The organism is Mesomycoplasma neurolyticum, from assembly GCF_900660485.1.
GTDB classification, from domain to species: Bacteria; Bacillota_I; Bacilli_A; order Mycoplasmatales; family Metamycoplasmataceae; genus Mesomycoplasma_A; species Mesomycoplasma_A neurolyticum.
Genome location: NZ_LR214951.1, coordinates 346029 through 461371, shown reverse-complemented (window position 1 = coordinate 461371; position 115343 = coordinate 346029). Strand labels below are relative to the sequence as shown.

Annotated in this window: 91 protein-coding genes, 1 tRNA gene, 2 other RNA genes, 1 pseudogene and 1 other annotated feature (2 of these 96 cut by a window edge); of the genes and pseudogenes, 69 read left to right on the top strand and 26 right to left on the bottom strand. The window is 22.5% G+C overall.

From position 1 onward, the window contains the following. From galE to rpmF, 4 genes are all read right to left on the bottom strand, one after another. A protein-coding gene (gene galE / locus EXC65_RS01965) for a UDP-glucose 4-epimerase GalE (RefSeq protein ID WP_165001328.1) crosses the window boundary here: on the bottom strand, positions 1 to 125 show its start. The gene continues 871 nt to the left of window position 1, outside the view; 125 of the gene's 996 nt are visible here — the first part of the coding sequence; it begins with the start codon at positions 123 to 125; its stop codon lies off the left edge, out of view. Between the two features lie 5 nt (positions 126 to 130). Then, positions 131 to 1333 (bottom strand): phosphopentomutase, encoded by a 1203-nt coding sequence (locus EXC65_RS01960; RefSeq protein WP_129719818.1) that lies wholly within the window; start codon positions 1331 to 1333, stop codon positions 131 to 133. Positions 1334 to 1346: 13 nt separating this feature from the next. Then, complete coding sequence (gene glyA / locus EXC65_RS01955; protein ID WP_129719817.1) at positions 1347 to 2603, bottom strand: serine hydroxymethyltransferase; 1257 nt, start codon at positions 2601 to 2603, stop codon at positions 1347 to 1349. A gap of 71 nt (positions 2604 to 2674) precedes the next feature. Next, entirely contained in the window at positions 2675 to 2869 is a 195-nt protein-coding gene (gene rpmF / locus EXC65_RS01950) for a 50S ribosomal protein L32 (protein ID WP_129719816.1), read from the bottom strand. 149 nt (positions 2870 to 3018) lie between these two features. Between rpmF and ssrA the strand changes: the two genes are divergently transcribed. From ssrA to EXC65_RS01920, 6 genes are all read left to right on the top strand, one after another. Continuing rightward, positions 3019 to 3378, top strand: a transfer-messenger RNA (tmRNA) gene (gene ssrA, locus EXC65_RS01945). Positions 3379 to 3433: 55 nt separating this feature from the next. Further along, on the top strand, positions 3434 to 3862 hold the full coding sequence (locus EXC65_RS01940) for a ferritin-like domain-containing protein (RefSeq protein WP_129719815.1): 429 nt from the start codon (positions 3434 to 3436) through the stop codon (positions 3860 to 3862). A gap of 269 nt (positions 3863 to 4131) precedes the next feature. Beyond that, a complete protein-coding gene (locus EXC65_RS01935) occupies positions 4132 to 5502 on the top strand; it encodes an ABC transporter ATP-binding protein (protein WP_129719814.1) in 1371 nt (456 codons plus the stop codon). A 2-nt stretch (positions 5503 to 5504) separates the two neighbouring features. Next, complete coding sequence (locus EXC65_RS01930) at positions 5505 to 6353, top strand: ABC transporter permease (RefSeq protein ID WP_129719813.1); 849 nt, start codon at positions 5505 to 5507, stop codon at positions 6351 to 6353. Beyond that, positions 6346 to 7170 carry an ABC transporter permease gene (locus EXC65_RS01925; RefSeq protein ID WP_129719812.1) on the top strand — a complete coding sequence of 275 codons (825 nt, stop codon included), beginning with the start codon at positions 6346 to 6348 and terminating at the stop codon, positions 7168 to 7170. Before EXC65_RS01930 ends, EXC65_RS01925 begins: the two co-directional genes overlap by 8 nt. Beyond that, positions 7157 to 8911 (top strand): type 2 periplasmic-binding domain-containing protein, encoded by a 1755-nt coding sequence (locus tag EXC65_RS01920; RefSeq protein WP_129719811.1) that lies wholly within the window; start codon positions 7157 to 7159, stop codon positions 8909 to 8911. Before EXC65_RS01925 ends, EXC65_RS01920 begins: the two co-directional genes overlap by 14 nt. Before the next feature lie 54 nt (positions 8912 to 8965). Here EXC65_RS01920 and EXC65_RS01915 read toward each other — a convergent pair whose 3' ends face one another. After that, the gene (locus EXC65_RS01915) at positions 8966 to 10651 is read right to left on the bottom strand and encodes a hypothetical protein (RefSeq protein WP_129719810.1); all 1686 of its coding nucleotides are present in this window, start codon (positions 10649 to 10651) and stop codon (positions 8966 to 8968) included. Between the two features lie 32 nt (positions 10652 to 10683). On the opposite strand from EXC65_RS01915, the gene EXC65_RS01910 reads away from it, so the two are divergent. After that, entirely contained in the window at positions 10684 to 11307 is a 624-nt protein-coding gene (locus EXC65_RS01910) for a hypothetical protein (protein WP_129719809.1), read from the top strand. Between the two features lie 70 nt (positions 11308 to 11377). Here EXC65_RS01910 and EXC65_RS01905 read toward each other — a convergent pair whose 3' ends face one another. Together EXC65_RS01905 and EXC65_RS01900 are read right to left on the bottom strand one after the other, a co-directional pair. Then, on the bottom strand, positions 11378 to 11674 hold the full coding sequence (locus tag EXC65_RS01905; protein WP_129719808.1) for a hypothetical protein: 297 nt from the start codon (positions 11672 to 11674) through the stop codon (positions 11378 to 11380). Then, positions 11658 to 12215 carry a Panacea domain-containing protein gene (locus EXC65_RS01900; RefSeq protein ID WP_129719807.1) on the bottom strand — a complete coding sequence of 186 codons (558 nt, stop codon included), beginning with the start codon at positions 12213 to 12215 and terminating at the stop codon, positions 11658 to 11660. The genes EXC65_RS01905 and EXC65_RS01900 overlap by 17 nt, the downstream gene beginning before the upstream one ends. A 187-nt stretch (positions 12216 to 12402) precedes the next feature. On the opposite strand from EXC65_RS01900, the gene EXC65_RS04595 reads away from it, so the two are divergent. From EXC65_RS04595 to EXC65_RS01840, 13 genes are all read left to right on the top strand, one after another. Further along, positions 12403 to 12777, top strand: a complete 375-nt coding sequence (locus EXC65_RS04595; RefSeq protein ID WP_232018830.1) for a type III restriction endonuclease subunit M — start codon at positions 12403 to 12405, stop codon at positions 12775 to 12777. Next, positions 12705 to 14129: a site-specific DNA-methyltransferase gene (locus tag EXC65_RS01895; protein WP_318025972.1), complete on the top strand. Its 1425-nt coding sequence runs from the start codon at positions 12705 to 12707 to the stop codon at positions 14127 to 14129. The genes EXC65_RS04595 and EXC65_RS01895 overlap by 73 nt, the downstream gene beginning before the upstream one ends. Before the next feature lie 3 nt (positions 14130 to 14132). Next, complete coding sequence (locus EXC65_RS01890; protein ID WP_129719806.1) at positions 14133 to 16460, top strand: DEAD/DEAH box helicase family protein; 2328 nt, start codon at positions 14133 to 14135, stop codon at positions 16458 to 16460. Positions 16461 to 16504: 44 nt separating this feature from the next. Continuing rightward, complete coding sequence (locus EXC65_RS01885; protein WP_129719805.1) at positions 16505 to 17152, top strand: GntR family transcriptional regulator; 648 nt, start codon at positions 16505 to 16507, stop codon at positions 17150 to 17152. A gap of 132 nt (positions 17153 to 17284) precedes the next feature. Beyond that, positions 17285 to 18916, top strand: a complete 1632-nt coding sequence (locus EXC65_RS01880) for an alpha-amylase family glycosyl hydrolase (RefSeq protein ID WP_129719804.1) — start codon at positions 17285 to 17287, stop codon at positions 18914 to 18916. Between the two features lies 1 nt (position 18917). Continuing rightward, a complete protein-coding gene (locus EXC65_RS01875; protein WP_129719803.1) occupies positions 18918 to 21251 on the top strand; it encodes a glycosyl hydrolase family 65 protein in 2334 nt (777 codons plus the stop codon). Then, positions 21244 to 21906 carry a beta-phosphoglucomutase gene (gene pgmB, locus EXC65_RS01870; protein ID WP_129719802.1) on the top strand — a complete coding sequence of 221 codons (663 nt, stop codon included), beginning with the start codon at positions 21244 to 21246 and terminating at the stop codon, positions 21904 to 21906. The genes EXC65_RS01875 and pgmB overlap by 8 nt, the downstream gene beginning before the upstream one ends. Positions 21907 to 22474: 568 nt before the next feature. Next, entirely contained in the window at positions 22475 to 24832 is a 2358-nt protein-coding gene (locus tag EXC65_RS01865) for a type 2 periplasmic-binding domain-containing protein (RefSeq protein WP_129719801.1), read from the top strand. Between the two features lie 9 nt (positions 24833 to 24841). Then, the gene (locus tag EXC65_RS01860) at positions 24842 to 25312 is read left to right on the top strand and encodes a hypothetical protein (RefSeq protein WP_129719800.1); all 471 of its coding nucleotides are present in this window, start codon (positions 24842 to 24844) and stop codon (positions 25310 to 25312) included. A gap of 8 nt (positions 25313 to 25320) precedes the next feature. Beyond that, entirely contained in the window at positions 25321 to 28407 is a 3087-nt protein-coding gene (locus tag EXC65_RS01855) for a carbohydrate ABC transporter permease (protein WP_129719799.1), read from the top strand. After that, positions 28407 to 29351, top strand: a complete 945-nt coding sequence (locus tag EXC65_RS01850; protein ID WP_129719798.1) for a sugar ABC transporter permease — start codon at positions 28407 to 28409, stop codon at positions 29349 to 29351. The genes EXC65_RS01855 and EXC65_RS01850 overlap by 1 nt, the downstream gene beginning before the upstream one ends. Before the next feature lie 5 nt (positions 29352 to 29356). Then, complete coding sequence (locus EXC65_RS01845) at positions 29357 to 30526, top strand: ABC transporter ATP-binding protein (RefSeq protein ID WP_129719797.1); 1170 nt, start codon at positions 29357 to 29359, stop codon at positions 30524 to 30526. Positions 30527 to 31394: 868 nt separating this feature from the next. Continuing rightward, positions 31395 to 35147, top strand: a complete 3753-nt coding sequence (locus EXC65_RS01840) for a hypothetical protein (protein WP_129719796.1) — start codon at positions 31395 to 31397, stop codon at positions 35145 to 35147. A gap of 40 nt (positions 35148 to 35187) precedes the next feature. On the opposite strand, the gene EXC65_RS01835 is transcribed toward EXC65_RS01840, so the two are convergent. After that, complete coding sequence (locus EXC65_RS01835) at positions 35188 to 37194, bottom strand: alpha-amylase family glycosyl hydrolase (protein ID WP_129719795.1); 2007 nt, start codon at positions 37192 to 37194, stop codon at positions 35188 to 35190. A 243-nt stretch (positions 37195 to 37437) separates the two neighbouring features. On the opposite strand from EXC65_RS01835, the gene EXC65_RS01830 reads away from it, so the two are divergent. Genes EXC65_RS01830 through EXC65_RS04590 form a run of 4 tightly spaced genes read left to right on the top strand, consistent with a single transcriptional unit; the run spans position 37438 to position 46322 of the window. Further along, positions 37438 to 41373: an AAA domain-containing protein gene (locus EXC65_RS01830; protein ID WP_129719794.1), complete on the top strand. Its 3936-nt coding sequence runs from the start codon at positions 37438 to 37440 to the stop codon at positions 41371 to 41373. After that, positions 41366 to 43429 (top strand): RNA polymerase beta'' subunit family protein, encoded by a 2064-nt coding sequence (locus EXC65_RS01825; RefSeq protein ID WP_129719793.1) that lies wholly within the window; start codon positions 41366 to 41368, stop codon positions 43427 to 43429. Before EXC65_RS01830 ends, EXC65_RS01825 begins: the two co-directional genes overlap by 8 nt. Before the next feature lies 1 nt (position 43430). Next, positions 43431 to 44402 carry a hypothetical protein gene (locus EXC65_RS01820; protein WP_129719792.1) on the top strand — a complete coding sequence of 324 codons (972 nt, stop codon included), beginning with the start codon at positions 43431 to 43433 and terminating at the stop codon, positions 44400 to 44402. A 3-nt stretch (positions 44403 to 44405) separates the two neighbouring features. Next, positions 44406 to 46322, top strand: a complete 1917-nt coding sequence (locus EXC65_RS04590; protein ID WP_232018829.1) for an AAA family ATPase — start codon at positions 44406 to 44408, stop codon at positions 46320 to 46322. Between the two features lie 194 nt (positions 46323 to 46516). On the opposite strand, the gene EXC65_RS01810 is transcribed toward EXC65_RS04590, so the two are convergent. Beyond that, positions 46517 to 48424, bottom strand: a complete 1908-nt coding sequence (locus EXC65_RS01810) for a M13 family metallopeptidase (protein WP_129719791.1) — start codon at positions 48422 to 48424, stop codon at positions 46517 to 46519. A 128-nt stretch (positions 48425 to 48552) separates the two neighbouring features. Continuing rightward, an RNA gene (gene rnpB / locus EXC65_RS01805) (RNase P RNA component class B) lies at positions 48553 to 48852 on the bottom strand. A gap of 93 nt (positions 48853 to 48945) precedes the next feature. Here rnpB and EXC65_RS01800 point away from each other — a divergent pair. The 9 genes from EXC65_RS01800 to EXC65_RS01760 all read left to right on the top strand — a co-directional run bounded on the left by EXC65_RS01800 (position 48946) and on the right by EXC65_RS01760 (position 64605). After that, the gene (locus EXC65_RS01800) at positions 48946 to 49725 is read left to right on the top strand and encodes a hypothetical protein (RefSeq protein ID WP_129719790.1); all 780 of its coding nucleotides are present in this window, start codon (positions 48946 to 48948) and stop codon (positions 49723 to 49725) included. Next, positions 49647 to 50990: an MAG0480 family ComEC-like protein gene (locus tag EXC65_RS01795; protein WP_408631345.1), complete on the top strand. Its 1344-nt coding sequence runs from the start codon at positions 49647 to 49649 to the stop codon at positions 50988 to 50990. Before EXC65_RS01800 ends, EXC65_RS01795 begins: the two co-directional genes overlap by 79 nt. Continuing rightward, the gene (gene holA, locus EXC65_RS01790) at positions 50968 to 51951 is read left to right on the top strand and encodes a DNA polymerase III subunit delta (RefSeq protein ID WP_129719788.1); all 984 of its coding nucleotides are present in this window, start codon (positions 50968 to 50970) and stop codon (positions 51949 to 51951) included. Before EXC65_RS01795 ends, holA begins: the two co-directional genes overlap by 23 nt. 44 nt (positions 51952 to 51995) lie before the next feature. Beyond that, positions 51996 to 53528, top strand: coding sequence for an alpha-amylase family glycosyl hydrolase (locus EXC65_RS01785; protein ID WP_129719787.1), 1533 nt, complete (start codon positions 51996 to 51998; stop codon positions 53526 to 53528). A 47-nt stretch (positions 53529 to 53575) separates the two neighbouring features. Continuing rightward, positions 53576 to 53648: a sequence feature (ribosomal protein L21 leader region), on the top strand. 10 nt (positions 53649 to 53658) lie between these two features. Further along, positions 53659 to 53958, top strand: a complete 300-nt coding sequence (rplU, locus tag EXC65_RS01780; RefSeq protein ID WP_129719786.1) for a 50S ribosomal protein L21 — start codon at positions 53659 to 53661, stop codon at positions 53956 to 53958. Positions 53959 to 53976: 18 nt separating this feature from the next. Next, entirely contained in the window at positions 53977 to 54234 is a 258-nt protein-coding gene (gene rpmA, locus EXC65_RS01775) for a 50S ribosomal protein L27 (protein ID WP_129719785.1), read from the top strand. A gap of 98 nt (positions 54235 to 54332) precedes the next feature. Further along, entirely contained in the window at positions 54333 to 57962 is a 3630-nt protein-coding gene (rpoB, locus tag EXC65_RS01770) for a DNA-directed RNA polymerase subunit beta (RefSeq protein ID WP_129719784.1), read from the top strand. An 18-nt stretch (positions 57963 to 57980) separates the two neighbouring features. Then, positions 57981 to 62246: a DNA-directed RNA polymerase subunit beta' gene (locus EXC65_RS01765; protein WP_129719783.1), complete on the top strand. Its 4266-nt coding sequence runs from the start codon at positions 57981 to 57983 to the stop codon at positions 62244 to 62246. Positions 62247 to 62394: 148 nt separating this feature from the next. Continuing rightward, the gene (locus tag EXC65_RS01760) at positions 62395 to 64605 is read left to right on the top strand and encodes a beta-N-acetylglucosaminidase domain-containing protein (RefSeq protein ID WP_129719782.1); all 2211 of its coding nucleotides are present in this window, start codon (positions 62395 to 62397) and stop codon (positions 64603 to 64605) included. Positions 64606 to 64775: 170 nt separating this feature from the next. On the opposite strand, the gene EXC65_RS01755 is transcribed toward EXC65_RS01760, so the two are convergent. From EXC65_RS01755 to EXC65_RS01740, 4 genes are all read right to left on the bottom strand, one after another. Continuing rightward, complete coding sequence (locus EXC65_RS01755) at positions 64776 to 65153, bottom strand: hypothetical protein (RefSeq protein ID WP_129719781.1); 378 nt, start codon at positions 65151 to 65153, stop codon at positions 64776 to 64778. A gap of 197 nt (positions 65154 to 65350) precedes the next feature. Then, a complete protein-coding gene (locus EXC65_RS01750) occupies positions 65351 to 66832 on the bottom strand; it encodes a hypothetical protein (protein WP_129719780.1) in 1482 nt (493 codons plus the stop codon). Positions 66833 to 67009: 177 nt separating this feature from the next. Next, positions 67010 to 68377 carry a dihydrolipoyl dehydrogenase gene (locus EXC65_RS01745; protein ID WP_129719779.1) on the bottom strand — a complete coding sequence of 456 codons (1368 nt, stop codon included), beginning with the start codon at positions 68375 to 68377 and terminating at the stop codon, positions 67010 to 67012. Between the two features lie 62 nt (positions 68378 to 68439). Continuing rightward, entirely contained in the window at positions 68440 to 68766 is a 327-nt protein-coding gene (locus EXC65_RS01740; protein WP_129719778.1) for a hypothetical protein, read from the bottom strand. A gap of 340 nt (positions 68767 to 69106) precedes the next feature. Between EXC65_RS01740 and EXC65_RS01735 the strand changes: the two genes are divergently transcribed. The 29 genes and pseudogenes from EXC65_RS01735 (at position 69107) to EXC65_RS01605 (ending at position 96723) form a co-directional block, all read left to right on the top strand. Beyond that, a complete protein-coding gene (locus EXC65_RS01735; RefSeq protein ID WP_129719777.1) occupies positions 69107 to 69436 on the top strand; it encodes an ArsR/SmtB family transcription factor in 330 nt (109 codons plus the stop codon). A gap of 38 nt (positions 69437 to 69474) precedes the next feature. After that, positions 69475 to 69550: transfer RNA gene (locus tag EXC65_RS01730), tRNA-His, on the top strand. 113 nt (positions 69551 to 69663) lie between these two features. Next, complete coding sequence (gene gap / locus EXC65_RS01725) at positions 69664 to 70662, top strand: type I glyceraldehyde-3-phosphate dehydrogenase (protein WP_129719776.1); 999 nt, start codon at positions 69664 to 69666, stop codon at positions 70660 to 70662. Between the two features lie 109 nt (positions 70663 to 70771). Further along, entirely contained in the window at positions 70772 to 73168 is a 2397-nt protein-coding gene (gene dnaX, locus EXC65_RS01720; protein WP_129719775.1) for a DNA polymerase III subunit gamma/tau, read from the top strand. Between the two features lie 15 nt (positions 73169 to 73183). After that, complete coding sequence (locus tag EXC65_RS01715) at positions 73184 to 73459, top strand: YbaB/EbfC family nucleoid-associated protein (RefSeq protein WP_129719774.1); 276 nt, start codon at positions 73184 to 73186, stop codon at positions 73457 to 73459. A 5-nt stretch (positions 73460 to 73464) separates the two neighbouring features. Beyond that, positions 73465 to 74049 carry a toprim domain-containing protein gene (locus tag EXC65_RS01710; protein ID WP_129719773.1) on the top strand — a complete coding sequence of 195 codons (585 nt, stop codon included), beginning with the start codon at positions 73465 to 73467 and terminating at the stop codon, positions 74047 to 74049. A gap of 16 nt (positions 74050 to 74065) precedes the next feature. Next, positions 74066 to 74698, top strand: a complete 633-nt coding sequence (gene tmk, locus EXC65_RS01705; protein WP_129719772.1) for a dTMP kinase — start codon at positions 74066 to 74068, stop codon at positions 74696 to 74698. Then, positions 74699 to 75604, top strand: a complete 906-nt coding sequence (locus EXC65_RS01700) for a hypothetical protein (protein ID WP_129719771.1) — start codon at positions 74699 to 74701, stop codon at positions 75602 to 75604. Then, positions 75591 to 76316: a 16S rRNA (cytidine(1402)-2'-O)-methyltransferase gene (gene rsmI / locus EXC65_RS01695; protein ID WP_129719770.1), complete on the top strand. Its 726-nt coding sequence runs from the start codon at positions 75591 to 75593 to the stop codon at positions 76314 to 76316. The genes EXC65_RS01700 and rsmI overlap by 14 nt, the downstream gene beginning before the upstream one ends. A gap of 83 nt (positions 76317 to 76399) precedes the next feature. Continuing rightward, the gene (gene hpt, locus EXC65_RS01690; RefSeq protein WP_129719769.1) at positions 76400 to 76948 is read left to right on the top strand and encodes a hypoxanthine phosphoribosyltransferase; all 549 of its coding nucleotides are present in this window, start codon (positions 76400 to 76402) and stop codon (positions 76946 to 76948) included. Positions 76949 to 77155: 207 nt separating this feature from the next. After that, complete coding sequence (locus EXC65_RS01685; protein WP_165001326.1) at positions 77156 to 77782, top strand: hypothetical protein; 627 nt, start codon at positions 77156 to 77158, stop codon at positions 77780 to 77782. 55 nt (positions 77783 to 77837) lie between these two features. Further along, entirely contained in the window at positions 77838 to 78551 is a 714-nt protein-coding gene (locus EXC65_RS01680; protein WP_129719767.1) for a hypothetical protein, read from the top strand. 149 nt (positions 78552 to 78700) lie between these two features. Then, positions 78701 to 79273, top strand: a complete 573-nt coding sequence (locus EXC65_RS01675) for a diadenylate cyclase (protein WP_129719766.1) — start codon at positions 78701 to 78703, stop codon at positions 79271 to 79273. Positions 79274 to 79275: 2 nt separating this feature from the next. Next, positions 79276 to 80685: a magnesium transporter gene (gene mgtE / locus EXC65_RS01670; RefSeq protein ID WP_129719765.1), complete on the top strand. Its 1410-nt coding sequence runs from the start codon at positions 79276 to 79278 to the stop codon at positions 80683 to 80685. A gap of 64 nt (positions 80686 to 80749) precedes the next feature. Beyond that, positions 80750 to 81283, top strand: a complete 534-nt coding sequence (locus tag EXC65_RS01665; RefSeq protein ID WP_129719764.1) for an MHJ_0274 family protein — start codon at positions 80750 to 80752, stop codon at positions 81281 to 81283. Next, positions 81270 to 81890, top strand: coding sequence for a CDP-diacylglycerol--glycerol-3-phosphate 3-phosphatidyltransferase (pgsA, locus tag EXC65_RS01660; RefSeq protein WP_129719763.1), 621 nt, complete (start codon positions 81270 to 81272; stop codon positions 81888 to 81890). The genes EXC65_RS01665 and pgsA overlap by 14 nt, the downstream gene beginning before the upstream one ends. Positions 81891 to 81951: 61 nt before the next feature. Then, positions 81952 to 82650, top strand: a complete 699-nt coding sequence (gene deoD, locus EXC65_RS01655) for a purine-nucleoside phosphorylase (RefSeq protein ID WP_129719762.1) — start codon at positions 81952 to 81954, stop codon at positions 82648 to 82650. Positions 82651 to 82710: 60 nt separating this feature from the next. After that, on the top strand, positions 82711 to 84006 hold the full coding sequence (locus EXC65_RS01650; protein ID WP_129719761.1) for a thymidine phosphorylase: 1296 nt from the start codon (positions 82711 to 82713) through the stop codon (positions 84004 to 84006). After that, on the top strand, positions 84006 to 84671 hold the full coding sequence (gene deoC / locus EXC65_RS01645) for a deoxyribose-phosphate aldolase (protein ID WP_129719760.1): 666 nt from the start codon (positions 84006 to 84008) through the stop codon (positions 84669 to 84671). The genes EXC65_RS01650 and deoC overlap by 1 nt, the downstream gene beginning before the upstream one ends. Positions 84672 to 84696: 25 nt before the next feature. Next, positions 84697 to 85320, top strand: a complete 624-nt coding sequence (gene upp, locus EXC65_RS01640) for a uracil phosphoribosyltransferase (protein ID WP_129719759.1) — start codon at positions 84697 to 84699, stop codon at positions 85318 to 85320. Positions 85321 to 85328: 8 nt separating this feature from the next. Next, the gene (locus EXC65_RS04755; protein ID WP_408631344.1) at positions 85329 to 85994 is read left to right on the top strand and encodes an MPN527 family putative ECF transporter permease subunit; all 666 of its coding nucleotides are present in this window, start codon (positions 85329 to 85331) and stop codon (positions 85992 to 85994) included. A gap of 99 nt (positions 85995 to 86093) precedes the next feature. Next, the gene (gene lon, locus EXC65_RS01630) at positions 86094 to 88661 is read left to right on the top strand and encodes an endopeptidase La (RefSeq protein WP_129719757.1); all 2568 of its coding nucleotides are present in this window, start codon (positions 86094 to 86096) and stop codon (positions 88659 to 88661) included. A 146-nt stretch (positions 88662 to 88807) separates the two neighbouring features. Continuing rightward, positions 88808 to 89101 (top strand): annotated as a pseudogene (locus EXC65_RS04750) (putative cysteine peptidase); the annotation flags it as partial. Between the two features lie 289 nt (positions 89102 to 89390). Beyond that, complete coding sequence (locus tag EXC65_RS04450) at positions 89391 to 89705, top strand: hypothetical protein (protein ID WP_165001324.1); 315 nt, start codon at positions 89391 to 89393, stop codon at positions 89703 to 89705. Positions 89706 to 90839: 1134 nt separating this feature from the next. Continuing rightward, positions 90840 to 92228 carry a putative cysteine peptidase gene (locus tag EXC65_RS01625; protein WP_129719756.1) on the top strand — a complete coding sequence of 463 codons (1389 nt, stop codon included), beginning with the start codon at positions 90840 to 90842 and terminating at the stop codon, positions 92226 to 92228. Between the two features lie 70 nt (positions 92229 to 92298). Next, on the top strand, positions 92299 to 92856 hold the full coding sequence (locus EXC65_RS01620; RefSeq protein ID WP_129719755.1) for a hypothetical protein: 558 nt from the start codon (positions 92299 to 92301) through the stop codon (positions 92854 to 92856). A gap of 224 nt (positions 92857 to 93080) precedes the next feature. Next, positions 93081 to 93830: an ATP-binding cassette domain-containing protein gene (locus EXC65_RS01615; RefSeq protein ID WP_129719754.1), complete on the top strand. Its 750-nt coding sequence runs from the start codon at positions 93081 to 93083 to the stop codon at positions 93828 to 93830. Then, a complete protein-coding gene (gene cypl, locus EXC65_RS01610) occupies positions 93823 to 94983 on the top strand; it encodes an ABC transporter thiamine pyrophosphate-binding lipoprotein p37/Cypl (RefSeq protein WP_129719753.1) in 1161 nt (386 codons plus the stop codon). The genes EXC65_RS01615 and cypl overlap by 8 nt, the downstream gene beginning before the upstream one ends. Before the next feature lie 15 nt (positions 94984 to 94998). Beyond that, on the top strand, positions 94999 to 96723 hold the full coding sequence (locus tag EXC65_RS01605; RefSeq protein ID WP_129719752.1) for a hypothetical protein: 1725 nt from the start codon (positions 94999 to 95001) through the stop codon (positions 96721 to 96723). Here the strand turns inward: EXC65_RS01605 and EXC65_RS01600 are convergent. The 8 genes from EXC65_RS01600 to EXC65_RS01565 all read right to left on the bottom strand — a co-directional run bounded on the left by EXC65_RS01600 (position 96706) and on the right by EXC65_RS01565 (position 105775). Next, a complete protein-coding gene (locus tag EXC65_RS01600; protein ID WP_129719751.1) occupies positions 96706 to 99480 on the bottom strand; it encodes a DUF262 domain-containing protein in 2775 nt (924 codons plus the stop codon). The two genes, EXC65_RS01605 and EXC65_RS01600, sit on opposite strands and share 18 nt — an antisense overlap. A 566-nt stretch (positions 99481 to 100046) precedes the next feature. After that, positions 100047 to 101972 carry a transketolase-like TK C-terminal-containing protein gene (locus tag EXC65_RS01595; protein WP_232018828.1) on the bottom strand — a complete coding sequence of 642 codons (1926 nt, stop codon included), beginning with the start codon at positions 101970 to 101972 and terminating at the stop codon, positions 100047 to 100049. Continuing rightward, on the bottom strand, positions 101959 to 103488 hold the full coding sequence (locus tag EXC65_RS01590) for a PTS ascorbate transporter subunit IIC (RefSeq protein WP_129719750.1): 1530 nt from the start codon (positions 103486 to 103488) through the stop codon (positions 101959 to 101961). The genes EXC65_RS01595 and EXC65_RS01590 overlap by 14 nt, the downstream gene beginning before the upstream one ends. 7 nt (positions 103489 to 103495) lie before the next feature. After that, complete coding sequence (locus EXC65_RS01585) at positions 103496 to 103768, bottom strand: PTS sugar transporter subunit IIB (protein ID WP_129719749.1); 273 nt, start codon at positions 103766 to 103768, stop codon at positions 103496 to 103498. Continuing rightward, a complete protein-coding gene (locus EXC65_RS01580) occupies positions 103758 to 104207 on the bottom strand; it encodes a PTS sugar transporter subunit IIA (protein WP_129719748.1) in 450 nt (149 codons plus the stop codon). The genes EXC65_RS01585 and EXC65_RS01580 overlap by 11 nt, the downstream gene beginning before the upstream one ends. Before the next feature lie 9 nt (positions 104208 to 104216). Then, positions 104217 to 104504 (bottom strand): hypothetical protein, encoded by a 288-nt coding sequence (locus EXC65_RS01575; protein ID WP_129719747.1) that lies wholly within the window; start codon positions 104502 to 104504, stop codon positions 104217 to 104219. Further along, a complete protein-coding gene (locus EXC65_RS01570; protein WP_129719746.1) occupies positions 104482 to 105144 on the bottom strand; it encodes a hypothetical protein in 663 nt (220 codons plus the stop codon). Before EXC65_RS01570 ends, EXC65_RS01575 begins: the two co-directional genes overlap by 23 nt. Continuing rightward, positions 105125 to 105775 carry a beta/alpha barrel domain-containing protein gene (locus EXC65_RS01565; protein ID WP_129719745.1) on the bottom strand — a complete coding sequence of 217 codons (651 nt, stop codon included), beginning with the start codon at positions 105773 to 105775 and terminating at the stop codon, positions 105125 to 105127. Before EXC65_RS01565 ends, EXC65_RS01570 begins: the two co-directional genes overlap by 20 nt. A gap of 107 nt (positions 105776 to 105882) precedes the next feature. On the opposite strand from EXC65_RS01565, the gene EXC65_RS01560 reads away from it, so the two are divergent. After that, complete coding sequence (locus tag EXC65_RS01560) at positions 105883 to 106704, top strand: MurR/RpiR family transcriptional regulator (protein ID WP_129719744.1); 822 nt, start codon at positions 105883 to 105885, stop codon at positions 106702 to 106704. A 17-nt stretch (positions 106705 to 106721) separates the two neighbouring features. Here the strand turns inward: EXC65_RS01560 and EXC65_RS01555 are convergent, their stop codons facing one another. The 4 genes from EXC65_RS01555 to ssb form a co-directional block, all read right to left on the bottom strand. Then, positions 106722 to 107549, bottom strand: a complete 828-nt coding sequence (locus tag EXC65_RS01555; protein ID WP_129719743.1) for a deoxyribonuclease IV — start codon at positions 107547 to 107549, stop codon at positions 106722 to 106724. 165 nt (positions 107550 to 107714) lie between these two features. Further along, the gene (locus EXC65_RS01550; protein ID WP_165001323.1) at positions 107715 to 108821 is read right to left on the bottom strand and encodes a hypothetical protein; all 1107 of its coding nucleotides are present in this window, start codon (positions 108819 to 108821) and stop codon (positions 107715 to 107717) included. After that, positions 108781 to 109560, bottom strand: a complete 780-nt coding sequence (locus tag EXC65_RS01545; RefSeq protein WP_129719741.1) for an Mbov_0400 family ICE element protein — start codon at positions 109558 to 109560, stop codon at positions 108781 to 108783. Before EXC65_RS01545 ends, EXC65_RS01550 begins: the two co-directional genes overlap by 41 nt. A gap of 114 nt (positions 109561 to 109674) precedes the next feature. Continuing rightward, the gene (gene ssb, locus EXC65_RS01540; protein ID WP_129719740.1) at positions 109675 to 110235 is read right to left on the bottom strand and encodes a single-stranded DNA-binding protein; all 561 of its coding nucleotides are present in this window, start codon (positions 110233 to 110235) and stop codon (positions 109675 to 109677) included. Positions 110236 to 110784: 549 nt separating this feature from the next. Between ssb and EXC65_RS01535 the strand changes: the two genes are divergently transcribed. From EXC65_RS01535 to EXC65_RS01515, 6 genes are all read left to right on the top strand, one after another. Then, complete coding sequence (locus EXC65_RS01535) at positions 110785 to 111660, top strand: hypothetical protein (protein WP_129719739.1); 876 nt, start codon at positions 110785 to 110787, stop codon at positions 111658 to 111660. Positions 111661 to 111818: 158 nt separating this feature from the next. Beyond that, positions 111819 to 111977, top strand: a complete 159-nt coding sequence (locus EXC65_RS04445; RefSeq protein ID WP_165001322.1) for a hypothetical protein — start codon at positions 111819 to 111821, stop codon at positions 111975 to 111977. After that, positions 111964 to 112215, top strand: a complete 252-nt coding sequence (locus EXC65_RS01530; protein WP_165001321.1) for a hypothetical protein — start codon at positions 111964 to 111966, stop codon at positions 112213 to 112215. Before EXC65_RS04445 ends, EXC65_RS01530 begins: the two co-directional genes overlap by 14 nt. Further along, positions 112208 to 112549, top strand: coding sequence for an Mbov_0395 family pilin-like conjugal transfer protein (locus EXC65_RS01525; protein ID WP_129719737.1), 342 nt, complete (start codon positions 112208 to 112210; stop codon positions 112547 to 112549). Before EXC65_RS01530 ends, EXC65_RS01525 begins: the two co-directional genes overlap by 8 nt. A 27-nt stretch (positions 112550 to 112576) precedes the next feature. Beyond that, positions 112577 to 113863 (top strand): Mbov_0396 family ICE element transmembrane protein, encoded by a 1287-nt coding sequence (locus tag EXC65_RS01520; protein ID WP_129719736.1) that lies wholly within the window; start codon positions 112577 to 112579, stop codon positions 113861 to 113863. Continuing rightward, positions 113864 to 115343, top strand: the 5' portion of a protein-coding gene (locus tag EXC65_RS01515; protein ID WP_129719735.1) for an Mbov_0397 family ICE element conjugal transfer ATPase. 1127 nt of this gene lie beyond the right edge of the window; the window shows 1480 of its 2607 coding nt (coding positions 1-1480); its start codon is at positions 113864 to 113866; the stop codon falls past the right edge of the window.

The window sequence follows — 115343 nt, the reverse complement described above, 5'->3', positions numbered from 1 at the left end:
TCTTTATTTCCAGATGATAAATCATCAGCAATAATAATGTTTTGTTTTAAATCAAATAATTTTCAAGCAAAAACACTTCCAATATAACCAGCACCACCAATTAAAAAAAATGTTTGTTTTTTCACAAAATTTAAATTAATTTATCAAAAATATCTTCGCCTGTGTCAATAAGTTCTAAACCAAAATTTCTTGCAATTATATTACCTGTTGTTCCTAAACCAGAAAGTGTTCCAAGGTTTTTATTTTTACCTTTAAATGATTTAGAAAACACAGTTAATGGCAATGCTTCTCTTGTGTGATCACTTCCTGGAAATGAAGGGTCATTTCCATGATCTGAAGTCATAATTAACAAATCATCTTCATCCATTGCATTAATTAATTTTGTTAATTTAACATCAAAACGGTTAATATTTTCAGCATAACCTAATAAATTTCTACGATGCCCATAATGAGAATCAAATTCTACAAGATTTACAAAAATAAATTCATTTTCTGTTTTTTGATTTGCAATATTAATTGCAACATCCATGTTTTCATCATCGCTAGCTGGTGGAAAAACCACATCAATTCCTTGATTTACAAAGATATCATTTATTTTTCCAATAGCAATTGTTTTAATACCTTTTTCCTGTAATTTATTCAAAATAGTAGCTTTAGGTGGCTTATTTGCATAGTCATGTCTATTGAATGTTCTAGTAAAATTCCCATTTTCCCCAACATAAGGTCTTGCAATAATTCTTGCAACATTTCAAGCAGGATTTTCAGAACATATTCTTCTTGCTTCTTTAGCATAACGATATAAATTATCTAAAGTCATATATTTTTCATGACCACAAATTTGGAGTGTAGAATCAGGTGAAGTATAAACAATAATTTCATTGTTATCAATTTCTCTTTGTCCTAATTCAGCTAAAATAACAGTTCCACTTTCAGCTCTATTTCCTATAATTTTTCTATTATCAAAAGCTTTTTCAAGTTTTTCTATTAATTCAGCTGGAAAACCATTTTCAACAAAATTTGGACTTGGTATTTTAGTTTCAATCCCCATCATTTCTCAGTGACCAGCTAAAGTATCTTTAGCATTTGATTTTTCAATTATTCTTGCCATATAAGCTAAATGGTTTTTATTTCTATTATTATGTTTAAATACTTTTGTTATTTCACCAATACCTAATTTTTTTCAAGTTGGTATATTTAAGATATCGCTTTTTTCACTTACATGTCAAAGGGTATCTGCACCTTGATCATTAAATTCATGTTGTCTTCCATCATCACCAATACCTAATGAATCAGTAACAATCATAAAAATTCTTTTAAATCTAAATTTTTTCATTTTAATTCCTTTTTTAATTTTCTCAATATGATTTTTTAATTGGGAAATTTTTAATTATTTTTGCAACTTCTAATTTTAATTTAGAATGTAATTTTTTATTATTGGATTCTTTGAGTGCATTATCTATAATTTTTGCGATTTCAACAAATTCTTTAGCTTTAAAGCCTCTTGATGTCATTGCTGCTGTACCAAGTCTAATTCCTGAAGTTATGCTTGGTGGCAATGAGTCATTTGGAATAGTATTTTTATTAACAGTTATATTTAAACTTTGCAATACTATAGAAGCTTCATGTCCTGATAAATTATAACTTTTTTTTGTATTTATTATAAATAAGTGATTATCTGTTCCGCCAGAGACTATAGTAGCGCCCATTTTAATAAATTGATTTGCAAACTTTCTAGAATTTGTTACAACTGCTTTAGCATAATTTTTGAAAAAAGGTTGTAAAGCCTCATTAAAAGCAACTGCTTTACCAGCAATAGAATGAAAAGAAGGGCCGCCTTGTTGCCCAGGGAAAACTGCACGATCAATTTTGTTTGCTATATTTTGATCGTTAGTCATAATTACAGCTCCTCTTGCTCCTCTTAAAGTTTTGTGAGTAGTTGAAGTTATAACATCTGCATATTTTGCTGGTGAAGGATGAACATTCCCAATTATTAAACCTGCAATATGTGCTATATCAGCTAATAAATAAGCTCCCACTGCTTTTGCAATTTCACTAAATTTAGCGAAATCAACAGTTCTAGAATAAGCTGAATAACCACAAATAATTAATTTAGGTTTTACTTTTTTTGCTATTTTTAAAATTTCATCATAGTCTAAAAATCCTTCATCATTAACTTCATAAGTATAAGACTTGTAAATTTTTCCAGAGAAATTTACAAAAAAACCATGTGTTAAATGACCACCAGATTTAAGTGCTAATCCTAGAATTTTATCTCCAGGTTCTAAAAGAGCAGCATAAACAGCTGCATTAGCTGTTGAACCTGAATATGATTGCACATTAGCATATTTTACTTTAAAAAGTTTTTTTAATCTTTCAATAGCAAGTGTTTCCACTTTATCTACATTTTCACAACCATCATAATATCTTTTTCCAGGATAACCTTCACCATATTTATTGGTTAAAATACTTCCTGTTGCTTTAAGTACATCTTCTGAAACATAATTTTCAGAAGCTATTAATTCAATATGATCACTTTGTCTTTTTAACTCTGCATTAATCGCTTCTTGTATTTCTATGTCTTTAAGTTTTATATTTTTATACATTATTCACTCCTTAAAATTTATTTTTATAATTATATTGTAATAAAAATATCTCCAAATGGAGATATTAAAAATTATTTATCATTTAATCCAGTGAAACCTTGTACTTTTTTACCTTTGTAAAATCCACAAAACATACATACTTTGTGTTGTTGAATTTTATTTGAACATTCCTTACATTCTACAAGATTAGGGATAGTTAAAGCGTCATGTGTTCTTCTTTTATTTCTACGTTGTTTTGAAGTTTTACGCTTAGGAACTATTGCCATGTTTAGCCTCCTTTGTATTTGAATAACATTAAATTATGTTAATAAATAGATAAAAATATTATTAGTTGCAAATGCAATAACATTATTTTACACTATTTTTTAAAAATACAATATATTTTGTGTTAAAATTTTAAGTACATTTCTAATTTGGGGGTGTAATGGCTTCGACATTCATAAGCAATTCTAAAGTTCAGTGGTCTAATAAACCATAAATATTTCTAGGCTTCAATTAAACGGAAAAGCTAAAAAAGAAGATGTTACATTAAATATGTTAGCAACTTCAAATAACAACTATAATTTTTCTTTCGCTTAAAATAGCGGATTGTTTTATTAAAAAACATTAAATCATAGATTAAATTGATCACCATAAATTTAATCTTTCGAATGGTGGCTAGTGAATAAATTTTGATAGTTTTATAATTCAAACTAGTTTTCAAAAAACTACTAAACTGTAAACCTTTATTATTGTTTTTGTGTGGACCCGGGTTCAACTCCCGGCATCTCCACCATTTTTTTTATATTAAAATTTATGAACTAAATTTTTGAAAAAACAAAGGAGTTATTATGAAAAACAATAAAAATGAACTATTTTTTTTAGAAACCCTACAATCTACTTTGCAAATTGCATATCAAAATATTTCAAATATTCATTGACATATTAGTGGTCTGCATTTTTTTACAATTCACAAACAAACTGACAAACTTAGAGCTGACATTTTAGAGTTTATTGATATGACTGCTGAAAAATTAGTGATGCTTCATCATAATGCTATTGTCGATAGCAAAAAAATAGAACAATTATCTAGAATCAAAGAAGATACATCATTATCTTTTAAAGAAGATAGTACACAACTTGTTGTTAATTATTTAGAAGAAATTTTAAAATTAATAACATCTGTAACTTTTTCATTTAGTGCAACTGTACAGCCTATGATTGATGAAATAATTTTATCTTTAGATAAATGAAGATGACAATTTGAAAAAAACTATTAATTAATTTTTAGCAAAAAATAATATTTTTGTTAAAATTATTTGATATGGAACTCTTAAAGCAACAAATTATTATGTTTATAAAAAAGTATATTATTATACTTTTATTTTATTTTGGCATAAATTTTGAAGTTAAAGAGTCAATAATGATTTTTTATGATAAATTCCCCATCTCTCTTCATTAGAGAAGGGATTTTTTTATTGCACCCTTTATATAATGAAGTTTTTCAAATTCTTATTAATATTTTAATATAGAAAGGTTTTTTTATAAAATGAATGTTATTAAAAATTCAGAAAAATATTCTAAGAATTCAACAAAACCATTAATTAATTTAGTTAATGTGGATAAAGAATTCGGGGATAAAAAAGTTTTAAAAAATATTAATCTTAAAATTAATAAAGGTGAATTTATAACCCTTCTTGGACCATCAGGTTCAGGAAAAACTACTATTTTAAGATTAATTGGTGGTTTTGAATGAACAACTCGTGGCGAAATTAAATTTAATGATATTGATATTAAAGATTTATCACCAAATAAAAGAGATGTTTCAACAATTTTTCAAGATTATGCACTTTTTAATCATTTAGGTATAAAAGGCAATATTAATTATGGACTTAAATTAAAAAGATATCCAAAAGATAATGTAAAAAAAGAAATATATGAATTGCTTGAAAAGAAAAAAGTTTTATGAGTTAAAAAAGCACAAGAAAAAATGGCTATTTTAGACAAAATTCAAATTGAGTATGAAAATGAACTAAAACAACCAAAAATTTCTAAATTAAAAAAGAAAAAAATTCAAGATTGATTAGATGATTCTGATTTTAAATATTCCTATTGAGAAAATTATGTTAATTTTAAGGTTGAAGCTTTTTCTAAGAGACATTTAACAAGAAAAATTACAAAAAATGAAATGGAAAATGAAGTTAATGAAATTATTAAACTTGTAGGTCTTGAAGGTAGTGAAAATAAAAAAATTAGTGAACTTTCAGGTGGGATGAAACAAAGAGTTGCATTAGCAAGAAGTTTAGTTGTAGAGCCGCAAATTTTATTGCTAGATGAGCCACTTTCAGCTTTAGATGCTAAAATTAGACAAAAAATGCAACAATTGTTAAGAACTATTCAAAAAAAATTAAATATAACTTTTGTTTTTGTTACTCACGATCAAGATGAAGCGTTAGAGTTGTCAGATCGTATTGCTGTTATTAGAGATGGAGAAATAGAGCAATACGATACACCAAACAAGATATATGATTATCCAATAAACAAATGAGTTGCTAATTTTATTGGAGCATCTAATTTTTTTAAAGTTAAATATTTAGAAAAACACAAAGTTGAACTTTTAAATAAAATAGTTTACTGAGATGAAGATAAAAAAACATTACAAAAATTTTATCCTAATCAAATTTTAGATGGACTTGTTAGACCTGAAGATGTTGTTATTTCATTAACTAAAGGATTTTTAGATGGAGTAGTTACAAAAGTTGTTTACAAAGGTTCATACTATTTTATTGATGTTTTGGTTGGAGATAAAATTATTTATGTTGAAACAACAGAAAAATATGCTGAAAAAACAAAAGTAAAATTAAGCTGAGATGATGATGCATTACATTTAATGCCGCTAGATAAAAAAGGGTTTGAATAATAATGTTATTAAAAGCATATAACAAATTTAAATCATTAGCAAATATTCGTTTAGGAATGATTTTGCCATATGTTTTTTTTGCATTTATTTTTATTGTTTTACCTTTAATTTTATTGTTTTTCAAAGCGGTTTTACCTGTTTTGGATGAAGATGGTAAAGCGTCAGATAATTTTGTTTTAATTAAAAATTCAACAACATGAAAAATTATGTGAAGGTCAGTTTGATTAGGTATTTTAACAGCTTTTATTTGCTTAGTTATTGCACTGCCTTATTCATTTTTTATATCAACAATTAAATCTAAATTTTTTAAAATTTATGCTATTTCATTAATTGTTTCACCATTAATAATTTTTACAATTTCAAAAATTTTTTCTTTAAGAGTTTTGTTTGTAATGATTTTTGATGAACCTACTATTAATAATGAAATTTTTATGTTGATTGGATTAATTTATTTAAATTTACCTTTTATGATTATTCCTTTATACACAGTCTTTAGTGATATGCCTAAAAATATTTTAGAAGCATCAGCTGATTTAGGATATAACAAATTTTGAACTTTAATTAAAGTAGTTTTACCTTATGGTTTAAAAGCAATTTTTTCTGGAATAGCATTAGTGTTTTTAATGGCAGCTACAAGTATTATAATTTCAGATAAATTACTTCCTTCAGGAAGTCAAAAACAACTAATTGGTAATTTAATAAATAATAGTTCCAATCCTTCAAATCCATTTGATTTAGCAAAAGTTTCATCATTAGTTTTAATTACTATTGTAGTTTTATATTCTGTTTATGGTCTTATTTATATTTTTCCATTAATTCTATCAAAATTAAAAGGAGTAAAATATGAGTAAAATTTGAGATTTTTTTCAAAAACATGAGATTTTTAAAAAAACTTATGTTTGAATAATTATTATTGCTTTTTATATACCTTTATTATTAGGTGCTATTTTTTCTTTCAATAAACCTTCGGATAAAGGTTTTGTTTCGACTTCTTGAAATAAACACACTTTTGAAGGTTATGTTTATTTAGTTTCTGATAATTTTATAAACGCACTAATTAATTCTTTAATTATTGGTATTGTTACAGTGTTTTTTGTTTTGGTTATTAGCCTTTTTACTGTGTTTTCGATTTGAAAACAAAAGTTAAAATTACCAAAAAGATATGTAAATATAACTTCTAATATACCATTGATTAATCCTGATATTATTACAGCAATTTCACTTGCAATAATTCTTAGTTTTTTATTTGGAATTTTAAATTCTAATAACGAAGGAATGATAAGAGCTATTATTTCTCATATTACTATGACATTACCTTATGGGATTTTATTAATGTATCCTCGTAGTGAAAACTTTTCTATGTCAGTGTATGAAGCTTCACAAGATTTAGGTTATAGCAAACTTCAAACATGATTTAGAGTTTATCTTTTTCATATGATACCATCCATTTTCTTTAGCAGCGTTGTTGTGTTTTTCTTTTCTTTTGATGATTTTATCATAACAAGAATAACATCTAATGCATCAACAATAGGTGTTAATCTATATCAAGGACAATTTAAAACTTGATCATTAGCTCTTGGAACAATTATGCTTTGTGCAACCTTAATTGGTAATGTTGTATGAATTATTATTAAATTAAAAAAAGGAAAAAAACATGCAAAAGTATAAAAAAATAATCGGACTAATAATAGGTATTTTTAGTTTAATTTTAGGTATTAGTTTTCTAACTGTGTATAAAATTAAACGCCCTTTTAAACCTTTGGTATTAAATTATCAAGCTTATATGAAGCCTGAACTCCGAAATAATTTTGAAAAAGATTTTACTTATCATGAATTTGGTGATTTAAGTGAATTTCAAAAATTGCTTCAAGACAATAGAGTAATAGGCGGTGTTTCTTCTGACTTTGCTATTGCTAAAGATGCTAAAAAAGGTTTGATTAAAAAAGTTAATTATGCTTATTTATTCAAAAATAATCAAGAATTATCAAATAAATTCAAAAGTAAAGATTTAAAAATTAGAAGAGAAGCTTTCAAAACAATTGCTCGTGAACAAACACTTGAGCATTTAGATAAATATAATCAATTTTTATATAAAGAAATTGATGGTAAAAAAGTTTATGATCTTGATGGTGATGGTGTTGAAGATCAACTTTGAGAATACACAATCCCATATTATATTCAAGACAAAGTAATAGTTTATACAGTTGGTGACTATGATGAAAATGGTGAAAAAAAACCTTTAAAAAGTAATATTGCATCATGGGATAATAAGACAAAAGAAGATATAAGAGAAAATGGTATTAATTTTGATGATCAAAGTTTTTTAGGTATTTTTAAAACTTTAAGATCTTATGGTTATCAAAATTTTGGTTGAACTGAAGCAATGCGTGATAATTTACTCCTTGGTAGTGAAAAAATTTCTTTGGATAAGAAAAATTTTGATTTTTATAGTGGAAAAGTAGAAAGTGATAACCAAAGTGATTTTTCATATAAAAAACAAATTAATTCATTTACAACTATTGTTAAAGAAGCAACTGGCGAAGCATTAAACAATACAAAACATAATGTTTTCATTCCAAATGGTCTAGAACTATTAGCAACAGTAATTGATAATAAAAAACCTACATCAGTAGTTTATTTATACAATGGAGATGCAATTGATGCTTTTTATTCCAAAGATAACTTTAGCACAGTAGAAGATGGGCAAGCAATTAAAATTGTTAGACCAAAAAATAATTTAACCCTTCTTGATGGATGAGTTTTTTCTAAAAATATTACAAATGAACATGAAGAAAAACTTTTAGATAAGCTATATGAAAATATTTATTATCTTGAAGATCGTTCAATCGATGAAATGCTTTTAGAATCATTAGAAAAAGTTGAATACAGTGAAATTCAAGATGAAGAAGGGAACTGGATTAAAATTTCTGGCGAAGGTTATACTATTAATTTTGAATTATTAAACTCTCTTGCTAATTTTGATTATGTAAATTACACACCTTCATTAAAAAATAGTTATTTTTTAATAGAAAAATTATATTTTAACGATGCTGTAAAAACAGCAAGAATCTCAGAAAATGATGAAGAAGTTTACCTTTTAATTGATAAAAGATTAGATGTTGATGAAAAAAATGATAATTCAAAAGTAAATATTGATTTTAATGTTTTAAAAAATATTGAAAATATAACACTTGATGATATTAAAACTGAAGCTGAAGAAAATTCAACAAAATTAGCTTTAAATATTTATAAGAGTCAACAAAAATATCAAACAAAAAATGGCTTTTCAGTTGATGAAGATACAGATGAAAACAATATTTATGAAGTAAATTATGCTTTTCTTCAACCAGTTAATGATTCATTAGAAAGTGAAATACAAACTTATTATAATTTAAAAGTTAAAGGATAACATTTATTAAAAAAACAGCTATAAAGCTGTTTTTTTAATAAATATGGTGATAAATTAATTAATAACATATTCAAATTCAATTGGTTTTATTGTTATTTCTTTGTCTGTATTTAATATTAATGATATTAAAAATTTATAACTATTTTTATCATTAGAAATTAATTCAATTTTTTCAATTTTAGAAAAAATTTTATTTTCAGCTAACTGAAAATCAAAATCATTTTGATTATAGTTGTTATTTTTATTTTTTAAACTAACATTCAACACTTTAGGTAATATTTTTTTAGCTAAATCAAATACAAAATTTGTATATTCTTTTTCTTGTGTTTGAGTTTCATAATTATAAATTTTCATTTTATCAATTTTTCAAATTTCAATTATGTCTGTGATTGAGTTAAGGTTGTTATTTATTCCTAAAGCTGCATTAGTTGTATCATCTGCTAAAACTCATTTGTCAAAATACAAACCATTTTCTTTTGTTGCATTTTCTGTTGTTAGTAGTTCAGAAGGAATTTGTGTTTCTAATGAATTAACAATAATATCATCAGTTAATGTTAAATTTTCATTTTCCATTGTATCTAAATTGTTTATTACAATTTCTTTCTTTTGATTTTGGTTAAAAAATAATTCTAATCATTCAGCATTATGATTGCTACCAGGATGCCCTTTGTAGTAAATGTTATATTCGCTACCATATTTTTTAACTACATGTTTAATAATGTCTTTGTCAAAGTCATTTTTAGTACCTAAAATAATTAAATTCTTTTTGTTATTAATACTTTGATTTTTTAAAACCTTATCTCTTTCATTTTCTCAACTAAAATTCATAATTTCATTAAATTTTAAGAATAATCTTTTTTTATCTTTTGCTCTTTTGTCAAACATTAAATCTTTTATTTCGGTCTTCATATCATTGAAAAAATGAAAATGATTATTCATATTTATTTTTTTAAACTCTTTTAAAGATTCACTATCACTTCAAAAAAATTTAATTTTATTATAATAGTTTGATATTAAAAAGATTGTTCTTGGATCATAAAATGTAGGTTTTTCTCATTTTTTTGTTTTTTCATTAAAATATTTATATTTAACTTCATATTCTTTAAATTTTGATAATAAAAATTTTGAATATATTTGAGAGTCTTCAATAATTCTAAATTGAACATTAGGAAAATCTAAAAGTTGCAAAAAATAAGAAAAGTTTTGCATTCCTGCTGCATTTAATCATATATTAATTTTTTTCTCTTTATTTTCATTAATTATTTTGGTTGCTTTTTCATAAAAAATTGAGTGGTCTAATACATCTACATTTTCAACATATGATTTATTTGTATTTTCATTTATTTCTCTTTCATTATTTAAAAAATATTCTAATTTTTCAGATATAAGCCTTTTTTGGAGTTCATTAGATTTGGGATAATAAAATAAATAATTTTGCTTTTCGTTTATCATTGATAATCTTAGCATATTCAAAAATGGTTGTACACCTCATGGTGTACTAAAGATATTTATATCTGCTTCATTAACATCGTCTGTTATATTAGTTTGTTTATTTGTTAATTCGCTTTTAAAATTAACATAATCTTTTCTTTTTATATTTTCTGTTTTATTTAACTCTACTTTATTTTTGTAAAGAATTGGCGAATACCCACTGTAAAATAAATATGACATTAAAGCTAATGGTATTGGCAATGCAAAAAAAGTTAATAGAACAAATTTTTTTCAATTTTTTTTAATCATAATTTTAAATATAACATATAATTAATTAAATTATGATTAAAAAATTAATAAATTTAAAAAAATATTTTGTAATTCAATTAATATATAGTTGAATATTTTTAATAGTTTTAAACTTAATTCTTTATTGTGGATATTTTTACTATATTACAAAAAAATTTACATTACATGATGCAAAAATTGACAATATTAATTTATCAAATATTTCATTAGCATTACTCATTACTCTTGCAGTGATTATATTTTTTATAGTAATTTTAAAATTATTTTTTGAAAGTAGAATATTTGCTAAAAAGAAAAATATTTTTATAAAGATAATTCCTTTTATTTTTGATTTTTCCAACGTTAAATCAATTCTACATGAACATAATCACTTTGCATTGAACAAAAAATTTAAAAATGAAGTTATTTTTTCAGATTTTTTTAAAAAATGATTAATTTACTTAATAATAATTTATATTTCTTTAACTATTAATCTTTTGTTTTTATCTTTTGGAATGAAATATTTTCTAGAAAAAAAAGTTGATTTTTCTGTTCATATTGGTGCTTATTATTTATTCTTCCCACCAGCACTTTGAATCAATATTTCGTTTTTTATTATAGGTATTTATCATATTGTTTCTTATATATATTTTTTAAAAAAATTAAGATTAGTTTAGTTTTAAAATTAAAAAAAAGAACTTGCAAATATTTTAATATTCAAAAGTTCTTTTTTTTAATTAGCTTTAATTATTTTTTTCTTTTTTTAGAAATTGATATTAATCATCATGCAATAGCAAAAATAATTATAACAGGTACAATAATTAATATACTAGCCCCTGCTATTGCTCAGGGTGAGTAAGAGTTATTGCTGTCTCTATTCAACTGTATTAAAGATATTACAGAAATAGATATAGGTATTAATATCCCTGAAATTGAAAAATATATTCTTTTTTTATTGTTAAATCTTTCTTCGAATTTTTGAAGCTCTTTTTCAATATTTGAATGCATATTATTATTTGTATTATTTTTATATTTCTTTGTCACAAATCATCAATTTATTGTTAATTTTGTTATTTTCATTCGCTTGATAATAGCTATGTTCTTCTGGTTTGAATGTTTTTTTTCATGAATCTAATTCATGAGATATATTAACTAGTTCAAATGCAAAATATTTTGAAAATTTTTTAAATGTTTTTTCAAATGATGTTCATTTATTTAAATTTAAACTACCAAAGATTTTTATAAATTCATCTTTTAATTCATCTGCATTTTTTATTAAATGAAAATCAATATCTTTTATTTTATCTTGGTAAAATCAGCCATAATATGTTTTTTGTTTTCTGTAAATTTCACGCAATGTAGGACCATATGGTCATGCTTCAAACTCATCTTGAAAAAAAATTTTTTTATTCTTTTTCAAGTATTCTCAATGAATAAAAAATAACATTTTTTGAGTTCATAAATTATCTTGCTGAAATTGAGCATTTTTTATTTTTACATATTTTAAAAAAAACGGCATAAATTCTTTAGCTTTAATTCCATTTAAATTGTTGATAAAAATTTCTTCAATATTACAAGTCATCATCATACCTTTCAATAAAATTATAATATTTTTTTTATTTAAATAAAAAAAATAGAAGCATTTTATAAAAAAAGTAAAAAAATAGAAAATATATTTTTTAAAATTTACAATTTTTTGTAGTTTATTATTTTTTTGTTGGTTAATTTTTTTTAAAAAAAAGTATAATAAAAGTATTAAAATAGGAGGAAAAATGTCAAAATATCAAGAATATATTGAAAAATTAAAAAAATTAGAAAACGATAATGGTATTAAATATATAAACAACGATCAAAAAGAATTGATTAGTCAAGTTTTAGAAAAATTTAAAGATGATGATTTTTCACTTGAACAAGTTTATAAATTGTTAATCCAAAGAATAAAATTAGGTTTTAGATTTGATGCAGCACCAGAGCCAAATCATGAACAAATTTCATTATTAGCTAAAAATAAAAAATTAAGTTTAAATGAAGATGTTTTGGAACAAAGAAAAAATCATTTAATTATTGGTGAAAATTATGATGCACTAAAAAATCTTTTAGTGCTCGAGAGAGAGAGAGAGAGAGAGAGGCCGCGAATTATAATATAATTTACATAGATCCTCCTTATAATACTGAAGAATCAAAAAAAGAAGGCAATAAACTAGCTGATGACAAAGAAAATGTTTCAGCTAATAATTTTATTTATCGTGATCGTTTTTCACGCACAGGTTGATTAAACATGATGAGTGAAAGACTTAATTTAGCAAAACAACTTTTAACAGAAGATGGTGTTATTTTTGTTTCTATTGATGATAACGAACAAGCATATTTAAAAGTTTTGATGGATGAAATTTTTGGAGAAGAAAATTTTATTTGTAATTTTATTTGAAATAAATTAAATTCTCAGAATGATGCTGCTTTTATCCAATCAAATCATGAATACATTTTATTTTATGCAAAAAATAAAAGTATTTTTACTTTGAATAAAACAAAAATTAATGAAATTATTTCAAGAAATCAAAGTTTAAAAATGGGAGGGATAGATGGTTATTTGCACAAGAGAAAAAAAATGGGGCAAACTATTTATTATCACCCAATAACTAAAGATATAAAAATTTTAATGGACTATAATCCCGATGATGTAAAAGAAGATTCAACATTTAGCATTTATAAAGACAACATAGAGCTAATAAAAAAAGGATATTTTATTATAAGACCAAGTTTAAAAAATGGTAAATTAGGTAGATGAAGATTGGGATTAGAAAAAATGAATCAAAAAATTAATGATTTGGTAATAAAGTTTAATAATTCTATTTATAAAGTTTTTGAAAAAATAGAAAAAACTGAAAAAAATAATAAGTATTCTTCAATATTAAATGAAGATATAAATAGTTATTTTTTTAGTGTAATAAATACTTTAGAATTAGAAGACAAAATAATAAACATTCGATCAGGAAATGGAGCAAAAGAATTAACAGAACTAAATTTAAATTTTCCTTATCCTAAAAACATTGTTTTACTTAAATATCTAATAAATTTACATCCTAATAAAAATACGAGAATATTAGATTTTTTTGCTGGTAGTGGAACAACTGGACATGCTGTTTTAGAATTAAATAAAGAAGATAATGGTAACAGAACTTTCACACTTGTTACAAATAATGAAAACAACATTTTTACAAACACCACTTATGAGCGTTTATATAGAATTATCAAAGGAAAATCAACAAAAAATGAAACTAATTTTAAATGAATAGAAAAAAATCAACCTTTTTTAAGCACACCTTTAGATGTATATGATATTGAATATTTTAATATTTCTATTGATGCTAAAGAAAATTTAGATAATGTTATTGAAGTTTACAAACAGAGTTTAATTGATTTTACAAACAAAACTATTTCTCTTACTGAAGAACAAATACTTTTTACTTTAAACAAATTAAAATCATTAAAAAAATAAAAAATGCAATTAACCAATGTTCAAGAAAAAGCAGTAAATGAAATAGTAAAACAATTTCTAAAAGAAAAAATTATTCAATTTCAAGCACCTACAGGTAGTGGTAAAACATTTATGATGGCAAATGTAATTGACAAATTAATCTCTAAATTTCCGGATCATAATTTTGTTTTTGCAATTGCTACACTTTCAAATGCTGAATTACCACTTCAAATGCAAAAAAGTTTTGAAAAATACAAAGATTTTTTAAATAATAATTTTGAAATAATAGTCAAAAACCCACCTTCAAAAGAAGTTGAAAAAGCAAAAGACAAAGATTATTCTTTTTATGCCCAACCTAATCAAGTTTTTATTTTTGGTAAATCTTCTTTTGGTGAAAAAAGAATTTACACTGAAAGAGGAATAATAGATGATTTTTTATTTCAAATAAAAGAAAATGATTATACATTAGTTTATATAAGAGATGAAGCACATCATGGAGGAGAAAAAAATAATACAAATAATAATGATGTTAAACATTTTGAAAATAAAATGAATCATTTTGCTGTTTTCTCTATTAAAATGACTGCAACCCCTAAAGGTACAGAAAAATTAATAAAAATTACAGAAAATGATCTTTTGAATAATGATAATAAGCAATTATTAAAACGTAAACAAAAATTTAATATTGGATTTTCTGATTATAATTCTGAAATTAATTCTGACGAAATACTTGAAACAGCATGTAAAACATTTATCAAAATTAAAAAGAATTATTTAGAAGAAAAAGGGCTTAGTCATATCCAACCAGCTATGCTTATTCAAGTCAATGACAAAAATAAAGATAAAAAAGACGAATTTGAAAAATCATTAAATAAATTTATCAACATTTTGGAAAAAAATAATTTAATTTGAGCAAAATATTTTGCTGATGAAAAAATTGATTCAAATTCAAGAGTAAATTTTAGTTTGCAAGATATTTCAAATAACAACTCAGATGTAGATGTTGTTATTTTTAAAGTTGGTCCTGCTGTTGGTTGAAATATACCTAGAGCTTGTATGCTTGTTAAATTAAGAGATGTTTATTCAGAGTCTTTAAATATACAAACATTAGGTAGAATTAAAAGAAATCCAAATCCAGATTATGATCATGATGAAGATTCTATCGCCTGAGAATATTATGTATATTCTGACCATAAAGTCGATTTTCCAACTAAACAATCTTTTGAGATCAAAAAAGAAATAAAAAATAAAACTTTTTTCATTGGTGAATTAGATGCAAAATTAAAAAATTCTAGTTTAATCAACAAAAAAAATTTTCATTTTTTTATTTTAAATTATTTAAATTTGAAATTTTCAAATATAGAAAGAGAAAGTCAAAAATTTGTTTTAGAATATTTAAACTCTAACAGTAAAAATAATTATGAAAATAAATTTTTAATCGCAGATGAAAAAATAATTCAAACAGATGGAAATTTTTCAATAAAAAATATTTTGTCTAAAATTTATAATAAAATTGATTTAAAAATTTATATTTTAAAATTTTTAAATAAATATAAAAGAATTTTTACAAAAGAAATACAATACATGATTAACAATTTTTTTAAACAAAAAATATCAGATAATTCTTCTAAAAATTTATTTATTGATTTATTTTGATATACATTAATTAAAAAACACAAACAAAATATAATTGAAGAATACAACAAACAATTAAAATTAGTTGAAGAAAATACAGATAATTATAAAATTGAAAAAAATAAATTGCTACCCAAAAGATATGAAGAAATTGAAATACAAAATAATTCCAAAAGTATTTCAATTAAATTAAATAATTTTGGCTATAAGCCTGTTGGAGAACAAAATGAAAAATATAAAAACAACACCTTCGCAATAACAACTGATTCTGAAAATGAAAAAATATTTATTCAAAACATTAAAAATTATATTGTTGATGATTCAGAATCTTTTATATGAAGTAAAAATCTTCCTTTTAAAGGAGCTAATTTTCAATATATTATGAATAATAAAATAACTAATTCATATCCAGATTATATTGTTGTTTATAAAAAACATCAATTTTATATCGAAGTAAAAGGCCATGGTGATGGTGATATAAATAAAGAAAAAACAAACAAACTTTTTAATGCATATAAAAAATATGTTGAAAAATATAATGAAGAAAAAGATAAAATGCTTTTTAATAAAGAAGAAAACAATTTTTCATTAATTATTTGTGAGATTCAAAATATGGATATGTATTTTAAAGGTGCAAGTACACATTCTGAAATTAATAAGTTGCTTGAAAATGAAGAGATTGATAATTTTATTGCTCTTTTAAAAGTTTTGGAATAAAAAACAGTTGAAATTTTAAAAATTAATTTGTTAAAATATAAAGTATGACAACAAAAAAAGAAATAGTGTTAAAGTATTTAATTGATTTAATAGTTTCTAAAAAGAAAAAACCAAATGAAATTATGCCTTCAGAAGGTTATTTAATGTTAAGGTTTAAAATTTCAAGAATAACAGCAATTAATGCATATAAAAAACTTGAAGCAATTGGAGCCGTTTATAACATTAGTAAACAAGGTAGATTTGTTGCTGAAAATTTTTTTGGTTTAATTAAACCATTTTCTTTTAGTTTTCCAATAAACAAAGTAACAATAAATAAAATATATAAAAAAGAACCAAAATGATTTAAAGATTTTAACATTATTTTTGATTATGGTTATGCTGTGTTTCAAAAACAATATTTCAAAAACAGTGAAGAAATTATGATGAGTGAAAATTTTATTTCGAAGAAATATAATATTCCCAAAACTTTTAATGATACATTTTCTTTTACTAATTTTTTATTAGAAAAAGAAAATTACTTAAAAAATACAGTTTATAAATTAAGATATGAAAAAGTTAATATGTATGGTTTTGAGTATTTAGTAGTTGTTTATTCTTGAAGTTATGATGAAGAAGGAATAGCAATTGCTTCAAGATTTGTTGTAAAACCAAAATATTTTCAATTTTCACATCAAGAAAAAAACTTATTTTAACAAAAATCATTTCCAAATCACCAAATTAATTTTTGGTGATTTTTTTATTATTTTAAAAATTTAGATATAACAAGGTTTTTTTTATTATTCATTTTTTATCTTTTAAAATAAGTATAAATTTGAGAGGAAAACATGAATTCAAAAATTAAAAAATGAAATGAAAAAATAATTTATCAAATTTTTCCAAGATCATTTTATGATTATAACAATGATGGCGATGGAGATATAAAAGGTATTATTAAAAAATTAGATTATTTAGAATTTTTAGGTGTTAATGCAATTTGATTATGTCCTGTTTATGACACTGAATTTAAAGATGCGGGTTATGATGTTTTGGATTATAAAAGTATTTGAAAGCAATTTGGAACATTTAGTGATTTTAAAAAACTTATAAAAGAAACAAACAAAAGAAATATAGAAATTATTATGGACATTGTGTTAAATCATACATCAATTAAACATAAATGATTTCTAAAAGCAATTGAATCTGAAAAAAATCCTGAGCATGACTTTTATATTTGAACCAAAAATCCAAATAATGAAGAGTCAATTTTTGGTGGCAGCGCGTGAGAATATGTACAAAGCATAGATAAGTATTATTTTCATTTGTTTTCAAAAGATCAAGCAGATTTAAATTGAAATTCTAAAAAAACAATTGCTGCAATGGCTGATGTTGTAAATTTTTGATATGAATTAGGTATTAAAGGTTTTAGATTAGATGCAATCCAACATATTCATAAAGAATATAAAAATAATATATTAAATCATTCTTTTGGTTCAAAAATGACTTTATATTTACAGAAATTTATTAAATTTGTTTTAAAAAATAAAAAAGATATTTTCTTTATTGGTGAAGCATCAGGGATAGATCCTAAAAAAGCTTTATTGTATTCAAAAGGCAAAACTAAAATCGCTAATAATTTTTATAACTTTAGTAACTGATATGTTGGTTGATCTAAAGAAACAGGGAGAAATGGTTATGATAAAAATTGAAATATTCATGAATTAGTAAATGATCAAGTAATTGAATATCAAAATAATAATAATATCAAAAATATCATGATAACCAATTTTTTATCATCACATGATACTAGCAGAGCGGTTTCAAGATGAGGTGATACAAAAAAATATTGAAATGAATCTGCCAAAAGTTTGGCTTTATTTCAATTCATGCAAAAAGGCATACCATGTATTTTGTATGGTGAAGAAATAGGCATGGTAAATACTATTTTTAAAACTAAAAATGATTTTCGTGATATAGATGTTTTTAATTCATTTGATATTTTGGTTGATAAAACAAAAACATATACATATAATGAAATGCTTGAATATCATAATATAAATTCACGAGATCACTCAAGAGTACCCATGATTTGAAATTTAAAAACAAATTATGGCTTTAATAAAGGAAAAACACCATGAATTCAATTAGCAACTAAATATAATAAATCATCAGTTTTTGAACAAAAAAATAATCCTTTATCAATTCTAAATTTCTATAAAAAATTAATTTATTACAGAAAAAAATATTCAAAAATTTTAGTTTATGGTAGAAGTGAACTATCTTGAAATAAAACAAAAGAATATTTAATTTTAAAAAGATGAAAAAATAACAAGATTATTATTTCATATATAAATTTAAGTGATAAAGAAGTTATATTAGATCATGAATTAAAAGGCAAAATGCTTTTAACAACATACACAAATAATAAAGGAGAAAACAACATTTTAAATCCATATGAATCTAAAATGTTTTTAATTTAAAATGACTAAATTATTTTATGATACTAAAAAATTAAAAATTTATCAAAAAGGCTATGATAGTTTAACTTGTGCTAAAACAGAGTCTATTTTTGCACAAGGAAATGGTTTTTTAGGGATAAGAGCTGTTGATGAAGAAAAATCTTATTTTCATAAAGAAGATTTTTTCATTAATGGGTTTTTTAATAAGAGTGATGAAAGTGAAGTATCAGAACTTGCGAACTTAGCAAATTTAATTCAATTAAATATTATAATAGACAATAAATTAGTTAAAACATCAGAAGCTAAATTTTATTATAAAGAACTTGATTTAACCAATGGTAAATTAACTAGAAAAATTAAAATTCAACATAAAAGTAAAATTTTTGAATTCTTATTTGAAAGATTAGTTGATCAAAAAAATAAGCAACTATATGCTCAAAAAATTACTATTCAACAAACCAAAGGTCTTCCATCTTTATTAAAAATTTATCCAATTATTGATGGGCAAAGCACAAATAGAGGTATTCAACATTTAAATGAAGGTAAAAAAATATTAGTCAAACCTTCTTTAATTCAATATCATGAAAAAACTAATGAAAAACATTTTTGAGCAATTCATAATATGAAAATCAATGCTTATTATGATGATAAATTATTAAAAAGTGATAATGATGATTATGTTATTAAAATGGCTAGAAGACAAATTGGATACGAGATCCAAACTAAAATTGAAACAAATAAAAAATTTGTTTTAGAAAAAATTATGTCAGTAACTTCATCTATTGAAAATGAAAATTGTAATTATGAGCAATTGCAAGTAATAGCAAATAATGCAGCAAATAAAATTAATTATTTAAATTTTGAATATTTTGAAAAAAAATCTTTTAATGATTTCGAAGAAATTTATGACAATTTTCCTTTAAAAATAAAAGGAAATAAAGCAGCAAAATATGATTTTTTAGCTTTTAAATTTAGTATTTTTCATCTTAATAGTTTTGTTCCTAATAATCCAAAATTATCAATAGGTGCCAAAGGATTAACTGGCGAAGGATACCAAGGACATTGTTATTGAGATACAGAATTTTTTATTATTCCTAATTATGTTTTTACTAATCCACAAATTGCAAAAAATTTATTAGAATATAGATATTTAGGGATTGAAGGCGCAAGAAAAAAAGCACAAGAAAAAAATTATTTAGGTGCACAATATCCATGAGAGATGGCCTTACCAGAAGATGGTGAAGTTACACCTTATTGAGGGCAACCAAATATAATAACAGGAGAACAAATTCCTATAGCATCTAGAGAACAAGAAATTCATGTTTCTGGTGATGTTGCATTTGCAGTAGATCACTATTTTTTAGCGACAAATGATGAAAAATTTATGGAACAAATGGGCTATGAAATGATTTTTGATACAGCAGTTTTTTGACTTTCAAGATTAGAATTTAAAAATAATGTTTATCAAATCACAAATGTAATGGGGCCAAATGAATATAAAGGGAATATTGATAATAATAATTTTACAAATTTAATTGCCAAAAGAAATTTAGAATTAGCAATTAAATATTGAAAAAAATTATCTAACTCAGAAAAAACACATAATATTTTAAAAAAAGTTTTAAATAAAATTCCATATTTTGTTGATTTTCAAAAAATGGAAAAAATTGTTGATAAAATTTATCTTCAAAAACCTAATAATCAATTAATTATTGCTGAAAACGATCAATTTTTAAAATTAAATAAAGTAGATGTAAGACCTTTTCAATTTTTAGGTGACGCAGGAAAAAAATTGTTTAACACAAAAGAAGGACATAAAAGGCTTGAGTCTCAACTTGTAAAACAAGCTGATGTTGTGTTAAGTACATTTGTTTTTAAAGAATTATTTAATAAAGAAATTATAGAAGCTAATTTTAATTATTATGAGCCTTTAACAACTCATGATTCTTCATTAAGCCCTACAACATATGCCATTACAGCAATTGATTTAAGAAAAATGGATTTAGCATACAAACTTTTTAAATATTCAATTGATATAGACTTAGGAACTAATTTTCATTCAAGCACTCAAGGTATACATGCAGGTTCATTAGCTGCAATTTGGCAAACAATAGTTTATGGCTACGGTGGTTTTAGATTTTTTAATGATGAAATTCACTTCAGTCCTATATTGCCTAATAATTGAACTAAATTATCATATAGCATAATTATTAAAAAAATAAATATAACTGTAAATGTTTATAAAAAATATTTTGAAATTATAAAAAATAGCTCAAATAATTTAGAAGTTTTTGTAAATAACAAAAAAACCTTAATTAGCAAACACAAAGAAAGATTTTTAATAAAAAATGTTTAAAGGGATAATTTTTGATTTAGACGGAGTTATAACTGAAACAGCTATTTTCCACTATTTAGCTTGAAAACATGAAGTAGCTAAGTTAAATATCATTTTTACTAAAGAAGAAAATGATAAGTTAAAAGGTTTAAGTAGAATTGATACACTTAAAGCTATTTTAAAATTTCACAATAAAAAAATGTTAGAAAATGATATTTTAAAATTAGCCGATAGTAAAAATAAATACTATAAAGAATTGCTAGACAAACAATTAAATACTAGTCATATTTTAAAAGGAATTAAAAAATTTATTAATGCTGCTAAAAAACAAAATATCAAATTAGCAATAGCATCCTCTTCTCAAAATGCAAAATTTATTTTAGAGAAACTACAACTTTTAAATTATTTTGATTTTATAGTTGATCCAAAAACTATAAAAAAAGGAAAACCAAATAAAGAAATTTTTATAAAAGCATGCCAAGGTTTGCAACTAAAAACAAATGAAGTTATTGGCATTGAAGATTCATATAGTGGTATTGAAGCTTTGAATAAAGCTAAAATTTTTAGTGTGGCAATTGTTGGAGAACAACAATTAAATTGAAGCAATGCAAATGTTATTTTAAAATCTACAAATGAATTAAATTTAAAAAAACTTTTTTTAGCTTTTAAAAAATAGTAAAAAAACAGGAAAAAAAGTGTTTTTTTCTTGATATATTAACAAAAAAAAAAAAAGGAATATGTCCTTTTATAATTTTTTTGTTAGTCAAAATAAACATAAAAGAACTAACATTCACTAAAAATTTTGAACAAAAAAATATAATAACATATGAATATAAGAAACTTAATTTTAGGCCCTGATATAAAACAAAGATCGCATCTTCCTAAAGTAATAGAGCATTTATACTTTTTGTTTTCTGCTTTTTTTTCTTTGATCGCAACATTAATTTTATTTTCCTTTTTTTTATTTTTTAACAAAAATACAAAAAATTTAAATTTAGAACTTTTTCTAAAAAATATTATTTTTCGACTTGCTCTTTCTTTGTTGATAATTGTTTGATTTTTTAACATATTTTTAACTATTAGAATAATTAAAATTTTTTCAAAAACTCAAACAATGAAAATTCTTGTTATTTTTGAAATAATTATTGGTTTATCTTTTGTGCTATCTTTTATTAACCTATTTATTAGTTTTTTTTGTTTGAAATTTAATCAAATAATTTATTACTAGTTTTTAGGAGTAAAAAATGAATAAAAAAATAAAAAAAACAGTATTGTTTTCTCTTTTTACTATTCCATTTATAGGTTTTGCTTCAGCCTGTGCAAACCAACAAAAAACAAATGAATTCGCTGATAGTAAAACTATTGTTGTTGCTAAAGAGGGTGTTCAAGAAAAATTTTGAAATCAAGTTGAAGAAGAATTTAAAAAAACTGATTCATATAAAAAAGGTTTTAGAATTCAATATGTTGAAAAAGATGTGTTTAGCGCTTTAGACCATGTAATTACAACAGGTTTTAATGATCAAAATAGTCCAGATTTAATTTATGCGCCACAAGATAGAATTACAAATCTTCTACAAAATAAAGCAATAAAAAAATGAGACTCTAATATCAAAGAAGAAATTTTATCTTCATCTAATGCAACTGAAGAAGAAAAAAGTTTTATAAATTCATTTGGTTCATTTAAAAAAATAACTGAAGATGAAGCACATTTTTATAATTTTGCACACAACAAAGAAGCTATTGTTTTAATGACAAAAAAACCATTAGAAGAAGTAAAAAAAGATTTTAGTAATGAAAAAACAGATGAAATGGTTGAACTTGTAGAAAATGGAAAAGCTTTCTTTCGAATACAAGATGGTTGATATGGTAATGGTATTTTAGGTGGTGTTTTATCTTCTGATGAAATCAAAAAAATTATTTATAAAAAAGAAGATGGTCAATGATCATCAGGTTTTATAAAAAATGATAAACATTATGAAAAATTTAAACAAATTATTGATATTGCGGCTGAATTAATTTATCCAATTTATAATGCTGGTTTTGTTTTAACAGAAGAAGAATATAAAAAAAATCCATTTGCAGAAAAAGGTATAACACAGTCTGATTTACAAACATTATTACAAAGTGATATGTCTGCAGTTCAAAATAAAATAGTTGAATTAATTTCATCAGGGAAGCTTGAATATGCAATGGTTGGATCATGAGATATAGGGGCAACAAGTAAACAAGGGATTAATACATATCTAAATTTCCCTAAACTGAAAAATAACCATGAATACAAACAAGCATCAGGATCATGATCATGAACTATTAATGCAAGAAATAATGGTGTAAGTCAAGAAAGAACAACTGCGCTTTATGATTTGTTAAAAATTATTTTTAAAACTGATTCATATTTAAAATACTTTGAATCTGATACCAAAATTCCACTTTTCACTTCAATTCAAAATGAAATGAAAAAGAAAATTGATCAAGATAATTCAACAAAAAATAGTGATTTAGATGTTTTTGCAAAATCAGCAAATTACACAGATTGACGTGAATTTTTAAATGAATATGACAATCTATTTAGTGGAATAAATAAATTTTTAGATAAAACTATTTATTCATATGGTTCATGAGAACAAACTCAGAGCAAAACTCCACTAGCTGACGAAAATTTAATAAATGCAAAAGATAAATTTGGAATTAAAGAATCTAATAAAGAAATTTTTAACAATATAGGTATTAAAGATGAAACATTTAATTCAATTTTAAATCTTGAGTGAAAAAAAACAACAGGTCTTAGAAATGCAATTGCAGCACTTTTAAAAATAGATGATATTACAAAATTAAAAGGCGAAGGTGATGCAGGTGAAAGTTGACAGGTTGCTAAAACCTTAATTAAAGATGATGTTGCTTTTGACAAACAATTACTTGTTGATGATAAAACAACTTCAGCTCATATTAGAAAAATTGAAAAATATATTTTTGGTGTAAACGGTGATAATAAAAATGAAGTTTTAGAATTCATTGAAGAACTTAAAAAAACTGACTTTTCTAAAATTCTTGACAAAATCAAAACTAAAGCAAAAGAATTTTCTAATAAATATGCAAAAGACACAGTTGCAGATGATGAAATCGAAAAAGCAACAAGTCACTATTTAGCAAATTATTATAATCAAGCAATTTGAGAAAAAGCAAAAGAATCTTACTTTAAAGAATGAGAAACCATTAAGTTTAAACAAAAAGATAAAACTAAAGATACTGACAAAACTATTACAGAAGTTATAACATTAGTGAACACATATCGTTCAGCAAATATTGCACAGAAAATTATTTCTGTTTTAACATCAGATAAAACTTTAAAAGAAAATGGTTATGGTATTATTCAATATCAAGATTCAAGACTTGATAATGCAAACCCACAATTTGGTGGCGCATATTGAGACTTATGAAATAATCAAATATTAGGTAATGCAGCTTCATATCAACAAATGAAAACAACAATTAAGACTTTAGATGAACTAAAAAAAGCATTTGCTGATAAATTTGATAAATTATATTCTGATAAAGTATCCGCACTAAATAGTTCAAATTCTGAAGATTTTATTTCAGATTAGTTATAAAAAATGAATAATAAATTTTTAATAGAGAGAAAAATATTTTATTTTAAAATAATTTTACTCTCTATTTATGTTATTTTCTTATCTTTTTGAATTTTAGATATTGTTGTTTTTGGAACAAAACAATATGATGGTTTAACACCATCAACTTTTGATGAAAAAATTAGAAAATTTTTAACTATTAAAATTTTTGTTTTTGTTTTTAACTATTTAGTAATAATTTTTTATTTATTTAATTTAATTTTTGTTAAAAATAAAGGATTTGGTTATTTTTTTGCAATACTTTGATTGATTTTGTTTGCAGCTATTTTTACTTCTAATTTAATAAATAAAGATTTTTATGATAATACTTTTCGTTTAGTTTTAATAATTGTTATGAATTTAATTTTGGCTATTATAGTATTAACATTTATTTACTTTGTTTTTAAAATTTATCAATTAAAAATGCTTAATAAGGTTATAAAGTACAAACTTTAGGTGGAAATGTGGAAAAAATTTATTTTTGAAATTGATATGGTCATAGATTTGATAAAAAAATAAATGACCAAAAATTAGATTTTTATTACTATAAACAACAAATAAATAATGTTTATAATAGAGAAAAAATAAAAATTTATAATAATAAAAAAAATAATAAACAATTATTTTTAAAAGCTAAGAATGCTTTAGAAAACAAAAAAAATACCACTTTAAAAACTTTAAAGATTGCTTATAGTAATGATTTAAATATACAAAAACAAAGTATCAAAGAATTAAATATTAGTAATAATTTAAAAAATTTAATTAAATTTGAAATAAAAAAAATAAACTTAAAACTTAAAGAATCAAAGCGTTATGTTCAAAATTATTTTGAACTTTTAAAAAATACATCTGATGATATTCATACAAAAGAAAAAATTATTAAAGGTTTAATTTTGGATGCTCAAGAAATTGAACAAAAAGAGTTTAAAAAATTAGCTTTTTTAAATATTTCTAAAAAATATTATTTGTCAACAAAAAATTTAGAAATAAATGATATTTCAATATTAGATAGATTAAAACTAAATGATTATGAAAAAACAATTTTAAATAAAGACAATAACAAAGAAAAAATTATATTTTTTTACTCTAAATTAGTTTTAAAACTTAATGATTTACAAAAAAAGAAACAACTTAAATTAAAAGATATTAAAATAATAAAAAAAGAATCCAAAAAGAAATTTTTACAAAATAAAAAAGAAATTAAAATAAGTTTTGAAAATAAAATTAAAAATATAGAGTATTCATATAATAAAGAATATTTTGAACAAACCAATTTAATAAAACAGAAAAAAAATCAAGCGAATAAAAAATTACTTTCAAACAAACAAAAACTTTTAGAATTGCAAAAATTAAAAGAAACAAAATTAAAAAATTTTTATTTAAAACAAAAAAATGATATTTTAAAAATTAAAAATAAATACAAAAACAATTTACAACTAATTAAAAAACTTCATTTATTTGAAATGAAATATAAAAAAACTATTTTAATCAATAATTTTTACAATTTAGATTCTGAAAAAATAAAAAATATTTATAGTAAATTAAAAGATAATTTAAATAATTCAAAAATTCTAAATGAATTTCATAATGAAATAAATAAAAGTAAAAAATATTATTTAGAAGATAAAAGTTTAAATAAAATTGTTTTAACAAAACTTTTAAAAAACAATTTTAGCTTAATTAAAAATTATTGAAGAAAACAAAATAAGATTTTATATGTCAAAGCTTTATATTATCAAGAAAAATCAAAAATTTTAAAAGATAGTTCATATGAAAGTGAATTTTTAGAAGCTAAATCCAATGCTGCTTTTAACTATGTTAAAGATTTTAGTCAAGAATTATTAAAATCAAATTTGGAATATAAAAATGCAATTTATAGTTTGTATCTAACTGATAAAGATAAAAACAAAAAAAATGCCATATTACTTAATAATAAAAATAATGATTTAAAAAATAATTTTAAAAATGAGCAAATAAATCTAAAAAAAATGTTAAAAAATAAAGAAATAACTAAAAAAGCTTATAAAACAAATTTACAAAAAATAAAAAATTTCGTAAATGATGAAATTAATGAATTAAAATTACAAAATTCAGAATTTAAAAATAAATTAATATTAAAAACTAATTTTTCAAAATTACTATATAAAAAGAAAATTTTTACTAAATTATATAAATCACAAATTTTAGAAGCTCAAAAATCTATCCCAATAGAAGCTAATAAATATAGTAATTGAAAAGCTATGTTACTTAATTTAATATTACCAGGGAGTGCTGAAATACTTATTTTCAAACAGTATTTAAAAGGTTTTATTATGCTTTTATTCACATCGCTATTTTACTTTGTTTTTGTACCTTTTGCTTTTGGTTTAACATGAAGTAAAATTGGTGGAGTTCAAGGTTTGATTGATTTAGGTTCTAGAATTCATAATGCAGCAAAAGGAATTGTCCCAGATGCTAGATATTGAATGTTTGGTGGAATTGCCTCGATTATTTTATTAACAATAACATTAGCATATAATATTTCATCTGCTGTCTCTGCTTGAAGAAATGGAAAATTTTTATCACAAGGATTAAGACCTTTGAATTGGGAACAAACTAAAAAATGAATTTCAAATCAAGGTTTTCCTTGAATGATATCGATTCCCGGGTGATTTTTAATTGCATTTATTGTTATTACACCTTTATTAACATCATTTTTACTTTCTTTATCTAATACTGGTTTTCAACATGAGCCTCCTGGCAAAACAGTTGATTGAGTAGGTTTTAGTCAATATGGGAAATGATGAATTTTTAGAAATAATGGTTTAGTTTTATCTTTATTCAGAGTAATGACATGAACTTTTATTTGAACATTTAGTGCAGGTTTTTTAGTCATTATAGTAGGAGTTATTTTTGCTTTATTGGTAAACAACCAACATATTAAATTTAAAAAGTTTTTCCGTTTGATTTATATTATTCCGTGAGCTATTCCAGCCTTTGTTACAATTATTTTCTTAAAGTCAATTTTCCAAGCTGATAATGATTCATTAGTAAACAATATTTTAATTAATTTAGGCATTATTAAAAATGGGATTAATTATTTTTCAAATATTCACACTACAAGGTTTTTATTAATAGTTATTCAAACTTGGCTAGGTCATTCATATATTTTTCTTTTGATCACAGGTAATTTACAATCTATTTCAAAAGATGTCTATGAAGCTGCTTCAATTGATGGAGCTAATAAAAAGCGTCAATTCAGTCAAATTACATTACCTATTTTATTAAACTCATTAATGCCACTTTTAATTGGTCAATTTATTTTTATGTTTAATAATTTTACAATTATTAGTTTATTTTCAGGTGGTGGTCCAGCTTATAGTCAACCAACTGTATTTTTAGAAGCTGGAACTGATATTATGATTTCATGAATTTTTAAATTAACCCAAGGAACAGTGCAAATTGATGGAAATACAGCTTTTGCTTCTGCTTTAGTAATACTTTCATCATCTATTTCTGTTGGTTTTGCTGCTTATGGTTTTGCTAAAAATATTAAAAAAGGGAATAACTAATGAAAAAATACAAAAGTTTAATTAATACTAAAAAAATAAATGTTGAAAAGTTTAAAAATAACAAAACAAAAATTCATCTTTTAGATGCGAAACCTTTAAATGCAACTGAAATTATTTACTTATTTTTTAATTATTTTATTTTAATTATCTGAGTAATGGTTATTATTTTCCCTGTTGTGACAATGATTATTGCATCTTTTAATATTTTTAACCCCCGTTATATTTCTTTGTCACCTAAAACTTTTCAGTTTGGTCTAGATAATTTTAGTTATTTATTTACAAATCCTAGAAGTTTGTATTTAAATTGGTATTTAAATACATTATTAATTTCATTTGCAACAATGTTTTTAACTGTAATTTTTGTAGCATTAAATGGTTATGCATATTCTCGCTTTAAATTTAAGGGTTCTAAACATTCTTTATCTATTATTATGCTTTTGCAAATGATACCAGCAACAGCATCATTAATTTCACTTTATATAATAGTTACTTTAGGTAAAGAGTTAAAACTTGATTCTAGAATTATGTTAGTTTTTATTTATTCTGGTGGAGCTATTGCTGGAAATACTTTTATTTTTAAAAATTATTTAGATTCAATTTCAAGGGAGTTAGATGATTCAGCAAAAATTGATGGCTGTGGAAATTGAAAATTATTTACAAAAATATTACTCCCAATTTCAAAACCAATGCTTTCAATTATTGCGCTTTGAACATTTTTAATTCCTTTTGGTGATGTGATTTTACCTAAATTTACAATTGTTGAAAGGCATTACACAACACTAGCTGTTGGATTAGATACATTTATAAACGCTGAACCAAAGCATGTAAATGTTGGTGCATATTCAGCTGGAGCTTTATTAGCAGCTATCCCACCATTTATTTTATTTTTTATATCACAAAAACATATTGTTGGTAATTTAAGTGATGGAGCTGTGAAAGGATAATAAATATGAATAAAAATATTGATGATATTAAAAATATTGATTCAGAATTAGAAAAATTTATAAATCAAATCGGAGAAATCCAAACCACTAGTCAAGGTAGTAAAATAGAATTAATAAATTTATCAAAAAAATATGAAAATAACGATAAATGAACATTAAAAGATATAAATTTAACTATTGAACCAGGAAAATTTTGTATTTTTCTAGGTCCTAGTGGTTGTGGTAAAACTACACTTTTAAGAATGATTGCAGGTCTTAATTCAATAACACAAGGAGATTTGCTGTTTGATAACAAAAGAATCAATAATCTTTCACCTTCTGAACGAAATATTGCTATGGTTTTCCAGTCTTATGCATTATATCCTCATATGAATGTTTATGATAATATGAGTTTTGGCCTTAAAATGTTTAAAGAAAGGAAAGATATTATTGATAGAAGAGTAAAAGATGTTGCAAAAATTTTAAAAATTGAAAATCATTTGTATAACAAACCAAAAGATTTGTCAGGTGGGCAAAGACAAAGGGTAGCTATTGGAAGGGCGATTGTTAGAAAACCATCTATTTTTTTAATGGATGAACCATTAAGTAATTTAGATGCGAAATTACGTGAATCAATGCGTCGTGAAATTGTCCAAATTCATAGAATGCTTAATACAACATCAATTTATGTAACACATGATCAATTAGAAGCAATGACAATGGGTGATCAAATTGTCGTAATGAATGATGGAAAAATTCAACAAAATGGAACAAGTAAAGAATTATATTTTAAACCTAAGAATGTTTTTGTTGCTAAGTTTATTGGTATGCCAACAATTAATTTAATTAATGGACATTTTAAAAATAATAGTTTTTTTGCAGAAGATTTTGATTGAAGCCAATCTATAAGCCCTAATTTAAAAATTATTGAAAATCAAAAAATTATTATTGCTTATCGATCAGAAGATGTTATTTTAAATAAACAAAAAGTAGAAAATTCTATCAAAGGTGTTATTTATAACATAGAATCATTAGGAAAAGAATTATCAATTGTAGTAAAAATTAATGATTCAATTGAAATAGTTGCAACTGTTTTGAATAACAAAGATTTTGAATTATATACAAATATTTATATTAGTTTTGATAACTCAAGAATTCACATTTTTGATGCAAAAACTGAAGAGAGAATTAATTAATGAATTTTTTTAAAATTTATTTATGAAGAAAAATAGGAATTATTTATTTTTTAATATCTACTATTTTAAGCCCTATTTTTTTCTACTTATTTTATCAAACATTTTATGATTATTTACAAAGAGAATCAACTTTTTGAAACATTGAAAATATTAAATTAACACAAAATTATGCTCAAAAAAACATATTTATTATTTTTTCAATTTTATTTTCTATACTTTGAATAAGTATTATTGCAATTTCTCTTTATTGAATATATAATTTTCACTATAAAAAAAATAGCGGAAACATTTATTTAAAAATATTACTTTTTATAATTATTTTATGCATAATTTTAGCAGCTATTTTATTGTCTTTTCAACCTCAAAATCAAAAAAAAATAATAAAAATTAATAATTCTAGAAAGCAAATTCAATTATTAGGGCCAAATTATAAATATGGATGAGTTTTATTTTTTATTTGATTTATAGCAGCTATATTATCATTAATTGCTTTAAAAAATTATGGTTTTTTTATAAAAAAAGACAAAAAATTTTGTTTAAAAAATAAAAAAAATAAGTTTCTACACATATTCATACAAAAGTAAAATAAAAATCAAATAGTATGTTATTTATAATTTGTTAAATAATATATAAAAATATGCTTTTAAAGTTTTAAAACACTGCGCGAATGAATTTAGCACAGTGTTTTTAGATTGATTTTTTTGAAATTCTAGAAAAAACAAAAAAATTTTTTTTTCTTAAAAACCTTAATTATAGATGATTTTTTTATTATTAAAAATAAGAGTATTTTTTTTATTTTCAACTTTGTTTAAATTTAGTTTATAATGTTGTTGAAACACAAAAAAGCAATAAAGGAGGAAAAAATAAAATGAAAAAAAATAAAAAAAATGTTTTGATAAATTCTGCAATTTTATTAACAGCAGCAACTAGTGTTGTGGGACTTGCTTATGCAACCAATTCAACAAAAGTTGAGAATAAAACATGAAATAATTCTAATGATATCAAACATTCTACGAATTTTAGAAACACAATGAATTTAAGTTCAGTAACAACAAGTGATACAACAACTGATAATTTTCCAGGATCTTATGAATGGTTACCAACTTTTAATTTAAGTGGAAAAAAAGGCAATTTTGATGATAATTCAAGATTTGATAAGACCAAACCTAATTTTTATGTTGAAAGAAGTTTTGGTGTTGTAGGTTTTCAAGATTTTCAGCAAATAATAGATTTTGCACAATCTAATGAAACAATTTATTTAAATCAAAATGTAAAAATTCATCAATCAATTTTAATAAATAAAAATGTTACAATTTCTTCAAAAGACAAAGTACACATTGTTAGAAATATTGAAGATGAAGCAATTTCTATGTTTACAGTAAAAGGTTCAGCAACATTAACTTTTGAAGTTAATGATCCAGAAAAAGAAGCTATTTCTTTAAATGGTTTGGGTGTTAATCTAAAAGGTAGAGCGCCTTTAATTTCTGTTGAAAGAAATGCTAAGTTAGTTGCTAAAAAAGGAATTAATTTTTATAATGCCAAAACATTAAATGGTGGTCCTGCTGTTTTTGAAAATAAAGGTGAAATCATTATTGACGGTTCAAATATTGAGCATAATGTTTCTAGTGGTCCTACAATTATTAAAAATTATGACCATTCTACTTTCGAGCTCAAAAGTGGTATTATTTTTAATAACGCTACTATGGGGGAAGCAGGAATATTTGAAAATGAAGGAATATTAAAAATAAGTGGTGGTCTTATTGATTTTAATAAAAGTTTTACAACTTCCTTGATAATTTCTAAAAATGATTCTCAAATTTATTTAAGTGATGGAATTTTTAGAAAAAATTTAGGTTACAATAAACAACTTTTTGAAATGAGAGACAATTCTATGCTTTTCTTGGAAAAAAATGCATATTTAGTACCTAGCAAAGACATAGATGCAATAGTTCTAAGAGATGATGCAACTATTAAAATTTTAGATAATTTAAACACAATGAATGAAAAATGAGGTGAACAAGGTAAAATTAGAATTCTTGTTGATATAATAAATAATGGAAATTTAAAACCAAAAAATTTAGTTCTTTTGAATGATTTCCATTTTTGAAAAGAAAGAATATTTGATTATTTTGTTTTTAAAAATTTTTATGATGATGGGCAAATTGCTGTTTTAGGAAATCAATATGACAATACATATAAAATTTGACCTGATTTAAATTTATTTAAAGATTTTAGAGAAAAATTAAATAAAGATTTTACTGCAGCAATGAAAGAAAATAAAGTAGTTGACCAAGAAGAATGGGTGGAAAATTATATTGGAAGTTGATTTGATGGTTTTGGTGCAACATCAAAATTAATTTTTTCTAAAATTCTTCAATTAAAACCTAGAAATTGAAAAATTGACACTCATGATTGATATGAATCAGACAGAAATGCTAATAATAAATTTAATGAGTTACTTTACTATTTACATGGTGCTGATATTGAACATGTTTTTGAAATTGCTTATTCTGAGGTTTTAAAAGGTGGTAAACCAAATATATCTATTTCATATCATCAAGGGCACCCAAATGGCTTAATTGGTCGAAAATTAGCAAATCCTTATCCAGAAGTTTTAAAGTGATATGATATATCTAAAATTAGAAATATGCTTCAAAAACATATTATTAATCAACGAGAAAAATATGATAAAGGTTATATAACATCAGATTTTTTATTCAAAAAGCAAATCACTAGTTTTTTAGTTGATAATGAACTTTTAAATGTTCTTTATAAACCTGGAGGAAAAGCTCCAAAAGTTGAAAATATTTTAAATGAAACAAAAAATTTTGATTTTTTTGATTATTCTGCATTTTGAAATAATGACAACAACACAAATAGAACTACAATTTTAAATGAAAATATTAATAATGGTATTTTTATCATTAAAGATAATAATGTTCAAAAATTTGCAACTTTAGAAAAGGCAATTGAAGCTGCACAGAATAATGACACAATTTATTTAAATGATAATGTTGAGTTAGAGAAAAAAATTACAATTAGAAAAAAAATTAAATTTTCTAGTCATAAAAAAATTAATATTACTAGAAAATATGATGCTATGTCCTATGACATGTTTGAAATTTCAAAGGGTGGAGCACTAACTGTAGAACTTGATAATCCAAAAAATCAAAGTATTACTTTTAATGGGTTAAGTATTGATCTTGCTAGTGCAGCTTTAATTTCAGTAAACTCAGGTGGTGAATTCTATGCTGGAAAAGGTGTGAGTTTCTTAAATGCAAAATCAACTAATTCTGATTTTTCAGTTTTTAGAAATAATGGAAAAATTGAAATTAATGGTTCTCAGTTCCTTAATAACCATGCTAGAAAAGCTGCAATTGTCAACAATTACCAAAGCGGGACTTTTATTTTTAGAGATGGTTTAATTGCTAATAATTTAGCTGAAGATATCGGTTCCTTGATTGAATCTTATGGAATTTTAAAGATTCTAGGTGGGAAAATAATGAACAATGATACTAAAAAAGATAGTTTAATTTCTGCTTATAATGACTTTGAATTTAATGGTAACATTGGATTCAACACATCTACAAACTTAACTGCAATCCATTTATTTAATGATGCGAAATTGACAATTCTTAAAGATGCATACATAGATTATAGTTTTGCTAAACATATTATTTTAGAAAATAGATCTTCAATGATCATCAAAGAACATTTAGATAGAATTAATAATCAAAAACACATTCTAAATGTAATTCTTCGTGAACAAAGCGCAGAAAATTTAATTTTTGAAATTAAAAATAAAGAATTGGATGTTAAAAAAGTAGCTACTGAAATTTTAGATAAATTTAGATTTGTTGATGATATTAAAAGTAAAGCGGTTATTTTAGAAGCAGAAAGTTTAGTGCCTGTCTTTAGAGTAGCATCTAAAACATTTATATCAGTTATGGAAAATTTTGTTTTAGAGCATAAAGATGCCATCAATGACTTGATTTTAAAAGCTGATGAAAAAGGATTGATGGACTACATTAGTAAATCTGAAGTTTCATTTAGAGATGTTTATTACACAGTTAAACAATTTATAAAATATACTCCTTATCAAATATGAACTGATAAAACTATAGAGGGAATTAAAGCAAGCGAAAAAACTATTGAAGATTTTGCAAATGAACTTTGAACAATTAGTGAGAGAGCATTTATTTTCGCGGGTCTTGCTTCTGCTATGGCTGTTGGTTATGGGGTAGCTGCATTCTTTACTGCAGGTTCAACTACATGAAGTGCTATAGGTTCAGCTATTCAAGCAACAACATTATACATTCAAGGTGGGCTTGTAAGAAAACAATACAGCACTTTAGTTAACATGAAAGATTGAGATCAAATTAAAAAGATTTCATTTTCTCAATTGAGTGGACAAGGTGCAGCAGCAATAAAAGCTGTTTCAAGATCTATGATTGTAATTCCTAAAATGATTGCAGTATATAGAGCAGTAAAATCAGTTGGAACTATTTTATCAGCATCTGCTGCAGCCACTTCTTGAAGTTCACCATTTGTTGCAGTTTTATTTGCTACTATCGATTTAGTAATTAGCTCAGCAAGCTTTATGGATGGATTAGTTTACTAATAAAATTTTTAAACAAAAACTCACTTGAAAAAGTGGGTTTTTATTTAAAAATTATTGAACTTTTTGCACTTATAACAAATTCATTTTGAATAATATTATCAAAATCTGAGTTAAATAAAATTTTGTTAAATTTAATATTTTTTAGTATTTTTTTGTTTTGACTAAAATTATGCATTACAAATAGTGAATCTTTTGTAACCTGTATTTCATAATAAATAAAATCTTTTTTAATTGTATGAAAAATAATTTTTTTATTTTTAATATTTAAATTAAAAAAAATAGAATTTTTGTAAGCTTTTAAAAGCTTAGATGTAAAACTAAAAACAAATTTTTTGATAAAAAGATTGTTTAAATTATTTCATTTTATTCCATTTGTATAATCAGTTGTTTTATAACTATTAGAATTAACTCATAAATTTTCAAAATCAAAAATAGAATTTTGACTATTTATTATTTTTAGTGATTTTTCAGAATCTTGACCACTAAAATCTGTCGGCTTAGTTTGGCAAAGTTCTGTTCCAGCTAAAATTAACTGTTTACCTTGAACACTGAATTGCATAATTAATGCTTGTCTATAAAGTTTTAAAGTTTCTCTAAAAGGTAAATCAGTAGTTGTAACTAATTTATCTCACAAGGTAAAACCATCATGACATGCACTATATTGTAGTGACATGTTTGGATCTTTAGCAAAAACTTCATAACTAATTTTTTTATTTTTAAATTTTAAATTAGTTTTAACTTTTTTTGTATTTCCAACAATAGAAACTAAATAATCATTTAAGTAATTTAAATTACCTTGAATAAGTCCATAATCATTAGATGCAAGTTCTAATGAATCATTACCTTTAATAGCATTTCTTATTGTGTCATTAAAATATGCAAAATTATAATTATTTACTGTTATTCCTTTGGTATAGCTATTTTTATAATCTAAGTCACTAAATTGTCATGCTTCGCCATGTAGCACAATATTTGGGTTTATTTTTTTTAATTTTTTGCATATTAAATCAAGAGTTGTTTTGTCAATAAAAGTAGATAAGTCAAATCTAAAACCATCAATATTAAAATATTTAGCAAAATATATTAAAGAATCGAAAATTAGTTTTCTCACCATTTTAGCTTCAGTGTTGAGCGCTGGTTCACTCACTGGTACAATTTTTGAATTATTTCTAAAATAATAATTTGGTAAAATATCTTCTAATATTTTGTTAGTCATTAAATGGTTAAAAACAACATCCATGATAACGCCAATATTATTTTTGTGTGCTTCATCTACAAATTCTTTAAACTCTTTTATTCTATTTGAAACATCACTAGGATCTGTAAAATATCAACCAGCTAGTGAAAAATAATTCATAGGGTCATATCCTCAATTGTAGTTTGTTATAAATTTATTTCCTTCATTTTTATTTAGAATATTTAAATTTTTATCGTTTAATGTATATATTGCATGAATGGGTAATAATTGTAAATAATTAACATTTAACTTTTTTAAATATTTAAAAACATTTAAATTTTGTGCACATTTAAATGTTCCTTTTCTTGTGCCACAATTTTTATTGTTCATTAATGAACTAAAGTCCCTAATGTTTAATTCATAGATTATTAAATTTTCGTTAGTGTTAATTTTTAGTTTATTTTTTGTTTTATTTAAAAACAGTTTTTCTCAATCAAAGATTGCTGCTTTTGGAATATTATTTGTTTCACCATTTCAATCAAATGTTGATAATGATTTTGCATAAGGATCTAAAACTATTTTATTTTTATCATTTAAATTATAAATTTTTATATGATAAAAATGATCTTTAAATTCAAAAGGTATTTTTATCTGTCAAATTTTATTTTTTCTTTTAAAAAACATTTTTTTAATTATTTTATCAGCTTCTATTTTGTTATAAATAATTAGCTGAACCTTTATTGCTAAAGGAGCTCAAAAATTTAAAATAAAATGTTGTTTTTCTTTAAATAAACCTAATTTTTGATATGTTGCAAATTGTTTATCTATTTGATTGATATATTTTTTTTGTTCCATTTTTATTGATGACATTTTTAAATTATCTTATTTTTTTTTGAAAAAAAATATTTCTTTTGATATATTAAAAAATTATTTGTTATGTTTTGTATTGTTATAGTATTTTAAATATAATTTTAAAAAGTTAAATTTGTTAAAAAGGATTATTTTTGTCTTTTTATTAATTTTTTGCAATATTATTTCATTTATTATAAATATTTTAATTTATATAGTAAAATTTAAAACAAAAAATATTTTTATTTTAAAAAGGTTAATATTATGTATATATCAAAAGAAAATGATTTAATAAATGAACAAAATACAGCGCACACAAAAGAAAAAGAACTTCTTTTTAAATTAAAACCAAATTTTTGAAACGCAAAATTTATTTTAAAACCTATAGAAAAAAGAGCTATTGGACTTTATGATTTAAAAAATAATTCACAATTTTCATTAATTAATTTAATAAACAAAACACAAATTTTTAAAAATATTTATTTAAATAAAAACGATACATTGAATCTTTTGAGTTTTTTAAATGATTTTGAAAAATTAGATAACTTTGACATTTTAAATTTAGATTTTCGTTCTATAGATTTTAAAAATTTTTTACGAAAGTATTTAGAAAATTATAAAAATGACAAAAATGCCAATAGTATACACACTGGGTGAGTTTTAGTTGGTTTTTCAAATGAAAAAAAAATTGAAAATTGAAAAACCAATGGTGCAGCTATATTTTTTGATTTACATATAAACAGCAATGATGAAAACGAAGAGATAGATTATTTTTTTCAAATATCTAGAATTGAATTTATAAATGTTAATAAAAGTAAAAAACCTAATATTATTCAAAATGTGAAATTTGATTGAGAAGATAAACAAGTAGAACAACATCATTCTCTCTTTTTTATTGAAACTTTTAACAAAATAAAAAAATTAATAAATTGAAAAGATGAAAATTTTAGTAATAAACTAAAAATAAAAGAATGAGAAGAATTTATAGGCAATGTCAATTTGCATTTTGATAAAGGAAACCAAAATGAGATATCAAATTTTGTGTTTCTTGTTGATAAAAATAGTAAAAATCTTAATTTGTTAAACTTATTAGAACAAGACAGTAAACAACATGATTATTGAATTTTTTCTTATATTGAAAGAACAAAAGGTGAAATTGAAAAAATCAAAAACCTTTTTCTTTTTTCTGCAAAAGATTTTGAAGATAAAGTTGAGGTCTTAATAAATTCCGACTATAAAATTTTTACAAATAAAAAAATTCAAGAAAAAATTGAAAATGAAGAAATAAAAGCAAGAAACGATGAAATAAGTGAAATAGAAAAACAATTCGATTCTCTTAAAAATGAATTATTTAAAATAAATAATGACTTTAATAAACAAAAAAACAATTTAGAATTAAAAGAAAAAGAATTTAATTTTTTAAATTCAGAAAAAGAAAAACAAGAAAAAGATAAAATCGAAATAAGTAGAGAAAAAAGAGAAATTAATAATAAATTAAATAATGAAATAACTATGTTGGAAAAGACATTGAATTCATATGAAAAAGATGATCAAAATAAAAATATTGATATCAACAATCAATTACTAGAATTAAAAAATACGAAAAATGAATATAATTCAAAAGTTCAAAAATTGGAAAAAGAATTAAAAAATAAATTACAAATTTTAAAAAATGAATCAATAATATTAGAAAAATATTTAGATACTAAAAAAAATGAAGTAAAAAAATTAGAAAATCGAATTTTTCATTTAGAAAATCAACAAAAAGAACTAGAAAATAAATTAAAAAAAATTCAAGAAGATATTAGTTATTGACAAAAAGTGAAGGATTTTATAAATGAGTGTGAATTTAAACAAATTTATACAGGAATTCAAATAAATATTCATATTAAGGAAAATACCAAAAATGAAAAAAATAATAATTACAAACCATCAATTCCTTTTAATTTACCACAAAATGTAATTTGAGATAAAAGTGTGTTAAATACTTTGCCTTATTTAGATACTGATAAAAGAGGGTTGATAGCAAAAATAAGACGTTATGAAGGGGCATTTAACAATGTTAAACTAGGAAAATATAGAAATCCTTATTTAGTTGATTCAATATTTAATTTTCAAGAATTGAGTTCAAAAAATAATATAGAAAATAGTGATTTAATATATAAAATAAAAAATAAATATTTATTAAATCCTTTACAGGAAGAATCATTAAAAAAATTTGTTTTAAGTCAAGACACATTTTATTTACAAGGGCCACCTGGAACAGGAAAAACTCAAACTATTTGTTCTATTGCAGAATATGTTTTATCAAACAGAGAAAATGTTTTAATTACTTCTTCAACACATGAAGCAATTGAAAATTTTTTAGATAGACTTAATGAAAAAAATCAATTGGAACCTACAATGGTTTTATATAAATTTTCTTCCTTGAACACAAATCATAAAAAATCTCAAAATTTTAATTTAGATAATTTATATGATAATTTTGTTAATAAAGTTTTTAATTTTTATTTTTTAGAAAAAGATAATAAAATAGGCAAAGTAAACAATATATTTTTAAACAATAAAATAAAATATGAAGATTTTAAAAATTATTTTTTTTTAAATGAAATAAAAACATATGATGATTTTAAAGATAAAAAAGATATTTATATAAATACTTTGAAAAAAACTAATATTATAGATGATAAAGAATTAGATGATTTAAAAAAAGTTAATAGTAATTATTTTTCTTATGTTTGACAATCAATTAATTCTAAAATAGAGAAAAAAATTATTTTAATAAATAAACAATTAAAAAATATAAATATTGAAACAATAGATGAACTTTCAGCAATTTTCAAAAATAAAAACAACCTTTATTTTGATGAATATATAAAAAAAATAGATACTTTAAATAATGAAAATGATAATGAATTAAATGATCAGTTTGTTAATTATATTTTTCAAAATAATCTTATAAATGTTATAGGAATAACAACAACATCAAAGACTAATATTGAAATTTTTGCTAAAGGGAAGTTAGAGTCAAGAGATTTATACGTTGATTACCCAATACACACAACTATTATTGATGAAATTTCAAAATCTTCAACTCCAGAGATATTATCAAGAATTATTTTAGCAAAAAAAGTAGTTTTTTCTGGTGATTATAAACAATTACCTCCTACTAGTGATCTTAATGAAAATAATTTAAAAGAATTATTCTTTAAATTAGAAAAATATGATAAAAAAGAAATAATAGAAAATTGTGAAAATGAAGTTTGTGAAAATCTAGATTTTATAAATCAACAAAAATTAAAAGATTATAGAAATAAGGTAGAAAACTTATATAAAACATCATTTTTTAAAATTAAAGTAGAAGAAATGAAAAAACATTGAGAAATAGGAAATAAAACTTATCAATATTTAGCGGAACAACATAGATTTAATGAAGATATTATGGGGCTTGTTAATTTATTTTATAATGATGATGAAGAGTTAAGAATGCCGCCCGATGGCAAAAAAGAAATATATAAATTTGAAGGAAATAAAGTATATAATAGTTCTATTGTTTTAGTTAACACTAGTAAATTTTCAGACTCATACTTTAAATTATTAAATAGTAAAAATATTCAAAATTTAGATAATAAATTTGATGTTTTTGATCAACAAAAAACAGTAATTTTTGCAGAAATAAACGAATTAAAAAATAATGGTGCTTTTAATGAATATCATGCATGAGTCATTGAAAAAACTTTAAACAAATTTTTAAAATCCAACTCTTATAATTATAGTTTTAAAAATAAAATTGGGATCATTTGTTTAACTCGTAATCAAACATATATTGTTAAAGAAAGAATTGAAAAAAATAAAAAATTAAAAGATTTAAAAATTAAAATTGATACAATAGACAACTTTCAAGGTAGGGAAAAAGAAGTAATTATAGTAGATTTTGTTAGATCTAAAAACAAATTTGAAAATAATATAATTGATAAAAAAGATCCTTTTAAAAGAAATATTAGCTTTTTAAGTGAAGATGAAAGAATAAATGTTGCTAATTCAAGAGCAAAAGATTTCATATTTTTGATAGGTAATTTTGATTATTATAAAGAATTTTCTGAACAAAATAATATGCTAAATGATACTTTACTTAAAAAAATAGTAGATACATATATAAAAAGTGAAAATATTGAAGATGCAGGTGATTGAGATGAATAATAAAAGAAGTATTATTTTCCCTATTCCATATGTTAAAAATCAATTAAGTTGTAAAAAAAGAAGATGAAAAATAATTGAAAAATTAGATTTTGTTATTCTAAATTATTTTATTAATGTAGATGACTTTCCATTAGATTTAAAAATTAAAGATAGCATCATTAAAGCTTTGAATTTAAATAATGACTATTGAGATTTTATTAAAATAAGAATACAAAAATTAATTAATTCTGAAAATTTAATAATATCAGAAAATGAAAAGCTTGACGATGATTTGTTAAAAGGTAGTATAAGTGTTAATAAAAAAATAATCGATAGTTTTAAAGAAAAAAATTTTTTATATTTTGACAATTCTGAAATTTCTAAAACAATTTTTAGTATTAAAGATTTGATACTTGATTCTGATTATCAATTTTTTAATGAAAAAGAAGCAATATTAAAAAATAAAAATTCTGATTTAACTACACAAAAAATTTTTTATATTGAAAAACATTTTAATATTATTTTTGAAAAATTTAAAACCAATCCTAACAAAATAAAAGACTCAGAATCTATAAATAATGAGAATTTAAAAAAAATGTTAAAAATAAATAAAGATATTGAAGAAATATCTTTTGTAAAAAATTTAAAACAAGAATTATTAATAAAAGAAAAAGAAATTGAAATACTTTTAAAATTTCATGAAAATTCTTTAGAAATTAAAAGTGATTCTAAAGAATTTTATGAATATTTTGATTTTTTTAAACAAAATGATGCTATAAATGATTTTAAAGAGATAATCCAATTACAATTAAAATACAATTCCGATGAAAATATTTTACATTTTGAAAAATTAAATTTTAATGATGATAATGATAATTTTGAGCCTTATTTTATTAATGATTATGATTTAAAATTATTACTTCAAAACAATAAATTTTTTAATTCAATATTTAATTTTAGCGATAATTTTTTATCTTTTTCATTTATAAATGATAGTATATTCCAACTAGGAAAAGCAAAACCTATTAATTTTTTTATAATAGATAAAGAAAGTAATCAACATAATTTTGTTATAAGTGATATTTTAGGTGTGAAAAATATTAATTCTAACACAGAAATATTACAAAATATTTTCAATAAAAATAAGGAATTTTATTTAAGTGACAATTTTATTGAAAAATATAAAAAAATTTCAGAATCAAAATTAGGACAACAAATACTTGAATATATAAAAAATAATTTTTTAAAAAATAAAATTTGAGAAACAGAATATAAAAAAGTTGATGCAATATTAACAATTATTTTAGACAAAAACAAAAAAGAGGAAATTTATTCTTTTTTAATAAATGAAAATATTGAATTGTTTCTAAATTTTGATATTTTAAGTAAACATGTTTTCAATGTGTTTAAATTTGATTCAGAAAATAAAAATATTTTAAAAAATAAAGCTAAAAATTTCAACTTTTTAAACAATGATAATTATTCAAAAATTTGTAGTATTTATAATTTTAAATTAAACAAAGAAAATGATTTTTTCGATAAATGAAAAATGAATTCCGAATTTGTAACAAAACATAAAGAATTTGAAGAAAAAATACAACAAATGAAAACACAAAGATTTAATGATATAGATAAAGTTCAAGAATTTAAAGAAATTAGAGCTTATCTCGAACATGTAATTTCACCTTTTGAGAAAAATTATTGTTTTGATTTAACAGAATTTAAAAACATGATTGAAAAAATAGATGTTTTAATTATTAAAGAAAAAAAAGAGTTAGAAAATCATATAAAAATATTAGCAACAGATATAAATAGATATATTGAAGAAGAATTACAAAAATACAAAAAAGAAGAAAAAGATACAATTCAAGACCAAATAAAAAATTCAGATTGAGATGATACAATGAAAAACATTTCTAAGAAATTAAAAAATTGAAGAAATGATGTTGTACATTCGAAAAATAATTCAAAAATTAAAAAAAATACTTTTAACGAATACAAAAAATATAAAGAAATGTTTTTTAATTTTAAGGAACAAATAAAAGCATTTAATAATAAAAGAAAGAATAATAAATAATATGAGTCATATAGCAAGTTTTACAATTGATAATCAAAATGAAAGCATTATTTCATGCCAAAATATAATTGATAAAATAAATAATGTTGTTGAAAAAAATATTTTTGATGAAGAATATAAAGAACTATTAATTGAAAAACGTACAATTTTAGAGAATAAAATTAATAACAGTATAGGTAAATACACTCAAACAGCAGGTTTTCAATTAATTAAAGAAATTGATACTTTATCTAAAGAAATTTCACATTTAATTTGAAATACAGCAATTATTGATTATTTAAATAGAGGGGCAGAGAGAGAAAAAGTTAATTTATATGAATATGTTGCGAAATATGGTTTTTTAGCTACAGAAGCAATTGAAAATTTAAAAAACAAAAATCAAAATATAACAAAAGATAATTTAGAAAAAGAAATAGAAATTATTAGACATCATGTCGTAGCTGAAGAAAAATTATTCCAATTTAAACAAAGAATTTTTGATTATATTGATAATTCTAATATTAATTCAGCTGATTTAAGATTTGAATTAAAAAATAAAATAAAAAATTTGAATACAGTACAAGAAATGGCAGATGCAACAGCATATGTTGATTCTAAAATTATTGAGATTGATAAAATAAATGATTTATCTAAAAATGTTTTAACAAGTTTAAAAAAAATTGAAGGTTTTATACAAAAAAAAGAACCAACATTAAAATTTGATAAAGAAAAGAAACATTTAGTAAAAACTTTTTATTTAATTAATAAAAATAATAATGAAGTTCAAATTAATATTAAAGGTAATATGCAAATTTTTTATAAACTAGGAAATTATATAGGTCATGCCTGTGAAAAAACAACTGAAAAATTATTAAATGATTTACAAAATTTAGGTTATGTTATAACAAATTTTAATATTACTAGAGAAATTGGAATAAGTAGTAATTTTGAGCGTAAAATGGCTTTAAAATTAAATGCAAAATCAAAGGGGTAATTTATGTCATATTTTCAAACCTTAAAGCAAATAAAAAATAAAATTAAGCACAAAAATATTATAATAATTTCTGGAAATGTTAATGATTTTATTTTTCCATCTGATTTAAAAGATGAAGAAATTCAAAATTTAGTAGATGATTTGCCATCATCAATATTTTTAAATTTAAGTCAATATATTTCATTGAATTTAAAAAATAAAGATTTTTCAAGAATAGAATATTTTGTTCCAGGACAAAAACCAAAAGAATTAACTTTAGATTTACACCAACAACTTTCCTTTAATAATGATAAAAATCAGGGTTATACTCCAAACAACAAAGATGATGAATTTGAAGAAGATAATATTCAAACATCTCCCCCTATTGAAAATTACATTAATGAATTAATTAATAATGTCAATAATTTAAAATTTTCAGATTTACCACAGAAACAAATAGCATATATTTTAGATTTAAGTGATTTATTATTAAAAGAAGTTAATTCAACTTTAATTGCTAATTTAATTTCAACTTTTGTACATATTAATGATTTTAATATACAAAAATATGTAGATAATCAATTTAAATTAATATTAATTTGCAAAAATAAAGATGATATAAATAATTTACTAATTAAAAATAATATTGAATTAAATTTTCATACAATTCATTTTCCAGATTCAGAAGAAAGAAAAAATTTTATTGAATCTAATTTAACTTCTTTTAATAATTATTTAATCACTAAAATAAAAAGTGAAACTAAAGAATTTAATGATGCAATTGCATTGACAAATGGTTTATCATTTCGTGAAATTATTCAAATGACTAAAGTTTTGAGTGAAAATAATACTTACAATGATTTTAAAGAATTATATAGAAGTATATTTTTTGACAAAAAAGAATCTGAATGAGAAAAAATAGATGAAGATAAGTTGAAATCATTTAAAGAAGAAATGAAAAAAAGAGTAAAAGGTCAAGATTTTGCTATACAACAAGTAGAAAAATCCTTGATTCGTTCATATGTAGGATTATCAGATTTATCAAATTCACATGATAATAAGAAAAAACCTAAAGGAATATTATTTTTCACAGGCCCTACAGGTACAGGAAAAACTGAATTATCAAAAGCATTTGCTGAGTTTGTTTTTGGTGATGAAAATAGTTTAATTAGATTTGATATGAGTGAATATAATCATGAACATAGTGATGAAAAATTAATTGGATCACCACCAGGTTATGTTGGGCATGAATCAGGTGGCCAACTTACAAATGCAGTAAAGCAAAAACCTTTTTCAGTTTTATTATTTGATGAAATAGAAAAAGCACATAATAAAATTTTAGATAAATTTTTACAAATTTTGGAAGATGGTAGACTTACATCATCACAAGGTGAATTGATTGATTTTTCTGAAACATTTATAATTTTTACTTCAAATATAGGTGTGAAAGAAACATTGAATTTACCAAAACAAACAGAACAAGATAATTTAATTGTTAGACAAACATTTAAAAAACAGATTGATAAATATTTTAACGAAACCTTAGGGCGACCTGAAATTTTGAATAGAATCGGTGAAAAAAATATAGTTCCTTTTAATTTCATTATTGATAATGAAATTATTAAAGAAATTATTTTAAATAGACTTGAGAAGCTAAAAAGTAATCTTTTTAAAGATAAAAATATTATGTTTAAACATAATGAAGATTCAGAAACAATTAAGAATTTAATTTTTAGAGTTAGACAAAATTTTAAACCAGAATATGGAGCAAGAGGTTTGATTTCTGAATTCGAAAAAGTTTTTATTGATAAATTAATTTATTTTTTATTTGAAAATAATAAAATAATTATTGAAAACAAACAAAACAAAAAAATTACAAATATTTTATTTGAATTTTCAAGTGAAAAAGGTGATTTTGTTTTTCAAATAATTAATACATAACTTTGTTATATTAAATATTTTTTAAACATAATAGTGATTATTAATATTTTCTTAATATCAGTAAACAAAGAATATTAAAATAAACATTGTTTTTTTGTTTTTTAAAAACAATGAATAAAATTTAATAACTTAAAATATTAAATATATATTAAAAAAGCACCAAGACTTAATCTTGGATGCTTTTTTAAATACTTTTATCAAATTTTAACTCTTTTTTGTGATGGAATAAACATTTTATCTTGTTCGTTTATATTGTATGTTCTATAGAATAAATCTTCATTTGCCACAACAACATTAACTCTAGCTTTGGCAGGAGCATGCACATCTGATTCAAGACGTCTTTTTGCAGCATTTTCAGTATATTTAGATTTTCAAATTTCAGCTCATGTTTCGAAAAATACTTTAGCATCAAAGTCTTTTTCTTTTTGTGCTGCACTAAGCGCACAACTAAAACCACCAATATCTGCTATATTTTCTGAAACAGTTAATTTACCATTAACTTTACCATATTCAGTTTCAAAACCATCATATAATTTTATAACTTGGTTTGTTTTCTCTTGAAATTGCTGATAATCTTCTTGAGTTCATCAATTATTTAAATTACCATTTTCATCAAAATTAGCGCCATTGTTGTCAAAACCATGCGATATTTCATGAGCAATAACAGCACCTATCCCTGAGTAATTTGCTGATGTAGATCTTTTGATGTCATAAAAAGGTTTGCTTAAAATACCTGCTGGAAATACCATTAAATTTTTAATTGGATCATAATAAGCATTAATTTCTATAGGACTCATTTTTCAATATTTGTCATTTTCTTTTTTATTATAAAGTGAAATTTTATATTTGTGTAAAATCAAACTAAATTTTTCAGCATTATTAACTAAATTACCATTCTCTGAATAATCATTAACTATAAACTCTTTATAAAATTGTTCAATTCTTTCAGGGAAACCAATCATTACTTTTAATTTTGAAAGTTTTTTAATTGCGGTGTTAATAGTATTTTGGCTTAATCAATTATTATTATTTAATCTTTCTGTGTATTCTTTGATGATGTTTTCAACCATAAATTCTACATCTTGTTTTGCTTTTTTACCAAAATATTTCTTAGCATAATAAAGACCAAAAGGCATTCCAAAGAATTTTAAAGTTAATGAAATAGCATAATCTTCCAATTTTTTCATTTTTTTAATAGAGTATGCAAATTTAGTGTATTCAAAAGCAATTTTTCTAATTTTTTCAGAAAGAAGACCAACATTTGAAAGTAAATTTTTAATAAAAAATAAAGCTTTATAATTTTCAAAATTTTTGTTATCGAAAATTTCATCAATTTTTGATAAATGTTCTAAATTTTGAACAGAAATTTTATTAATTTTTTTACCAAATGTTTCATCAATAACTTTCAAAATATCAATTTTTTTTGAAAAACTTCTAATTTCTTTTCTTGTTTTTAAATTATAAAGTGAAACATAATTTGAAAGTTGTTCAGGACTTAAAACATAATCTTTATATAAATTATCAAATTGGATGGCTTTTTTTATAAGTGTTTTTGCTTCTTCTTCGCTTTTGCCGTAATTTAACAAAAGTTTCATAACAACTCTTGTTCAAACTCTTAAATGTCTTTCTTTTTCTTTTTTATTCTCATATATTGTTTTATTTTCCAAAATTGTGGAGTGTTCCAAAATTCAAGCAATATTTTTGCTATCATTTTTAAAATCTTCCCCTACATCAATAGCTAAAGGTAAGTAAGTGAACATTTTATTATATTTTGATCAATTATTAAAAATTTCATCAAAAGAATTTATTCTTTCAATTTCATTTAACTTTGCTTTTATCGGACTTCAACCAAGTTCCTCTCTTTTTTCTTCATTTATAACAAGATTATAAAATTTTACAGCTTGCCTTAAATAAGGATTGTTTGGAATTTTATTAGGATTTTTGCTTCATTTTTTAAAAAGTTTTTTAATTAACTTTTCAATTTGAATTGCATTTTCCACTCAAGGACTAATAGATGTTTTATCATTAGGTATTTTGCTTTTTTCAAATCATTCTTGATTTATTGCATGGAAGAAATCATCTTTTAAATTAATTTTTGTCATTTTTACCCCTTATATTTGTAAATTTTTATTGCATAAAAAATATATATTATACATAATATAAATTATAAAACATTAATAAATAATAAGATAATAATGAATAAAAAAAAGGGAAATACCCCTTTTTTTGCATTTATAAGCCGCGTTCTGTAATTTATTTTAAAAATAAAACGTCAATTATTTATCTAAGTTATTAATTTAATAACTTCTAAACAAAAGTTGAATTTCCTTTGTTTAGTTCCCCTACCTAAATTTGGGTTTCTAGCTCATGGAGTTTACCGCGTTTCACCTTAATTTAATAAGCTCGTCTCTGTGGCACTTGTCGTCTAGGCCTAAGTTTATTGGACTTAGCATGAACACTACTGACATCTCAGTCAGTGCTAGCGCGGACTTTCCTCTATGTATTAAATACACAGCAATTGACCAATGCTTCATACATTATATATTAAATTTTTAAAATATTTATTATTTCTTATTTTTTTTTATTTTTAAATTTTTTGTTAATTATTTTCTATTTAAATTAAATGCTTAAATACAAAATCAAAAAAATAAAAATATTTTTTGGAATAGCAGTTTTTATTGCTATTAGTTCTTTATTTGGGTTTTTTTATTTTTTAAATATAAAAAATTCAAACAAGCAAAATTTAAGTTTAAATAAAAATCAGCAAAACAATTCTTTTATATCAGTCAGAACTCAAGGTGCTGTCAAATATGATATTAATTTTCCTTTTAAAAAAGGCGTAACTATTAGAGAAATTTTATTTAAAGCATCTGTTTTACCATCTGCAGATCTTTCTAATATAAATTTAGAAACTAAAATTTGAGAAAATAAAAATATTTATGTCCCTTTTGTGAAAAAAACAGAAAATATTCAAAAAGATATGTCATCTAAAAAAAATAATAAATTTAATTCAAAAAAAATAAGCAATGAAAATAAATTTTTGATAATAAATGATAAATCATCGATAAATAACACAAACAATAAAAATACTTATGAAGAAAAAGAAAAATTAAAACAAAAAAAAATAATTCAAAAAACAAAAAATACCCACAATCAAAATAAAGAAAAAAAAATTAAAAATAAAAAAACAAAAAATGATTTTGCAAAAGATGAATTATCACTAAATGATATTGATGAAGATTTTTTAACAAAAGCAAAAGTGAATAAAAATATTAGTGAAAAAATATTAAACTTTTTGAAAGAAAACAAGGATAAAAAAATTACATGAAAAGATATTGAAGCCATTTATGGGGTTGGACCAAAAACTATTGAAAAAATGCAAAATATTTTTATTCATGAATAATATTTTTTTTCTTATTATTGTTCACTATTTTATTTTTTAAAAATCCAAATCTTTTTATTTTTTTTGCAATTTTATTTTTATTTTTTTTGCTTTTGTTATGAAATGACAAATGAAAAATATTTATTTATTTTTTATTTGTTATATTTATTTTTTTGAAATTGCAGATTTATTATCAAGATATAAAAACATTTGAAATAAAAGATAAAATTGAAGTAAAATATGAAATTTTTAAAGATAACTTTTTACTAGAATATAAAAATAAAAAAATTCTTATATTTTCAAAAAACATCAGACAAAATTCATTCTATTTTGCAGATTTATTGATTGAAAAAATTAATAATGATCCAAAAAATAACTATTGGTTTTCACAAGAAATTTTTTATAAAGTTTCTAAAATAAATAAATTAGAGTTTGCTAATAAAAATATTAATTTTTTAACACAAATACAGGATTTTATTTTAAATTCAAAAAAAAATTATTTAAAATTTATACCTTTATTGTTATTAGGGAAAAACTATTTAGAAAATAATGAAGTTGTAAATATTTTAAAAAAAATACAAATTTACCATTTATTTGTTATTTCTGGTTTTCACATTGGGTTTATAAAAGTTATTTTTTTTAAATTTTTGAGTTGGACAAAAATTAAGAATTGAATTATTTTCATTTTATTTTTGATTTTTTCCTTTTTTTATTTAACTATTTTAAATTTTCCTATTTCAGCAATAAGGGCTTTTGTATTTTTGTTTTTAATTGAAATAAATAAAAATATTTTTAATAAAAAATACAAAAATTATGAGATTTTAATTTTTGTGGGGTTAGTTTTTATTGTAAAAAATATTTATATCATTTTTTCTATTTCGTTTATTTTGAGTTTTTTTATATCATTGATCATTATTCTGATAATCAACTTAAAGATTAAAAGCAAAATATTAAATTTTATTTTTATTTCTATTTTTGCAAATATTGCATCTTTTTTTATTTTAAATTTTTTTGGTAATTATAATTACAATGTTTTTTCAATTTTCAATTCCATTATTTTTACACCTTTTATTTCATTTTTTTATATTTTTACCTTGATATTTTTTTGAAGTAAAAATTTTCTAGATTTTATTTGTGGAAATATTTTATACTTCTTAACAATTATTTCTAATTATCAAATAATTATAGAAATTCCAATACCAAAAAAAGTTATTATTTTATTTGTCATTGTACATTTCTTGTTTTTGCCATTAATTAAAAAAAATGAAAAAAAATTCAATAAATAATGTAAGATATAAACAAATGTATTTTTTTTATGGTGATGAGCGCTTTTTAATAAATTTAGAAGTTAAAAAAGTAATAAATAATTATTTTAATTATGATTTAGTTAAAATTAACGATGAAATTGAAATCAATGATTTTTTATCAAAAATAGATAATTTTAGTTTGTTTGAAAAAACTGAAATTTTTATTATTAGTAATTTAATTTTTTTACAAAAAAACGATGATAATAAAAACAAAAAAATAATTGAAATTTTGCAAAAAAATATTCAAAATAAAAATAAAATTTTTATTTTTACATTTTTATTAGAGAAAAAAGAAGTGTTAAATAAAAATAATTTATTATTTAATTTTTTAATAAAAAATAGTAATTTTAAAGAAATTTCAAAAATAAAAGAAAATGAAATTGAAAAATATACTAAAAAAATAATAGAATCAAACAAACTGAAAATTTCAAATATTAATTTTTTAAAATTAGTTTCAAAATTACCAAATAATTTAGATTTAATTGTTAATGAAATAAAAAAATTATCTTATTTTAATAATGAAGAAATTACAGAATTAGCTATTGATAATTTAGTTATGGATTTTGCATCTGAAAATGATTTCGCGTTTATAGAAACATTTATTAAACTAGATTTTCAAAATCTTTTTAATGAAAGCCAAAAAAAAATTAATAGTGGTGTTCCTAGAAGTTTATTATTATCACAAATTAATTCGTTTTTATGAATAGTTAATATTGTGGATATTTTTAAGAAAAAATTTTCACTTGATGAATTATCAATAAAATTCGGTATTAAAATTTTTAGGCTAAAAAAAGCTGAATTATTTTTAAATAAATATTCAGCAAAAAAGGCTAGAAAATTAATTAATTCATGTTTTAAAATTGATGAAAAATTAAAAAAAGGCCAAATTAGTGATAAATTAGCTTTTGATTTATTTTTTTTAAATTTCTTAACTAATTAATTTTTAGCAAAAATATTTAAACTTTACTTATAATTTAAAAAGTCATGAATAAAATGAATGAAATTTATTATAAACTTAATTATTGATATTTTTATGATTCAAACTCATCAGGTATTGGCGATTATAATGGTATTTTAGAAAAAATAAATTATTTCAAAAAATTAAAAATAAATAATTTAATTTTTGATTCTTTTTTAGAAAATTATGAAGAAATAACAAATAATCTTTTTATAAAAAAACATTTTGGTTCTTTTGAAGATTTACAAAAATTAATTAAAAAATCAAAAAAAATAGGAATTAAGATTTCAATGATATTTGATTTTAAAAAAATTAATGAATATTCAAAATTACTTAAAAATTTTGAAATTATAAATAGTTCTGAAAATCAAGATTTTTTAAATTTAACATTTAAAAAAACTAGTTCATACTATATTGAAAAAGTCAATGATAAAATTAATAATTTTGTTTTTGATTCAAATGAAATAAAAAAAATTTTTTTCAAAATAATGAATTTATATATTGAATTAGGAATTGACAAAATTATTTTGAAAAATATTGATTATTTGTCTGAAAAAATGCAAGTTAATAAGAAAAAATTATTTATCTTTATAAATAATTTAATTAAAAATATTGAAAACAAAAAGAAATTGATTTTCATAGGTCAATTTAATTTTTATTTTTTTCATAAAAATTCACTTGAAATTATTAGACAAATTAAAAAGTTTAGTTTTGATGAATATTTTTTAGATTTTTGGTCTGAATTTTTAATAAATAAAAAAAATAATCAAGATTTGTTAAAAAAATACAGCCATAAAGTAATGAAATATTTAATTAAAAAAATCATTAAATTTCCAAAAAAAGTTATTTTTTTATTTAACAATGATGAATATGCAAAAATTAATTCTCGTTTCTTTTTTTCAAATGATATAAAAGTTTTTTTTAATAAATTAATGGCAGCAATTTTTATTTTAAATAATCATAATATTTATATTTTGCAAGGTGATGAAATTGGGCAAGAAAATATTAATTTTGAATATGAAGATTATTTATATGATAAAAAAGAATATTTAAGATCAAAAGATATAAATTTATTTCCTAATAACAAAAAAGAAAGTGATTTTATAACTAGGAGTTTATTGTCTAAATTAAATAATAAAGCGATTTTTGCTTGAAACTCAGATTCTTCACTTGGTTTTAATTTTAAAAAAATATTGTATTTTGCAACACCTAAAAATTATAAAATAAACAATCTTGAGACTAATTTAGAAAATAGAGATTCATTATTTTTATGATATAAGAATTTAATAGACTTTAAAAATTTGTTTTCTGATTCATTGCCTACATATAAAAATTCTAAAATATCTAGTCATTTTTTAAATCCTAAAATTTTATTTATAAAAATCAAAAAAATAAATAAAAATGTAATATTTGTAATAAATTTATCAAAAAAAGAAACAAGATTTTTATTTAATTTTAGCAATTATGTATGCAAAATAAACAGCTACAATTGAACTGGGATAATAGATAATTTTAAAACCCTTAAACCTTTTCAATTTTTAGTTTTAGAAAAAAAATAGTTTTTTTATTTGGTGAAAAAAAAATTTTTATTATAATTGTAAATGTTACTTATATGTAACCATTCTAAAAAGGCTTTAAAACATTATCATGTTGCCTCAAAGATGAGACTTATTATAAGGGGAGGACAAAATGTTCGCGATTATTAAAACAGGTGGAAAACAACTTTTAGTTAAAAAAGATGACACTATTTTTATTGAAAAAATTAATGTTGAAGAAGGTAAAGAAGTTGTTTTTGATGAAGTTTTATTAGTAGGTTCTAAAATTGGAACACCTTTTGTTTCAAATGCATCTGTTAAAGGTGTTGTTGAAAAACAAGGGAAATCAAAAAAAATTATTGTATATCGTCACAATGCTAAATCAACACACAAAAGAAAGCTTGGGCACCGTCAACCATATACACGTGTTAAAATAACTGAAATTAAATTGTAGGAAAAGAGGTATTGATAAATGGCAAAAACCAAAGCAGCTGGATCCACCAGAAATGGTAGAGATTCAGCAGGTAGACGTTTAGGTGTTAAACTAAGTGATGGACAATATGCAAGTGCTGGAGCAATTATTTTAAGACAAAGAGGTACAAAAATTTTCCCTGGCTTAAATGTTGGTAGAGGAAATGATGATACTTTATATTCATTAATTGATGGATATGTTAAATTCGAAAGAAAAAGAAATAGAAAAGTTGCTTCTGTTTATGCAAATGAAAATTAGTTTTTTTTAAAACACTATAACTAGTCTTGTTATGTTTTTTATAATAAGATTAGTTTTTTTGTTTATATCAAAAAGTATAAAAAATATTGGAGTTGAACATGGAATATAAAATTAGAAAATTTGGTTCAAAAACAGAAAGACGTGATTATTCAAAAACTAAAATAACTTTAGACACTCCTGATTATTTAGAAACTCAAAGAAAATCATTTAATTGATTTTTAAAAGAAGGGATTGAAGAGTCTCTTGCAAAAATTTATCCAATTATTTCTTCAAATGGAAAAATAGAAATTGAGTTTATAAAAGGTAGCGTAAGAATAGAAAAACCTAAAAATGAATTTAAAGCTATACAAGAGGCTAAACAAAAAGGAACTTCTTATGTAGGTAAAATTATTGCTCTTTTAAGAAAGCATACTGTTGAAACAGGTGAAATTGATGAAAGAGAAGTTTTATATGGAGAAATCCCCTTGATGTCAAAAGGCGGAACTTTCATTATAAATGGTTCAGAAAAAGTTGTTGTTTCACAATTGATAAGATCACCAGGTGCTTATTTTGGTAAAAATGTTCGTAATAAACAAGCAGATGACCTTTTTAACAAAGTTGAACTATTACCTGATGTGGGTTCATGACTTGAAATTTTTCATAGAGTAACTGGTAATACAATTGATACAATAAAGTTTAGAATTGATAAACACAAAAATATTCCTTTAATTACATTCTTAATTGCTTTAGGTTTTAAAAGAAAAACAATTGTTGAACTTTTTGGTGAATCTGATGTTTTATTAGAATCTCTAAAAAAAGAGAAAAAAATTGAAGAAGATGAGCAAAAAGGTAAATTAGAAAATATCTACAGAATTATTAGAAAAGGTGATAGAGTAACAGAAGATGCTACATGAAATTTTTTACCTAATACATTGTTTAATGAAAGAAGATATAATTTATCAAAAACAGGTAGATACAAATTAAATAAAAAGCTTAATTTAATCGAAAGAATAATCGAGACATATTTAGCTGAAGATTTGGTTAATGAGTATGGTGAAGTTTTATATGAAAAAGGGACTTTTATAACTTCTAGTTTAGCTAGAGAAATTCAAAAACAATTTGAAAAAGGAACACTACCACTTACAATAATTCCAGATATTGAGGTTGAAAAAGTATATGGTAAGCAACTTAATATTAATCCAAATTTAGCTACAAAAAATAAAGTAATAATGATTAAGGTTTGACCAAATAAAAAATCATTTGAAACAAATGCAAAACCAGTTTTAGTTATTTCTAACGATCCTAATTCTACTGAAATGCATTTAGTATTACCTGATATTATTGCGATTATTTCATATTACTTTAACTTAATTTTTAATTTAGGTAAAGATGATGATTTAGATTCATTAATTAATAAAAGAATTGTTGCTGTTGGAGAACTATTACAAAAACAATTTTTACTTGGTTTATTAAAATTAGAAAAAAATACTAAAGAAAAACTTTCTTCAAAAGAAAGTGATAAAATTAATCCAAAAAATATTACTAATAATAAACCTATTTACAACCAGTTTAAAACATTTTTCAACACATCAAAATTATCACAATTTATGGATCAAGTTAATCCATTATCTGAACTTGCAAACAAAAGAAGAATCACATCACTAGGACCTGGTGGTTTAAATAGAGAAACTGCACAATTTGAAGTGCGGGTTGTTCACTCTACTTATTATGGTAGAATTTGTCCTATTGAAACACCTGAAGGTCAAAACATTGGACTTATTTTAAACTTAGCTACATATTCAAAAATAGATGATTTTGGTTTTATTCAAACACCATATTTCCCTGTTAAAAATGGGGTTGTAAATTATGGTGAAGTAAAATGATTAACAGCTGTAGATGAATATGGATATACTTTTGCCCAGTCATCAGTAACTATTGATGAAAATAATAAAATTATTGATGAATTTATTACAGTTAGAAAAGATTATCAATATTTAATTGTAAAACCAGAAGAAATTGATTATATTGCTGTTGCTTCAAAACAAATGACTTCAATTGCTTCAAGTGCTATTCCTTTTTTGGAAAATGATGATTCTAACCGGGTATTGATGGGTGCTAACATGCAAAGACAAGCTGTACCTTTAATTGAAGCGGAAGCTCCATTAATTGGTACAGGGGTTGAACATGATATTGCAAAATATGCTGCTACAAATATTAGAGCATTTAACTCGGGAATAGTTACTTATGTTGATGCAAAAACTATTAAAATCAAACCTTTTGATGAAAATTTAGAAGAAGATATTTACTATTTAAAAAGTTTTCAAAAATCTAACCAAGGTACAACAATTAATCAAATTCCAACTGTTGAAGTAGGGGAGACAATTGAAAAAGGTCAACTAGTTTGTGATGGACCATCTACTAAAGATGGAGAATTGGCTCTTGGTAAAAATGTTCTTGTTGCTTTCACTACATGACATGGTTATAATTTTGAGGATGCTATTATCATTAGTGAAAAACTTGTTAAAGATGATGTATTCACATCAATTCATATTGAAGAACAAACAATTCAATTTAGAACATCTAAAGCTGGTGATGATACATTAACTAGTGAAATTCCTAATGCATCTACTCGTTCAAAAAGACATTTAGATGAAAACGGAATTGTAAGAGTAGGATCAGAAGTAAATACTGGTGATATTTTAGTTGGGAGAATTAGCCCTAAAGGTGAAGATAATCCAACTCCTGAAGAAAAATTACTTAATGCAATTTTTGGTAATAAAGGAAGTAATCAAAAAGACACATCACTAAAAGTAAAACATGGTGATGCTGGAACAGTTATTGATGTGCAAATTATCTCAAGAGCAAATGGTGACATCTTAGAAGATGGAATTGATAAAATAGTTAAAGTTTTCATTGCTCAAAAAAGAAAAATTAAAGTTGGAGATAAAATGGCGGGTCGTCATGGAAATAAAGGGGTTATTTCTTTAGTTTTACCTGTTGAAGATATGCCATATTTAGAAGATGGAACACCAATTGACATTTTATTAAATCCACAAGGGGTTGCTTCAAGGATGAATATTGGACAAGTTTTAGAGCTTCACTTAGGGATGGCAGCTAAAAAATTAAATGTAAAATTTGTTTCACCAGTTTTTGATGGTATTAAAAATGAAAGTCTTGATTCTATTTTGAAAGAAGCTGATTTACCAGAAAGTGGAAGATTTACTCTCTATGATGGAATTACAGGAAAACAATATGATTCTAAAGTTTCTGTTGGTGTTATGTATATGCTTAAACTTCAACATATGGTTGATGACAAGATAAATGCTCGTAGTGTTGGGCCTTATTCATTAATTAGTCAACAACCACTTGGTGGAAAATCACAAAATGGTGGACAAAGATTTGGAGAAATGGAAACATGAGCATTGGAAGCTTTTGGTGCTGCAACAGTTCTTCAAGAATTATTAACTTATAAATCTGATAATATTATTGGAAGAAATACTTTATATAATATTTTAATTTCTGGGGGTGATATTCCAAAACCAGGGATGCCTGAATCATTCAATGTTCTTGCTTATGAACTTAGAGGTCTTAATATTAAACTTGAAGTTCATAAAAAGAATTTTGAAAATAATTACCTTCGCTATGAAGAGATGGAAGGTTATGAAAATGAACTTGCACTTAGTGATGAATACAGCGATGATGTATTAAAAAATTATTTAGATGATAATGATGAAGAAAATTATAATTAATAAGAAGGGAAAATAAATATGGAAAAAATTCAAAAAGTTTCTCGTAAATATGCATCTATTGATGAAAATACAATTGAAAAAATTTCACTTTCTATTGCAACATCAAAAGATGTTTTAGAATGATCTAATGGTGAAGTTACTAAACCTGAAACTATTAACTATAAAACCTTCAAACCTGAAAGAGAAGGATTATTTGATGAATTAATTTTTGGACCTATCATCGATTTTAAATGTTCTATTTGTGGTAAAAAATACAAAAAATCAAATGAAGGTACAATTTGTACTGTATCTGAACAATGTAAAAAACTAAAATCAACAATTTTAGCTAAAATTTCAAGAAGATCAAGAATGGGGCATATTGAACTTGAATCACCTGTGGTTCACTTTTGATATTTCAGAATTGATCACTCTATCATTTCAAAATTATTAGGAATTAAAGTGGATGATAACAAAAATCGTCCAGTTTCTAAATCATCATTAGAGTCATTGATTTATTATAAAAGTCATATTATCCTTGAATCGGGAGGGATCAAAGCTTTACCAAAAAATTTAATTATCGAATTAAATGAAGCTGCTATTATTTATCGTGATGCTCTAAAGGAAATTCAAAAAAAACACGATCCTGAATCCGAGGCATATAAAGAACTTGATGAAGCTTTAAGAAATTTAAGTGATCACTCTAGCTCTAAGGTTGGAAAAGAATATGGAATTGATTTTTATGAACTAAATGAAATTATTGAAGAGTATTCAGATGCTAGAATTGGCACAGGTGCTAAAGCTATCGAATATTTATTAGATAAATTGGATTTACAAAAAGAAAAAGAAAGTATTTGAGCTGAAGTTCAAGAAATTCAATCTCTTCCAAAAGAAAAAATTACTAATTCTAAAATTCAAGAGCGTGATAAACTCTACAAAAGACTACAAGTTATAAATGCCTTTATTAATTCCAAACAAGATCCAAAATCAATGTTAATTAAACATTTACCTGTTATTCCTGCTGATTTAAGACCTTTAATTCAACTTGATGCAGGTCGTCATTCAACTAGTGATATTAATGAATTATATCGTCGTATCATTATTAGAAACAATCGTCTAAAAAAATGAAATGAAACAGATGCGCCAATGCTTATTATTCAAAATGAACTTAGAATGATACAAGAAGCAGTTGATGCATTAATTGATAACCAAAGAAAAAGTCCTCAAGCTACACCATCAAAAGATGGACGACCACTTAAGTCAATATCTGATGCACTTACAAGGAAAAAAGGTCGTTTTAGACAAAACCTTTTAGGAAAAAGAGTGGATTACTCTGGACGTAGTGTTATTGTTGTTGGACCAAATTTAAAAATGCACCAAGCTGGTATTCCAAGAGAAATGGCAGCAAAATTATTTGAGCCATTAATTATTAAAAGATTAATTGATGAAAATATTTCAAGTTCAATTAAAAGTGCAAGAAAAGCAATTGATGGACTAGATCCAAAAATTTGACCTCATGTTGAAAAAGTCATTGAAGGAAAATTGGTTCTATTAAATAGAGCACCTTCACTTCACCGTTTATCAATTAGAGCTTTTGAACCTGTTTTAGTAAGAGGGAGAGCTATCAAACTTCACCCTTTAGTTACAGCGGGATTTAATGCTGACTTCGATGGTGATCAAATGGCTGTCCATGTGCCTATTAGTCCTGAAGCTATTCGTGAATCACGTGAATTAATGCTTGCAAATAGAAATATTTTAGGTCCTAAAGATGGTGAACCTATTGTTAACCCATCACAAGATATGATTTTAGGTCTTTATTACTTAACTCAAGAGCTTCGTGATGACCGTAGTGCAAAAGGTGAAGGTAGTTATTATGGAACTTATAATGATTTAATCAGAGCTTATGAAGCTGGTGCTGTAAGTCTTAATTCAAGAGTTGCCTTACCTTACAACGAAGTTAAAAAAACTGTAAAAATTCATTCTAATTTAATTGTTTCTTCAGTAGGTAAATTTATTTTTAATAATGCCTTACCACAAAGTTTTCCTTTTATTTTTGACACAGATGTAGATAATTTACAAGAAACTCAAGAGAAAAAATTGGAAAAATACACTGTACCAAAAGGTCATAATCTTTTAGAATTTATTGAAAATCTTGACTATAACAAGCCACTTACAAAAAAACATATTGCTAAAATTATTAGACAAATTTATGATGCATTTGACATTGTGGTTTCTATGGAAGATGTTGCAAGTGTTATTAAAAAAATGTCATTTGATGATGAAGAAAATGACATTTATGAAAATGCTCTTAATTTATATTCTAAATTAATTGACTATAAAGAAGATGTTATTTCTCCTCAACATGCAGTAAATTTAGCTAAATTTACAAAAGAAGAATTTGTCAAACTTACACGTAAATTAGGTAAAGGTATTAAATATAATGATTTTGACTTTTCTTTAGAAAATGAAATTAAAATCGAACTTTTAACAAATGTTTGATTTAGATATACTAATTTAGTAGCTGAAATTCTTGACAAAATTAAAGATTTAGGTTTTGAATATTCAACTATTTCCGGAACATCAATTTCAATTGATGAAATGCGTTCAGAAGTTGAAAAACAAAAATACATTCAAGAAGGTGATGCATATATTTCCAATTTAAATGAATTTTTCAAAATAGGGATGCTTACAGATGATGAAAGATATACCTTAAGTATTGATAAATGAATTCAAGTTAAAGAAAAAATTCAAAAAGAATTAGCTGATGTAGTTGAAAAAATGGATAATAATTCATTATTTATGATGATGAAATCAGGAGCTAGAGCAAATATTTCTAACTTTGTTCAATTATCAGGGATGAGGGGATTGATGGCTAATAACGTTAAAACTCTTAAAGCTGATGCTGAAAATGATAGAGTTGTGCGTTCAACTGTTGAGGTACCAGTTAAAAGTTCCTTCTTAGAAGGGCTTACCTCTTTTGAGTTCTATTCATCAACTCACGGGGGGAGAAAAGGACTTACAGATACAGCTCTTAACACAGCTAAATCAGGTTATTTAACTCGTCGTTTAGTTGATGTTGCCCAAAATATAGTTGTAAAAGAAAATGACTGTGGTTCAGACTTCGGCTACATTGTTCGTGATATTATTGATACTAAAACTAAAACTACAATTGTTTCATTGTATGAAAGAATTGAAGGGAGATACACTAACTCAGCGATTTATCATCCAATTACAAATGAATTAATTATTAATAAAAATAAATTTATTACAGCTGAAATTGCTAATAAAATTATTGATGCAGGAATCACTGAAGTTGATATTAGATCTATTTTAAGTTGTCATGTTCGCAATGGTGTATGTAAAAAATGTTATGGTAAAGATCTTGCAACTAATAGAATTGTTGCAATAGGTGAAGCGGTTGGAATTATAGCTGCACAATCAATTGGTGAACCAGGAACACAGCTTACCATGCGTACTTTCCACTCTGGAGGGGTTGCCGGTGTTGAAGATATTACAGGTGGTTTTGCTAGATTAATTGAATTAATTGATGCTTATGATCGTCCATGAGGTAAACCAGCTTTAATTTCACCTTTCAAAGGTATTATTAAATCAATTGAAGAAGTAAAAGATAAAAACACTAAATTAAATACAGGAGCTTTTTTAGTTAGAATGGAATACACTTCAAATGACAATAATGAAGTATTAATTAAATCATTCTTTGTGCAACAAAACCAAAAATTAAGAGTAACTGTAGGTGATAGTGTAGTACCAGGGCAAAAAATTACCGAAGGTCCTATTATTTTAAAAGAATTACTTAATTACACAGATGCAAGAAAAGTGCAAAATTATTTATTAAAAGAAATTCAGAGACTTTATAGAATGCAAGGTATTGCAATTAGTGATAAGTATATTGAAATCATTATTCGTCAAATGCTTTCTAAAATTTTAATTAAAGATGCAGGTGATTCAGAATTATTCGTTGGTACATTTGTTGATGTTTTTGAATATCAAGAAGTAAATGGTAAATTATTAGCACAAAAGAAAAAGCCAGCATTTGGGGAAATGATTATTAAAGGTGCAAAACAAACACCATTATTATCAGATTCGTTTTTAGCTGCTGCTTCATACCAAGAGACATCAAAAATTTTAGTTCATGCTTCTATTTCATCACAAGTTGATAAACTAGAAGGACTAAAAGAAAATATTATTGTTGGACATAAAATTCCTGCTGGAACTAATTCAAAATATGAACATAAATCCAAATATGATATTAAAGATCCAGCTTGATACTTCAAAAAAAATATCTAAAAAATTATTTGTTTTTTAAGCAAACACACTAAAAATGTGTTTGTTTTTTTGTATTTTATAGATTCGATCAAGCAATATTTTTTTTGAATAAAGAATTCAAATGTTTTTTTTATTTTTTTGCTAACTTTAAAATTTTTTTGAGGTAAACATGAAAAAAAATATAAATAAAAAAATAAAATTATTACTTTTTAGCAGTGTTACTTTAGCTAGTGCTGTTTCACTAATTGCAATTAGTTCATGTAATTATGAAAACAATACTAATAAAGATAAGGCAAAAAAAGAAGTTGAAGAACAAAAACAAAAACTTTTATCAAAAACAATAAAAACTGAATATAAAGTTTATCCACTTGTTCATGAAGTAAAATATTATGATAAAGCCTTTGAATTAACAAATGTTAAACTAAATTTAAGCGAAAAATTAGATGAATATACAACAAATAAAATTAAAGAAGTTTTACAAAAAAATAACATCAACACTAGTAATGATAGTTCCTATGATTTATTTGTCGGAATTTATAATGATAATTTAAAACTAGAAAAAATACTTGAAAAAAATTATGATAATTTATATAAAAAATTTGATGTAAATAAACATGATGCATACCAAATGGTAATAAAAGAAAATCAAATTATTATTTTAGCAAAAGATAGTGATGCCGCTTATTTTGCCATTACAACATTAAATGAAATTTTAAAAGCAAAAAATGAAAATTATATTCGTGAATTAGAAATAAATGATTATGCTAATATTCCAATCAGAGGAACTATTGAAGGTTATTACGGAATTCCATGAGGTAATGAAAATCGTGCTGATTTAATGGAATTTGGTTCAAAAGTTAAAGCTAATGCTTTTATTTTTGCTCCAAAAGATGATCCATATCATCGTGAAAAATGACATGAATTATATCCTGAAGATGACACTTCTGAATATAGCATTAACCAAATAGCAAAACTTGCTAAAAAAGGTGAAGAAACTAAAAATCATTTTTATTGAACCATTCACCCTTTTTTAGGAAACAATAAAATTTCATTAAAAGATATGGCTGAAATCAACAATGTTGATTTAAACACTTTTGATTTTGCAAAATATAAAAATAATAATACATTAAATCAAAATGTTAAAAATTTATTAAATAAATTAAACCAAGTTTATGATGCTGGAGTTAGATATTTTGGTATACTCGCTGATGATACAGGACAATTAAATTTTGAAGCGGTTGCAAAAATTGTGCAAATTGTTGAAAAATGAAGACATTTTAAAAATATAGCTGATAAACCATTACTTTTTGTACCAAAGCATTATGACATTGGTGAAAGAAATGATGAAAAATTTATTAAAAATCATAAAAGAGAACTAGATCTATTTGATACAACATTTGAAAAAAATACACAAATTATTACAACAGGAAGAGGAACACTTGCTCCAGTTACACAACGCTCTATTACAGGGAAATTTGGTTTCAAAAATAGACAAGTAAGTGATGAAATAAAAGCAAAAGGTGGTAGAAGGGATCCTGTGTTTTGATTGAATTGACCAGTTAATGATATAGATCGAAAAAGACACAGAAGATTGTATATGTCTAAAGCAACAATTCTTGAAAAAGGTATAACTAATTTAGCAGGACTATTCACAAATCCAATGGAAGAGTCGCAACCATCTAAAAATGCAATTTTTGCTATTTCAGATTTTGGTTGAAATAGTGATGAATTTGATGTAGATAAATCATGAGAAGAAGGATTTAAATATTTTGAACCTGATGCACATGAAGAATTAAAAGAATTAGCAAAACATATGGGTTATTATTTGGTTGAAACACCTTGAAGTCCTAAAGAAAAATGAGGAATGGAAATGCCTGAATCAATCGAATTAGAAAAAGATATTGCAGAATATAATAAAGCGTTTACATACTCAATTGCAAAAATAAAGGATTTTTTCCAAAAATCTTTAATTCTTAAACATCATTATCAAAAAATAATAAATGCTGCAAAAAAATTTATGGAAAAATCTAAGCAAGAAAAGCTTAAAACTGAAATGAAAAAATATATTTTACCACTTAAAACAAGAGCTGAAATAGCTTTAGATTTATTAAGAAAAATCGAATACTTTAAATTTATACAAGCACCTGAACAAAATCGTAAAGGTGTTGGAATGCCAACTTTTGATAAAACATGAGAAGTAGATATAGATAAATATATTGAAGAAATTGACGAAAAAATTAGAAACATTGAACTATTCAATGAAAATAATACAATTAAAACACTTAAATATACTTTATATGCTGAAGCTGGGTATCATGTAATCAAAGATCATTTAAAAAACCTAAGAAATAAACTTAATGGATTATCAAAAGAGTTTTAAAAAAATTTTTAGGATTAAAATACTTTAAATTATTTGTTTTTATAAACAATTTAAAATTTATATAAAATATCAAAAATCTTATAGTGATGTGTTAAGCATGATTTCACTATAAGATTTTTTATTACAATAAAAATTAAATAAATTTATTAAATTTAGCTTTGAATTATTTTTTATAATTCAATTATTTCATAATTTGTTGGATCTTTTAAAACAGCATTTTTAACAGCATTTTTAAAAGAATTATCATTTTCAATTTCATTTTTGTCAAAACCAAAATAATCAAAATCACTAGAATTTACAAGATTAAATAAAAGGTATGAATCATCTAATTGATCATCTATTGCTGTAAAAATTGCAACTAATGCACCATCTTGATCTAATACAATTGATCCTGAAGCACCTTCTGCTAAATCATATATTAATTGATTAGAACTATTTTTTTGTAATTGATAAATAGTTTTAACAGATCCCAAGTCATAATCATTTCCAGGTGGAACATTCATATCTATACGATCAATTTGTAATATATAATGCTCACGATAACGCAATCCATTATCAATTGCTAAGCGTTCAGGGAAACCAGCAGTAATTCAATTAACATAATCTTTTTCTTGATAAAAAGGTCCATTTCTAGAAATTTTAATATTTTTTAAATTTTTTCAATTTTCAAAATATTTAACAAATTCATAATATTTTTGTCCATCAATATTTTTTATTAATTGTTTAATATCAATAATTGATATTGCTATATCAGCATTTTTGTAATTTTCTCATTTTGTAATTTTTGTTTTGCAAAATTATTTTTAAATTCTTGGTTTTGTGCATGTCAAAAATCTAGTTGAAAAATTTCTGAATTATTTATTGAAATTGGTAATGTTTTATAATTTTTATAATCAAAGGATACATGTAAGTTATGTAATCTTTTATTATTTATATGTAATTTTAATTGTTTAATCACATGATATGCAGTTATAAAATAATATCTTTGATCTTCATCATCATTAGGTTTCACTTTAGCTAACATAGTATGCGTTCCACCACCTAAAACAAAAGTTCTTTGTCTTAAGTCATTTAGTATTTTATTTGTGCTATTATGATTTGTGATTTGTTTATTAGAATTATTAAAATTAACTTTTTGAACTTTTGATATTTTAGGAAATAAATCATTTCCTTTGAAATTTGATAAGGAAATTTCTAAATCTTTTTCAGCTTCCACTAAATAATTTAAAACAGTGATAGTAGAAAATTTTTGAATTATTAAATCTTGATTTTTTGTATTTTCATTAAAAGCAAAATCATTGTTTAAATTTTCTAAATAAACATTTAAATTGTTATTTTGATCTATTTCAAATCAATAATTCAAATTAAAAAATTTTTTTAATTTTGAAAAATTTCTAGAAAAATTCAATTCTTTTTTATTTGTTTTTTTATTTTGTAAAAGTTTTTCTAAATCCAAAATTATATTATCAAGTAAAAAGGTTTCTGAATAGTTCAAATTTCTTTTCAATGCTTTTATTAAAAAAGTTAATTCAACTTTTTTAAATGGGCTATTTAATAATTCATTTAAATTTTTTTGTAAAACGATTATTTTTTTATTGTTTTTTCAATAGTTTCATTCATTAAATTTGTCATATTCAACTAAAATTTTTGAACTATAGTTATAAATTTTTTCATCTTTTTTAAAATATGCTTTTAGATTTGGTATTTGATAAATTAATGCATTAAATTCCTTATAACTATTAGGTGGAATAAATCACTTTGGAAATTCTTGATTTAAATTATTAGGTGTAAAATTTAATATTTTAAAAATATTTGAATTAAAATAATTTTTAATGTTGTCTATTGTTTTTTCATCATAAGGAAATACTTTGTTTTCATCGAATTTTTCTTGATTATAAATTTCTTTTATTTGTTCAATGTTTTGATTAAAAACATTATTAGTTATATTTCTATTTAAATTTGTAATTATCTTTTGTGAGTTTTGTGAATCAAAATTATTATTTTTTATTTCTGATTTTTCTTCAAAGGTTTTTTTATTTTTTTCTATAGCTTTAGTTGGTAAAGTTGTTTCATTTTTATGTATTGCTTCAGGCATTTCACTAAAACTATTTTTTTTATTTGGTTTATCTTCTATTTTATTTTTGTAATAGATACCAATCGTTATAAAAGAAATAGAAATTGTAAATATAAACAAAATAATTAAACTTAAAATAATTTTCTTTTTCATTTTTTTAAAAAACATCTTAGTATTATACTATTTTATATTTTTTTAGCTATAATAAATTAGTTAGATAAAAAAATATAAGGTAATTATTTTTTTCTTATTAAACAAAAAAGGAACAAAAAAAGTACAAACATAAAAATGTTGTACTTTTAGTTTAATTTGAAAAATAAATTTAATTTTTTATTTTTTTCTAAAAACAAAGTTTCTTGATAAATAATAAAAAGCTTCTGCAAGTGTTGGATGACTATAAGCATTTTCTTGTAAGTCGAAAATAGTTTTCTTTTGCTTAATTAAGTCAGCCATATGGTTGATTAACAATGAGGAATCTTTCAATGCAATTGTTGAACCTAAAATTCTTAAATTAGATTTATCAAGATAAAGTTCGAAAAAACTTTCTAAATTAGCATTTTCAACATAATTTCTTGGTAATTTAGCACCTGGCACATTAATTTTAACATACTCAATATTTTGATTTAAAAGTTGTTGTTCATTTAAACCAACAAATGATAACTCTGGGTTTATAAAAATTGTATTAGGTACTAATAAAGGATCAAAAATTTCATTATTACTAAATCCTAATATATCTTTTGCGACAATATCACCATGTTTGTAGGCGCTTGTTGTAATTCCTAAAAGACCATTCACATCACCAATTGCATAAACGTTTTTAACTGATGTTTTCATTTTATTATCTACTTTTATAGATTTATTAGGATTTAATTCTAAATTTAAATTCTTAACATCATTAATGTTTGGAATTCTTCCAATTGCTGCAAAATATTTATCTGTTTTGATATTTATTTCTTCATTATCAATTTGAAAAAATAGTTTATTTTTTTCAAACTTTTTTAAGATTACATTTTCAAAAAAATTAATTTTATTTTTGATAAGTCATTTTTTCAAAAAAGAAGCAACTTCATCTGAAAAACGAGAAAATATCTTTTTGCTAGTTTCTAAAATAGTAACCTTAGTTTTTAAAGAGTTTAAAATGTATGCAAATTCTAATGAAATAGGACCTGCTCCTATAATAGTAATTGATTTTGGAATTGTTTTTAGTCTTAAGACATCATTAGAAGTTAATAAAATTTTTCTTCTTCTCATTTCATTAGCATTTTCTATATTTAAATCTCTTGCTCTTGAACCAGTTGCAATTATTAGTTTTTCAAAATGAATTTTTTCTTTATTTACTAATAATGTATTCTCATTTATAACATGACCATTACCTTGGAAAATATCAACTTTTGAACTTAATAACAAATTTTTAATGTTTTTCTGTAAAGTTTCACTATTTTTATTCATTCTTTTTTTCATAAATAAATAAAATTTATTTAAATCATCTATATCGATTCCATCATGTTTTTTTGCTTTATTTAAAAAATTTATTTCATTAATTAAAGTTTTGGTTGGTATGCAACCATAGTTTACACAAGTCCCACCAAGCTTATTTTTTTCAATAATAGCAACTTTTTTATCATTTTGAGCTAAAATAGATGCTAATGTATAACCGCCAGGCCCTGCCCCTAAAATAACAATGTCAAATTTTTTCATTTTTACCTCATTTTTTCTTATTTTTATAAATCGTTTTAATTAGTATATTTTGAAATAAATACCTAGTTTTTAAAATAAATCCCAAATTGAATTCATTCTAAATAATGGTAATGATCATTGTGTTTTTGTTTTTTTGATATTTTAACAAAAAAAGCTTTTTGTTCTACATTTAAGTCATAAAGAACTTCGATTTCAAATAAACCATTAGAATTTTTAATATTATTTTGAACTTTAGATCAGCCATCAATTTTTATAAATGATTTTTCTATAAGTGTATTTATCATTTTTATATTATCATCATTAATATTTATTTTTAATCTGTTAATTTGTATTTGTAAATCATTAAAATTTTTAATTTCTTCACTGATAAAATCTAAATCTAAATTCAAAATTCCTTTATTTTCAGAACTTTCAACTATAATTTTGTAAAAATTGTCTTTCTCTAAAGTTCAATCAATTTTTTTATTTTGAAAATTAATGTTATTTTCTCTGTTTTTTTCATAATCTTCATCATGTTTTTGAATAATTTTTTTATCTATTTGATTACTTGCTTTTTGATTACAACTACCAGATAAAAAAACAAAACAAAAAGTTACAAAAATAATAAATGAAAAAAATTTCTTTTTAATTTGTGTTTTTTTTATAATAAATCCTACCTTTTCACTATTATTAGAATTAATTTAAAACATTTTTAAATAAATGTGATAATTTGTTATAATTTTTATTATAATGGCAAACCAAAAAAATATTCTAAAAATCCTAAAAATTTTATCTTCTAAAATTAAATTAGATTTAATTGCTCATCTATTTTATTGCTCATGTAATGAGTGCAATGTTAATGATTTAACAAAGATTTTTAAAATTTCACAACCAAATATTTCAAATAATTTAATTTGGTTAAGAAGAAATAAAGTTATTAAATATAAAATTTTAAAAAAAGAACGCTTTTATTATTTAGATGAAAAATTTAAAGAAAAATATGGAAATTTAATAAGTTTACTTATAAAAGAAAATCAAAAATATTTTGAAAAACTCCTTTGCACTTGCAAAAATGTTTAAAAATAATTTTTTTTTGTTATAATTGTATTTGTAAATTGGCAGATGTGGCGAAATGGTTAACGCATCGGGTTGTGGTTCCGACATTCGCGGGTTCAATCCCCGTCATCTGCCCCATTTTTTAAAATCTGTTAACAAACATGTTTTAAAAAATGGTTTTTTTTATATTTTTTAGCAAAAAAATATTATAATTTAGCAAATTTATAAATTTAAGAAAGGTTATAAAAATTATGAAAAAAATAGCAATTAATGGTTTTGGGAGAATTGGAAGACTTGTATTTAGAAAAATTTGAGAAACAAACAAAAACAAATTAGATGTTGTTGCTATTAATGATTTAACAGATGCTAAAACTTTAGCACATCTTTTAAAATATGATTCAGCACACGGAATTTTTCAAGCTAATGTTGAAGAAAAAGATGGTTCATTAATAGTAGACGGTAAAAAAATTCAAATTTTAGCTCAAAGAGATCCAGAACAATTACCATGAAAAGAATTAAAAATTGATGTTGTTGTTGAAGCAACAGGATTTTTCACATCAAAAGAAGGATCAGAAAAACATATTAAAGCTGGAGCAAAAAAAGTTCTTATTTCAGCTCCTGCATCAGGTGATTTAAAAACTGTTGTTTACAATGTAAATCACAAAAATTTGACAAAAGATGATAAAGTTGCTTCTGCTGCTTCTTGTACAACAAATGCACTCGCACCTGTTGTTAATGTATTAGATAAAGAATTTGGTATATCTCATGGTTATATGACAACAGTTCATGCTTATACAGCAGATCAAAGATTACAAGATGCACCACACAGTGATTTAAGAAGAGCAAGAGCTGCTGGTGTGAATATTGTTCCTACATCAACAGGAGCTGCAAAAGCTATTGGGTTAGTTGTTCCAAATTTAACAGGTAAACTTGATGGTATTGCTTTAAGAGTTCCTGTTATTACAGGTTCATTTGTTGATTTAGCAGTTGAACTAAAATCTTCACCATCAGTAGAAGAAGTTAATGCAGCAATGAAAAAATATTCAAATGAATCATTTGCATATGTTGATGCTCCTATTGTTTCAACTGATGTTATTGGTGCAAAAGAAGGTTCATTATTTGATGCGCAACTTACAAAAGTTCTTTCAGTTGACAACAAAAAATTATATAAATTATATACTTGATATGATAATGAAACATCATATGTTTACCAATATGTAAGAACACTAGTATTTTTTGCAAATCTTTAATTTTTTTAAACTAATAAAAAACATGTTTTTACATGTTTTTTATTTTTATTTAATTGTTTATTTTTTTGAAAATTGTATAATTTAAATTAAAATAATCAAAGGAGTAAGTATGAGTCAAAATTCAATATATAAAGCACTATATCGTTTATATAGACCTAAAACATTTGATGAAATTCAAGGTCAAGAATTTATTGTAGAAACATTAAAAAATATTATTAAATTAAATAAAGTTTCACATGCTTATCTTTTCACTGGACCAAGAGGAACAGGTAAGACATCAATTGCAAGAATATTTGCAAACACACTGAATTGTGATCATAATGATAATAAACTTATTCCTTGTTATAATTGTATTGTTAATATTGAACGCTCTATGGATATTATTGAAATGGATGCTGCTTCTAATAGTGGGGTAGATGATATACGAGAATTAAAAGAAAAAATTCAAAATGCACCATCACATTCTAAATATAAAATTTATATCATCGATGAAATACATATGTTGTCAAAATCAGCATTTAATGCTTTACTAAAAACATTAGAAGAGCCACCATCACATTCTATTTTTATTTTAGCAACTACAGACTTACATAAAATACCTTTGACCATTTTATCAAGAGTACAAAAATTTAATTTTTCTAAAATCCCTAATAAAATTATTTTAAAACATCTTCTTAAAATTTTAGAAGAACAAAAAATTGAATTTGAATATAAAGCTATTGAAAAAATTATTAGATTATCTGATGGTGGACTGAGAGATGCTTTATCAATGATTGAACAAGTTTCTATTTATACTAATTCTAATATTACAACAGAAAAAGTTGATATTGTTTTTGGCCTTGCATCTATTGAAAATTTAATTAATTTAGTAAATTTAATGTCAAAGTTTGAAATTTATAATTTATTTTTAGAATTAGAACATTTAGTTGCTGCAGGATGTGATATTTCACTTTTGGCAAATGATTTGATAACCTTGATGAAAGATTTTTTAATTTTTAATAAATTAAAAAAAGATTTATTTTTAGAAATATCTACAAAAGAAGAAGTTGAAAAACTTAATATCACGACAAAACAAGCTTTTATTATTGTTGAGGAATTAGTATGTTTTATAAAAGATATAGCTTTTTTAAATAATTTACAACAAGCTTTGGAATTATCATTTTTAAAAATAATGAATTTATTTGAAAATTCACAAATAGATAAAATTAAAGAAATAAATAATAAAAATGAAGATGAAAATATTGCAAAAGTTTATGAAACATTAGAAAACTTTAAAAAAAATGCTGAAGAGAATGAAGTTTTTTTCTTTGATAAATCAAATGATAAATTTTCTGTAAATTTATCAGAAAAAACTATTGAAGATAATAGTTTTAATAGTCAAAAAACTCAAATAAATAATTTTGATCTTGCACAAGAAAAAAATGTTAATATTTTTTCAGAGAATTTAGATAATTCATTACATGAAATAGACAAATTATTAGGTGCAGCAAAAGAAATTAAAAAAACCGAGGATCAGTCAAAGGTTAATTTTATTTTTTCAAATTTTTTAACTGAAAATGATGCAGTAAGTGAAACACAGGAAAAAGAAGATACAAGTTTTTTAAATTTAAAATATGATTTTACTAATGAAAATGAAACAGATTTAAATTCATTATCTCAAACATGAAGTCTTCAAAATAAAACTAGTGAAAATAATGTTGATTTAACAAATGAAGAGAAAATTGATAAAGAATCACCGCTTTTCCTTTATGACAATTCATGAGAAAAAAATACAATTGAAAATGATTTAACTAATGATGTTGAGGCAAATTCAATGCTTTCAAGTGATTATCATAAATTAACACAAGAATTTTTCGCAAGTGAAATTAAAGAAAATAAAGTTCATATATCTGAAGATGAAAAAAATATTTTTGAAGATGAAAAAACATCTAAACAGTTGCCATTAGACTTTAGTTTAGAAATCACAGGCAATACAGTTATTCAAACACTTCCAAGTGAAACCAGTGATTTTACAATTGTAGATGATGACATATATACAGTTGATGAAATTATTAACTTGTTTGGTTTGAATAAACAAAACAAAAATCATAAAGAAATTAGAGAAAAACGTAAAAAAGAATTTGCTTCTACTAATTTTTATTTACATGATTCAAAATTTTCAAAATATATTGAATGACTTGTATCATGTAAATTTATAACGGGAAATAATGATTTTATTTTAATTAGTGCTGATCCACAGGAAAATTTTGCTATATTTCAAATAAATGCACATAAAAATGATGTTGAATTTAAAGAATTGCAACAAATAATTTTTGGAAAAGAAATTTATGTTTTTGCAATTACAAAAAAACTTTTTAAATTATCACAAGATAAATGAAAAAGAATGGTTGAAACAAAAACAGTTCCTGATGTTTTTGAACCTTTAAAAGAAATAAATCAAAAATCAATTGAAGAATTAAAAGATGAAAAAATAAAATCACTTTTTGGTGATAAATTCAAATTATAAAATAAGGAGTTAAAAATGAATATTCAAGAATTAATGAAACAAGCAAAAAAAATGCAAAAAGAATTATCTAAAAAACAAGATGATTTAAAAGAAAAAGAATTTACTTTTTCAAAACAAGGAATTGATATAGTGATGTATGGAGATAGACAAATTAAATCTCTTACTATTAATCCAGTATTAATTGATCCAGAAGATAAAGAAACTTTAGAAGATCTAATAATTATCACTATTAATGAAGCTTTAAAAGAATTAGATAAAAAACATGATGAATTATTACCAAAAGGAGTTTAAAACTAATGTTTGGTAAAGAATATGATTCTTTAATTTTAAATTTAAAAAAAATACCTGGGATTACTAAAAAGCAATCTGAAAAAATTGCTTTTTATATTTTGAATTTAGACTATAAAGAATTAGATATATTGATTAATTCAATGCAAGAATTAAATAAAAATTTAAATAAATGTAGTACATGTAATTTTATAACTAGAAATGTCAAGTGCGAAATCTGTCTTGATGCAAATCGTTCAAAGCGTTTGCTGTTAGTTGAAAGTGATTTAGATGTAATTAAATTAGAAAATAGTAAAATTTTTGATGGTAAATATTTTGTTTTTAATTTTGAAGATAAAGAATCCATTGAAAATGATTTAATTTTATTATTTTCTATATTTGATGATTTTAATGAAATAATTATTTCTTTTTCACCAACTATTCAAGGAATTGCTTATACTAATTATATTTCATCAATTTTATTAAAAAAAAATAAAAATAAAAAAATTTCCAAAATTGCTTATGGAATACCAATAGGTTCTAAAATAGATTATATGGATAGTTTTTCTATTAAAGAATCAATAGAAAATAGAAAAGAAATTAAAAATAAATAAAACGGAGGTGAACAAGGTGTTTATAGTTTTTGAAGGGATTGATGGCTCAGGTAAAACTACAATTATTGAAAAATTAAAAAAATTTTTACCTGAATATTTCAAAAATAAACAATTTGTTTTCACTAGAGAACCTGGTGGTACAAATTTAAAAGAAGCTGAACAAATAAGAGCTATTTTATTAGAAAAACAAAATGACATTGATTCTTTTTCAGAAGCTATATTATTTATGGCTGCAAGAAGAATGCATTTAAACAAGGTAATATGACCTGCACTTGAACAAAATAAAATTGTTATTTGTGATAGATTTGTTGATTCATCTATAGCTTACCAAGGAGCGGGAAAAAATATCGGTGTAGAAAAGATAGCTAAATTAAATGATTTGATTGTTGAATCTACATATCCTGATTATACATTTTACTTACAAACATCTGTTCATTTATCAAAAGAAAGACTTAACAAAAACAGAGTTGCTGAAGATAGAATAGAAAATAATAATGATGATTTTTTTGAAAAAATTGTTAAATGTTATGATGAATTATTTTTAAAGAATAAAGATAGATATATCTTAATTAATAGTAATAATTCAATTGATGTTGTTTATGCTGAAGTAAAAAAAGAAATTGTAAAAATAATAGAGAAAGCTAATTAAATGCTTTTATCTACATCAAAACAAATAATTTTTAAAGCTTTTCAAACAAAACAATTTTTTCATTCATGAATTTTACATTCAGAAAACAAGAATAACATTAATGAAAATTTGATGTTTTTGATTTCACAAATTCTTAATAAAGAAATTAAAAATTTATCAGAAATTCAAAATTATTGTTATATTTTGGATGGTGAGAATAATGATTTCAACAAAAAGAAAGTTGAAATGATTGTTAAAAGTTTAACTTTATCAACTTCTAAAAATCAGCCTAAAATTTTTATTCTTTTAAATTTAGATAAAATGCATATTAGTATTTTAAATTCTCTTTTAAAATTTATTGAAGAGCCTTTTTTAAATACTTTTATTATTATGACAACAGAAAATATTAAATCGATTTTAAAAACTATTTTATCAAGGTCAATTATCATCAAATGTTTTAGTGATGATATAAATAAACTTAAAATATATATTGATAATAATTTAAAAATTCAAGAAAAAAATTTATTTTTTTACTTATTCGAAAGTGTTGATGAAATAGAGAAATTCGGTATTGATAATGCAAATCAAATATTAAACGAATTTTTAACATTAATTCAAAAGGTTGAAATAAGTAATTTACTATTTTTTCTATCTAAAGAAATAAATGAAAAAAACATTTGATTTGTTTTAAAACTTTTTGAAGCATTTTTGAAAGAAAAACTTTTTAAAAATAAAAAATATTTTAGTTTAAATATTTTTAAAGCTATTCAAAAACATAAATATTTAGATCAAGGTAAAATTATTAAAATATTAAACTTAATTAAGGAAATAAAAAAATCATTTAAATATAATGTTAATTTTTGAATTCAAAAGAGTTATTTTATTAGTTATTTAAATGATTTATTAAATAAAGATGGAAAAAAATAAAATTTATATAATTGGTACACCTATTGGTAATTTAAAAGATATAACACTTAGAGCACTTGAGATTTTAAATGAGGTTGATATTATCTTATGTGAAGATACAAGAAGAAGTTTGCAATTATTAAATCATTTTAATATCAAAAATAAAAAATTAATTAGTTATCATAAATTTAACGAAAAAAAAATAGCAAATTTTATTACTAATTTATTCAATGATGAAAATAAAAAAATTGCACTGATTTCTGATGCTGGTATGCCAAAAATTTCGGACCCTGGTCATATTTTGATTAAAAAATGTCATGAGCTAAAAATAAATTTAGAAATTATTCCAGGACCTAGTGCTTTTGTAAGTGCCTATGTTTTATCTCCTTTTGAAGGTAATTTTACTTTTTTAGGTTTTTTAAAAGATAAAAGTTCACAAAGAATTAAACAACTAACCGCACTAGATGAGGGTGTTTATATTGCTTATGTTTCACCTTATAAACTTTTGAAAACTTTAGAAGATTTAGAAATAGTTTTTAAAGAAAAGATAAAAATTTTTTTAGCCAAAGAATTAACCAAAATTCATGAAACACATTATTATGGAACACCTAATGAAATTATAAATTTTTTACCTGAAACAATAAAAGGTGAATATGTTATGTGTTTTGAAATTGCAACTCAAAAAGAAAAAAAAGTTAAAGAAAACAAATATAAAAATTTAGTTAATAAATAAAAAAATATTATTTTTATTTTTTTTATAATTATTTTTTATTTTTTATTATAATATTTCAAAAAAATAAAGAATAAAGGTGAAAAATGATTGATAAAAGAATATCAAAAGTACTATATACACAATCTGATTTAGAAAGAGTGATTAAAGAATTAGCTAATTGAGTAGATGAAACATATAAAAATTCTAAAAATTTAGTATTAGTTGGTTTATTAAAAGGAAGCATTCCATTTTTAGCACAATTAATTAAAGATATTAAAACTGATCATATTATTGATTTTATGACACTATCATCTTATCATGGAGCTATGGATTCATCAGGTTCAGTAAAAATTGTTATGGATTTAGCTTATGATATTAAAGGAAAAGATGTTTTGATTGTGGAAGATATTATCGATTCAGGGATTACAATTGAAAAAGTTGTTAATCTTTTAAAAAACAAAAAACCTAATAGTTTGAAAGTTTTAACTCTTTTAGATAAACCAGAAGGAAGAAAAAATGACTTTCACCCTGATAAAGTTGGTTTTGTTGCTCCAAATGAATTTTTAGTTGGTTTTGGTCTTGATGTTAAAGAAAAAATGAGAAATATTCCATATATTGGTATTTTTAAGAAAGAATGCATTGATGATCTTTAATAAAATTTAAAAAAAAAAAAAAACAAACAAAAATTTTGTTTGTGCTTTTATTTTAAAAAAGCTTGTTTGTGAAATTGCATAAAAATAGCATTTAATTTTAAAAAAAAATAACAAAAATAACTTTTTTTATTATTTTTCTTTATTTTTTTGTCATTTTTTCACTAAAACCTTGTTATATATATATATATATATATTAAAATTTTTCATATGAAAAAGAAGACTATATTTTTAACTATGTTTAGCGCAGTTACTATTATTAGTTTAGCAATAACAACAACTGTATTAATAACAAAAAATAAGAAAAACAACAACAACAACAATAATAATAGTAATTACACAATGCCTAAATTATCTAAGAATAATTTACCTCCTATTAATTTACCAAAAAAACCTAGACAAAATGAGGTAAATATAGATGATGAATTAAAATTATTTGAAAAAGATAGTGAACAAGAAAAAAGCACTTTTGATGATAAAAAAAGCAATGTTTTTTTTCAAAAATTAGAGAAACTTTATAAAAAAATAAGTAAAAAATTTTTAAATATTTTTACTGATGATGACAAAATTATTTTTAGAGAAAGATTTAAAAGTTTTAGACCAAGACGTATTAGTGAAATATGGAATCTTATAGACATTGTTCAGAGTTTGCCAAATATACAAAAAACTCAAATATTAAAAGTTGCATTTATTTCTTATAAAGTGATTTATAAGACATACAAATATAATAATGAAATAATGCTTTGAAATGCATTAATTCAAGGAAAAAGAATATTTAGTTGAAAAAATATTTTAATTCTCGGAATTACTTGATTAGCTATAAAAGCAATTTTGTAACAATAATTTAAAATTAGAAAAAATAATATAAAAATATTAAAAAAAAGGAATTAAAATGAAAAATAAAAGAAAATTATTATTTTTAATGACACCAATTTTGATAGCAACACCACTTTCAATTGTTGCATGCAAAAATGAAAAAGAAGAAGTTGTTAAAAAGCCGCAGACAACTAATGTCACAACTCCAACAGCTCCTTCAACTTCAACAAATTCTCCTATAACAACACCACCAAACAGTTCTAATATTAATGAAATAGATGATGAAGAAAATGCAGAAAATGAAATAGATAACGAAGAAAACAATGAAGTTGAAAATGAGGAAAATGCTTTTGAAGAATTAGAAAATGCTGAAAATGACAGTAAAAAAGAAAAAATATTAAAAAAAATTAAAAATTTTTCATCAATAGCTGAAAAATTCATTAATAAAAATATTGAATTAGTAAAAAAAATATTTAATAACTCAAATAAAGAAACATTAAAAAACGCTTTTTCAGAATTAAAAATTAAACGAATCAATAAAAAAAATGTAAGTGAATTTAAAAATTTTGTTAATGAAAAATTAACAAATGAAAATAAAGAAAAATTTTGAAAAGTTCTTTTTATGGTTGCAGGTTGAATTAATAAAAAACATGATTATAAAAGTGAATATGAATTTTGAAAAGTTCTAAACAATGATAAAAAAATTAAAAAATTAAAATATTTAGCTATTCTTAAAATTTCATTTTTTGTTATTGAAAAAGTAGCTAAAATGTATTTTAACAAAATTTAATACAGCATTTAAAATAGCTGTATTTTTTTATATTCAAAATGTTTATTACTTAAAAATAAACAAATTTTATATTTTGGTTAATACTTTTTAAATTTTTAATATAAAATTTATTAATATATTATAAATAAAAAAAATGAAAGGGAGTTTTTATGGAAATTTTTAGTATTATAGCTACTGTTTTGATTTTTTTAGTTTTAGTTATTTTAATTACAAAAGAAATAATTCTTTTTCATAAAATTTGAAAAACTAAAAAAAGTAAGTTTAGCCAATTAGCTGATTCAAATAAAAATAGACTTATTATTGAATTAAAAAATGCTGTTGAAGAACTTTCAAGAACTAAAACCGGTGCTATTATAACTATTGAAAATTATGATAAATTAGATGAATTAAGAACTGATGGTGTAAAAATTGATGCTAACATTTCATCATCATTAATTATTTCAATTTTCAATAAAAATTCACCCCTCCATGATGGAGCTTTAATTATTAGAGAAAATAAAATTATTTATGCTTCTACATATTATAAAATTACATCTAGATCAATAAATAACCTTTTTGGTTCTCGTCATAGAGCAGCACTTGGAATTAGTGAACAATCGGATTCAACAACAATTGTGGTTTCAGAAGAAACTGGAAAAATTATTATTGCAAAAAATGAAAAATTTGAATATGTTGTAATTGATGATTTTAGAAAAGTTTTGGAATCTAAGCTGAAGAATTAATTATGAGTTTATTAGAATTAGTTAAAAAAAGAGATATAGCAGCAATTAGAAAATATTCAAATGACACTATTATTAGTGAAATAGCAAATGAAGTAAGCACTTTACCAATAGCAGAAAAAATTGTTTTTTTTAGATTATTAAAAACAGAAGATGCTGGTGAAATTTTTGCATACTTAGACTTAGAAATACAAGAAGAATTAATCCAAAATTTTTCAAATGAAATGATTGTAAATGTGGTTTCTGAGTTATATACTGATGAAATAGCTGATTTGATAGAAGAAATTCCGGAAAGATTAGCTATTAAAATTTTGAAAAATATTGATAAAGATACAAGACAAAATGTTAACAAAATTTTAAAATATGATGATGACCAAATTGGTTCTGTAATGTCTGTTGATTTAATTTTTTTAAAAGATCATTGAACAAACAAAAGAGCACTTGAACATATTAAAAAATATAAAAATGAACTTGAGTTAACACACTACTACTACATTGTTGATTCAAAATGAAATTTTAAGGCTGCCACAACATTAGAAGATATTGTTTTTAATGAGCCAGAAGCTAAACTTACTGATCATATGTTTAAAGTGCCTACAATTTACACAACAAGCAAAAAAAGTGAAGCATCATTAATTTTTGCTGATAATGACCTTTCGGTATTACCAGTAGTTAATAAATCAAACAAAATAGTAGGTATGATTACTTCTGATGATGTAATCGACATTTTACAAGAAGAAGCAACAGAAGATATTTATAAAATGGCAGGGATTAATCCCCACCATGAGATATCATACATTAAAACAAGTGTTTTAAAAATTGTAAAATCAAGAATTTTTTGACTTTTAATTTTAATGTTAGGTTCAACATTAAGTCAAATTGTAATTGAAGTTTTTACAAATTCTATTGAAAATAGTAGTAGTTTAAAATCACTAGGTTTAAGTGTTTATGTTTCTACTATTGTTTCAATTATTCCAGTTATCGCAGGTTCGGCTGGTAATGCAGGGTCGCAATCTGCAACAACAATAACGCGTGCTATTTCATTAGGTGAAAATAGCGCGAAAAAATATATTTCGCAAGTTTTAGTAAAAGAATTAACAGTTGGTTTAATTGTTGGTTCAATTTTGATGGTAGCAAATTTTTTAAGACTAATGATTTATTTTTCAATTAGTAGAGATTTATTTGTTGCCTCAAAAACATCAAAAATACTTATTATTTCTTTTACAGCATCATTAGCACTTTTAATTGTTATTACTTTTTCAAAAATTTTAGGTTCTTTTATCCCGCTAATTGCAGCTAAACTAGGTAAAGATCCAGCGGTTTTATCTGCTCCAATTTTAGCTACTTTAACAGATGCAACTTCAACATTTATTTTCTTTGGAATAACAATTTTAGTTTTTATGCTAGCAACATAGCATAAAAATAAATTAAAATGCAAAATAGTTTATTTTTTATTATAATATTTAAAATGGAGGATAAATGGATAATAATACCATAATGTTTATAGTAATTGCTGCAATTTTAGTTATTTCAATTGTTATTGTAGTTTTATTTCAAGTTATTACAGAAAGAAAGAAAAAGAAAAAAATAAAAATTGAAAAGGAAAAAATTTTAGAAAATCAAAGAATTTTGACAGAAGAAATAACATATAAAATTAATGCTATTATTGAAAAAAATGAAGAATTATTAAACAACTTTGTCGTTTCAATTGGTGATTTTAAAATGAAAGAGCTTAATTTCTTTACAAAAAATGAAATTAAAAAAATTATTAAGCATCCACAATTTTATCAAACATTCGCAGATAACCCTTACTTAGATAATTCTGATTTCAATGATAATTTAAATATATTAATCGAAACAAAATCAAATCTTTGATCCAAAAAAAATCAAAGTCAAATTCAATTTTTTGCAAATATTGAGAAACAATATTTAAATGATGATGCAAAAAAAGAAAATTACCTTAATTTAAAAAAAGAATTTAAAAACTCGCTGGTTTTAAATGATAAAAAATAAAATTCCTAATTATTTAACAATTTTAAGAATTTTACTTTGAATTCCTTTATTATTTTGTTTAACATGATTTTACTATCATTCAAAAAATACAACTGTTTATATAAAAAATAAATATTATTTTGTTTTTGTTATTGCATTAATTGTTTTTGTTATTGCGATGTTTACAGATTTTTTAGATGGCTTTTTAGCTAGAAAATTTAAAGCTATTTCAACATTTGGACAATTGTTTGATCCATTATCTGACAAAATTATTGTTTCAACAATTTTAATTTTTTTAGCACTTTTAAAATTTAGTGAAATTTGAATAGTAGTAATATTTATAGTTAGAGATATTATGGTAGATGGTTTTAGAAATCTAGCAGCTAAATACAACAAAAAAGTAGCTGCTTCCGTTTGAGGTAAATTAAAGACATTAAGTCAAACATTTGCAATTATTTTACTAATGGTTTTGATGCCTATTTTAGATGAAAATAATAAACAATATAAACTTTATTATTGAATTTTAAACATTCCAATGTTTTGTGCTTTGTTTTTTTCAATTTTTTCTGGTATTTTATATTTTAAAGAAATTAAAAATTTAGTTTATTTTAAAAATAAACAAGTTTAAATATTGTTTTTTAGTTTATAATATAAAAAGTAATTTATAACTATATAAGGAGCGTGACAAAATGACACCACATATTAAAGCAAAATTTAATGAAATAGCAAAAACTGTTTTATTAGCAGGCGACCCACTAAGAGCAGAGTATATTGCTAAAAATTATTTAACCGATGTTCAATTAGTAAGTAGCGTAAGAAATGCATATTTCTTTACAGGGATGTACAAAGGAAGAAGAGTAACAGTTGGAACTTCAGGTATGGGTATTGCATCAATGGGTATTTACTCATATGAATTATTTAAATTTTACAATGTTGATAGAATTATTAGAATTGGTTCAGCTGGATCTTATAAAAAAGATTTAAAAATTTATGATCTTGTATTAGCTAATAGTTGTTTTTCAGATTCACATATTTATGCACAATTAGTTTTAGGTGAAAAAACACATGTTTTAGAACCATCAGTTCTTTTAAATGCTGAAATTATGGAAAGTGCACTTAAAGCTGGAATTTCGCTAAATGTAGGTAGAGTGCATTCTTCAGATGTATTTTATTCAGGGCGTAGATTAGAAAAAACTTTAGAATACACTGAAGCAATTGCTGTAGAAATGGAATCTTTTGCATTATTTGCTAATGCTAAAAAATTCAAAAAACAAGCAGCTTGTTTGCTCACAATTTCAGATAACCTCATAACTGGGGAAGTTACAACACCAGAGGAACGTGAACAAAGATTTCGTCAAATGATGCAAATTGCATTAGAAACTGTTTAAAATAAAAAATAGATTAACATTTAGTTAGTCTATTTTATTATCTAGAATTATAGGATTAACATGGATATAAAAGAATTAATAATTAAAAAAAGAAATAATCAAGAATTAACAAAACAAGAAATTGACTTCATCATTAAACAATATGTTAATAAAAAAATTAAAGATTATCAAATGTCAGCTTTTTTAATGACTATTGTTTTTAATGGAATGAATTCTAAAGAAACTGCAGCATTAACATTAGCAATGGCTAATTCAGGGAAAAACATTGATTTATCATCAATTCCAGGTATTAAGGTAGATAAACACTCAACTGGGGGAGTTGGTGATAAAACAACATTAATTATTGCACCAATTCTTGCAGCATTAAATATTCCTGTTGCCAAAATGTCAGGGAGAGGTTTGGGACATACAGGCGGAACAATTGATAAACTAGAATCTATTGATGGCTTTAGTGCTGAATTATCTGAAGAAAACTTCATTAAACAAGTTAAAGATATAAATATCGCTATTATGTCTCAAACAGATGATTTAGTACCAGCTGATAAAAAAATTTATGCACTAAGAGATGTAACTGCAACAGTGGATTCAATACCTCTAATTGCATCATCAATTATGTCAAAGAAAATTGCAACAGGTTCAGATGCAATTTTATTAGATGTAAAATGTGGTGATGGTGCGTTTATGAAAAATTTAGCTGAAGCAGAAAATTTATCTAAAGAGATGATTAAAATTGGTAAAGAATTAAAACGTGATGTCCGTGTAGAGATTACAAACATGGATCGACCAATTGGTAAATCTATTGGAAATAGAAATGAAATTCTTGAAGCTATAAAAACATTAGAAGGAAAAGGGTCAAAAGATCTTGAAACACTTTGTTTTTCTTCTATTGCAACTATTTTAAAACAAGCTAAAAAAGTAAAAACTGACAAAGAAGCATATAGTTTAATTAATGAAGTTATTAAAAATAAAAAGGCTTTAGACAAATTTTTTGAATTTGTTAAACATCAAGGTGGAGATGTTGATAAATTAAAATCAGAAAGTTTTTGAATTCCTCATTATAAGATAGAACTTTTTGCTGAACAAGAAGGTTATTTAGAAATTACTTCATCTTTTAAACTAGCTGTTATAGCTTCTAAATTAGGTGCTTCTAGATTAACTAAAACTGATAAAATTGATTTTAATGCTGGAATTGAACTAAACAAAAAAACTAATGATTTAGTAAAAAAAGGTGATTTAATTTTAACTTTATTTTCATCTAAACCAATTGAAAAATCATTAATTAAACAAGCGCAAGCAGCTTTTAAATTTAATAACCAAAAAATTGAAAATAAAATAATTTTTAAAAGGATGAGATAATGAATTGAGCAAAATTAATCGATCATACATATTTAAAACCAGAAGCAACTAGTAAAGACATAAATAAACTTATTGATGAAGCAAAACAATATCAATTTAAAACCATTTGTGTTAACTCAAGTTGAGTTAAATTTGCTAAAGAAAAACTAGAAAATACAGATATTGGCATAACAGCTGTTGTTGGTTTTCCTTTAGGAGCTATGATTACACAAGCTAAAGTTCAGGAAGCAAAATTAGCAATCAACCATGGAGCAAATGAAATTGATATGGTTATTAACATTGGAAGACTAAAAGAAAAAAAATATGATTATGTCTTAAATGAAATTAAAGCAATTAAAAAAGAAATTGGTAATTCAATTTTAAAGGTTATTATCGAAACTGCGCTTTTAACAAAAGAAGAAATTAAAAAAGCAACTGAAATTGTTGTAAATGCAAAAGCTGATTTTGTTAAAACATCTACCGGTTTTTCATATCGTGGAGCAACATTCGAAGATATAGAATTAATGGCTTCAGTAACTAAAGGACAAATTGCTATCAAAGCTGCTGGTGGCATTAAAACACTTGATGATTTAGCGAAAATGTATGAATTAGGCGCAACTAGATTTGGAACATCATCAAGTGTTAAAATTTTAGAAAATAAAACAGTCAAGTCATCGGAATATTAATTATTAAAAATAAGGAGTTATTATTATGTTAAAAGTTTTTAATCATCCATTAATCACAGCAAAACTTACAGCAATGCGTGATGCTAAAACTTCACATCATTTATTTAGACAATTATTAAAAGAAATTTCTTCATTAATGACTTATGAAATTTTAAGAGATGTAAAAACAAAAGAACATAAAGTTTTAACACCAACAGGCGAAACAGCTCATGGTGTTAAAATTAATGAAGAAATTGTTATTGTTCCTATTTTAAGAGCAGGACTCGGAATGACTGATGGTATATTATCATTGGTACCTACAGCAAAAGTTGGACATATCGGATTATATCGTGATGAAACAACTTTTGAGTCAAAAGAATATTATTATAAAATTCCAATCGTTTCAAAAGATTCACTTATTTTATTAGTAGACCCAATGCTTGCAACAGGTGGAACAGCAGTTGATGCAATTACTAAATTAAAAAATGATGGATTTAAAAATATTAATTTAATTAGTTTGGTAGGGGTTCAAACTGGAATTGATAATGTTTTTAAACAACACCCAGATGTTAAAATTTTCTTAGCTTCACTTGATAAAAAGTTAAATGATAAAAATTACATCTTACCTGGTCTTGGTGATGCGGGTGATAGAATTTTTGGGACTAAATAATTTTTATAATGTCTTACAATAAAAATATAATTCATAAAATAACACTAACAGGTATTCTAACCTGTTTATCTTTAATTGGAATTTTTATTTCTAAATTTATTCCATGACCATTATTTTCAATAATTGGACTTAAAATAGATATATCATTTTTATTCATTTTTGTTATTTTTTTTGTTACAGATTTTAAATTTGGAATTATTGCATTAATAACAAGATTTTTATTAGGTCCTTTTATAACAATGAATTTTGATTTAATAGGATGGCTGGGACATGGAATATTATTATTTAGTAATGGTTTTTTTATTTTCATATTTTTTCTTTCATTATTTTTATTGAAAAAAATAAAAAAGCTAAATAAAAAAATTATTTTTTTAATTGCAAGTTTTTTAAGTATAATTACTACTTCGTTAATAATGACGATATTAAATTTTTTATTTTTTTCACCTTTGTTTTTTGGAATGTATAAAATTACAGATGGTTATTTTCTTGATTCAACATTAAACAAATGAACAAAAATTTCCAATTATTTTAAAACAAATCTAAGTTTTATAAATTTTTGCTTTATATTATATTTACCTTTTAATTTTACTAATTTCACTTTAACAATTTTATTTAGTGCTTTATTAAATAAAATAATAGACAATAAAAGGAATAAAAAACTAGGAAAACATTAGTTGAAAATAATATTTTTATGTTTTATTTAGCACTTTTTTACTTAAAGTGCTAATTTTACATTATAATATGTATTAATTTATTAAAGAAAGAGGTGTATTATGGCTAAATATTTTTGTCATACTTCAAACGAATTTTTCTTACCAGGTGAACATGTTCAATCTAAAATGAGCATATCTGATTTAAAAAATAAATCACTATGATTTGATGGTAAAATTAAAAAATTTGTAATTTTAGTTAATAAAAATAGTAAAATAACTGAATTAAAATTTGAAAATAATGATGAATTTAAAGATAATTTCTACAAAGTTGGGCTAAAGGCAAAAGTTTTGAACTTCAAAGAAGAAAATGGTGAATTCATTGTTGATTATGTAATCGAAGATAGAGTGAAAATTACAAAATTATTTTTTGAACAAGTAAAAAAAGAAGTATTAATTTATGCAGAAGCTAAAACTGTAAAGATAAATTCTAGATTTGGTGATCAAGAAGTAACAATTCAAAAAAATGGTATTTATGTTAATTTATATGATAATTTTATAAATTTGTTAGAACAACTACATAGCAAAAAAATATTAAATGATGAGTTTCTCAAATTTAAGGCAATGGTTGATTCTAAAAATTGAACTGAATTCAAAGCATTAGATTATTATTTAGACTATTTTGCAAAAACTTTAGAGTTAAGCAATAACGAGAAAAAAGAATATGTTTTTTTAAATTGAATTGATGAAAAATTTACTTTCATTAAAACTATTATTTCTAATAAATTAAAAACAAGTTTTTTAGAAAAAATAAAAGATATTGAAGATAAAACTGATATTAAACAAAACAAAGCAACTGAAATTAATGAACGTAACATTGATATTGAAATAGACAAGCAAATGAAAAAAAATCTTGATAAGCAACAATTAGAGTTTATTTTAAGAGAAAAAATGCGTGTCATTAGACAAAAACTAGGTGAGGAAAACGATCACGAGGACAAATTAAATAATGAGTTAATTAAGCCTGAAACAGATAATAAATATCCAAAAGAAGTTATTCAAGCTATTAAAAAAGAAACTAAAAAACTTCGTGGAATGATGTCTTCTTCTCCAGAAGCTAACATTTCTAAAACATATTTAGATTTAATTCATACTTTGCCTTGAAGAATTGTTTCGCTAGATGATTTAGACTTACAAAAAGCAGAAGAAATTCTTTCAAATAAACACTATGGACTTGATGATGTAAAAGAAAGAGTGATGGATTTTCTTTCTGTGTTAACCTACAAAAAACAAAAAAACAAAGAGTTAAATAGAGAAGATTTGAAAATTTTACCAAATCAAACAGAAGCTATTGATCTTAATTTATTTAAAGAAAATGCTTTTGATGATGTTTCTAATAATATGCCTATTCTAACTTTACTAGGTCCTCCAGGAACTGGAAAAACTTCTATTGTTAAATCTATTGCAAAAGCAGTGGGGCGAAAAATGGTAAAAGTTTCACTTGGTGGTGTTAGAGATGAAGCTGAAATTAGAGGACATAGAAGAACATATGTAGGTGCAATGCCTGGTAAAATTATTAATGCTATAAAAAAAGCTGGTGTTTCTAACCCAATAATTTTATTAGATGAAATTGATAAATTATCATCAGATCACAAAGGCGATCCTTCAAGTTCATTGCTAGAAGTTTTAGATCCTGAACAAAACAAACATTTTCAAGATCACTATTTAGAGTTGGAATACGATTTATCAAAAGTGATGTTTATTGCTACAGCTAATAGTTTTAGTGATATTCCTGAACCGTTAGCTGATAGAGTTGAAATCATTGAATTGAGTTCCTATACATTACTAGAAAAAATTGAAATTGCAATCTCACACTTAATACCAAAAGTTTTAGAAGAAAATTTACTTGAAGAAAAATATTTCAAAATTAATAAAAAAACAGTTGAATATTTAATTAGTCATTATACAAGAGAAGCAGGTGTAAGAAATCTTAAAAGAGTTTTAGATAAACTTGCTCGCAAAATCATTAATAGAATTCTAAAAAAAGAAATTACTAAAAATTTCACTATTACTAAAGAAAAAATTAGTGAAATGCTTGGTGTTGAAAAATATAGTGAAGAAAATGAAAAAATCAAAAATCAAATTGGTATTGTAAATGGACTTGCTTATACAGCATATGGTGGTTCTACTTTAGCAATCGAAGTTACAACAATGCCAGCTCAAAATAACACTATTAAATTAACCGGTAGATTAAGAGATGTAATGAAAGAATCAGCTGAAATTGCCCTAAGTTATGTAAGAGCTAATGCTAAAGAATTTGGGATTACTGAATTTGATTTTGAAAAAAATCAAATTCACATTCATGTTCCTGAAGGAGCTGTTCCAAAGGATGGACCTTCAGCAGGTGTTACTTTTACAACAGCTATTATTTCAGCATTATCTAAAAGAAAGGTTTCTTCTGATATAGGTATGACAGGAGAAATAACATTAAGAGGGAAAGTTTTAGCAATTGGTGGACTAAAAGAAAAATCAATTGCAGGATATAAAAAAGGCATTAAAACTATTTTTATACCTAAAGAAAATGAAAAAAATCTTGTTGATATTTCGGATGAAATTAAAAAAGCTGTAAAATTTATACCTGTAGACTATTATCAAGAAATTTTTAACTATTTATTTAAAGACAAAAAATAATTGCTAATTTTTTAAGATTAATAATGTGTTTTTTATAAAATACATTATTTTTTTATAAAAAGTTTTATAATAATGTTATATAAATTATTTTGTTATACTAATTACATTTTAATTGTTTTTTGATAAAATAAAAAATATTATATATATTATTTGATAAAAATGGTGAACATAAATTAGGTTTTTTCGGGCATAATTTTGTTATTTATACTTATGATAAAACCACTAATAAATATTTAGTAAATATTGGGTGAGCAAGCAAACATTATTTAGAAGTGGTACTTTCAAAATTAGAAATATGATGATTTGCAAGTTTAGGTTATTGCTATGCTTTTGATATAAAAGAACCAAGCAAAAATTTTAAAAAATTATTATCATACAATGGAGAAAAATATACTTCTGAAAAATTAAGAAAAATGGGTATTTTAAATGAATATTATTAATATTAGAAAAATAGTTTGGTTTAGTTTTGTTGCGAAAATATTGTTTGCAATCTATGTATTTATTTTCTTTAGTAATATTTTTTTATTCAACAAGAACATTTTATATATTTATTCAGATCTTATTATTTTAATTGTCATTACTTTTTTATTTATACACAAAATATTATTGATAAATAATTTTAAAACATGAAAAGATAAAATTCTGTTTTTGATGTTTAGTTTGTTTTTTGTTTATAAAAGAAAAATTAAAAAGGTAAAAACAAATAGCATAATATTTATTATTATATTAATGTTTATTATCACAACATTAATTTTAATATTGTGGTTAACATTTATAAATGTAAAATCATTTATTTATTTCTTATTATCAAAAGATCATATCGAAAAATATGACATAAAAACTAGAATAGGGCTAGTAGGCAAACCCAACCCTGAAATTCGTATATTAAAGTATGTAATTATATATGCAATACCAAGATGGGTATCTGAAATATTAAGTATTTTTGTTCTTTTTATTTTTTTCACAACTTTTTTAACAAATATTTTTATTTCTTATGTTAAAACATTAAATTTAAAAAAATATTTCCAACAAAAGATTAACTAAGACATTTTATGATAATTAATAGTAATCAATTTATTCTAATAATAGTTCAAAATTTAATCTTTTTTGAAATTCTAAATTTAGAAACTTATTAAAGAAATTTATACAAAGACATTTTTTTAACCGTTAATAAAAAAAGGTGACACTTTTTTTATTATAAAAGTTTGTTTTTCTACACTCAATAGGTAATAAGTTTTTAATTTAATACATTTTGTTATTGTAAAAACAAATATATTTTTTAATTTCTTTATTTAAAATTTTATAATTTGAAATCTTTTTTAATTTTTTATTTTAAATTTATAATTTTTCAAAAATTTTTTATTGAACAATTATCAATGCATTTTCTAACTTTTACATACTATGACTAAAACCGTTATTTTTATAAAATTAGCAAATTCATTACTTGTTTATTGTGAACCTTTATCACTATGAATTAGAATTTTTTAACCATTATAATTATTTTAATACCTTTTAATACCTTTAAAATGTATTTATAACTAATTCTAAATTAAAATCTAAATAAGGTTATAAGCAACAATGCTATTGTCATATAAATTGATAATTGCATTTAAATATAATTTTTGCTTTGGTTATTTAATTTAAATTTAACTATATCAGTTAATTATTTTTGATTAAAGGCTTGTGAATTCAATCCACTATTTAAAATATTATCTTTAATTTCTTTTGGAATAAATTTTTGATATTTTTGATTTAAAATTTTTATTAGCCCTTTAATTCTCATTTTTTCGTTAATCTTAAAATTGGTTTGTGATTATAGTAAAAATTAATTTTCTATTAATTTAAATATTCATTCTTTTTATACCTAAAGAAAATGAAAAAAATCTTTTTGATATTTCGGTTGAAATTAAAAAAGTTGTAAAAGTTATACCTGTAGACTATTATCAAAAAATTTTTTAACTATTAATTTAAAAAACAAAAAATAATTGCTAATTTCTTAAGATTAATAATGTGTTTTTTATGAAATACATTATTTTTTTATAAAAATTTTTATAATTATGTTATATAAACTATTTTTTATATTAATTTTTATATTAATTAAATTTTTAATTGTTTCTTGAGAAAATAAAAAATATTATATATATTTATTATATTGAATTTAAGAAAAGAGGAATAAATATGTTAAAAAGTATTGTTAGCACAACTTTATTATTAAATAGCGCAAGTGTTATAGCTCCCAATGGAGTGAATGATAGTTATGTTATACAACAAAAATTAGAAGAAGCTAAAAAAATAGATTTTTTTATTAAATCTATAAGTTTAGAAATTAAAGAATTAACAGGAAAAATACCTAAATTTCTTTTTTTAAAGGAAATAAAAGATTTATATGAAAATAAAGTATTTTTTATTCAATATGATGAATATTATGCTACTATTTTAGAAACTAATAGTGAAACGCTAAAAATTGAAAAAGGTTCTATTGAAAAAGAGAATTTTAATAAAAATTTGATATATATTCCAATTATTGGTTTAGGATATGAAAATAAAGGTATTTATTCATCAATAGATAACCAAAATATAAACAATGATTTTATAAATTTATTATTTTCCAAAAAAGATGAATACAACAAAAAAATAAAAGAAAGTATTTCTCAAAATATTCAATTAAAAAATGATTTAATAAATAAAAACAATAATAAAAGTAAAAGAATTAAAAAAAGTGTGCTAGATTATGTTATTGATAATGTTTTTAGAAAATATTATGTTCCAGGTTTTAGAGCTTCGCATGAAGTGCCTTATTCTTGATGATTCAGAAATCATTATTCAGAAGCAAATATAGGATATACCGAAGTTCGTGAGGCGTTGAATAATAATTTAAAAGGTGGTTTATGTGAATATATAGCTTTATCAATGATGTTGTTATATATGGAGATTTTTAGAACTCCGGGTTTATTTAATGATTATGAAATTAATAAATATTTTGATGTTCAAACAAACTATAGTTTAGATATTACACAAAGCGAAATAGTTCATAAAAATTATGGAAATCCTTATGGATTTGTAGCTGAATTATACAAAAAAATGGGCACTGACTGAGTTGATATTAAATCATCTGGTTCAATTATGCAAATAATGAATAAATTTTTAGAAAATAAAAATATTAAAAAAGATTTAGAACATACAGGTTCAGCTACTTTTATGCACACTTCAAGTCCTGAAGATTGATTGTTAGAAAAAAAAGTTCCTGTTATGTTATCAATTGCTGGTTTAGGCTTAGTTAATAAAAATGGTGAACATAAATTAGGTTTTTTTGGGCATAATTTTGTTATTTATGGTTATGATAAAACCACTAATAAATATTTAGTAAATATTGGATGAGCAGGCAAACATTATTCAGAAGTGGTACTTTCAAAATCAGAAATATGATGATTTACAAGTTTAGGTTATTGATATGCTTTTGATATAAAAGAACCAAGCAAAAATTTTAAAAAATTATTATCATACAATGGAGAAAAATATACTTCTGAAGAATTAAGAAAAATGGGTATTTTAAATGAATATTATTAATATTAGAAAAATAGTTTGGTTTAGTTTTTTAACTAAAATTTGATTTTTATTTTTTTTATTTGATTTAATAATGTTTTTGCAATTCAATAAAAAATGAATTTTAGGACCTTTGGGTATTTTGATTGCTTCTTTTTGTTTAGGTATTGTTTTATTTTTATTCATATTTAAATTATTTTCATTAAATAATTATAAAACTTGAAAAGAAAAAATATTATTTTTATCATTGAGCTTATTTTTTGTTTATAAAAATAAAATTAAAAATGTAAAAATTAATAAGTTATTTTCTATTTTGATTTTATTATTTTCAATAATGATATTTATTTCAATATTTACAATAACTTTTAGGTTTTCTATTATAGGTTTTTTCTCTTTTTTGCACTCTGATGATCATATATCGTGAATTGATCCCAAAACTAGAATGATATTAAAAGGTAGAAATACAACCGAACAAGAAGATTTAATAGAATATTTAAAATATATAGTAGAAAAATTAATACCTAGAGTTATATTATCACACACAATTAATATTGTTTTTTGTATTTATACATCAAGTTTTTTGATAAATATTATTATTAATCATACAAAACAGTTAGTTTTATCTAGAAACAAAAATAAAAAACAAAAATAATTTTTAAAAAAACATTAATAATAAAATTTCAACTATTTTTTTATAATTAATTGAAATTTTATTATTTTTTAAATTTTTATAATATAATAATTAAGACAGGGGTGCTTGAGTTAGAGTCAGGCTGAGATTATACTCTTATAGTGAATTAGGTAATTCTAAAACACGAGTTGAATAAAATAAAAAAACTCCTCCCTTGTCAAAGGAGTTTTTTTTACTAAAATATTATGAAAAAAATAGTTATAAATAATGTTAATGCTAGTTCAAAAAAAGATAATGAAAAACTTTTATATGATTTAAATTTAGAAATAAAAGAAAATGAATTTATTGCTGTAATAGGATCTTCGGGTTCAGGTAAAACCAGTTTTTTTAATTTAATTATTAATGAATTAAAAATTTTAAGTGGAAATATTTTTTTTAATAATAAAAATTACTTTGACTTTAATAAAAAAGAAATAAAGTCTTTTAAACAAAGTGTTGGGTATTTAAATCAAAAACCTAATTTACTTTATGAAGAAGATGTTTATCACAATATTAAAAAATTTTACAATTTACAAACTAATAATTTTTTTAAATTATTTAATATTATTACACAAAAAGATTTTGATTTTATTAAAGGAATTTTAAAGCAATTTTTAATTGAAGATTTTATTTTCACCCCTGTAAGTAATTTATCAGGCGGACAACAACAAAGAGTTGAAATAGCTAAACTTTTGATAAAAAAATCACAAATTATTTTAGCTGATGAACCCACAACAGGTCTAGATTATAAAACATCGGAAACAGTTCTAAAATCATTAAAAACATTATCACAACTTCAAAAAACAATAACACTTGTAAATATTCATGATTTGTCATTGATTAGTGATAAATATTTTTCTCGTGTTATTGCTTTTAAAAAAGGCAGAATTGCTTTAGATATTAGCATTGATCAATTTAATTTAAAAACAATAAAGGAAAAAAAAATATATGAATAAAAAAAGATTTTTACTTAAATTATTACCATTGTTAGCAATAAGCACAATCCCTGTTGTCATTGCTTCTTGTAACAATGAAAAAAAGGTAATAAAATTAAATATAGCAACAGATTGATTTGAGCAAAAATCAAGTAATAATGCTGTTCAAAAATACCAAGATTTATTCAATAAAACAATGAAACAACTTTATGAAGAAAATAAAGAGAAATATAATGGAGCAAGTTTTTTAGAGCTAGAAATAGAATCAAATAGTGATAAAAATGCAACTTTTAATAATGTTGAAACAAACAAAGTGAGTGCAGGGATCGTCAATATTTCTCAATTAATTGATGTTTCACTTGAAAATATAGTACCATATATCCAAACTTTAACACTTGCATTTAAAGAATACGGTGATAAAGATATGAAAACATATAAAGAAAATCCAGAAAATTTTAATATTAAAAAAGATAGTTGAATTAATAAATATTTATCAACAAATCCACATTCAAAATGAAGATATAAAGAAGAAAAATGAGATGGGGCAAAATTTCAATTTCTTTATGATGAAGAAAACAAAAAAGTTGACTGATATGCTGGAATGATAACTATTGTTGGTACAGAAGAAGAATTGAAAAATATCAGAAAATCATGAGACGATAAAAATTGAAGTGAGTTTTCAAAATTTGGAATTGTTCATGGTAAAAAAGGTAAACAAGTAAAATGAAAACTAGCTAACAAATTATTTAAAGATCATTTTAACCTTAATGATGATGAACCTATTGAAAAATTAGAGGATAAATATAAAGTTCAAGCTAGTGGAGATGATACTTATACACAATACATAGATAAAAATAAAAAACAAATTTTTATTGATAATATGTATTCATTTGCTTGAACAGATCCGAAAGATGGAGATAAACCAACTACAAGCTTCAAATTAAAAGAAGGGGTTAAAATGGAAGTTCTTGCTTTAACTAACTTAACTTTTTATGATGTATTGATTTTTAATAAAAGTATTGATGAAAAAAGTAGAATGCTTTTTAAAGATACTTTAATTAAACTTTCAAATGATAAGCAGGATGATTTTGGTTTAAAAAGTGGATATAATGGATATCGTGAAATCACTGATTTTGAAACTCTAAAAAATAAATATAAAAAATCATTTTCTTAATTTTTTGCAAAATTTATGAAAAATAATTTTTTTAAATTATTTATTTTTAAATTTAAAAAATCATTGTTTTGAAGATATAATAAAAATAATTGAGAAATTCAAATATTAAATAAAAATTTTTATTTATTATGAATTGCAACTTTAATAGCTTTAGTTTTAACTATAACATATTTTAGTTTTTCACAACATAATATAAATGCCTATACAAATAAAAAATTTTTATTTTATATAAATGAAATTTTTAAATTTAATCAAAAAAGTACACTTTTTAATAATAATAATTTGTGAATTTATTCGTTTAAGACCTTGCTAAACACAGTCAAAATTACTATATCAGCTACTTTTTTAGGTTTTGTTTTTGCAATAATAAGTTCTTTTTTTGGTGCAAAAAAAATTAATAATAACTTACTATGTAAATTATGACGTTTTATAATAATTGTTTTAAGAGCATTTCCTGTTTTAGTTTTTGCCACAATATTTAAAAAAAGTTTAGATCCTATAGAATCTTTATTCTGAATATATGTTTGGTTTACATGACTATGAATTCATAAATATTTAATTGATATGATTAATAGTTTTGATTTAAGTAATTACTATTTATCAATAAAATTAGGAGAAAATAAATATAAAGCTTTTTATAAAGAAGTTTTAGTAAAAATAAAAACTAGAATTTTTTCCCTTTATTTTTATAGTTTAGAAAGCAACTTTAGGTGAATTTCCTTGCTGGGAACATTAGGGATATATGGATTGGGTCTTTTGATTTATAAACCTATTAATATAGAAATTAATCAAAATATTTCTCAATTGACAATACCACTTTTAATTTTTATGTTTTTTCTAATAATAAATGAAATCATTTCTTTTTTAATAAATTATTTTTTATTTGAAAAACAATATAAATTTTCAAAAAAAACAAAAATTTATTCATTAAAATATAATTTTCGTTTTTTATTTACTATTGTTTTTTTTATTATTACTTTTATTATTTTTATATTAGCATTAATTGATTTAGAAAAAAATTATTCTAAAATGTTTTTATGAAAAAGTTTTTTTGCTAGAATTTTTCAAATAAATTTTGAAAAAATTTTTAGTTTTAACAAAATTTCTCCTTTGGTTTTGTTATTTAAAGTTATTTGACAATCATTTATAATAACTTTTTATGTTGCTATTTTTGGAACTTTTTTAGGTATTGTCCAATCTCAAAAAATTAATAATAAATTTCAAAGTGTTGTTTTAAAAATTTTAGCTGTATTTGTAAGAACAATGCCATTGATAGTTTTATTTTATATTTTTGATATTTTTTGAATAAACCCTTTCACAACATTTTTTTTACTAATGATATTTTTAAATTCTTTCTCCTTTTCAAAGATTGTTTCAACAATGGTGGATAAAATAGAAATAGATTTTTTTAATAATTTAAAAAAACAAGGCTATTCACAATTAAAAATAATTTTTATTTTTATTATCCCATTTATAAAAAAAGAGTTATTTATTCAAATAATATTTATGTTCGAAAATGTAACTAGAAGTGTGATTACTTATGGAATAATTTTAAATGGAGCTAATTTAGGTTCACAAATTAAAATCTTTACAGAAAAAGAACAATTTGCAAATGCAGCTAATTATCTTTTTCCAACAATGTTATTATTTATTTTCTTAGAATTATTTTTATCTAGAATCAAAACAAAAAATAAAAAAAATTATTTAAAAATGGTTAAACAATTAATTATTTTTAAATAATTCTTTTATTATATTATTTATTTGATAATTTCTTTCTTCGAATTCTTCTTTGGTTTTAATTAAATCTAAATTTATATTTTTAGAATCAAAACCATTATATAAATTGTGTGAAATTAAATATTGTTCTTTTTTTTCTGCAAATTCTTTCCTTTTGCTTTCTATATTTTTATTAGATAATAAAGAATTTCAATCTTTAGTTACAATTAGCAAATTGCCTAATGTGTATTTGAAATCATTAAATTCCGAATTATCATTGTTTTTTTTAGCAACAAAATGTTCAAGTGAAGAGTCTTTATCTGGGAAATTCACATCTCTTAATTTTGATCAATTTTTATTATTATTTTTAATATATAAATTAACTAAGAACAAAATTTTTATAATGAAAGCATTATTATTGATTTTTTCCAAATTTTTTTTATTTTTTAAAGAATTCATTAATTCTTCATCACTTGGCATAACACGTCTTGTTCTTTCAGTGTTATACATTCATTCAACAATATCTTGTGTTTTTTCTTTATCTAATTCATTAATAAGTGAATCATAAAATGTTGTAAAAGATTGTCCTTGATTGTGGATGAGAAACATTTTTAATTGATACTCACAAATTGCGTTTAAAATTCTTTCTGTTTTTTTTCTTGAATCAATAATTTTATATTGTTCAGATAATTTTTCAGGTTTTTCATCTAATGAATTAATTATATTGTAAATCAATGGGTGTGTAACATCATTTTTACTTAAAAAATAAATATGATATTTAAATTCTAAAAATTTTTTAACAATTATTTCATTGTCATAATGCATATAATTTAAATAACTATAAATTTCAGCTTTGTTTAAAAAATGATTTAATATTTTTTCTTTATTATTTTCATCATAATGATATTCAAAATAATTTTTTAAAATTTCAAAAAGACTTAAATACTTTCGATTTTTTCAAAGTTTTTTTAATTCATAATCTCCTGAACCAAAAGTTATTAACTTGATAAAAGATTTCAACTTTACATCTGGTATTATTGTAGTTTTATCACCGTTTAGTATTAATTTAGAAAATTTTTTCAAAAAACTTTGAATTTTATTAATTATTTTTGAATTTTCGTTGTTTTTTGTTAAAACTTGTAATAAATAATTTTTAAATAAATCAAAAATTGTTAATTTTTGTGATGTAGTATTCATTATTTCAAAAAAATATTGAAAAAAATCATTTTTTTGATCTTCTACATATAATGAAGAAAAAATAACTTTAGAAATTAAATTGTTTTGTAAATTTCAAAAATGTAAATTATTTTTAATTTTATCGTTTAATCAATCTAAAGCATAAATATAGTTATTATAAATAAAATTTTCTTCTTTATTTTGTTGTATTTTTGGTAAACTTGAAAAAGTCATTAATTTATTCAAATATTTTTGTGTTAAATCATTAGCTTTGTATTGTATTTTTTCAGAAAATAATTCACTCTTAAAAATTAAAAATTCTTCATCTTCTTTTTCTTTTATAATTTTTTTCTCTATATTTTCTAAAATTTTTTTAATAGGATCAATAAATTCGAAATTATTTTTTTCATTATCATGTAATTGTTTATGAATTCCAAAGTCGATAATAGCAACAATAATTATTAAAATACTTATTATTCTTTGTTGACCATCAATAACTTCAACCTCATTACCAAATTTTTTTCTTAAAATAATTTGATTTAAAAAAGAATAATTATTTTTATCATTAGATTCTTTTAAAAAATTGAATTTTTCAAAAGAATCTAAAATTTTAGAAAAAATTTCTTTCGTTCAAACATAAGGTCTTTGAAAAATTGGAAAAGTTAATATATTGCTTTTTTTAGAAAAAATAAGTTCAAAAATATTTTGTATTTTTGAGTCAAATTTTTTTTGTTCATATGTATCATCTTCTTCTAAAGTGTTTTTTAAAAAAATAAATTCATTTTCATTAATAATAGTTTTAGAATTTAAACTAAAATGAAATTTTTTAAAATTTTCATTTCTTTTTGGAACTATTTCAAATTTAATTGAATTTATAGAATTTTCTTTTATTTTTTTAATAATTTCACTATCTATAAAATTATTTATATCTGCATATTTATAAAATGAAACAACATGTGTTCTTCCTAAACCAACTTTATCATATTGTTTAGAATAAAAAAAAGTAATTTTTTTCTGTTCTTTTGGAAAAATTTGAAAAAAAAATGTTACAATAATATTTTTTGCATAAGGAAGGTAAATATTTGAAAGAATTTTCAAAATTTTCTGTTCATCTTCAAAAATATTGTCTTTCTGCATTAAGTTATAAACATGTTCTTGTTTATCTAAATATTTTTTTAAAAAATTTTTTAAAAAATTTTTGTTATTTATTAAAAAGACTAATTCTTTATTTTTAAACTCAAAAATAAAATTATTATTTTTATAATCTATTTCAAAATAATGTTTATCATTTATTATTATTAATGCATATAATCAAAAAAATAGTTCTTTTTTGTAGTTTGTAAATTGATCATAGTTTTTTTTACCTTCATCAAAAAAAGTTTTTTCTATTTTTTTATTATTATTTTTTCAAATTGATACATTTATTTCAAAAATATAATTTTCTTTTTTTATAAATTTAAATTCTATTTTTACAATATTTTCAACATCAGATTTGCGAAGTCAGTCAATGAAATTTTTAATAGAAAAAACATTATCATTTTCAATGCTTTTTTTACTTTCAAAGTATACAAATCACAATGTAGTTATTTTATTGTTTTTTAACATAAAAAAATTATCGCATATTTTTTTTAAAAAAACATCAAAAAATAGAAAATTGTTATATTTTTTTATATAATAATTTACTTAATATTAAAGCGAGGTTTGATGCTTAGAAATAAATAAAAAAAATATTTTATTTATTAATTTTAAATTTTTAACATCTAAAAATATTATTGAAATTTTTTGAATGTAATAATTTATTTTTTTATCTTTTAGTGTCAAGTTTATTAAGAATAATATTAAATAAAATTAATATTCAAATACTTGAAAAAGCAAAATATTTTTTTATTAAATCTAGATAAAATTCAAAATAATTTTTTTTGTTATTATATTATTAATTCATATTTTGTACATTGAAAAATTATTAATTAACAACAATATTAAAAATTTTTATATTTTTTCATCATAAATTACAATTTAAAATAAAAATTTCTATAACAGCATTAAATTTTTAAAAAAATATTTTGTTATAGAAATTTTGATATTTATTAAAAATAAATTGTAATTAATTATTTGTAAATTTAAAAAATTTATTATAAAATTAAACTTTTTAAATTTAAACATTTTTTATACTATTTTTTATTTAAAAAATCTAATATTTTTTCTTTTATTTTTTGCTTTTCAAACCCATTATATTTATAAACAAAATCACCAGGCGCAGAATGACCAAAATTTTTAGCAAATTGCCCTGAAAATTTGTTATAAAGTGCAAATTTATATCACATTGTATCATTGGATGCTTCAATTGCGAAAATTGGTTTTTCTTTAATTTTTAGTTTTTCAATCAAAGAAATATTTTCTAACAGCTCTTTTAGGTTTATAACAGAAACAACATTTGCTCTAATATTATGTTTTTCAAGTTCTAAAGAAATATTGTAGGCCAATTCTACTTCTGATCCAGAAGATAAAATAGTTAAATCAAAATCATTATTTTGTTTTATGAAATAACTAGAAGTATATTTTGATTGTAAATTAAATGATTTTAGTGGTTGTCTACATAGTATAATAGCAACAGGATTGTTTTTATTATTTAGCGCATAGTCAAAAGCATGTTTTAATTCAGTTTCATCAGCAACTCTTAGAACTTCAAAATCAGGTATTGATCTTAGCATTGTAAGTTGTTCAACTGGTTGATGAGTTGGGCCATCGCCGCCAACACTATATGAATCATGACTAAAGACAAAAATGTTAGGTATTTTCATTAGTGCAGCCAATCTTAGTGCTGATTTTGCATAATCGCTAAAAACTAAAAAAGTAGCTGCAATTGTTTTGATTTTACTATGTAAATAAATTCCATTATTTATTGCAACCATAGCAAATTCTCTAATTCCATATTTTATATTTTTTTCATCATCAAAACCAATTTTTGTTGCAGCTCTAAGGTCAGCAGAACCTCCAAGCAAAAATTCACTATTTTTTTGAAGAAATTTTGAAATTTCTAATGCATAATCTCTAGTTGCTTTATTTGTCAAACTAAATTTGAGATTTGATAAATCAAATGTAATTTCATCATTTAATAATTTTTGCAATTTATCATATAAAAGAGAATATTTTTCTTTATAATTTACTAATTTTTTTTGTCATTTTGTATAAAAAATATTTTTTTGTTTTAACATTTTTTCACCAAATTTATAATACTCTTTTTCATATTCAAATGGCCTTAAATTATTAATTTCTAAAGATTTTTTATATTCAATTGTTTCTTCGTGATTTAAAAAACCATGATGTCCAGAAGATAAATCTTGATGTTTTGTTTTGTAAGCAATGTGACTTGGAACCTGTATGTATACTGCTTTTTTTGTTGATTTTGCTTTTTTTATAGCTTTTATAATATTTTCAGGTTTATTGTTTTTTAAGATAATAGTCTTAAAATTATGAGCTTTAAAATAAAGTTCAAAATTTATTTTGTTTACTTCAAATGCTTTAGAATCAATTTGAACATTGTTATAGTCATGTATTAAAATTAATCTATCGAGATTGTTACTTCCTGCAAATTGAATCGCTTCTAGTGCCACACCTTCTTGAAAATCACCATCACCGCACAAAGTATAAATATGATGATTAATAATTTTTAAATCTTTTTGATTAAATTTTTGACTTAAAAATTTGTGACTATAAGCCATACCAACAGCCATAGCAACACCTTGGCCAAGCGGGCCAGTTGATGCATCAATAAAATTTAGTTTTTCAATTTCGGGATGAGATGGTGTTTTAGAGTTAAATTGTTTATGATTTTTAATGTCTTCAATTGTTAATAAACCCATAAAATGATATAAACTATATAAAGCCATTGAACCATGTCCTGCTGATAATACAAAACGATCGCGATCAATTCATTTAGGAGCTTGTTCACTAAATTTCATAGTTTTTATAATACTATAAAATGTTTCATTAGCACCCAAAGCCATTCCAATATGCCCTTGTTCTGCCTTATTAATTGCATCTAAAGCTAATGCCCTAGATGCATTTATAAATTTAATTTCTTTATTTTTTAACATTTTTATTTTTTAATTTTAAAATTGTACCATCTACTATAAAAGCAATGTAAATTGCTAATGTTAAAGCAAAGACAATGTATCTTCCTACTTTTGGAATAAGTCCAATTATTCCTGGGATGTAACCAATTAAATAGTCAGTATCTCCTCAATTTAATGAATTGATGTTTTCTATTTTATCGTTTGCACCTGCGCCTGAATTATAACTAGTTACAAGATCATTAAGAGCACTTCCATCTGTTGGTGTTCATTTTCCTAAAATAAAGAAGACAGGAACCAGTGTGATAATTAAACCACCAATAAATGGCCCTACTATAGCTCCGATAATACCACCTTTTACATTACCATAAACACCTGCTGTTGCACCTAAGAAAAAGTGTGGTACAAGTCCTGGGAGAATAACCACTGGAATAACAGAAGCAGCTCCAAGCCCAATGGTAATAGCCATACCTAACAATCCAGCGGCAAATGATGAAATAAATCCAATTAACACAGCATTTGGTGCATAAGGGAATACAACTGGACAGTCAACAGCAACTTTAGAATTTTTAATTAGTTTATCACTAATTCCTTTAAACATTGGAACAAGTTCTCCAACAAAAAGTCTAACTCCCGCAAGTACAATTTCAACACCTGCAGTAAAGGTAAATGCTTGAACAAACATTGTAATTACTCAGTTGCTTGAACTTAAGACTTTGTATGCATCTGAATTTTCAGCAATTTTATTCATTTCATACATAATACCAGCTGGTAAAAAAGCAAATAAATAAAAGATAAATACAGTAATTGATATAGAAACTAAAGTGTTTCTAAAGAAAAATAATTTTTGTGGAAATTTAATTGCTTCAGTAGATAAAATTGGTTTTTTTCTAATTTTATAAATTACTTCACCAATAAGACCACTAAGAGCATAACCAAATCCCCCTGTGTGACCAAGTGCAATCTCATCAGTTCCTACAATTTGTTTTGTGTATCTTTGAGCTGATGCTGGACTTAGCACCATATAAATTGCCATGATTATGGCACCTGAGATTAAGCTAAATGCAAAATCACCAGCATTATTTTCAAAATCAAAGCCAATTACATACATTACAATTGCTAGCATAAGTGATGTGTAATATAAAACATGACCTGATAAATAAACATATTTAAATCTAGAAAATAAAGCTAAAGCTATATTTAAAATCATACCTAAAAGCATAATTAAACTACCAAGCGTAGCAATTAATGGTAGTGCTTTGGAAACAGCACCTGCAAAACCATCATTATTTGGTATGACTCCGTTTAATTTATAAACTTCTTTGAAAACAGGTTGAAACTTTTCAAGTGAACCAACTAATACACCTGCTCCTCCACCTAAAATTAAAAATCCTACTATAACTTTAAAAGTACTAATAATAACTTGTGATGTTTTTTTTCTTAAAGTAATAGCACCAATCATAGTAAAAATTCCAACTAACAAGGCAGGAGTTCCAACAAATGTTTTAATAAAGTCTAATAATCAAAGACCAAAATTCATTTTTCTCCTATATTTTTAATTTTTCTCGTATTTTTTTTTCTAATTCATCTTTTGATAAAATATTAATCAAAATAACCATTTTATCTTGATCAAAATCCAGTGTTGGCGCAACATCAGCACCTACCACAACAAAATCAGCTTCATTTTTGTTAAATGAAGAAATATTTGTATGTTCCACAGAATCATAAGGAATATTTAATTTGTCAAGAACCATTTTAACATTCATCTCTAAAAGTAAAGATGAACCCAAACCTGATCCACATACACATTTAATTCTCATTTTCTTTTTCCTTTATAAGTTGTAAAAATTCTTCTAATGAATTAACACTAAAAGCTTTGTTTTTAAAATTTTCATCCATAAATCATTGACCAAATTGTTGGATTAAAGATATATGTTGTAAATTGTTTGGTGCTGAAAGAGTTAAAATAATTTTTGCACATTTATCATCTTGATTATTAAAGCAAACTTCATCTTTTAAAATTAATGTTGATATAGCGGCTTGTTTTGCATAAACACCAGCAGGAGCATGCAAAAGGGCTAGACCTCTTTCTAAAACATAGTAAGCACCATATTTTTTAGTAACTTCGAAAATTTTTTCTTTTAGTTCTCATGTTGCTTTGTTGTTATCAACAAGTAATTTTACACCTTCATGAATAACTTGTTTTCAATCAAGTTTTTCATCAATATATTTCATCATTTTAAAGTCAAATAATTTCATTTTACCCTTCTATCTAAAAGCCAAAATCATAAAAATGACAAAAACCATTAAAAGTAAAAAAATAAAAACAAAAAATATAATTCAACCAGGTATTGTAGATTTAATTTGTTTTACTTCTTTTGGAACAGGTAGTGATTTAATATAAAAAAAACTATTAGGATTTTTGTTAATAAAAGCTTGTTTTTCTTCCAATTCTTTTAAAAGATTTTTTAATTCTTCTAAACTTAAATTTTCAATTTGGTTTTTTTCATAATTGTAAATTTTAGTTATTTTATTAATTATTTCTTGTTTTTCCATTATTATTTTTTTTGTTTTTAAAAATATTATTATTAATAAAAATCTTTTTAATATTGTTTAAATTTAAAGTTTTACTATTAGAGTTTTTTAATTTTTGTTTTAATTCAGATGGTTTAACTATTTTGAAGTCCGAGTTATTTGTAATTTGAATTAAATCAATGCTTTCATCAACTAAAATTAAAATTTCATAATTAGTATTTTTGAATTTTCAATCAAGTCATTTTTTTTGATCATAAAGTCAAAAAGTTTCTCAATTAGATACTTTTTTTCTTTTTGTATCATCAATAAATAAACCATTTTTTTCAATAACTAATTTATGATTTTTAATGTTTGTTATCATGTTGCTTAATAAATAAATACAGTTATTAGTTATTAAAATTTGTCCAAAAATACTATATTTTTTATCACTAAATTTATTTTTTACTAAAATATTAACTAAAAATTCTGTTTGAGTATTATTTTGTATTTGGTAAATTTCATTAATTGTTTTTTTATCAAAAAATCCTAAGTTTTCTAAATTTGATGTTTTATTCTTTTTGACATAATAATCATAAATTCTTCAAATAATAGTTCCGATTAAAATTAAGACTAAAATAGAACCGCAAATTATCACTGAGATATTAAGTATTGTTAATTTCATTATTTCATCAATCAAAAAATTTTTTTATATTTTCAAATGTAAAAATTATTGAGCCTCCAACACTTACATCAATTAAATGTTTTTTAAATAAATATGCATTTTCTTTCCTTAGTCCACCATCAGAATAAATTTTAATATTTGGATTTATTTTTTTTATATCATAAACTTTAGAAAATAAATCAGGATTTAATTTTTCACCTGTGCCACCTATTTTATTAATTGTCATTAACAAAATAACTTTTGTTTTTTTAATAATTTCTTTGTAATCATTAATGTCATCATTAGATTTGATCATAATTCCAAAAAAAATGTTTGGATGTTTTTTTAAAATTTTAAAAAAATTAAACCTACTTATTTTTTCAATTGGTAAAAAAATTGTTTTAAATCCAATTTCAATTAAGCGGTTTAAATGTTTAAGCGGGTTATTGACCATTAAATGAGCATCAAAATTAACTTTTGGAAATTTTTCAATTAAGTATTTAGCGGTTTCAAAATTAATCCCAAAATTTTTAACAAAATGTCCATCCATTATATCTACATGAATGTATTTAAGTTTGTTTTTAACTAGTTTGTTTAAAATTTTATTTAGCATTAATAAATTAACAGCACATATACTTTGTGAATATTCCATAACCCCTCATTTTAATGTTTACCCATTAAAATTATCTTTTTTTTTTTTTTGTATTAGTATATAGTTATTTATTTACAATTTTTTAAAAAATTATGTAAAATTTTTACATGTATCTTTTTTTAAACAAAAAAAAATCATTTACTAAAACTGAAGTAGAAATTTTAGATTTTATCAATTCATGAGAAAATAAAGATTTTGATTTAACTATTCAAGAATTATCTAAAAAATTATTTGTTTCCACCGCAACAATTTCGCGTTTTGCTAAAAAAATGAATTTTAAGACATACAAAGAACTTGTTTTTTTTGTTAATAAAAGAATTGCTCAAATTAACATAATTTATAATAAAAAAAACAATTTTATAGATAAAGAATTTTCTGATTTATTTATTTCTCAAAAACTTGTAATTGACAGCTTTATTAAAGAAAAAAATTTCGCAAATATAAAAGATGCTGCAAATCTTATTGATAAAGCAGAAAAAATTTTATTATTGGGTTTAGGAACTAGTGGTTTAATATTGCAAGAATTTTATTCAAATATTAGAAAAATTGGAAAAAATGTTATTTTTGACCAAAATTTCCATATTTTGTTACCTTTGGTGGGAACACTTTCAGAAAATGATGTAATTCTTTGCTTGACAAAAGATTTTGAAAATAAAGAAGTTATTTTCACTTTAGAAAAAGCTAAAAAATTAAACATTAAAATTATTATTATTGTTTCAGATTCCAAAAAAACATTTAATTTTGGTAATGTAAAAATTTCATATACTAAAATTCAAAATAAAAATAAATTATTCCCAGCCTCATCAAAAGTTATAGGTTTAATTATTTTAGATTTTTTATTTAATTTTCTTTTGTCTTTGAATCAAAAATACAGAAAAAATTTAAAAAAAGGTTATGAAATTTTAGATGAATGAATATTAAAAAAATAAACATTTTTAAAAAATGTTTATTTTTTTAATAAATACTCTATTTCTTTTTTATAAATAGGTTTGTTATCTTTTCAAGGAGTTTCGAGAATAATAGGGATATTATCAAAAAGTTTATCATGAACCAATTGTTTTAAAATTTCTTTTTTTATAAATCCTTCTCCAATATTTGCATGACGATCTTTATGAGAATTTAAATCATTTTTGGAATCATTTAAATGTATAACTTTAAGATATTTTAAAATATTTTTTTCTTTTAAAATATTGATAAAATCATCATATTTATTTATGTTATAACCTGCATCTCAAACGTGACATGTATCTAAACAAATTCCTTTCCTGTCGCTTTTTATATTTTCCATAATATAAATTAATTCATCGAAGTTTGTTCCCACTTCACTTCCTTTGCCAGACATTGTTTCAATAATGATTTCAACATTTTTTGTTTTTTCTAAAATTTCATTAACTACATTTATTACTTCGTTAATAGAAATTTTTCTATTAAAAATTGTGTGTGAACCAGGATGTAAAACTAAATATTTCAAACCTAAGTAATTCATTCTTTCGATTTCTTCAATTAGAAATTGTTTTGCAAATTTTGATTTTTCAGGATTTGCAGGATTTACAATATATGGAGCATGGACTACAATATCTTCCTGTTTAATTTTATCTTTGAATTTTTCTAAATATTCAAACAACATAAATTGATCAACATTTGCTCTTTTGGTTGTTTGTGGTGCTCCTAAATAAATCATTGCACAATTTGCATTATTATTCAATGATTCTTCAATGGCTCCATAAAGATATTTTGGTTTCTTAAAAGAAACATGTGAACCTAATTTAATCATAATAAAAATTATACATTTTTTTAATTTTTTTAAAGTAATAAATAAGTGAATTGATTAAGAAAAATATTGGTACAACTAAAACAAAGCTTTGATACATAAAAATAAATAAAAAAACTAACAACAAGATTTACATCTTAATTTGTTAGCATATAAAAATAATGTTTTTTAATAAATTCTTCAACTATATTTAATAGAGTTTTTACGTTCTCATTCTTCATAAAAAGCATCTATTTCTGAAGTAGTGTAATTAGTTTTAATTGTGGTATTGATTAAAGGATAAAAGTATTTAGTGATGTGTTTGTTGTATTGTCACTGAGTTAAAGGATTATTTGTTTCTAAACCAAGTTTAATTTGGAGTGGAGCTATTTCTTTGTTATATCAATTGATTAATTCTATGTAAAGTTTTTTGTAAAAAGGACTAAAATTTGAAAAAACATATTGCTCATTATATGAATAATGATTGATAGGTTCTATATATGCTGAGACACTTTGGTTTAGTTGTTGAAAAATATTTTCTAGATTCTTATTATTTTTTAATTTTTCAAGTATATCATCTCTATAACTGCCTCTTATTTCTTCATAAAATATTATTTTTAATTTAATATAATTTCTAATAATAGAAAAAATGATAGGACTAGTTTTTCAATATAATGCACGATCAGCATAAATTGATAATCATCGTCGACTTTTATCGTTTTCATCTAAAATAGTAGAAAGATAACCATCATTAAAAAGTCTGTTTTCATCAGATATTAATTGAAATACATATTTTGTATCTTTTTCAAGACCGTTTTTAGAGATTTTATCTAAGTCTGAATCTATTTTTTCAAAAATGGTGTTTGTTTTTTTATCTGAAATTTCATATCCTATTTTATCTAATGCTTTTTTATAAATTTCAACTATTTTAGAAATTCTTTCTTCTTTAGATAATGTTGGATTATTTTTATTAACAATATTTTCTAATTCTTTTGCCCATTCCCAATTTTTCTCTAATGTTTCATATACATAAAAATCAGGAATTGGCATTTCTTCAGTTAAATATTGATTTTGAACTTTAGCAGTAGGAGTTTTTGGTTCTGGAGTAACAGAAGATGGCGGACTAGAAGGTGGAGTGTTTTCAATATCTTCAGAACTTTTATTTGGTTCTTTAAGTAAACCTTTTCAACACGAACTAGATAATGAAACAAAAACAGTGGGTATTACTAATAAATTACAAAATAAAAAAAATTTTTTAACGTGTGAAATCATCACCTTCTTTTTCAAATTCTTCATTTTTTTCATCTCCTATGTTTTGTAATCTTTTTTGCTCTATTTTTTCTTGCTCTAATTTTTGCACATATTCTCATTCCCATAAAATATCTGAAAATTCTTCTCGTACACCATTTTTAAGGTTTCTTAACTCAATTAATGTTTCTTCAATTAAATTTTTTTTGTTTAAAATGTTAGCCATGAATTTTTTCTTATCTTTCCTGGAACTTTTAAAGTAATCTTGATCTAAAAAATATTCATGACTATATTTTAACTCACCAACAAAAGCATTTGTTTTGTTATTTAGTTTAACATCCATAAATGAAACATATGGTGGCTCTTGCGTTAAGTTTTTAAGAACACTTCTATAAATTTTGTCTATTTGATATTTTGTTAAATCATTTGTACTAGCAAAAATAACATTTTTTCTATCTACTATATTGTTTAATTCTTCTTTTTTAATTGAATAAATTTGCGTTGTATCAACATAAGAATCATTTGTTAATAATCCTATTGTAGCTTTTTCTAAAAAAATTTCACCCTTTTTAGCTATTTTTATATTCCCATTTTCATCATGTGCACTTCTAGCTTTAATATAATAATATTTTTCTATAATTTTCCCATCTTCAGTAATTTCTGCATATTCATCTCTAAATATAACAATAGGTCTATGTTTGATTGGTCCTTCAAAACGATCAAAAGTAATTTCATATTTAGTATTTTTTGTAAACATTGGTTTCATTTTAGGTAAATTTGTACTCATTTTTTAACTCCTATAATTTATTTTAATAAATTATACCACAATTTATTTAAAACATTGTTTTGTATGCTATTTTTTTATTTTTTATACCTCCTTGTTTGTTAATGTTTTTAGATTTTATTTATTATTTTTAAATATTCCATCAACATCATAATTAAATGTTTTATAAGTATTTTCATTGATGTCTTTTGGATATTTTGTTCCAAATAAATGTTCAATACTACTTTTATTTGTTTCTTCTTTTTTAGGTTCAGAATTTGTTTCTTCAATTGGATCTTCATTTTTTTCTATTAATTCTTCATTTGTAGTTCAATCACAATAAGTAGTATTTGAATTATTCTTATTTTTTCTATTTTCAATTTGTTCTTTTGTTTCTAAAAGTTCAATTGCTTTAGCTTGAAGCATAAATGAAAAAGTTTTTTTATTTTTAATAACTTCTTCTACAACATTTAAATTTGCTTCAAGAAAAATTTTCACTCCTTTCATTGCATATTTATTTAATATTTCTGCTGTTTTATTTCAAGCAACAAAAGGTATAAAATCGGTAATTTCATTACCTTCATTTGACTTATAATTTCTTCTTACAGCAAGTGTTATTCAAGTGTAATAATTATTATTTGCACTTGTCATTAACTTAAAATCATTGGCAATTCTGCCGGCTAAAAAAACTTTGTTCATATATCTCCCTATATATATAGTTATTAAATAAGAAAAAATAGGTCTTTTTTATGCTAATTTTTTCTTATTTTTATTTTGTAATTTCTCATTGATTAGATAATTTTTTTTCATATTCTAATTTATGTTTTTTTTGTTTAAATTTATTTTTCTTTCTAATTCATTTTTAATTAATTGTTGTGTCATGTAGCAGCATAATCTTTCTTATCAATATTTAATTCTTCAATTAAATTTTGATAATAACAATTATTGATTTTAAAATCTTTTAAATTGGTTTTTAATTCTTAAAATGGATTTTCATAATTAGCAACCATATTTAGATATGTTTCGATATTTTGTGAATTTAATTTTGTGGATTTTGAAATTAAAATGTAAATATAAAAAATGAAAATAACATTATAAATTTCAAAAAAAATAAAATAAAAAACCAGCACAACTAATTAAATATTATTAAAGCTTTAGTAGTACTAATTTAAAAGAGAATAAATAAATTTGTGGTCTAGCCTAACAGCTAGATTTTTTTTACTCATTTTTTAATGAAGAAAGGAAGAAATGGATTTTAAAAACATAAAAGATTTTAAAAAACATAAGCCAAATAAAATGCTTAATGAAAATATATTAAGTATCTTTTTTGAAAAGTACATTTTTAATAATCTTCCAGAAAATGAAATAAAAAAAATCAAATTTTTTGAAACTATTAATTTAAATTTTAAAATTTTAGAAAAATTAAAAACAAAAAAATTAGCTTTACAAATTTTTATTTTATTATCATTTTTATTAAAATATGAGAAAACAAAAACTATAAGTTTAAAAATAGTTTTTAATAATTTTTTAATTGGTAGATTTCAAAAAAGAAAACAATGAAATAAAAAAGTTGTTGAAACTGGACAAGTTGATATTGATGTAAAAGAATTTAAGAACTCTAAATCATCTTTCTACAAAGCTATTAACGATTTAAAAGATGTTAAAGTTTTGACAATAAAAAATAAAACTATTAAATTAAATGCTAAAAAAATGACTAAAAACAAAATAGAGTTTCACAATAAATTTATTTGAGATTTTTATGGTCTTATTAATGCTAAACAATTATTTATATTTTTAAATGGTTATAAAGTTATAGAAAAAAACAAATTTCAAAGTGATAAATTTAAAATTTTTAAAAAACCTATTTTAATAAAAAAACAAAATTCTAGTTTATCTCTGCTTCATGCTTTCAAAAATAAAATTATTAAAATTAAATGATGAAAAATGCTAAATAAAGTACAATATTTTAAAAATTTTGCAAGAGTTCTAAAACAAGTGAATTGAATGTTTTTTTATTTAAATAGTAAAATATATCACTTGAAAAAATTGGATAAAAATAAATGGAAAACTGAGCATTTTATAAAAGTATCTAAATGATTTATAACCAATGAAGTAATTCTATAATATTTTATAGCAAAAATGGTTTGCTAATTTTTAGCACACAATTTCTATGTTTAATTTTTAGTCCAAAAAGTGATGCATTTAAATACTTAATTATTTATATTAAATAATTAATTAATAAATAAATAATAAATATATTAAATAACAAAAGAGGAGGTGAAGTGATTGTATTAGACATAATTACTTTAACAATTATTATTATATGTTTAGTTGGAGCTGTTTTTTCAACATTGTTGTGGCTAGCTTATAAAAAGCAATGAATTAAAAAAATTAAAGAAAGAAAGGAAAATAAAACTATTGATTTGAATGAAAATGAATAATATAACTACAATAGAAAACAAAGAATTAATTGATTTTGTTAATTTTTATTATAAGCAAACAGTATTAGCAAATTTAACATCAATATTTATCGCAATAATTTTTGCTCTTGTTATTGGATTTGTTATTTGTATGTTTACAAATAGAAGTAAAAAAATAACACAATGTCCTAATATTCTAGAAAAAACAAAAATTAAAAAAAATAAACCAACAAAAACAAAGGAAATATTAGATGAATAATTTTAATTTTTTACAAAAAATTATTTATTTAAATAATGAAAATAGTCAAGCAGTTGACACTTTTACAAAAGGTTTACAAACAGCGGTAAAACCTATTGAAACAGTTTTTTTACAAATAGTAAGTGTTTGTTTATCTATTATTTGTTTAATGTTAATGGGAGCTATAATTTATTATTTGATCAAAGTCGCTTTTTCAGATAATAAAAGAAGTGAAAATTTAAAACATTTAAAATTTATTGTATTAGCATTTTTAGCTATATTTGCAGTTTTGCTTGTTGGTTGACCACTTATAAAACAATTTTCAGAAACTGTTCAATCAGGAGTAAAAATCTAAAATTAAAAACGAGTTATATAAATAAAAATGTTTAATTGATTATTTAATTTAATAGCAAAAATTATAAATGCAATAATAAGTCCTATAGCTTTTATATTTTTTTCAGTTATTTCTATTATTTCTGTCGCTATTCCTTATACGTTTTTAAGAATTTTAGAAATGCTTTTGAATTTTTTTAATTTTAATATTTTCATAAGAATTTTTTTTGAAAATAAAAAAATTGAAGCTAACAATATAAATAAACTTTTTTGAGTTATTTTTTCATTTGCTGCGATTATGTTTTTTGTAATTTTTATTATTTCTATTATTGTTGCAGCTATAAAACTTAAAAATAAAAAACCTGAAGATATACAAAAAGTTTTAAAAAAATCTATTATGAGTTTTTTTATGGTTTTTTCTTTACCTTTTGTAATAGTATTTTTCACTTATTTTACAAATAATTTAATTCAAATAATAAATGATGCACTATTTTCTAAATCAAATGACGCAGTAATAAGCACTATTTTCAAAGAGTTCAAACCTACAAAATTTAATAAAAATGAATGAATTAATTATGTTGATAGTTGATTTTGAGAATCAGCAGCAATTAGCTCATCTTACGAAGGATTAGCGTGGGGAGAAGGATTAGCATTAACTAGTTTATTACTTATTGTGATTATAATAATTGCTTGAATGTTTGCATTGCTTATTTTGCAATCTATTTCAAAAATTTTTATGCTTTTTGTATTGATTATAGTGTCACCTTACCCTATTATTAAATCGATGAAAGATGATGGCAAAGCTTTATCAAATTATTGAAGCCAACTCAAAACATGTTTATTATACTTTTTTGCTCAAAAAGCAGTTATATTTTTACTAATGGTTTTTTTAATGTTATCAACTAATTTCAAACTTGACTGATTTTCAAACAATTTAAATGTATCTAGTCAAGTTGCAAATCAAGTAGACTTTTATTTGAATTATATTATTAGAGTGTTTTTTATTTTGGCTTCTGTTTTAACAATAATGGGTATTATGAAAAAATTAGGCATAGAAATCAATCCTAAAAAAATGTTTAGAACTGAAGTGGAAAATTGAAAACAAATTTCAAGTAAAAACGTTTCATTGCCAAGTTACAATTCATTATTTACAACGAAAAATTTACAAAGTCAAAAAGCATTTACAGGTTTAGCCTCAAGTGCTACTGAAACAATAAACCAACCATGAGTTTCAACAGCATTAAAAACATTTAATCCATCAAATGAAATTAAATCAAATAATATTAAAAACTTTTTACCAGAGAAAACAATATCAAAATTAAAGGAAAAAAAATAAATGAAATTTCAATCAAAAAAATTAAAAAAACATTCAAAAGTAATAATTTGAAAAAAGTTTACTATTAGCGATTTTGTTTTAGGTTTTATTGCTATTGTAATTGCTTTTATTTTTTCAAAGTTTGTTTTTGCTTATAATCAAACACAGTTAATTCAATTTATAGTAATGGTACCATTAACATTATTACAATGAGTATTATTGCTATCAAATAATGGTGTTAAATTATATGTATATTTATATAGATTTTTAAGATTTTTAGTTTCTAAAAAAAAATTTACAAACAAAAATAACAAAAAAAATGATATTGATTTTTTAATACCTTATGGAAATATAGAAAAAGAATATATTTGAAATAAAGATAAAACTATTGTTTTTGGTGCTTTGAGAGTTTATGGCAAAGATATAGCTTTAAGTTCTAGAGAAAATCAACAAGTATTTATTAACTCATTAACAGAATTTTTTAATAGAATTTCAAATAAAATCACAATTGTTAAGTTACCAAAAAAAATTAATTTAAACAAAAACATTGATGCAATAAAAAAAAATTTTACATTAGACAAAAATAGTGAGTATCATGAACAATGATTAGATGAAATGATCAAAAAAAATAAAAATAATATTGAAGATTCATATTACGTTATTGTTTATGCGAAAAATATTTCTGAATTAAGTATTGAAATTGACAAACTAAAAAATGAGCTTTTTAATTGTCAAATTTACAATAAAAAATTAAATTATTTGGAACTTGTTAAGTTATTAAATGAAATTTATATATATGATGAAAATTTTAGTTTCAATTCAGCAACTGACAAAATTCTTAAAATAAAAAATGCTAAATTTAAATCCAAGTATTTTTTGTTAGATGATACTTATTATTCAACACAAACAATTAAAGAATTTCCAACATTATTAAAACAAAATTGAGTCCAAGATTGCTTTAATTCACTTAGTGTTGTAATTTGACATCTTAAGGCAATTGATAAATCTAATTTATATAAAAAATTAAGTAAAACTGAAACTAATGCTGAATTTAATTTAAAAAATGAAAAAGATCGTTTTGAAAGTAGAAAAAAACGTAATGAATTTGAAGCATTAGAAAATTTAGCAAATATAGCTGCTTATGATAATGAAAATATTTTAGGTTCAACATTAATTTTTTTAAATAAATCTATAGATTTAAAAAATTTAAAAGATATTCAAAAACTTAACAAATTAAATTTACAAAAATGAAATGCTAAAATTGATGATTTAACTTTTAGACAATTTGAAGGTTTTGCAAATTCTTTATTTAGAGAAAAAGATACTTTAAACGAAGAGCAAGAACAAATTGCATCTAACATTTCATTTGCTTGACCTTTTATTTACGAAAGTTTTAATGATAATACTTTTCCAATAACAGGTTTAAACAAAAATAATAATTCATTAGTGTTTTTTGACCCTAGAATTAAAACTGAGCAAAGAACAAATAATAATATGTTCA